Source organism: Rhodococcus sp. 14-2496-1d (assembly GCF_002259365.1).
GTDB lineage: Bacteria > Actinomycetota > Actinomycetes > Mycobacteriales > Mycobacteriaceae > Rhodococcoides.
Window position 1 is genome coordinate 173015 of record NZ_NPFV01000010.1, and the last position, 89109, is coordinate 262123.

84 protein-coding genes and 2 pseudogenes are annotated in these 89109 nt (G+C 65.1%); 44 read left to right on the top strand and 42 right to left on the bottom strand.

The window, feature by feature from the left end:
• Positions 1 to 91: 91 nt before the first annotated feature.
• The 3 genes from CH296_RS07655 to CH296_RS07665 all read right to left on the bottom strand — a co-directional run bounded on the left by CH296_RS07655 (position 92) and on the right by CH296_RS07665 (position 3853).
• Complete coding sequence (locus CH296_RS07655; protein ID WP_176459092.1) at positions 92 to 1993, bottom strand: DUF2339 domain-containing protein; 1902 nt, start codon at positions 1991 to 1993, stop codon at positions 92 to 94.
• Between the two features lie 75 nt (positions 1994 to 2068).
• A complete protein-coding gene (locus CH296_RS07660) occupies positions 2069 to 2719 on the bottom strand; it encodes a DUF1707 domain-containing protein (RefSeq protein WP_094684412.1) in 651 nt (216 codons plus the stop codon).
• A gap of 21 nt (positions 2720 to 2740) precedes the next feature.
• Positions 2741 to 3853 (bottom strand): glycosyltransferase, encoded by a 1113-nt coding sequence (locus tag CH296_RS07665; protein WP_094684413.1) that lies wholly within the window; start codon positions 3851 to 3853, stop codon positions 2741 to 2743.
• A 109-nt stretch (positions 3854 to 3962) separates the two neighbouring features.
• Between CH296_RS07665 and CH296_RS07670 the strand changes: the two genes are divergently transcribed.
• Positions 3963 to 4352: a MarR family transcriptional regulator gene (locus tag CH296_RS07670; protein ID WP_094684414.1), complete on the top strand. Its 390-nt coding sequence runs from the start codon at positions 3963 to 3965 to the stop codon at positions 4350 to 4352.
• 2 nt (positions 4353 to 4354) lie between these two features.
• Here the strand turns inward: CH296_RS07670 and CH296_RS07675 are convergent, their stop codons facing one another.
• The 4 genes from CH296_RS07675 to CH296_RS07690 are packed head-to-tail and all read right to left on the bottom strand — an operon-like array spanning position 4355 to position 7634.
• Entirely contained in the window at positions 4355 to 4576 is a 222-nt protein-coding gene (locus CH296_RS07675; protein WP_094684415.1) for an autophagy-related protein 2, read from the bottom strand.
• A gap of 37 nt (positions 4577 to 4613) precedes the next feature.
• Positions 4614 to 5240, bottom strand: coding sequence for a response regulator transcription factor (locus tag CH296_RS07680; RefSeq protein ID WP_179277663.1), 627 nt, complete (start codon positions 5238 to 5240; stop codon positions 4614 to 4616).
• Between the two features lie 29 nt (positions 5241 to 5269).
• On the bottom strand, positions 5270 to 6439 hold the full coding sequence (gene macS / locus CH296_RS07685) for a MacS family sensor histidine kinase (protein ID WP_094684416.1): 1170 nt from the start codon (positions 6437 to 6439) through the stop codon (positions 5270 to 5272).
• On the bottom strand, positions 6426 to 7634 hold the full coding sequence (locus CH296_RS07690) for an AI-2E family transporter (protein ID WP_052683830.1): 1209 nt from the start codon (positions 7632 to 7634) through the stop codon (positions 6426 to 6428). Before CH296_RS07690 ends, macS begins: the two co-directional genes overlap by 14 nt.
• Before the next feature lie 142 nt (positions 7635 to 7776).
• On the opposite strand from CH296_RS07690, the gene CH296_RS07695 reads away from it, so the two are divergent.
• The 14 genes and pseudogenes from CH296_RS07695 (at position 7777) to CH296_RS07760 (ending at position 21416) form a co-directional block, all read left to right on the top strand.
• Positions 7777 to 9252 carry an adenylate/guanylate cyclase domain-containing protein gene (locus CH296_RS07695; protein ID WP_045200526.1) on the top strand — a complete coding sequence of 492 codons (1476 nt, stop codon included), beginning with the start codon at positions 7777 to 7779 and terminating at the stop codon, positions 9250 to 9252.
• Between the two features lie 9 nt (positions 9253 to 9261).
• The gene (locus CH296_RS07700; RefSeq protein WP_179273292.1) at positions 9262 to 10392 is read left to right on the top strand and encodes a YbhN family protein; all 1131 of its coding nucleotides are present in this window, start codon (positions 9262 to 9264) and stop codon (positions 10390 to 10392) included.
• Between the two features lie 106 nt (positions 10393 to 10498).
• The gene (locus tag CH296_RS07705) at positions 10499 to 11050 is read left to right on the top strand and encodes a YceI family protein (RefSeq protein WP_032396667.1); all 552 of its coding nucleotides are present in this window, start codon (positions 10499 to 10501) and stop codon (positions 11048 to 11050) included.
• Between the two features lie 147 nt (positions 11051 to 11197).
• On the top strand, positions 11198 to 11581 hold the full coding sequence (locus tag CH296_RS07710) for a DUF3054 domain-containing protein (RefSeq protein WP_179277657.1): 384 nt from the start codon (positions 11198 to 11200) through the stop codon (positions 11579 to 11581).
• Between the two features lie 150 nt (positions 11582 to 11731).
• Entirely contained in the window at positions 11732 to 13048 is a 1317-nt protein-coding gene (gene nhaA, locus CH296_RS07715; protein ID WP_094683407.1) for a Na+/H+ antiporter NhaA, read from the top strand.
• 43 nt (positions 13049 to 13091) lie between these two features.
• The gene (locus CH296_RS07720) at positions 13092 to 14189 is read left to right on the top strand and encodes a serine hydrolase (protein WP_218830246.1); all 1098 of its coding nucleotides are present in this window, start codon (positions 13092 to 13094) and stop codon (positions 14187 to 14189) included.
• 115 nt (positions 14190 to 14304) lie between these two features.
• Positions 14305 to 15488 (top strand): annotated as a pseudogene (locus CH296_RS07725) (APC family permease).
• Between the two features lie 31 nt (positions 15489 to 15519).
• Positions 15520 to 15882: a helix-turn-helix transcriptional regulator gene (locus tag CH296_RS07730; protein ID WP_094683405.1), complete on the top strand. Its 363-nt coding sequence runs from the start codon at positions 15520 to 15522 to the stop codon at positions 15880 to 15882.
• Positions 15879 to 16967 (top strand): ACR3 family arsenite efflux transporter, encoded by a 1089-nt coding sequence (gene arsB, locus CH296_RS07735; protein WP_094683404.1) that lies wholly within the window; start codon positions 15879 to 15881, stop codon positions 16965 to 16967. The genes CH296_RS07730 and arsB overlap by 4 nt, the downstream gene beginning before the upstream one ends.
• Positions 16967 to 17389: an arsenate reductase ArsC gene (locus tag CH296_RS07740; RefSeq protein ID WP_094646068.1), complete on the top strand. Its 423-nt coding sequence runs from the start codon at positions 16967 to 16969 to the stop codon at positions 17387 to 17389. Before arsB ends, CH296_RS07740 begins: the two co-directional genes overlap by 1 nt.
• Positions 17386 to 17802 carry a low molecular weight phosphatase family protein gene (locus CH296_RS07745; RefSeq protein ID WP_094683403.1) on the top strand — a complete coding sequence of 139 codons (417 nt, stop codon included), beginning with the start codon at positions 17386 to 17388 and terminating at the stop codon, positions 17800 to 17802. Before CH296_RS07740 ends, CH296_RS07745 begins: the two co-directional genes overlap by 4 nt.
• A 5-nt stretch (positions 17803 to 17807) precedes the next feature.
• Positions 17808 to 18863, top strand: a complete 1056-nt coding sequence (locus CH296_RS07750) for an ArsO family NAD(P)H-dependent flavin-containing monooxygenase (RefSeq protein WP_094684418.1) — start codon at positions 17808 to 17810, stop codon at positions 18861 to 18863.
• Positions 18764 to 20194, top strand: a complete 1431-nt coding sequence (locus tag CH296_RS07755) for an FAD-dependent oxidoreductase (RefSeq protein WP_179277664.1) — start codon at positions 18764 to 18766, stop codon at positions 20192 to 20194. The genes CH296_RS07750 and CH296_RS07755 overlap by 100 nt, the downstream gene beginning before the upstream one ends.
• Entirely contained in the window at positions 20187 to 21416 is a 1230-nt protein-coding gene (locus tag CH296_RS07760) for an MFS transporter (RefSeq protein WP_082073831.1), read from the top strand. The genes CH296_RS07755 and CH296_RS07760 overlap by 8 nt, the downstream gene beginning before the upstream one ends.
• Here CH296_RS07760 and CH296_RS07765 read toward each other — a convergent pair.
• From CH296_RS07765 to CH296_RS07775, 3 genes are all read right to left on the bottom strand, one after another.
• Complete coding sequence (locus CH296_RS07765) at positions 21401 to 22147, bottom strand: sulfite exporter TauE/SafE family protein (RefSeq protein ID WP_032396677.1); 747 nt, start codon at positions 22145 to 22147, stop codon at positions 21401 to 21403. The two genes, CH296_RS07760 and CH296_RS07765, sit on opposite strands and share 16 nt — an antisense overlap.
• Positions 22148 to 22191: 44 nt before the next feature.
• Positions 22192 to 23853 carry an NTF2-like N-terminal transpeptidase domain-containing protein gene (locus CH296_RS07770; protein ID WP_179277665.1) on the bottom strand — a complete coding sequence of 554 codons (1662 nt, stop codon included), beginning with the start codon at positions 23851 to 23853 and terminating at the stop codon, positions 22192 to 22194.
• A 95-nt stretch (positions 23854 to 23948) separates the two neighbouring features.
• Entirely contained in the window at positions 23949 to 25778 is a 1830-nt protein-coding gene (locus CH296_RS07775) for a penicillin-binding transpeptidase domain-containing protein (RefSeq protein ID WP_094657510.1), read from the bottom strand.
• A 91-nt stretch (positions 25779 to 25869) separates the two neighbouring features.
• Here CH296_RS07775 and CH296_RS07780 point away from each other — a divergent pair, with 91 nt between their 5' ends.
• From CH296_RS07780 to CH296_RS07790, 3 genes are all read left to right on the top strand, one after another.
• Positions 25870 to 26415: a hypothetical protein gene (locus tag CH296_RS07780; RefSeq protein WP_094646074.1), complete on the top strand. Its 546-nt coding sequence runs from the start codon at positions 25870 to 25872 to the stop codon at positions 26413 to 26415.
• Between the two features lie 133 nt (positions 26416 to 26548).
• Positions 26549 to 28165, top strand: coding sequence for an ABC-F family ATP-binding cassette domain-containing protein (locus CH296_RS07785; protein WP_094684421.1), 1617 nt, complete (start codon positions 26549 to 26551; stop codon positions 28163 to 28165).
• Between the two features lie 95 nt (positions 28166 to 28260).
• A complete protein-coding gene (locus CH296_RS07790; protein WP_094684458.1) occupies positions 28261 to 29046 on the top strand; it encodes an alpha/beta fold hydrolase in 786 nt (261 codons plus the stop codon).
• Positions 29047 to 29114: 68 nt separating this feature from the next.
• Here CH296_RS07790 and CH296_RS07795 read toward each other — a convergent pair whose 3' ends face one another.
• Positions 29115 to 30830 (bottom strand): AMP-binding protein, encoded by a 1716-nt coding sequence (locus CH296_RS07795; RefSeq protein WP_371828379.1) that lies wholly within the window; start codon positions 30828 to 30830, stop codon positions 29115 to 29117.
• Between the two features lie 50 nt (positions 30831 to 30880).
• On the opposite strand from CH296_RS07795, the gene CH296_RS28565 reads away from it, so the two are divergent.
• Together CH296_RS28565 and CH296_RS28865 are read left to right on the top strand one after the other, a co-directional pair.
• Positions 30881 to 31243: a DUF3995 domain-containing protein gene (locus tag CH296_RS28565; RefSeq protein ID WP_143546338.1), complete on the top strand. Its 363-nt coding sequence runs from the start codon at positions 30881 to 30883 to the stop codon at positions 31241 to 31243.
• Complete coding sequence (locus CH296_RS28865; RefSeq protein ID WP_179277658.1) at positions 31240 to 31380, top strand: hypothetical protein; 141 nt, start codon at positions 31240 to 31242, stop codon at positions 31378 to 31380. The genes CH296_RS28565 and CH296_RS28865 overlap by 4 nt, the downstream gene beginning before the upstream one ends.
• Here the strand turns inward: CH296_RS28865 and CH296_RS07805 are convergent.
• Genes CH296_RS07805 through CH296_RS07825 form a run of 5 tightly spaced genes read right to left on the bottom strand, consistent with a single transcriptional unit; the run spans position 31377 to position 36706 of the window.
• Positions 31377 to 32483: an ABC transporter ATP-binding protein gene (locus CH296_RS07805; RefSeq protein ID WP_032396682.1), complete on the bottom strand. Its 1107-nt coding sequence runs from the start codon at positions 32481 to 32483 to the stop codon at positions 31377 to 31379. The genes CH296_RS28865 and CH296_RS07805 overlap by 4 nt on opposite strands.
• A gap of 11 nt (positions 32484 to 32494) precedes the next feature.
• A complete protein-coding gene (locus CH296_RS07810; RefSeq protein ID WP_094630571.1) occupies positions 32495 to 33379 on the bottom strand; it encodes a carbohydrate ABC transporter permease in 885 nt (294 codons plus the stop codon).
• Complete coding sequence (locus CH296_RS07815; RefSeq protein ID WP_045197339.1) at positions 33379 to 34329, bottom strand: carbohydrate ABC transporter permease; 951 nt, start codon at positions 34327 to 34329, stop codon at positions 33379 to 33381. The genes CH296_RS07810 and CH296_RS07815 overlap by 1 nt, the downstream gene beginning before the upstream one ends.
• Complete coding sequence (locus CH296_RS07820; protein WP_032396685.1) at positions 34326 to 35660, bottom strand: sugar ABC transporter substrate-binding protein; 1335 nt, start codon at positions 35658 to 35660, stop codon at positions 34326 to 34328. The genes CH296_RS07815 and CH296_RS07820 overlap by 4 nt, the downstream gene beginning before the upstream one ends.
• A 14-nt stretch (positions 35661 to 35674) precedes the next feature.
• Complete coding sequence (locus CH296_RS07825; RefSeq protein ID WP_045197341.1) at positions 35675 to 36706, bottom strand: sugar-binding transcriptional regulator; 1032 nt, start codon at positions 36704 to 36706, stop codon at positions 35675 to 35677.
• A gap of 117 nt (positions 36707 to 36823) precedes the next feature.
• On the opposite strand from CH296_RS07825, the gene CH296_RS07830 reads away from it, so the two are divergent.
• On the top strand, positions 36824 to 37846 hold the full coding sequence (locus tag CH296_RS07830) for an NAD(P)-dependent alcohol dehydrogenase (protein WP_094684422.1): 1023 nt from the start codon (positions 36824 to 36826) through the stop codon (positions 37844 to 37846).
• A complete protein-coding gene (locus CH296_RS07835; RefSeq protein WP_094615404.1) occupies positions 37843 to 39318 on the top strand; it encodes a mannitol dehydrogenase family protein in 1476 nt (491 codons plus the stop codon). Before CH296_RS07830 ends, CH296_RS07835 begins: the two co-directional genes overlap by 4 nt.
• Here the strand turns inward: CH296_RS07835 and CH296_RS07840 are convergent.
• The 6 genes from CH296_RS07840 to CH296_RS07865 form a co-directional block, all read right to left on the bottom strand.
• The gene (locus CH296_RS07840) at positions 39302 to 39967 is read right to left on the bottom strand and encodes a TrkA family potassium uptake protein (RefSeq protein WP_094615403.1); all 666 of its coding nucleotides are present in this window, start codon (positions 39965 to 39967) and stop codon (positions 39302 to 39304) included. The two genes, CH296_RS07835 and CH296_RS07840, sit on opposite strands and share 17 nt — an antisense overlap.
• The gene (locus CH296_RS07845) at positions 39960 to 41273 is read right to left on the bottom strand and encodes a TrkH family potassium uptake protein (protein WP_094615448.1); all 1314 of its coding nucleotides are present in this window, start codon (positions 41271 to 41273) and stop codon (positions 39960 to 39962) included. Before CH296_RS07845 ends, CH296_RS07840 begins: the two co-directional genes overlap by 8 nt.
• 150 nt (positions 41274 to 41423) lie before the next feature.
• Positions 41424 to 42623: a mandelate racemase/muconate lactonizing enzyme family protein gene (locus CH296_RS07850; protein ID WP_094684423.1), complete on the bottom strand. Its 1200-nt coding sequence runs from the start codon at positions 42621 to 42623 to the stop codon at positions 41424 to 41426.
• Between the two features lie 72 nt (positions 42624 to 42695).
• The gene (locus tag CH296_RS07855) at positions 42696 to 43649 is read right to left on the bottom strand and encodes a 2-hydroxyacid dehydrogenase (RefSeq protein WP_094684424.1); all 954 of its coding nucleotides are present in this window, start codon (positions 43647 to 43649) and stop codon (positions 42696 to 42698) included.
• On the bottom strand, positions 43646 to 44992 hold the full coding sequence (locus CH296_RS07860) for an enolase C-terminal domain-like protein (protein ID WP_094684425.1): 1347 nt from the start codon (positions 44990 to 44992) through the stop codon (positions 43646 to 43648). Before CH296_RS07860 ends, CH296_RS07855 begins: the two co-directional genes overlap by 4 nt.
• A gap of 32 nt (positions 44993 to 45024) precedes the next feature.
• On the bottom strand, positions 45025 to 46368 hold the full coding sequence (locus CH296_RS07865) for an MFS transporter (protein WP_094684459.1): 1344 nt from the start codon (positions 46366 to 46368) through the stop codon (positions 45025 to 45027).
• 342 nt (positions 46369 to 46710) lie between these two features.
• Between CH296_RS07865 and CH296_RS07870 the strand changes: the two genes are divergently transcribed.
• The 4 genes from CH296_RS07870 to CH296_RS07885 all read left to right on the top strand — a co-directional run bounded on the left by CH296_RS07870 (position 46711) and on the right by CH296_RS07885 (position 51555).
• A complete protein-coding gene (locus tag CH296_RS07870) occupies positions 46711 to 48309 on the top strand; it encodes an aldehyde dehydrogenase (NADP(+)) (RefSeq protein WP_094684426.1) in 1599 nt (532 codons plus the stop codon).
• 32 nt (positions 48310 to 48341) lie between these two features.
• The gene (locus tag CH296_RS07875) at positions 48342 to 49268 is read left to right on the top strand and encodes a 5-dehydro-4-deoxyglucarate dehydratase (RefSeq protein WP_032396701.1); all 927 of its coding nucleotides are present in this window, start codon (positions 48342 to 48344) and stop codon (positions 49266 to 49268) included.
• Positions 49268 to 50536 (top strand): glucarate dehydratase family protein, encoded by a 1269-nt coding sequence (locus tag CH296_RS07880; protein ID WP_094684427.1) that lies wholly within the window; start codon positions 49268 to 49270, stop codon positions 50534 to 50536. Before CH296_RS07875 ends, CH296_RS07880 begins: the two co-directional genes overlap by 1 nt.
• Before the next feature lie 104 nt (positions 50537 to 50640).
• Positions 50641 to 51555, top strand: coding sequence for a GGDEF domain-containing protein (locus tag CH296_RS07885; protein WP_141214659.1), 915 nt, complete (start codon positions 50641 to 50643; stop codon positions 51553 to 51555).
• A gap of 1 nt (position 51556) precedes the next feature.
• On the opposite strand, the gene CH296_RS07890 is transcribed toward CH296_RS07885, so the two are convergent.
• Positions 51557 to 52105 (bottom strand): TetR/AcrR family transcriptional regulator, encoded by a 549-nt coding sequence (locus tag CH296_RS07890; protein ID WP_094630589.1) that lies wholly within the window; start codon positions 52103 to 52105, stop codon positions 51557 to 51559.
• Between the two features lie 83 nt (positions 52106 to 52188).
• On the opposite strand from CH296_RS07890, the gene CH296_RS07895 reads away from it, so the two are divergent.
• Positions 52189 to 53115, top strand: a complete 927-nt coding sequence (locus CH296_RS07895) for an alpha/beta hydrolase (RefSeq protein ID WP_094684428.1) — start codon at positions 52189 to 52191, stop codon at positions 53113 to 53115.
• Positions 53116 to 53117: 2 nt separating this feature from the next.
• On the opposite strand, the gene CH296_RS07900 is transcribed toward CH296_RS07895, so the two are convergent.
• The 4 genes from CH296_RS07900 to CH296_RS07915 form a co-directional block, all read right to left on the bottom strand.
• On the bottom strand, positions 53118 to 53783 hold the full coding sequence (locus tag CH296_RS07900; RefSeq protein ID WP_094646087.1) for a TetR/AcrR family transcriptional regulator: 666 nt from the start codon (positions 53781 to 53783) through the stop codon (positions 53118 to 53120).
• Positions 53780 to 54625: an SDR family NAD(P)-dependent oxidoreductase gene (locus CH296_RS07905; protein WP_094646088.1), complete on the bottom strand. Its 846-nt coding sequence runs from the start codon at positions 54623 to 54625 to the stop codon at positions 53780 to 53782. The genes CH296_RS07900 and CH296_RS07905 overlap by 4 nt, the downstream gene beginning before the upstream one ends.
• Entirely contained in the window at positions 54622 to 56112 is a 1491-nt protein-coding gene (locus CH296_RS07910) for an NAD(P)/FAD-dependent oxidoreductase (RefSeq protein WP_094684429.1), read from the bottom strand. The genes CH296_RS07905 and CH296_RS07910 overlap by 4 nt, the downstream gene beginning before the upstream one ends.
• A gap of 103 nt (positions 56113 to 56215) precedes the next feature.
• The gene (locus tag CH296_RS07915) at positions 56216 to 56764 is read right to left on the bottom strand and encodes a dihydrofolate reductase family protein (protein WP_094684430.1); all 549 of its coding nucleotides are present in this window, start codon (positions 56762 to 56764) and stop codon (positions 56216 to 56218) included.
• Between the two features lie 141 nt (positions 56765 to 56905).
• Here CH296_RS07915 and CH296_RS07920 point away from each other — a divergent pair, with 141 nt between their 5' ends.
• Together CH296_RS07920 and CH296_RS07925 are read left to right on the top strand one after the other, a co-directional pair.
• The gene (locus tag CH296_RS07920) at positions 56906 to 58615 is read left to right on the top strand and encodes a ribonuclease J (protein ID WP_045197367.1); all 1710 of its coding nucleotides are present in this window, start codon (positions 56906 to 56908) and stop codon (positions 58613 to 58615) included.
• A 214-nt stretch (positions 58616 to 58829) separates the two neighbouring features.
• On the top strand, positions 58830 to 60086 hold the full coding sequence (locus CH296_RS07925) for a lipase family protein (RefSeq protein ID WP_094684431.1): 1257 nt from the start codon (positions 58830 to 58832) through the stop codon (positions 60084 to 60086).
• A gap of 8 nt (positions 60087 to 60094) precedes the next feature.
• Here CH296_RS07925 and CH296_RS07930 read toward each other — a convergent pair whose 3' ends face one another.
• Positions 60095 to 60502 (bottom strand): MerR family transcriptional regulator, encoded by a 408-nt coding sequence (locus CH296_RS07930; RefSeq protein WP_094646092.1) that lies wholly within the window; start codon positions 60500 to 60502, stop codon positions 60095 to 60097.
• Positions 60503 to 60536: 34 nt separating this feature from the next.
• Entirely contained in the window at positions 60537 to 62045 is a 1509-nt protein-coding gene (locus CH296_RS07935; RefSeq protein WP_256980377.1) for a SulP family inorganic anion transporter, read from the bottom strand.
• A 172-nt stretch (positions 62046 to 62217) separates the two neighbouring features.
• On the opposite strand from CH296_RS07935, the gene CH296_RS07940 reads away from it, so the two are divergent.
• Positions 62218 to 63111, top strand: coding sequence for a LysR substrate-binding domain-containing protein (locus tag CH296_RS07940; RefSeq protein ID WP_032396712.1), 894 nt, complete (start codon positions 62218 to 62220; stop codon positions 63109 to 63111).
• Between the two features lie 176 nt (positions 63112 to 63287).
• Here the strand turns inward: CH296_RS07940 and CH296_RS07945 are convergent, their stop codons facing one another.
• Positions 63288 to 63683, bottom strand: a complete 396-nt coding sequence (locus tag CH296_RS07945) for a universal stress protein (RefSeq protein WP_094630595.1) — start codon at positions 63681 to 63683, stop codon at positions 63288 to 63290.
• Positions 63680 to 64675: a 2-hydroxyacid dehydrogenase gene (locus tag CH296_RS07950; protein ID WP_179277659.1), complete on the bottom strand. Its 996-nt coding sequence runs from the start codon at positions 64673 to 64675 to the stop codon at positions 63680 to 63682. The genes CH296_RS07945 and CH296_RS07950 overlap by 4 nt, the downstream gene beginning before the upstream one ends.
• A gap of 339 nt (positions 64676 to 65014) precedes the next feature.
• Here CH296_RS07950 and CH296_RS07955 point away from each other — a divergent pair, with 339 nt between their 5' ends.
• Genes CH296_RS07955 through CH296_RS07985 form a run of 7 tightly spaced genes read left to right on the top strand, consistent with a single transcriptional unit; the run spans position 65015 to position 72380 of the window.
• On the top strand, positions 65015 to 66592 hold the full coding sequence (locus CH296_RS07955) for an ABC transporter substrate-binding protein (protein ID WP_032397265.1): 1578 nt from the start codon (positions 65015 to 65017) through the stop codon (positions 66590 to 66592).
• A gap of 1 nt (position 66593) precedes the next feature.
• On the top strand, positions 66594 to 67523 hold the full coding sequence (locus CH296_RS07960) for an ABC transporter permease (RefSeq protein WP_032396714.1): 930 nt from the start codon (positions 66594 to 66596) through the stop codon (positions 67521 to 67523).
• A 9-nt stretch (positions 67524 to 67532) separates the two neighbouring features.
• Positions 67533 to 68519, top strand: a complete 987-nt coding sequence (locus CH296_RS07965) for an ABC transporter permease (protein WP_032396715.1) — start codon at positions 67533 to 67535, stop codon at positions 68517 to 68519.
• A complete protein-coding gene (locus CH296_RS07970; protein WP_094684433.1) occupies positions 68516 to 69535 on the top strand; it encodes an ABC transporter ATP-binding protein in 1020 nt (339 codons plus the stop codon). The genes CH296_RS07965 and CH296_RS07970 overlap by 4 nt, the downstream gene beginning before the upstream one ends.
• Positions 69528 to 70523 (top strand): ABC transporter ATP-binding protein, encoded by a 996-nt coding sequence (locus tag CH296_RS07975; RefSeq protein WP_094630597.1) that lies wholly within the window; start codon positions 69528 to 69530, stop codon positions 70521 to 70523. Before CH296_RS07970 ends, CH296_RS07975 begins: the two co-directional genes overlap by 8 nt.
• On the top strand, positions 70523 to 71260 hold the full coding sequence (locus tag CH296_RS07980; RefSeq protein ID WP_094684434.1) for a sulfite exporter TauE/SafE family protein: 738 nt from the start codon (positions 70523 to 70525) through the stop codon (positions 71258 to 71260). Before CH296_RS07975 ends, CH296_RS07980 begins: the two co-directional genes overlap by 1 nt.
• A gap of 46 nt (positions 71261 to 71306) precedes the next feature.
• A complete protein-coding gene (locus CH296_RS07985; protein WP_094684435.1) occupies positions 71307 to 72380 on the top strand; it encodes an SDR family oxidoreductase in 1074 nt (357 codons plus the stop codon).
• Between the two features lie 59 nt (positions 72381 to 72439).
• Here the strand turns inward: CH296_RS07985 and xylB are convergent, their stop codons facing one another.
• The 3 genes from xylB to CH296_RS08000 all read right to left on the bottom strand — a co-directional run bounded on the left by xylB (position 72440) and on the right by CH296_RS08000 (position 76047).
• On the bottom strand, positions 72440 to 73858 hold the full coding sequence (gene xylB / locus CH296_RS07990; RefSeq protein WP_094684436.1) for a xylulokinase: 1419 nt from the start codon (positions 73856 to 73858) through the stop codon (positions 72440 to 72442).
• A 38-nt stretch (positions 73859 to 73896) separates the two neighbouring features.
• Complete coding sequence (locus CH296_RS07995) at positions 73897 to 75594, bottom strand: SulP family inorganic anion transporter (RefSeq protein ID WP_032396720.1); 1698 nt, start codon at positions 75592 to 75594, stop codon at positions 73897 to 73899.
• Positions 75595 to 75702: 108 nt separating this feature from the next.
• Entirely contained in the window at positions 75703 to 76047 is a 345-nt protein-coding gene (locus CH296_RS08000; RefSeq protein WP_032397267.1) for a helix-turn-helix transcriptional regulator, read from the bottom strand.
• A gap of 116 nt (positions 76048 to 76163) precedes the next feature.
• Here CH296_RS08000 and CH296_RS08005 point away from each other — a divergent pair, with 116 nt between their 5' ends.
• The 5 genes from CH296_RS08005 to CH296_RS08025 all read left to right on the top strand — a co-directional run bounded on the left by CH296_RS08005 (position 76164) and on the right by CH296_RS08025 (position 80912).
• A complete protein-coding gene (locus tag CH296_RS08005; protein WP_032396721.1) occupies positions 76164 to 76811 on the top strand; it encodes a TetR family transcriptional regulator in 648 nt (215 codons plus the stop codon).
• 148 nt (positions 76812 to 76959) lie between these two features.
• Positions 76960 to 78117, top strand: coding sequence for an acyl-CoA dehydrogenase (locus CH296_RS08010; RefSeq protein ID WP_032396722.1), 1158 nt, complete (start codon positions 76960 to 76962; stop codon positions 78115 to 78117).
• A 5-nt stretch (positions 78118 to 78122) separates the two neighbouring features.
• Positions 78123 to 78971 (top strand): 3-hydroxybutyryl-CoA dehydrogenase, encoded by an 849-nt coding sequence (locus tag CH296_RS08015; protein ID WP_306436975.1) that lies wholly within the window; start codon positions 78123 to 78125, stop codon positions 78969 to 78971.
• A 115-nt stretch (positions 78972 to 79086) separates the two neighbouring features.
• The gene (locus CH296_RS08020; protein ID WP_094630603.1) at positions 79087 to 79881 is read left to right on the top strand and encodes an SDR family NAD(P)-dependent oxidoreductase; all 795 of its coding nucleotides are present in this window, start codon (positions 79087 to 79089) and stop codon (positions 79879 to 79881) included.
• 137 nt (positions 79882 to 80018) lie between these two features.
• Positions 80019 to 80912, top strand: a complete 894-nt coding sequence (locus tag CH296_RS08025) for a glucose 1-dehydrogenase (RefSeq protein ID WP_032397268.1) — start codon at positions 80019 to 80021, stop codon at positions 80910 to 80912.
• Positions 80913 to 80989: 77 nt separating this feature from the next.
• Here the strand turns inward: CH296_RS08025 and CH296_RS08030 are convergent, their stop codons facing one another.
• The 5 genes from CH296_RS08030 to CH296_RS08050 all read right to left on the bottom strand — a co-directional run bounded on the left by CH296_RS08030 (position 80990) and on the right by CH296_RS08050 (position 85274).
• Positions 80990 to 81748, bottom strand: coding sequence for an SDR family oxidoreductase (locus CH296_RS08030; protein WP_032396725.1), 759 nt, complete (start codon positions 81746 to 81748; stop codon positions 80990 to 80992).
• 68 nt (positions 81749 to 81816) lie between these two features.
• On the bottom strand, positions 81817 to 82554 hold the full coding sequence (locus tag CH296_RS08035) for a 1-acyl-sn-glycerol-3-phosphate acyltransferase (RefSeq protein WP_032396726.1): 738 nt from the start codon (positions 82552 to 82554) through the stop codon (positions 81817 to 81819).
• A 15-nt stretch (positions 82555 to 82569) separates the two neighbouring features.
• Positions 82570 to 83325 (bottom strand): ABC transporter permease, encoded by a 756-nt coding sequence (locus CH296_RS08040; protein WP_094630604.1) that lies wholly within the window; start codon positions 83323 to 83325, stop codon positions 82570 to 82572.
• On the bottom strand, positions 83322 to 84317 hold the full coding sequence (locus tag CH296_RS08045) for an ATP-binding cassette domain-containing protein (protein ID WP_094657537.1): 996 nt from the start codon (positions 84315 to 84317) through the stop codon (positions 83322 to 83324). Before CH296_RS08045 ends, CH296_RS08040 begins: the two co-directional genes overlap by 4 nt.
• A gap of 96 nt (positions 84318 to 84413) precedes the next feature.
• On the bottom strand, positions 84414 to 85274 hold the full coding sequence (locus CH296_RS08050; protein ID WP_256980381.1) for a lysophospholipid acyltransferase family protein: 861 nt from the start codon (positions 85272 to 85274) through the stop codon (positions 84414 to 84416).
• 234 nt (positions 85275 to 85508) lie between these two features.
• Between CH296_RS08050 and CH296_RS08055 the strand changes: the two genes are divergently transcribed.
• Positions 85509 to 86912, top strand: coding sequence for a GntP family permease (locus CH296_RS08055; RefSeq protein ID WP_094684438.1), 1404 nt, complete (start codon positions 85509 to 85511; stop codon positions 86910 to 86912).
• Between the two features lie 58 nt (positions 86913 to 86970).
• On the opposite strand, the gene CH296_RS08060 is transcribed toward CH296_RS08055, so the two are convergent.
• The gene (locus CH296_RS08060; RefSeq protein WP_032396730.1) at positions 86971 to 87573 is read right to left on the bottom strand and encodes a YdeI family protein; all 603 of its coding nucleotides are present in this window, start codon (positions 87571 to 87573) and stop codon (positions 86971 to 86973) included.
• A 119-nt stretch (positions 87574 to 87692) separates the two neighbouring features.
• Here CH296_RS08060 and CH296_RS08065 point away from each other — a divergent pair, with 119 nt between their 5' ends.
• Positions 87693 to 88175: a YdeI/OmpD-associated family protein gene (locus CH296_RS08065; RefSeq protein ID WP_179277661.1), complete on the top strand. Its 483-nt coding sequence runs from the start codon at positions 87693 to 87695 to the stop codon at positions 88173 to 88175.
• Positions 88176 to 88192: 17 nt separating this feature from the next.
• Here the strand turns inward: CH296_RS08065 and CH296_RS08070 are convergent, their stop codons facing one another.
• Together CH296_RS08070 and CH296_RS29495 are read right to left on the bottom strand one after the other, a co-directional pair.
• Positions 88193 to 88897: a M50 family metallopeptidase gene (locus tag CH296_RS08070; protein WP_032396733.1), complete on the bottom strand. Its 705-nt coding sequence runs from the start codon at positions 88895 to 88897 to the stop codon at positions 88193 to 88195.
• 61 nt (positions 88898 to 88958) lie between these two features.
• A pseudogene (locus CH296_RS29495) lies at positions 88959 to 89109 on the bottom strand (acyl-ACP desaturase); the annotation flags it as partial.

Below are 89109 nucleotides of genomic sequence, written 5' to 3' on the forward strand. Positions count from 1 at the left end.
ATACGGTGTGGCCGGGCTCGGGTCGGACGCGTGAATGGACCACTGCACTCCTCAGACGTATGCAATGGTCCATTCACGCGGTGTGGGGAGGTCAGGAAGACACTGCCGCACTCTCTCGGTCCGCGAAAACCTTCGCGTAACGGGTGCCCGCGATCAGCAGCAGTAGTCCCACTGCGATGAAGGCGATGACTCGGAACAGTCCGTCCAGGGCGACGAGGTCGAACAGGAACAGTTTTGCGATGGCCGCCGCGGTCAAGGACAGTCCGGCCAGCAGTGCCAGATGCGCGTGGGTGACACTGCGCAGCCCGAATGCCAGGAGTGCGAAGGCTGCGATCATCCACTCGATGGTCGCCGCGGTGTGGCCTGCAGTGAATCCCGTTGTTTCGCCACCGATTCCGATGCCGAGGGTCACCGTTGCCGCCGTCAGGCCGTACAGCGCGAGTACGCCGGAGACGATGGCAAGGGTCCGCAGCCCGTCGTCGACCGGTTTCAGTTCGGCCAGCACGTACGCGAAGGCGAATGCCGTTGCAGCGAGCAGGATTCCGCCCAGGGCGATACCGACGCTGCCCACTGCGTGATCGGAGTCCAGCAGCGCCTGCGGCGGACTGACCGAGACGAACATCAGTGCGCCGATCACGCCGAATCCGCTGCCGATCGAGTATGCGAGTGTCGAGCGGGTGCTGTGGGCCACCGCGATCAGTGCCGACGCGACGGCGAACAGCACCACCGGGCGAATCTCGAGGGTCGTCGACTCGACTGCGGCCTGCAGCGTCGCCAGCGCTCCGATCACCGCGACGGCGATGCGAGCGTGCCCTGGCAACCACCTCACCAGAATTACGATCGCCACGGCTGCAGCAGCAAGAACCAGTTGGACAGAGACGGTCGCGGCGCGATCGAAAACGTCGGCAGAGACCAGCACCGGCACAGACGCGAGAGCGATCATGACGGTGGCGACCACATCGGAGACGTTGCGGCGCAGCAACTCCAGTGAGGTTCCGATCCCGAAGACGGCCACCGACACGACGGCCAGGAGCAGCCAGAGGTCGCCGGTGGATCCGGACAGATCGACACTCGCGATGGCAGCCAGCACCGCACCGACGAGGGGTACGGTCCGAACGACCTGCAGGAGTGGCCAATTGCGGCCGATCTGAGCCGGAAAGCTGGCGACGTACGTGGCGATGAGGAATGCGATCAGGGTCAGGGTGAGGCCGTCGGTCAGCACCGGTCCACACACCGCGACACCGGCGAGAATCAGCACCGCCATCGGCTGCGACGTCCACTGCACTGCGAGTGCCGTTCCGGCTGCGGCAATTCCGAATGCGGTGATCAGCCCGAGTACGGGATCGAGCCAGCCGTACAGGACGGACGTCGCGAGTACATCGAGGTACAGGCCCGCGATGCCGGTGGCGGCGAGGGCTATTCCGCCGATGCGTCCGCCGGAGCGGCCGAACACTCGGACACCTGCACCGATCAGCGCGAGTGAGAACACTGCGCCCGCGGCGACCCGCAGCGTAGGGCCGAACCACCCGGCCTGTGCGGCGAGGACGAGCAGCATCACGACACCGACGAGGGTGACGCCTGCGCCTGCGACAGCCAGCAGACGACTGATGACACCGTCACGCTGCCACCACGGTTCGCGCGGCGGAGCCGGCGGGCGAGGCGCGACGACCGGTCCACTGGGTGGTGCGGGGTAGGTCATGGTGGGCTGGGGCCGAGCTGCCTGCTGCCCCACCGGCTGACGGACGATGTGGCCGAACGGCTGACCGTAGGGCTGCGGAGGCAGCGGTGGTGACGCCACCGGAGGCGCAACGGCAGGAGCTGCCGGTGCCGACGCCTGCCGCGTGGGAGCGGGAGCCGTTGTGGCACCGAGCTGGGACTGCAGGTTCTGCAGGTCGACGGCCACCTGGCGCATGTGGTCGCCCAATGAATCGAAGCGGCTGGACAGTCGCGCGACGAGTTGCGGATCCAGCCCGGAGCTCTGGGGAGAAGTCATGGGTTAGATCCTGCGACCGTGGCGGCCGGAAAGCGTGAGTAGTGCTACTCGGATTGCTCGAGTAGAAGCGCCTCGCTAGCCGAACATACGACGGATCGAGCTACCGAAGGGATGCTTGGCGGTCACCGAACCCAAGCGAACCCTGCCCGAGACCACGAGATGCAGCGGCCCGTACGGAGGCCCGGTGCGGACCTTGTTGGTGGCGCTACCCGCCACCGTCTCGACGCGGTTGAGATCGACTGTCGCTTCGGTGGGCACGATCAGTGTCACGGTGCTGCAGTAGTCGTCGACGTGAATCTCGACCACCTGCGTGGACATGACCGCCTGGGTGAAGTCGAGTGTCACCGTCGACATGCGGGTGGAGACGCGCACGCTCGGCGGCACGTTCCACGGTCCCTTGCGGGTGATGGTGGACATGGTGCCGCGCAGTGTGTCCGACGCGCCGCTCCCGTGTCCCCAATGCTCGTGAACGACGCGGCGCGCCGTCGGTTGCGAGGTGGGCGCGGGAAAGGGCTTCGGTGCCGGGCGATGTTCCTCGGCGATCTGCATCCCGGGCAGGTCGGCGAGTACCGAGTTCAGTTCACCGCGGGTCTTCGACGCCAATGCGGTGTCCATTCGCTCGGTGAACTCACCGAGCGACAACATGCCCTGGCCCACCGCGCGCTGCAACAGCTGCCCGACGTGTTCGCGTTCGGCATCGGACACTCTCAGATCCCTCGCCTCCATGGGTTCAGGGTAGCGAAGATCTCAGGCTGCGCGACCGCCGAGAACGGAGAGCATTCCGGACACCGACGCCGGCCATCCGAACTGTTCGGCGCGCAACCTGGCGGCGCTTCGGCGGCCGTCGACGGGTAGTTCGAGTACTCGTTCGATCTCGGCGGCGAATCCGTCTGCGGTGTTCTCGGAGGATCCGCCGCAGTGTGGGGTGACGATCTGCGCCAACGCCGAGGTCTCGGAGACGACGACGGGGGTGCCCGCGGCGAGCGATTCCAAGGCAGCGAGGCCGAACGTCTCGTGTGGTCCCGGTGCGAGAGCGATGTCCGCGGAGGCCAGCAGGGCTGCGACGGCCGCTCTGCCGTCGACGAAGCCGAGGAAGTCGACGGGTAGGCCGCGGGCACGTCGTTCGAGGCCGGCTCGGCGGGGGCCGTCGCCGGCGATGATCAGCCGCGCCCGCATTCCCGAATCGCAGAGCGCAGCAAGCGAATCGATACTTCTCTCGACGTGCTTCTCCACCGACAGCCGGCCGCAGTGCACCAGCAGGCGATCGGCGTCGCCCAACCAAGCCGACCGGTTGCCCACGTGCCGACGCCGCGGATGGAACAGGTCGAGGTCCACGCCGAGCGGCACTCGGTGCACGTTACGCACTCCGATGCGCTCGAATTCCTGCTGCGCGAACTCCGTGGTGCACACGACGGCGTCGTACTGCTCGGCCGTACGCCGATTGGCCAGGTCCGCGATGGGGCGAGCACAGCCCATCGGCATCGTCTGCGCGAGCAGACGGTCCAGACGTTCGTGAGAGATCATCACGCTGCGCACGTCTCGGCGCGCGGCCCAGGCACCCATGCCGCGCAGTGTCAGTCGGTCCGATACCTCGATCACGTCGGGCCGCAATCCGGCCGCCACCGAGGACACTCGGCGCGGGTCGGCCACCCGATACCCACCGGTGAGCGGAATCCGCGGTGCAGGCACCTCGATGCGCACCACTCCCGACGGGAGCAGCGTCTCACTCCGTCGATCGCCCGGCACGATCAGAGTCACCTCGTGGCCACCGGCCACGTACCCCGATCCGAGCTGGTCGACGGCCGTCCGCAAGCCGCCGGACCTCGGTCCGTAGAAGTTGGCCACCTGCACGATGCGCACCCGACCAGTCTCCCCAGCCGAGAGTCCGCCCGACGGCGCGATGATGGACAGTGGCCGAACCCTCACGTAATTCTGTGTGGGGATCGCTACCAACGGGTAGGTGAGGCAGATGCGAGTGACTCTGCAATCGACCGGTACCGCCCCCGCCCCCGAGGTCTGGGAACGCTACATGGAACCGACGGCCTGGAAGACCTGGGCTCCACAGATCATCGGCGTCGAGTACCGCGGTGAACGCCTGGACGCCGACACCACCGGCCGAGTGCTGGGGCCGCTCGGGCTGCCGATCGACTTCCGGGTGCATTCGGTCGACGAGCGATCGTGGACGTGGGCATGGTCGGCCTGGTTCCAGAATCAGGCCATCGGGGTCGACCTGACGCACGGCGTCGTCTCACGACCCAACGGGACCAGGGCGTGGTTGACGATCGACGGCCCACTGCCACTGGTTCTGCCGTACGTGCCGATCGCCAAGTTCGCGCTCGGCAGGTTGTGCAGTCCGTAGCGCTACTCGGACCGTGTGGCGGTCTTCTCCTCGGACTTGTCGGCCACGTCGGTCGGCTCGGGCGTCGGTAGCGAGGACTCCTCGCCCGACCCGTCCAGGTGGCCGTCGAACTCGTCGATCGCCTCGTCGCGCTCGGCACCGGTCTGATCGAGATCGGCGTCGACCCCCTTCGAGTGCTTCGCCGGGTCGACGGTGGTGTCCACTGCATTTTCGTTGTCGGTCATGGAATGCAGAGTGCCCCTCGGCTACCGACGCAAACCCTCACAGCCCTTTTTCGATGACGTATCGGGTCAGTTCGACGCGGTTGGCCAGCTGCAGTTTTCGCAGGGTCGCCTGGACATGGTTCTCGACGGTGCGATGACTGAGCGTCAGTCGGGTCGCAATCTGCTTGGCGCTCAATCCTTTTGCGACCAGGCGCAGAACTTCGGTCTCGCGGTCGGTCAGCGTCGGGCGAGTGTCGGATGCAGGCTCGGGCGAGGACGACATCCGCCGGAACTCTCCGAGTACCAGGCCCGCGAGGCCGGGAGTGAACACCGCCTGCCCGGCCGACGTGGCACGGACCGCGTCGAACAGTTCCTCCGCCGATGCGCTCTTGACCAGGTAACCGGTCGCACCCGCCTTGATCGCGTCGAGCACGTCGCTGCGTTCGGCGGAGGCCGAGAGCACCAGGATCTTGGTCTCGGGCGAGGCGTCCAGGACGGCGACGGTGGCATCGGCACCGTTCCCGTCGGGCAGATGCATGTCCATCAGCACCACATCGGGTGTGGTCGCTCGGGCGCGACGCCCCGCAGCGGCGACGCCGTCCGCGGTGGCGACGACCCTGAATCCGGCGGCCTCGAGATCCCTTGCGACACCGTCGCGCCACATCGGGTGGTCGTCGACGACCATCACCGCGATGTCGGCATTCGCTTCCTCTGTCATTCCGATCCCTTCGCTCGCGGAATGCGGATCTCCCATTCGGTTCCCTCACCCTCGTCGGTGTCGAGTATCGCAGTACCGCCGAGAGATTCGACGCGGCCGAGGATCGATTTCGAGACGCCCATCCGACCTTCGGCCTCGGCGGCGGCGAGCCGTCCGGCAGGGATTCCGCGGCCGTCGTCGCGGATACTGACGATCAATTCCCCGTCGACGTCCTCGAGCAACACGTAGGCCTTCGCATCGGCTCCCGCGTGAAGTTCGACGTTGGACAGTGCGGTGGCAACGACGGCGGCGAGTTCCTCGGCGACGTCGGATTCGACCAGCACCGGATCGGCGGGCGTCGACACAGAGATCGATGTGCCCGCCTGAGTTCGCAGCAGCGCCCTGACGTCGACGATCGAGCTGGTGTGGTCGTCCCGAGGAGCTGCCTGTTCCGAGATCAGCACACGCAGAGCCACTTCCTGCTCGCCGGCCAGCTCGGCGAGTTCTGCTGCCGGCCCGCCTATTTCGAGACCGCGCCGTCGTACCAGGGCCAATACCTGCAGCACTCCGTCGTGCACCTGCCGGGCCAGCCGCTCTCGCTCCTCGGTGATCGCGGCCGATCGTGCTGCGCGGCGCAATTCTTCGTGGGCGCGCCTGGCGGTGTTCGACGCCAGTCCCAGTGCCAGTCCGGCCGAGAGCAGGACCGGGGCGGTGGCATCGGACCAGAGATCGGAGTCGAAGCGGTCGCGGACGAGTGCGCTGACCACCGACATCGCCACCCCCGATGCAATTCCGCCCTTGGGGCCCAACAAGATTGCGGCAGAGATGACGGCGTTGGTGGCCCACAGCGTGGTCGGCAGAGTTTGGCGGGTGCTGTACCACTCGTAATCGGCCACCAACCTCGTCGACGCCATCAGCGCGATGACGATGACCTGATCGGCGAGCACCACCTGCCAGCGTGGCAGTGATGCGCGTGCGAGCATCAGCGCCGATGCCCCGGACCACACGGCCATCAGAGCGACGAGGAACCAGCTCAGCCGCGGGTTGGTGTAATTGTCCACGGTCGCGGCCTGATAACTGATCGCGTAGACCAGTGTGATCAGCCGGAAAGCCTGCGAGGCCCGCCAGAGCGGGGTGTCGGGATCGGACGAGGTGAGCGTGGTCCGTACCCGGTCAGCCGTCCGCATCGGTCTTCGGACCTGCTGTCTCGGTATCGGCAGCCTCGGTATCCGGGGTCGTCAACTCTCCCTTGGCAAGCCGCTCAGGCACGTCGCTTCCGGGCGGAGTGTCCGGATTGCTCGGCTCGGCGGAATACAGCGGGTCGGGCACCTCGAGTTCCTCGTAGACCTCGTCCGGGTCGTCGGCGAGCAGCGACCGCACGGCGGTGTTGAGGACGGCGACGATCGGCACCGCCAGCAGGCCTCCGACGATGCCCGCGAGCAGAATGCCGACGGTGATGGACAGGACCACCGCCAACGGGTGCAGTCGCACGGCGCGGCCCAGCAGGAGTGGTTGCAGCACATGGCCTTCGAGCTGCATGACGGCCACCACTATGCCGAGGGTGATCACCGCGGTGATCAGGCCCTTGGTGACCAGTGCGATGAACACCGCGACGAATCCGGTCAGCACCGCACCGATGATGGGGATGAATGCTCCGATGAACACCAACGAGGCCAATGGAAGAGCCAGTGGCACACCGAGAATGGCCAGACCGGCACCGATCCCGACGGCATCGGCGGCCGCGACGGCAACCGTCGCCCTGACGTATCCCACCAGGGACCCGAAGCCCTGGATGCCGGCGGTGCGGATTCTTCTGCGGGCTGCGGTCGGCGCCAGTCGGGTGACGAACTGCCAGATCTGATCGCCGCCGTACAGGAAGAAGATGAGGGTGAACAGTGTCAGCAGTGCGCCGGTGAGAATTTCACCGATCACCGCTGCGGTCGTCAGGGCTCCGCTCGTAACGGCTTCCTGATTGTCCTGAATGACCTTGACGAGGCTGTCGGTGGCCTGCCTGATCTGATCCTCGCTGATGTGCAAGGGACCGTTGCTGAGCCATTCTTCGATGCCGTTGATGGACTGGGTGAACTGGTCACCCACCTGCGGCAGGCCTTCGATGAACTGCTCGACGATGAAGGTCATGATCCCGGCGACGACACCGATGCTGGCGATGATCACGACGATCACCGCGACGGCACGAGGCACTCCGCGTCGGTGCATCCAATCGACGACGGGAACGAGCATCGCCGACGCCAGGAGCGCCAGGCCCAACGGAATGACGACGGTGCTGAGCTTGGCCACCACCAGGCAGAACGTGATGAATCCGGCAAACAGGACAAGCAGTCGCCACGTCCATTCCGCGCCGACCCGCACCAGTGGATGCACCGAATCCGCAGCCGAAGTGAGGCCCGGGGACGCCCCCGTACCTTGCGCCCGCAACTCGTCGGTGCTCACCCGCTAAATTTAACCCGTGCTGGCATCTTTCCGAGCGGTCTCGCTCACCCTGAAGAGTCGCTGGCCGCTCTATATGCTCTCGATGCTCATCGCCAATGTCTTCGGTGCGGTCCTCGTGTTCGCCTTCGTGCGATACGGCCTGCCCATCCCCGAATCGCAATCGATCGTCGCCGACCGCGTGCGCAACGTGTACATCTTCGGGGCGTACCTATTGGTGGCCCTGGTCGTCAGCCTGATCTATGCGTACTTCCTCCTGCGGTCGGTGATCAGGTGGCAGCTCCGCGGCGGCCCACCCACCCGCAAGGAACAGATGACGACGCTGCACGCGCCATTGCGTCAGGCGATCGTGCACCTCATCCTCTGGATCATCGGCGGCATCATCTTCGTGCTGCTGACCATCGCGGAGATGCCGTCGCTGTCCATCGCCGTCATCGTCACCGTCGGTATGGCCGCCACCGTGACGTTCGGATTCACGTACATGCTCGGCGAACGGATCCTGCGACCGGTCGCGGCACTGGCGTTGAGCGAGGGCCGATTCGACCGCACCATGACGCCCGGCGTCGGCACCCGCATGGCCATGACGTGGGGACTGGGCACCTTGATGCCCGTCATCGGCATCATCCTGCTGTGCGCCACGCAGATCACCACCGATCTGGTGTTCTCTCCCAACGCGCTCGCGGTGGCCATCATCCTGCTCAGCGTGCTGGCGATCGTGCAGGCATTCGTGCTCTCGATGCTGACCGCGAGCCAGATCTCCGACCCGATCAGCCAGCTGCACCGCGCCATCGAGCGCGTTCAGCGCGGCGAGACCGACGTCGAGGTCGACGTGTTCGACGGCTCCGAGATCGGACGCCTACAGGTGGGCTTCAACCGAATGATGGAGGAATCGGCCGAACGACGCGTCCTGCGAGAGCTGTTCGGCCAACACGTCGGTGAGGACGTGGCGCGTCGGGCATTGCAGTTCGGAACCGAACTCGGCGGCGAGACACGATTCGTCGCAGTGCTGTTCGTCGACATGGTCGGCTCCACGGCCACCGCCTCCGAGCGCCCACCGGGCGAGGTCGTGGTGCTGCTCAACGAGTTCTTCCGAGTGGTCGTCGACGTCGTGGGACGTCATCACGGCTTCGTCAACAAATTCATGGGCGACGCGGCCCTCGCGATCTTCGGTGCCCCACTCGATCGTCCCGACGCCCCGACCGCCGCGCTCGCCGCCGCGCGCGAACTCAGATTCGCGCTCGACGAGATCACCGGCCTCGACATCGGCATCGGTGTATCCGCGGGTCTGGCTGTCGCCGGAAACATCGGTGCGTCGGAGCGCTTCGAGTACACGGTCATCGGAGACCCGGTCAACGAGGCCTCGCGACTCACCGAGCTCGCCAAACTGCGTCCCGGACGCGTCCTGGCGTCGACCTCGGCCCTGTACTTCGCCGACGACGAGGAACAGGAACAGTGGGAGCTGGGAGACCAGGTGCAACTGCGTGGTCGACGACGGGCCACCCACCTGGCCTGGCCGGTGGACTATCCCGATTCCTCCTCGCGCGACAGTTAGTCTGACAGGGTGCCCGACCCCAGCTCCACCCGCGGACCCGCAGTGCGGCGTCCGCGAAACCGACTGCGGTGGGTCAAGTGGATCGCCGGAATCGCCCTGGTGGCGCTACTGGTCGGCGAGGCGATCTATCTGTGGCCGCGGCTGCACGAATCCTGGACAGCTGTCCGCGAGATCCACTGGGGTTGGCTGGCGGCCTGCATAGTCGCTCAAGCGGTGTCGCTGAGCGCTTTCGGCAGGGTGCAGAAGCAGTTGCTCGACGCAGGCGGAGTGAAGGTGCGTCAGCGCAAGTCCGTGGCGGTCATCTACGGCAGTACCGCGATGGCGCTCACCCTGCCCGCAGGCCAGGTGTTCTCCACGGCGTTCACCTATCGCGAGACACGCCGCTGGGGAGCGAGCCCGGTCGTTGCGTCCTGGCAGTTGGCGATCTCCGGCGTGATCGCCGCGGCAGGACTGGCCGTGCTCGGCGTTGCGGGCGGACTGGTGGTCGGCAGCTCGTTCAACACGTTCACAGTGGTGCTTCCGATCGCAGGCGTCATCGCCATCGTCGCCGCCGTTCGCTACATCTCCGATCACCCCGAGTCGATCAAGACCGTCGCGCGCTGGGGACTGCGGAGATACAACGCGTTCCGCAACCACGAGCTCGACGCGGGTGCCGAGGGGATCGACAAGATCATCGGTCAGATCCAGTCCGTTCAGCTCGGCAAACGCGACGGCGCACTCACCCTGTCGTGGTCGGCCGTGCATCGACTGGGCGACGTCGCCTGCTTGGCGTTCGCGTGCTTCGCCGTCGGCGCAGATCCGCGACTGTCCGGTTTGCTCATCGCTTTCGCGGCGGGCAAAGCCGTCGGATCCGTTCCCCTCGCACCCGGCGGCCTCGTCGTCGTCGACGCCACCCTCATCGCGTTCCTCACCAGCGCTGCCTCGATCAGCGCATCGCAGGCCGTCGCCTCGGCCCTGGTGTACCGCGGCGTGAGTTTCATCCTCGTCGCCATCGTCGGGTGGATCGTGTTTCTCGTGCTGTTCCGCAAGCACCAGCACGCCGATCTCGAGTTCGACATCGCACTCGAGCGGCAGGAGACCGCCGAGCTGCGACGTACCGAGGACATCCGCGACGCCAAGGGCGATCCGGAGCCCGCGTAGCGTCACGAGCTGTGTTGTCCGTCACCTTCTGTTCACTCGGAATATATACGGACCCCGGTCCGCTTGTGTACTATCAGCATTGAAACTTCAACCCTTAGGAGTCCCCATGACCACCGCGATCGCACTTCCCGAGCTCACCGCAGGCACCTGGGTCATCGACCCGGCGCACTCCACCGTCGGATTCACCGTCCGCCACCTCGTGGTCAGCAAGGTCCGTGGCCGTTTCCAGACCTTCAGCGGCACCATCACCGTTGCCGAGGACGGCACGCCGTCGGTCGACGCCGAAATCGACGTCGCGTCCATCACCACCGACAACGAGCAGCGCGACGGCCACCTCAAGACCGCCGACTTCTTCGAGGTCGAGAAGTTCCCCACCGCGACGTTCAAGTCCACCTCGGTCAAGGCCGACGGCGGAGACTTCGTCGTCACGGGCGACTTCACCCTCCACGGCGTCACCAACTCCATCGATCTCAAGCTCGAGTTCAACGGCGTCAACGCAGGCATGGGCAACGGACCGGTCGCCGGCTTCGAGGCCAGCACCGTCATCAACCGCAAGGACTTCGGCATCAGCATCGACATGCCCCTCGAAGGCGGTGGCGCTGTCGTCGGCGACAAGATCACGCTGAACCTCGAAATCGAGGCCGGACTGCAGGCGTAAGTCCGCCTCGCTTCGCCCCCTCTTCCGGATCAATGCGACTTCGTTGCAGTCCACGCGACTGAAACCCGCATCGATCCGCACCGGGTGGTCCACCGAACGGCCCGCACCGCATTCGTCGGTGCGGGCCGTTCGCTGTCGGTGTCTACAGTGGTGCGCGTGAAGTTTCGTTCCCCAGTAGTTGCTGCCGTCATCGACCTGCTCATGGTCGTGCTGTTCGCCGCGATCGGTCGGCGCAGTCACGCCGAGGCCACCGCACTGTCCGGCCTGTTCCACACCGCCTGGCCGTTCGTCGTCGGTGCCGCCATCGGCTGGATCATCGCGTTCGCCTTGTACCGCAACAAGTTCGACGCTTTCCTCATCGTCCCGACGGGCATCGTCGTGTGGGTGATGACGGTCGCGGTGGGCATGGTGTTGCGTGCGGCGACCGGGCAGGGAACAGCCGGATCGTTCATCGTCGTCGCAACGCTGTCCACTGCAGTTCTGCTGCTGGGTTGGCGAGCGCTGGCGAAGTTCGTGCCGAGCGTTCGTTGACTGCAGAGTTCGTCGAGAACGGCCTCGGCGCGATAGGATGATCCACGGTGCGCCGGGAAGTCTGGTCGGCAACAACTCTGTGCTGCGTACCCACTGCCTGACATTCGGTCGGTTCGCAGCTCGACGAAGCTACCGAAAGGCGTTCTCACCGTGACAGATTCATCGACTCCACCCACACGATTGCCGCTGTTCTCCCGCGGCTCCTGGTCCGAGGCCGACCGCGTCGCGCAGATCCTTCGCAAGGAGACCGTCGGCGGAGCACTGCTTCTCGTCGCCACCCTCGTCGCACTGATCTGGGCCAACTCGCCCTGGTCCGCGGCATACGACTCGCTGATGAGCACCCGGGTCGGCCCCTCGGCGCTCCATCTCGATCTGACGCTCTCGACGTGGGCCGCGGACGGGCTGCTGGCCATCTTCTTCTTCGTCGTCGGACTCGAGCTCAAGCGAGAATTCGTCGCGGGCGACCTGCGCGATCCGGCACGCGCCGCGTTACCGGTGGCTGCGGCGGTCGGCGGAATGGCAGTTCCTGCAGTCATTTTCGTCCTGATCAACCTCGGCACCGGAGACGGAGCTCTGCTCGGCTGGGCCATCCCGACGGCAACCGACATCGCGTTCGCCGTCGCCGTTCTCGCCGTGATCAGCACCCATCTGCCGACTGCGTTGCGAACCTTTCTGCTGACTCTGGCCGTGGTCGACGACCTGCTGGCCGTCAGCGTCATCGCAATCTTCTACACCGACGACATCAACTTCGTCGCGCTCGGCCTGACGCTGATTCCGCTCGCGCTGTTCGCCGTGGCCGTACAGATGCGCGTCCGCTCGTGGTGGATTCTCATCCCACTGGCTGTCGTGACGTGGGTACTGATGCACGAGTCGGGTGTCCACGCCACCGTCGCGGGTGTCCTCCTCGGCTTCGCGGTTCCGGTGATGCGCAGCAAGGCCAACGGTGGCCCCGAGGCAGGCCCCGGACTCGCCGAGCACTTCGAGCACAAGATTCGGCCCATCTCCGCGGGCATCGCGGTTCCCCTGTTCGCATTCTGTGCGGCCGGTGTGACCGTCGGCGGATTCTCCGGCCTGGCCAGCGCGCTGACCGATCCGATCGCCATCGGCATCATCGCCGGCCTCGTCATCGGCAAGGCCGTCGGCATCTTCGGCACCACCTACCTCGTCTCGCGGTTCACTCGGGCCACACTGGATGCCGGACTGAAATGGCTCGACGTCCTGGGCGTCTCGATGCTCGCGGGTATCGGATTCACCGTCTCGCTGCTGATCGGCGACCTTGCCTTCGGCGAAGGAACCGAGCGCGACGACCACGTCAAGGTCGGTGTGCTGACCGGTTCGATCATCGCGGCATCGTTGGCCGCTGTGATCCTGCGCAGCCGCAACAAGGCCTACCGGGACTTCCACATCGAAGAAACCCGCGACGACGACCACGACGGCATCCCGGACGTGTACCAGAACCGGAAGTAGCGACCGTTGGAATCCCGACCGCTCCGGTGACACGATGAGTTCCGTGAGCGGAACCGTGCGAGAGCTGTTGACCCGGCACATCGAGGACGGGCTGATGCCGGGGGCAACAGCGTTACTGGGTGGCCCTGATGCAGAACCCGTCGCGGTCGGGTCATCGGCGGTCGGCGGCCCACCGATGGCAGTCGACGCCATCGTCCGGATTCAGTCGATGACCAAGATCGTCACCAGCGTGGCCGCCCTGCGCCTCGTGGAGGCGGGCCGACTGACGCTGGACGACGATGTCGTGCCCTGGCTTCCCGAACTCGCCGGCCTGCCGGTGCTCACCCGCCCCGACGCTGCACTCGACGACACCGTCGCTCGAGAGGGACCGATCACGTTGCGGCACTTGCTGACCAACACCAGTGGGTACGGAATTCAGATGGGAGACACCCCGCTGGCCCGGGCCATGAGGGACAACGGCACCGAAGCAGGCCCCGCGCCGTCTCCGCTCGGCGCGGACGAGTGGTTGGCACGCATGGCGGAACTTCCTCTGGCGTTCCAGCCCGGTACCGGGTGGCGCTACCACCACGGCTTCGCGATCCTCGGCATCCTCGTCTCTCGCATCGTCGGCCGGTCTCTGCAGGACCCCCTCCGCGACGACCTGTTCACGCCACTCGAGATGCCCGACACCGGGCTGTGGGTACCGACCGACCGATGCCACCGCCTCACGGCGGCCTACCGGTTGGAGAACGGGTCCTTGATCGAAACCGAACCCGCCGCAGGCGGGCCCTACGCGGGACCGCCCACTGTCGACGTCAGTCACGGCGAGCTGGTGTCGACGGTGACCGATTTTCACCGCTTCCTTCGTGCGATCGAGACGTCGGTGTCGACCGAGCACCTGGAGCTCATGACACACGACCAGGTGCCTGCGTCGATCAAGACCGACGAGAGTTTCTACCCCGGCTTCTGGCCGGGAACGGGGTGGGGATTCGGCGTCTCGGTCGTCACCGACGGTGACCATCTCGGTCGGTACGGCTGGTCCGGCGGGCAGGGCACCGACTTCTTCGTCGACCCGGACGGGACCATCGGCATCCTGCTGACGCAGACCGAATTGTGCGAGGCCTCCTTCGCGCTGCTGTCGGAGTTCCAGGAACTGCGCTGAGTCGATTCGCAGCGCCTACAGTTGTCGCCGTGAGCAAGAACCGGGTTCGGGCGTGACACAGCCGCTGGCCCGTCGCCTCGGTCTCGTCGACGCCGTCGTCATCGGTGTCGGTTCGATGGTCGGGGCCGGGTGTTCGCGTCGTTCGCTCCCGCATCGGCCGTCGCAGGGGCGGGCCTGCTCATCGGTTTGGCCGTCGCTGCGGTCGTCGCATTCTGCAACGCCACCTCCTCGGCCCAGCTGGCCGCGCAGTATCCGACGTCGGGCGGCACGTACGTTTACGGCCGTGAGCGGCTCGGCGAGTGGCCGGGCTTTGCGGCCGGGTGGACGTTCGTAATCGGTAAGACCGCGAGTTCGGCGGCCATGGCTTTGGTGTTCGCAGCCTATGTCGCACCTGCCGGTTACACCGAACTCGTTGCGATACTTGCCATCACAGCGCTCACCACGGTGAACTACTTCGGCATCACCCGCACGGCCGTGCTGACGAAGATCTTGGTCACCGCCGTCCTCACCGTCCTCGTCATCGCAGTGGTCCTCGGCCTCACCGGCTCGTCCGTTCCCGCCGTCGACGGACTCGGGTCGCTCACCGAGAACGGGTGGTACGGCATTCTGCAGTCGGCGGGACTGCTGTTCTTCGCCTTTGCGGGCTATGCGCGCATCGCGACCCTCGGCGAGGAGGTCGTCCGACCCGAACGGACCATCCCACGCGCCATCGTCTCCGCGCTCGGTATCGCATTGCTGGTGTACACGCTCGTTGCGGTGACCTTGTTGACGGTTCTCGGCCCCGAACTCCTGGCCTCGTCGTCTGCCCCATTGGTCGATCTCGCGGTGGCGTCGGGACATTCGTGGGCGTCGCCGGTGATGCGGATCGGTGCCGGCCTGGCTGCGCTGGGGGCATTGCTCGCGTTGATCGCCGGCATCGGCCGCACCTCCCTGGCGATGGCCCGCCATCGCGACCTGCCGTCGTATCTGGCCGCAGTCCACCCGCGGTACTCGGTGCCACATCGCGCCGAGATCACCCTGGCTGTGATCGTCTCCGTGCTGGTCCTGACAGTGGATCTGCGTGACGCCATCGGCTTCTCGTCGTTCGGGGTCTTGCTCTACTACCTGGTGGCCAATCTGAGCGCGTTCACCCAGGATGCCGAGCATCGCCGCTACCCACGCCCCCTCCAGGTCATCGGCAGCATCGGATGCGTGGTGCTGATCGCCACGTTGCCGGTGCCGTCCATCGTCGTCGGAACCGTCGTGGTCGCGCTCGGTGTCGGGTACCGCCTCCTTCGGGTTCGGCAACTGTTCACTTGACGCCTGGTTCGGTAGACGTCAATATAGACGGATGTCGAATCAGGACCTTCCCGTCGACGGCGAATGCTGCTCGCCGCTGGTCCGTGAGCCCCTCACCGCGGACTGGGCCGGAGATCTCGCCCGCATGTTCAAGGCACTGGGAGATCCCGTCCGACTGCGACTGCTCAGCCTCGTCGCCAGCCATGCAGGCGGCGAAGCATGTGTCTGCGACATCTCCCCCGCATTCGACCTCTCCCAACCCACCATCTCCCACCACCTCAAGGTGTTGCGCGAAGCCGGGCTGCTCGACTGCGAACGGCGCGGAACCTGGGTGTACTACTCGGTGATTCCCGCTGCCCTGCAGCAACTTTCCGCAGTACTGAACGCTGCAGAGTCCACGGAGGTCATGGCATGAGCACGAAAACCGATACTGCCGTGGTCGGCAAGCTCTCCACCCTCGACCGGTTCCTGCCCGTGTGGATCGGCGTGGCCATGGTCGTGGGTCTGCTCCTGGGACGCATGATCCCCGGGCTGAACGACACGCTGTCGGCCATCTCGATCGACGGGGTGTCACTTCCGATCGCCATCGGACTGCTGATCATGATGTACCCGGTACTGGCCAAGGTTCGCTACGACCGCCTCGATACCGTCACCGGAGACAAGCGCCTGCTGGTCGGCTCGTTGGTGCTCAACTGGGTCCTCGGTCCGGCCCTGATGTTCGCTCTCGCATGGCTTTTCCTTCCCGACCTGCCCGAATACCGAACCGGCCTGATCATCGTCGGCCTCGCTCGATGCATCGCGATGGTCATCATCTGGAACGACCTCGCCTGCGGCGACCGAGAAGCCGCCGCGGTTCTGGTCGCGATCAACTCGGTGTTCCAGGTGTTCATGTTCGCGGTCCTCGGATGGTTCTACCTCTCGGTTCTGCCCGGCTGGCTGGGCCTGGACCAGACGACCATCGAGGCGTCGCCGTGGCAGATCGCCAAGTCGGTCCTCATCTTCCTCGGAATCCCGTTGATAGCGGGATTCGCGTCTCGCTTCTTCGGCGAACGCGCCAAGGGCCGCGAATGGTACGAGGAGAAGTTCATCCCCAGGATCGCCCCGTGGGCGCTCTACGGCCTGCTGTTCACCATCGTCGTTCTCTTTGCGCTGCAGGGTGATCAGATCACGTCACAGCCGTTCGACGTGGTGCGTATCGCGCTGCCACTGCTCGTGTACTTCGCGGTGATGTGGGGCGGCGGCTACGCCCTCGGTGCCGCGATGGGTCTGGGCTACGAACGCACGACCACCCTCGCGTTCACCGCAGCAGGCAACAACTTCGAGCTGGCGATCGCCGTCGCCATCGCGACCTACGGGGCGACATCCGGGCAAGCCCTCGCCGGAGTCGTCGGACCACTCATCGAGGTACCAGTGCTGGTCGGCCTCGTCTACGTCTCGCTCGCACTGCGCAAACGCTTCTCCCCCGCCGTGTCCACGACCACGTCCCCGAAGGAATTCTGATGTCCGCCACCCCCAGCGTTCTGTTCGTCTGTGTTCACAACGCCGGCCGATCTCAGATGGCCGCCGGATTTCTGACTCATCTCGCCGGCGACGCCGTCGAAGTGCGTTCCGCCGGAAGCGCTCCCGCGGACACCGTCAACTCCGCAGCGGTCGAGGCCATGGCCGAGGTCGGCATCGACATCTCGTCCCAGTCCCCGAAGATTCTGACCCCGGAAGCCGTCGAGACATCCGACGTCGTGATCACCATGGGCTGCGGTGACGCGTGCCCGGTGTTCCCCGGAGTGAGCTACCGCGATTGGGCACTGGCCGACCCGGCAGGCAAAGGCGTCGAGGCGGTCCGGCCGATTCGCGACGAGATCAGGAGCCGCATCGAAGACCTGATCGCCGAACTGGTTCCGGCCAAGCAGAGTTCGGTGTCATGACGACACCGAGCGTGCTGTTCGTCTGCGTCAAGAACGGCGGCAAGTCTCAGATGGCGGCCGGTCTGATGCGCAAGGCCGTCGGCGATGCAGTGGAGGTGCACTCGGCGGGAACGAAGCCGAGCGGAACGGTCAATGCACTCTCGGCCGAGGCGCTCCTCGAAGTCGGCGTCGACCTGGCCGGTGAACAGCCGAAGCCGATCGACCCGAAGTTGTTGTCTCGCATCGACTACGTGATCACCCTCGGGAGTGAGGCGAAGGTCGATCCCGTCGACGGTCCGACGTTCGAGAACTGGAACACCGACGAGCCGTCCGAACGCGGTATCGACGGAATCGAACGGATGCGTCTGGTGCGCGACGAGATCGCCGCTCGAGTCGAGGAACTCGCGTCCCGATTGCGCGGCACCGACGGTTGACTCGAATGAACTCGGAGGTGGTGGTGATCGGCGGCGGTCAGGCAGGACTGGCCGCCGGTTACTACCTGCGACGAGCCGGGCTGGACTTCGTCATCCTCGACGACCAGACGCATGCGGGAGGCTGCTGGCAGGACTACTGGCCGTCGCTGCACCTGTTCTCGCCTGCCGAGTACTCGAGACTCCCCGGTTGGCCGATGCCACGCTGGCCGAGCGGGTTCCCTCCGGCATCGCACGTCGTGGACTACCTGCGGGCATACGAGAAGAAGTACGAGTTGCCGGTGCGCAGGCCCGTCGAGGTGAAGTCGGTGCATCGTACGACCGACGGCTATCGAGTCGATACCGACTGTGACTCCTACTGCGCCACAACGATCGTCAATGCCACCGGAACGTGGTCGCGACCGTTCTGGCCGAGCTACCCGGGCATCCGCGAGTTCGGCGGGACCCAGCTGCATGCCGCTGACTACCGCGTGCCCGATTCCTTCGCAGGCAAGCGCGTGGGCATCGTCGGTGGAGGGAACTCGGCTGCGCAGATTCTGGCCGAGATCTCCACTGTCGCCGACACCACGTGGTTCACCAACCGCGAGCCGAGGTTTCTCCCCGATGATGTGGACGGCCGAGTGTTGTTCGATGTCGCCAGCGATCGAGCTCGCGCTCTTTCTGCGGGCGAGGCGGATTCCGGCGGGGTCGCCGGTCTGGGAGACATCGTGATGGTCCCGCCGGTGCGAGAGGCTCGCGATCGTGGAGTTCTGCATGCCAGGCCGATGTTCACCGCGCTCACCTCCGACGGTGTCACCGACGGGCACACCACAGAGCGGCTGGATGCGATCGTCTGGTGCACCGGGTTCCGCCCTGCTCTCCGTCACCTGCGGCCACTGCACCTGCACGCCGACGGGTCGGGAATCGTGTTGGACGGCAACCATGTTCAAGACGAACCGAACGTGGTTCTTCTCGGCTACGGCGACTGGACCGGCCCGGCGTCGGCAACGCTCATCGGTGTCGGCCGCACAGCGCGTGCAGCCGTGGACACCATCGTCAACAGCAGAAAGGTGGATCCGTCATGAACACGTACCCCGTAGTGGTGGTCGGCGCAGGGCCCATCGGTCTCGCCGCCGCGGCGCATCTGACCGAAACCGGTTCCCAGGTAGTCGTTCTCGAACGCGGACCGTCTGCCGGATCGGCAGTGTCCGAGTGGAATCACGTTCGACTGTTCTCCCCGTGGTCCGAGGTCGTCGACCCCGCGGCCGCCCGGCTGCTCGAATCCACCGGCTGGACCGCGCCGGACGGCGACACCTACGCCACCGGACGCGAATGGGTGGAGCAGTACCTCGCGCCCCTGGCCGCCGTTCTCGGCGATGCCGTCCGGGTCGACTCCGAGGTGGTCGGCGTAGCCCGCCGCGGCCGCGACCGCGTCGTCGACGCCGGCCGCGACACCGAGCCGCTGTCGGTGCACATCCGGCATTCCGACGGCAGCGAGGAACGCGTTCTCGCCCGCGCGGTCGTCGATGCGTCGGGCACCTGGGGATCACCGAATCCACTGGGTAGCGAGGGGCTTGCGGCCATCGGCGAGAAGTTCTCCGCCGACAGAATCGACTACCGGGTCCCCGATCTGACCGACCCGGCCACTCGATCCACGTTCGCAGGCAAGCACATCGTCATCGCCGGCAGCGGCCATTCCGCGCTGACCGCGATCATCACCTTCGCCGAACTCGCCGCGGAAGAGCCCGGTACGACGCTCACCTGGGCCGTGCGTCGAGGCGTGACCGCGGAGGTCTTCGGCGGCGGGGACGCGGACGAACTGGCCGCTCGCGGCGCTCTCGGTCAGCGCGCCAAGAAGGCGGTCGACGACGGATTCCTCACCGTGGTCTCGGGCTTCCGCACCGAAACGGTTGCAGTGGAGGGTGATCGGCTCGCTCTGATCGGTGACACCGGATCGCGCATCGAGAACGTCGACCGCGTCGTCGCACTGACCGGGTTCCGCCCGGATCTGTCCTGGCTGTCCGAGGTTCGTCTCGACCTCGACCCCACCCTGCAGGCACCGAAGTTCGTCGCCGAGTTGGTGGATCCGAACCTGCATTCGTGTGGATCGGTGTCACCGCACGGCGTCGAGGAACTCACCCAGCCCGAGCCGGGCCTGTATCTGGTGGGCATGAAGAGCTACGGCCGTGCACCGACATTCCTGGCGATGACCGGATACGAGCAGGTCCGCAGCATCGCAGCCGAACTCGCGGGTGACCACGAGGGCGCGCGGAAAGTGGAGCTGACGCTTCCCGACACCGGAGTCTGCGGCGGCGCGGGCCTGTTCGACGAGCCCGACGCCCCGTCGAGCGGCGGTTGCTGCGGTGCCCCTGCTGCGCCGGAGTTGATCACTCTCGGCGCACCGTCGCGTGACTGACTCTGCGGCGGTGGATTCGGCGTTGCCCCTGGAAATTTCGCACCCGGGGCGACGCCGAATCCTGTCGGTTCTGTGCGTCACGGAGATCACCAGCTGGGGAATTCTGTACTACGCCTTCCCCGTTCTGTCGCCTGCGATCTCCGCGGATACCGGATGGTCGACGACGTCGATCGTGGCCGCGTTCTCGATCGGCCAGTTCGTTGCAGCATTGGTCGGAGTTCCCGTCGGTCGCATCCTGGACCGCCGCGGACCGCGCTGGGTGATGAGCGCAGGGTCGATTCTCGCGATACCCGCGCTGGTTCTCATCGCGACGTCCCCGACACTTCCGCTGTTCTTTCTCGGATGGTTCGTGGCCGGTATCGCCATGGGGGCGGTGCTGTATCCCCCTGCGTTCGCTGCACTGACACGGTGGTGGGGCACCGACCGCGTCCGAGCCCTGATGATCCTCACTCTGGCCGCGGGACTGGCCAGTACGGTCTTCGCTCCGCTGACGGCGATCCTGTCGAGCCACTCCGATTGGCGTCGAACGTATCTCGTACTCGCAGTCGTCCTACTGATCGTCACCGTTCCCGCGCACTCGATCGGGTTGCGCGGACAGTGGCCGTCGACGGGTGAGTCCGGGCACGCGCGAGCAGTACCTGCTGCACAGACCGTCCGTAGTCGTCCGTTCGTCATGCTCACCGCAGCGATGAGCGTCACCGGCTTCGTCGCGTTCGCCGGAATCTTCAATCTGGTTCCGCTGCTGATCGAACACGGTGCCGATACCGCTCTCGCGGCAACGGCTCTCGGTCTCGGCGGAGCCGGGCAGGTGCTCGGCCGCATCGGTTACCTTCCGTTGCAACGCTTCGCCGGTACCCGAACCAGGACCGTAGGGATCATCGCCGCAACTGCCCTGTCGACCATCCTGCTCGGCGTCGCCACCTCGGTCGTGGCGCTGATCGCCGTCGCGATCGGTGCCGGACTCGCGCGCGGACTGTTCACACTCGTCCAGGCCACCGCCATCACCGATCGCTGGGGTCCGAGCCAGTACGGGCATCTGAGCGGCATCATGTCTGCGCCGATCGTCATCGCGATGGCCTCGGCCCCCTGGGCCGGTGCCGTGCTCGCCGAATGGACCGGAAGCTACTCGGGTGCGTACGTGATTCTCGGCCTTCTGGCGCTGACCGCCGTCGGGCTGGCTGCGCTGAGCATGCCGAACACCGACCGTCAGCCGAAGGCCTGATACCCCAGCCACCCGGCGAGACCGAGCCCCAGAATCCCGACCGCAATACGCAGAATGATCGGCGAGATCACCTTGACCGTCGGTGGCCCGCAGGCACCGCCGGCGAAGCAACCGATCGCCAGCGCGAGCGCAGCCCACCAGTTCACCTGACCGGAGAACGAAAAGATGATCGCGGCAATCAGGTTCGCGATACCGAGGAAGAAGCTCTTCAGAACGCTTGCGCGCCAGAACGTATCCGCCGTGCAGATCAATGCCAGCGCGAGGAAGATGACCCCGGCCCCGGCCCCGAAGTAGCCGCCGTAGATCGCGACCGCGAACAGCGCCAGCGGATAGAGCGTCGGAAACTGCCTGCCTCCGGACAGCTTTCGGATACTCGGCTGCAGCAGTAGCGCGATGGCTGCCATAGCGACCAGGAACGGCACGACCACCTCGAACGAACCGTCCGGCGTGTTGAGCAGCAGAATCGCACCCGTGGTGCCGCCCAGCGCCGAGTAGATCGCGTAGCGAACCAACTGCTTACCGTCCTTGGCCAGCTCGGCCGAGGAGCTCACCGTCGCTCCGACACCGGCCGCGACCAACGCAACAGTGTTCGTCACGTTCGCCGATACCGCAGGCAAACCCACTGCGAGCAGAGCAGGGTAGGACACGAGCGATGCGAGCCCGGTGACGAACCCGATGAGCCCGGCGAAGAACCCGGCCACCACCAGAAGTCCGAAATCGAGCACAGTCACCGAATGAAACTACCGCGCCTAACTATCTGGCCTGAACCTCAGGCTCATTCGACGGGGTTCGCCATCTCCTGCAGCAACCGGCTCGTCATCCGCACTGCCTGGTCACCACCGTCCGCGTCCTCGATGTACACCGCGAATGCGACGTCACCACTGGTGGCGAGGACGAAGCGGTCGTCGCCACTGTCCCCGGCGAATCCCTGCACACCGTCGAACGTGTCGAGACCGCTACTGCTCGACGAGTCGGCGAGTATGCCGCGCAACCGGTTTACCGCATCCGACCCCATTGCCTGGGACTCTCGATCGGCGACTGCAGTCTGCCCCGCGACGATCGCCGGAGTCGGAGCGCTGCCCCGAGAGATCGCGGCTGCCATCTGCGCGAGTCCGAACGGAGTCACGGTCGCCTCGTCACCGGAGGCAGTGGACACGGTCCTGATGCCGTCGATCGCACTGCGGCTGGCGGCGGGAGATCCTGTGTGGGCGTCGAGCCCTGGCATCGAGTAGTTGATACCGAGACCCAAGCCGGCAGCTGCGTCTTCGGCACTGTCGTCGCCGCGATCGGACTGCACGGCCCGCACGAGCTCAGACGCGGTGCCTGCCGGGTAGGAGCCCCCGAACACCACGTCGCCCTGCTCGTTGGCGTAACTGTTCTGTGCCGCAGCGAGAATCGCGCCGGTCGAGGTGGACACGGCGACGATCGACGCCGACGATCCCGCCATGACGACCGCATTCTCGGCTGCCAACTGGATGCGCGGATCGAGTGTCGCGTGCAGGTCCGGCCCGCCCGGTCCTTGGAATCCGACGCGGCGTTCGCCCGTTCCGTCGACGGTGTAGGTGTCGACGGCCCAGCCTGCGGTGGCGTCGCGTCCTTCCTGCCATGCGGCGCGCAGCGAATCCAGCACGGGAGAGGTGATCCGACGATCGTCGACGATCAGTTTGGGTTGCGGCGAGACCACGACGCCCGGCACGGCGCGCAGGTCGTCTTCGAGGACGGCGAAGTCGTCGTCACGCAAGGTCACGGCGGTGATCGGTGCGCCGCCGGCCGAATTCAGTTCGGCCAGCATCGATTCGGAGGTGATGAGCGGGGCGACGACGTCGATGACATCCGCTAGTTGCGCCGTGGACGTGGCCGGATCGCTCATCTGCGCCGGGTCGAGGGAGATGGCGTTGATGGTGCGCTCGCTCATCAGCACGTTGTTCGCGGCGTCGAAGATCAGCGGCGGGGCGGCGTCGGTCCGGGTGTAGCGGACCGATCCGCCCGAGGTGAGGTCGGGGACGAGGGTGGCCGGATCCCACGCGATGCGCCAACCCACGCTGAGCTTCTTGGTCGAGCCCTGTGCGCTGTACTTCCAGTCCTTGCCCTCACCGAAGTTCCAGGCGGACGCGAGGGTGAAGAATCCACTCTCGTCCGAGAGGTCCATGTACTGGGTCAGGTCGAAGTCACCGGTGGACGTGCCACCGGCCGACAAGCCGTCGAACATCTGGTTCAGCGCGGCCGTCGCGGCGTTCGGGTAGGTCGTCATCGCGGCAGCGGCCGCGACATCGCGGTTGTCCAGGGCGTCGACGAACTTCGAGACCAGCACCTCGGCCTCGCTCGGCGGGCGATCGACCATCCAGAACACTGCCGAGACCGTCAACGTCGCCGATGCTGCAACGGCGACGAGGTAGCGACCGCGGACCTTGCGCGGGCCACGACGGGCACGACTCATAGAACTCATGAGTCACAATATTCACTGTAGTCACACGAGTAACAAGCACGGGATTCATACGAGCCGGTCACGATTGAGACTCGGCCGCAGCCGATTCACCGCAGAAAACGACCCGCAGCCTCGATGGCCGGGCCCGAACTGCCCGCGTCGTTCACGAACACCGCGAACGCGAGATCGCCCGAGATCCCGACGAACCAACCGTGGGCGCCTTCGTTGTTGGCACCGAACTCCGCGGTGCCGGTCTTGCCGAGCAACCCGGGGATGTCATTGAGAGCCGTCGCTGTGCCGCCGGTGATCGTCTCGCGCATCATGGTCTTGATCTGCTCGGTGACCTGCGGGTTCACCGCTGCCGGCTGCATGTTGCCCACGCCCGGCTCTCCGACGACGACCGTCGGCGGCAGCAATCCGTTGTTCGCGATCGACGACGCGACCAGCGCCATTCCGAACGGCGACGCGGTCACCTGCCCCTGACCGATGGCGGACTCCACGCGCTGCGCCGGGGTGTCGGCCGACGGGACCGAGCCGGTGACGGTCGTCAGACCGGGGGTGACGTAGTCGACGCCGAGGCCGTACTGCGCGGCCGCGTCGGTCAGTCCGTTCGGCGGGAGTGCCACACCGAGGCGGCCCATCGTCGTGTTGCAGGACTTGGCGAAGGCGGTGTGGAGCGGCACGTCGCCGAGATCGAAGTTGTCGTCGTTCGGGATCTGCCTGCCTTCGATGTTCTCCGTCGCCGGGCACGGCAGCACGGTATCGGGGGTGACGGCACCGGACTGCAGTGCAGCCGAGGTGGTCACCGTCTTGAACGTCGACCCCGGCGGGTACAGGCCGGTCAGCGCGATCGGGCCCTCGGCATCGGCGGCGGCATTCTGCGCCACTGCCAGAACCGCCCCCGTCGACGGCCGAAGCGCGACGATGGCCGCCTGCTGCGGCAGCGACGCAAGGGCATTCTCGGCTTTGAGTTGCAGTGCCGAATCCAGGGTGGTCGCAATATCGTCGCCGGTTCCGGCATCGCGTCCCGCCAGCGGAGTGACGGTGCCGTCCGCTGCAACAGCCTGTACAGCCCATCCACGATTGGCCGCCTGCTCCTGCTCCCACAGCGTCGTGAGGTCGTTGAGGACCGGCGACACCAGGTTGCGGTCGGTGGCGAGCAACCGCGTCTGCGGGGCCAGGGTGACTCCGGGAACGGTCGCGAGCTGAGCACCGATGGGGTCGATGTCCGCCTGACGAAGCAATACGATGGTGGCCGAATTCCCCTGCGCTGCAGCCACAGTCGAGGTGACGTACTCGGCGGTGATACCCGGGACGACGGATCCGACGAGGTTCGCGACAGCCACGGGATCGGCCGTCGCATCGACGTTGACCAGTGTGACCACCTGCTGCGACATCAGCTCGACGCCGTTGCCGTCGAAGATGCGCGGCGCGACGAGCGCGTCGGTCGGTGTGAAGCGCACCGACGAGTCGGCCGTCAGGCCCGGCACCAACATCGCCGGATCCCACGTGATCTTCCAACCCTGCTCGGTCTCCGCCGCGGTCGCCGAGGTCGTGTAGTTCCATTCCTTCGGCTCGCCGTCGGGTTCGGCGGTGCCGTCGGTGGTCGTCGAGAAGCGCCAACCGGCATTCAACGTGAACGTGCCGGTATCGGCGTTGGCGTCGGTGGCCTCGAAATCGGGAGTTGCCGTCACCGTTCCGCCCGCCGAAAGCCCGTCGTACAGCTCGGTGAGGGCTGCCGTCGCGCCGGCCGGATCGGTGGTCAACGCAGCCGCTTGGTCGATGTTCGCACTGTTGACCGCGGCGGCGAACTGCTCGGCGACAGTCTGCGGCTGATCGGGCCCACTCTGACCGCAGGCGGCGAGCACCAATGCCAGTACGGACACGATCGCGGCCAGAGTCGTGGGTCTTCTCGAAGTGCGCACGGGGTCGATCATGCCCCAGTGCGTACGCGAAACACTGGTGGCACGATCTCGAAAGGAGGTGTAATTATGTAATCAGTCTTACAACACAACCGAAGGAGTCCTCATGAAACCCAACGGACGCTCGTTCGGCCGCCCCGGCGGCTGGCAGCACGCAGACATTCCGGACGCCACCGACGCCGCCGACTGGTTCGGTGGCCGACTCCCGGACACCTGGTTCGACGGTGCCGCCTCGGTCGAGGTCGACCGAGAGGAGATCGTCGTCGTCGGAACATTGCCTGCAGAGCCGGACACTTCACCGGCCACCAACGAGGGTCGCATCGCACGGTTCCGAGAAACGACCCGCGGCGACCGCATGCAGATCGCCGCCGAGGCCGAGAAGCGATACGGACGCAAGGTCGCCTGGGGTGTGAGGACCGGATCCGACGTGGTCCTGTTCACCCACCTCGCGGTACCGGTCATGACCCGCCTGCGTCAGCCCGAGCGTCGCGTCCTGGACACCCTCGTCGACGCCGGCGTCGCTCGCTCCCGCGCGGACGCCCTCGCGTGGGCCGTCAAGCTGGTCGGAGAACACACCCAGGAGTGGTTGGACGAGCTCCGCGGCGCCATGGAGACGGTCGACGATCTACGCAAGAAGGGTCCGACGATCTAATTCGATTGCGCGCTCGCGGGGTTCGGGGTTAGCGTGGGTCCTGCCCTGCTGCCCACAGATTCGGAGAGGCCATTGCTCTTCCAAAGGTCCTAGACGCCTGCAGATCGTCCGCATGCACACCTTTGGAGCGCCCATGCCTCACTCATCCTCCCTTTCTGTCTCGAACCTGACGTTCTCCTGGCCCGACGGCGACCCCGTGTTCGACGCCTTGTCGGCCATCTTTACCAGCGGCACAACAGGTCTCGTCGGTTCCAACGGCGCGGGGAAGTCGACCTTACTGAGGTTGCTCGCCGGGGAATTGGTACCGCAACGAGGTTCCATCACGATGCCGGGCGTCTTGGGCTACCTGCGACAGGACATCACACTGGACCCCGATCTACCCGTGGATCGGGTACTGGCCATCGATTCGGTGCGAGAAGCATTGCATCGCATCGAATCCGGTTCCGCCGACGAGGAAGACTTCGCAGTCGTCGGGTCGGCCTGGGACATCGAGGAACGCGCTCTGGCGTTGCTGGACAAGCTCGGCCTCGGCAGCGTCGTCGAGTCCCTCCACGACCTGGATCGCCGAATCGGCACCCTGTCGGGCGGCGAGGCCACGCTGCTCGCTCTCACCGCGGAGCTACTGGCCGAGCCCGACGTACTACTGCTGGACGAACCGACCAACAACCTCGATCGGGTTGCGCGACAACGGTTGTACACAGCGGTCGACGGGTATTCGGGTGTGCTGATCGTGTGCACTCACGACCTCGAACTGCTCGAACGCGTCGACTCCATCGCCGAGGTGCGGGCAGAGCGCAGTGGAGTCTCGCGGCTGCGCATGTTCGGCGGCAACTACCGGCACTATCGCTCGGTGATCGACGCCGAACAGGAGGCGGCGCGGGCAACGGTCCGCGACGCGAAGAACGACGTCCGCAAGCAGGAACGCGAATTGATCGACACCCGAATCAAACTCGACCGCCGTCTGCGGTACGGCAAGAAGATGGAAGAGCAGAAGCGCGAACCCAAGATCATCATGGGTGCGCGAAAACGCGCCGCACAGGAATCGGCCGGAAAGCTACGCGGTACCCACACCGATCGCGTCGACGACGCCAGATCGTCGCTCTCGGCCGCCGAGGACCTCGTGCGCGACGACCGCGAGATACGCGTCGACCTCCCGGCAACGAAAGTCCATCCCGGACAGGTCGTTCTGACCCACGACGAGCTCACTGTCGTCGGTCCCGAACGAATCGCTCTGGTCGGGCCGAACGGCAGCGGCAAGACCACACTGCTACGGGCTCTGGACGCCACCGGAGCCGAGGTTCCGTGGAAGTACCTACCGCAGCGACTCGACATCTTCGACGAGGCTCGCACCGTCGCCGACAACGTCGCAGACGTCGCGCCACAGGCCACCGCCGAACGAATCCGAGGCCAACTCGCGCGCTTCCTGTTCCGCGGATCCGACGCCGACGCCGTCGTCGCGACCCTCTCCGGAGGAGAGCGACTGCGCGCCGCACTGGCACGAATTCTGCTGGCAGAGCCCGCTCCGAAACTACTGATGCTCGACGAGCCAACCAACAACCTCGACATCACCAGCCGACAACACCTCATCGACGCACTCGAGACATTCGAAGGTGCACTGATCGTCGCAAGCCACGATCGACCGTTCCTCGACGCCATCGGCCCGACCCGCACCATCGACCTCACCCCGACCGTCGAGTCACCCGAAGAAGCGCCCACCAGAGAAGCGCCCACCCGTGAGGAGTCAATGTGACGTTCAGTGGCCTTTTCGGGGGTCAATGTCACATTGAGTGGACCGGAGTGGAGCCTGCGGAGCGACCCACAGGCGCAGTGGGCAAGAATCGCGGGGTGGAGTACGCCTCGAATGCAGACGATGGGACACGGATTGCGTACACGGTGGTGGGGTCAGGCCCACCCCTGTTGATGGTGCACGGCAGTTTTCTGACGCACACGATCTGGCGGACGTTCGGGTATGTGAAGGCGCTGCGCGGCAGTCGGCAGTTGATTCTGATCGACAGTCGCGGGCACGGCCGCAGCGACAAGCCCCATACTCCCGACGCGTATGCGATGAGCATCATCGTCGGCGATCTGACTGCGGTGCTCGACGCAGTGGGTGTCGACACCGTCGACTATCTCGGCTATTCGTTCGGGGCCCGGGCGGGCTTGGCGTTGACCGCGGCGAGGCCCGAACGAGTGCGATCACTGGCCGTGGGCGGCGGTAGTCACGGCGCTCAGGCCGGAGCGTTCGATCGCCTGTTCTTCCCGGGATGCGCGGATGTGTTGGAGCACAGTGGCATGGACGGGTTCCTCGAGGCGTGGAACAACCACCGCATGTTCCCGATCGATCCCGGTACGCGAGCGGTGTTCTCCGCCAACGACGCTCAGGCAATGGCTGCGTACATCCGAGCCAATGACGCCGATCCCGGAATACCGGACGAGACGTTGCAGCACTTCACCCAGCCGTCGCTGTTCTACGTCGGCTCGCAGGACGGCACCCGGCTCGACGACACGCGCGCTGCCGCAGCGTTGGTACCGAACTCCGAATTGCATGTCATCCGCGGATTCGATCATGCGACGACGATGGCGGCGTCCGCAGAAGTGCTCGGCGTCCTCGAACGGTTCTGGGGCAGGTGACCTGAGCGTCCACAATTCGCCTCGAGAATCGGGATCCCGTCTCCGCAGGCAAATTGTGGACAGTCACATCACCTCTTCAGCGCAGGAAACTGGTCGTCGCGCCACTCGGTCTCCAGCGGACCCACGGCCGCATCCTCACGAGCGCGCAATTCCACACGGCGGATCTTGCCGGAGATCGTTTTCGGTAGCTCGAAGAATTCGATGCGACGCACGCGCAGGAACGGAGCCAGGTGCTCGCGTGCGTATTTCAAGATCTCGAATGCGGTGTCCTCGTTGGGTTCCCAGCCCGACGCCAATGCCACGTATGCCTTGGGAACGGCCAGTCGCGTCTCGTCGGGGGCGGGCACCACTGCTGCCTCGGCAACGGCGGGGTGTTCGATGAGTACGCTTTCGAGCTCGAACGGGGAGATCTTGTAATCCGAGGCCTTGAACACGTCATCGGTGCGGCCGACGTAGGTGATGTACCCCTCGGAGTCCCGTGATGCGACGTCGCCGGTGTGGTAGTAACCGTCGGCCATGACGGCGGCATTGCGTTCGGGGTCACCGAGGTAGCCGGTCATCAGGTTGAACGGGTGCTGGGCCAGGTCGAGGCAGATCTCGCCCTCGTCGGCGAGTTCGCCGGTGGTGGGGTCGACGATCACCACCGGGACGCCCGGCAACGGCCTACCCATGGAGCCGGACTTGAGTACCGCACCGGGCGTGTTGGCCACCAGTGCAGTGGTTTCCGTCTGCCCGAACCCGTCGCGGATACTCAGGCCCCACTCCTGCTGGACCCTCGAGATCACCTCGGGATTGAGCGGTTCACCGGCTCCGATCGCCTCTCGGAGCGAGCCGCCGCCGCCGGCGAGATCGGCCTGAATCAGCATGCGCCACACGGTCGGTGGTGCGCAGAACGTCGTCACCTCGGCGCGCCGGATCTGCTCGAGCAGTGCTTTCGCGTCGAACTTGCCGTAGTTGTAGATGAAGATGGTCGCCTCGGCGATCCACGGGGCGAAGAAGCAACTCCACGCGTGCTTGGCCCACCCCGGGGAGCTGATGTTCAGGTGCACGTCTCCCGGGCGCAGCCCGAGGAAGTACATGGTGCTCAGATGCCCTACGGGATAGGAGATCTGAGTGTGCTCGACGAGTTTGGGCTTGCTGGTGGTGCCGGAGGTGAAGTACATCAGCAGTCGGTCGGTGGGAGCGGTCACCGACTCGAACGATCGAGCTTCGACATCACGGGCCCCGGAATAGTCGACCCAACCGTCGGAGGCGGAGGTGGCGATACGCAGGTAGTCACCGGGGACATCGTCGAATTTGCCGGTGTCCGAGGGGTTCACGATCACTGCTCGCGCATTGCCGCGTACCACGCGGTCGGTCAGGTCCGAGGATCCGATGGCCGTGGTGGTCGGCATCAGGACCGCGCCCAGCTTCATGACCGCGAGCATTGCTTCCCACAACTCCACCTGATTGCCGAGCATCAGGATCACCGAGTCACCGCGGCCGATTCCCTGCTGTTCGAGCCACCGGGCAACCTGGTCGGAGCGACGAGCGATGTCGTCGAAGCTGTACTTGGCCTCGCTGCCGTCCTCCTCGACTATCCACAGCGCGGTGCCGTCGTTGCCTCGTGCGATCGCGTCGAACCAGTCGATCGCCCAGTTGAACGTCTCACCGAACGACGGCCACTCGAAAGTGTCGACGGCGCGGTCGTACTCGCCGTAGGCGTCGAGCAGTAGATCGCGAGCGTTCCTGAATGCCGTGTATGCCGATTCGGCCATGTTTCCTCCTGCGCGTGTGATGCCCATCACCGTCACGGTAGGTGAGATGAACAATTGCTCGCTACCCCTGAACGGGGGTGGCAACTCGGCTGGCCTCGACCACCGTGGCCATCGGATACTTCGCGATCGCAGGTGCACTGGGGACAGTCCACGAAGCATTTTCCGGCTATTGGGCCGCAGGTGGACGGTGGATGCTCGATACCGTCGGTGCCTTCGCCACGGAGTGGGTCGACAGCGACCCGGCGGCAGCGCGAACGGCACTGCTGGTGCTCGCGTTGGTCGAACTCGGCGCGGCGATTCTTCCGGCCCTGGCGTACATGAACCGGCCGCGCCTGGCAGCACAGAACCGGACCAGGATGCCGTCGTTGATCCTCGGCATCTCCTGGCCCGGCTCGGTGCTGCTGATCCTCTGGGGCGGGCGTCGTTCGTCGGCGCGGTGATCGGCTCGATCGCATCGGACGAGAATCGAAGTGTCAAGTACGGGCACTTGTTCTTCGACGGCATCTTCCTGCTCTGGGGTGCCGCGCTTCTGACGGCACTGATCCTCGCGCGAAAGACCGCGTACCAGCCGCGTTAGATGCGCTCCCCCGTCTCGGGGTGGAAGAGGTGGATCGCACCGTCGAGGCGTGTCAGGCCGATGCTCTCGCCGATCCTCGCCGGGGCACGTACTGCCGAACGCGCCACCAACGACACCGGTCCCCCGTCGAGCCCCTTGACCTTCGGGTCGTCGAGGTGTGCGTAGACGTAGGACTCGCTGCCCAACTCCTCGATGAGATCGACCTTTCCTTCGAATCCTTCACCGCCACCGTGCACGATGCCGAGATTCTCGGGCCGCATTCCGATGGTGACCTCGTCGATTCCCAGGCTCGCGAGCTTGGTCAGTTCGTCGCGTTCGAGCGGGAGCAGGAACTTGCCGATCTGCACGCCGCCCGAGCCGATGGGTACCGTCATCAGGTTCATCGCCGGGGAGCCGATGAATCCTGCGACGAACGCGTTGACGGGGTTGTCGTACAGGTCTGTGGGAGAGGCGAACTGCTGCAGTTTGCCGCCGCGCAGGACGGCGACGCGATCGCCCATCGTCATGGCCTCGACCTGATCGTGGGTGACGTAGACCGTCGTGGTGCCGAGTCTGCGCTGCAGCGCCGCGATCTGCGTACGCGTCTGCACCCGTAGCTTGGCGTCGAGGTTGGACAGCGGCTCGTCCATGCAGAACACCTGCGGTTCGCGAACGATTGCGCGGCCCATGGCAACTCGCTGACGCTGGCCGCCCGAGAGCTTGCCGGGCTTGCGGTCGAGGTACTCAGTGAGATCGAGCAGACGGGCCGCTTCCGCGACGCGTGCCTGACGCTTCTCGAGGCTCACTCCGCGCATCTTGAGCGCGAAGCCCATGTTCTCCCCGACGGTCTTGTTGGGGTAGAGCGCGTAGTTCTGGAAGACCATGGCGATGTCGCGGTCCTTGGACGGAACGCCCACCATGTTCTTGCCGCCGATTTCGATTGCGCCACCGTCGATCTCTTCGAGACCGGCGAGCATGCGCAGGGCGGTGGACTTGCCGGAGCCGGAGGGTCCGACCAGGACGACGAACTCGCCGTCCTCGATCTCGAGGTCGAGGGAATCGACGGCGAGCGAATCGGCACCTTCGTAGACGCAGGATGCCTTCTTGTACTTGATTGCAGCCATGAGACTTTCTCCTATTTGATGGCGCCGAAGGACAGACCGCGCACGAGCTTGTTCTGCGCGAACCATCCGGCAAGGACGACGGGGAGTGCTGCGAACGTCGCAGCGGCGGACAGCTGGGCCCAGTACAGGCCCTGGCCGGTGATGAATCCGACGAGGTACACCGGAATCGTCTGGGCCTGAACGGCAGTGAGGTTGACGGCGAAGAAGAACTCGTTCCACGAGAAGATCACGCAGATCAACGACGTCGCCGCGATACCGGGAGAGACGAGCGGCAGGATCACCTCGCGTACCGAGGTCCACAGCGACGCACCGTCCATGCTGGCGGCCTCGAGCAGTTCGGCCGGCACCTCCATGAAGAACGAACGCATCATCCATACGGCGATCGGAAGATTCATCGCGGTGTAGAGGACCACCAGGGCCCAGATGTTGTCGAGCATGCCGATGTCACCGACGATGACGTACAGCGGAACGATGACGGCCACGACGGGCAGCATCTTGGTGGAGATGAAGAAGAACAGCACGTCCTGGGTCTTCTTGACCGGCCGCAGCGACAGCGCAAACGCCGCTGGAACACCCAGCAGCAGAACCAGAATCGTCGACACGATCGTCGCGAACGCCGAGTTCAGCAGGGTGGTGCCGATGCCGCTCTCGAGGACACCTCGGTACTGATCGAGGGTGGGGGTGAAGATCAGCTTCGGCGGGTTGGAGTAGGCGTCGGCCTCCTGCTTGAAGCCGGTGATGACCATCCAGAGCACCGGGAAGAAGAAGGCGATGCCGGCCACCCAGGCGACGAACGACCAGACCGTGCCCGGGCCCCACTTGCTCTTCTTGCGGATCTCCTGGCCGTCGGAGGTCTGTGTGACGGCCTTGTTCTTGCTCGTGGTTGCCGTGCTCATCACGCCGCCTCCTCGTTTGCGCTGAAGCTCTTGAAGATCAGTCTCAGCGCCAGAGTGCTGAGGATGATGGTCGCCACCACGGTGACGACACCCATGGCCGCGGCCTGACCGATGTCGAATCCGAGGAAGGCCCGTTGGTAGATGTAGAACGGCAGGTTGGCCGACGCGACTCCCGGTCCACCGGAGGTCATCATGTAGACGGCGTCGAAGGTGTTGACGAGGTAGATGGCACCGAGAACCGTGCCCAGTTCGATGAACCGGCGCAGGTGCGGCAACGTCAACTCGCGGAAGAGTTTGAACGGGCCCGCCCCGTCGACGCGTGCGGCCTCGGCGATGTCCTTGGGCATGGACTGCAGCCCGGCGAGGATGAGCAGCATCATGAACGGCGTCCACTGCCACACCAGGTTCGTCATGACCGCGGCCAGCGGGAACCGCGAGACCCAGTCGATCTCGCCGACCCCGAACGGGCTCAGCGCGAAATTGATCAGACCGAAGACGGGATCGAACATCGTGGTCTTCCAGATCAGCGCACCGGCGACCGGGGTGACGAGGAACGGGGTGATCAGCAGCGTGCGAATGAGGCTGCGCCCGATGAACTTTCGATCGAGCAGCAACGCCAGGGCCAGACCGAGCACCACCGAGATGATCACCGTTCCGACGATCATGATCACGGTGTTCATCGCGACCTCGCGGAACTGACTGTCGCGGAAGACGTCGATGTAGTTGTTCAGACCGTTGAACTCACGCGAACCGGGACGAACGAGGTTCCAGGACTGCGTCGAGTAGTACAGCGTGAACAGGAACGGAATCTGGGTGACGATGATGGCGAACACCAAGGCGGGCAACAGCGGTCCGCGCCGACGCCACCCCTCGGCCTTGGAGATCGTCCTCGGTCTCGGTACGAACTTCTCCGGTCCGGCCGGAGCCGTCCGTTCTTCGGTGGTGGTCATCCCTGGTCCTCCTGGTAGGTCCTGCCGACCACTTCGGCGTATTGCTGCGCTTGATCGAGAGCGTCGTCGACACTGATCTGCCCGGCGACTGCGGCACTGATCTGTTGACTGACCCGGGTACCGAGGTCCTGGAACTCCGGAATGGTCAGGAATTGGACTCCGGTGTACGGAACCGGATCCACGGTGGGGTTGTTCGGGTCGGCACTGTCGATGGAGTCGAGGGTCAGCTGACCGTAGGCCGCCGACGCCTCCGCGTACTCGGGAATCTCGTAGGTCGACAGGCGACTACCGGGAGGCACCCGCTCCCAACCGAGTTCGTTACCGACCTTGTTCAGGTACTCCTTGCTGGTCATCCACGAGACGAACTTCCACGCGTCGTCGGGAGCCTCGCTGGTCTTGGGGATTCCGAGGGCCCAGGAGTACAACCAACCGTTGTCGCCCTTGGCCGCCGACGGGGCCTTGGCGTAACCGATCTGCCCGACGACATTGCTCGACGACGGGTCCTCGAGTACCGAGACGGCCGAGGTGGCGTCGTACCACATTGCGGTGTTGCCCTGCGAGAGTTGCGTTCCGCACTCGCTGAAGCCACTGGTGGCCGCGCCGGCCTGACCGTGCTCACGCACGGTGTCGACGTAGAACTGCACGGCTTCTCGTACCTCGGGACTGTTCAACTGAGCGTTCCAGTTCTCGTCGTACCAGCGGCCGCCGAACGCGTTGATGACGGTGTTGAGCGGCGCGAGCACCTCACCCCAACCGGGCTTGCCGCGCAGGCAGATTCCGGAGAGGCCGGGGCTGTCGAGTGCCGCGGCGGCATCGGCCACCTGCTGCCACGTCGGCTCCTCCGGCATCGTGATGCCTGCGGCCTCCATGAGATCCTTGCGGTACATCAGGAACGACGACTCACCGTAGAACGGCACGGAGTACATGCTGCCCTCGTACGACAGCGACTCCTTCAACGTCGGGATGAAGTCGTCCTCGTCGTACCCCGGCGTGGCGTCCGCGTACTCGGAAAGGTTGGTCAGCCAACCGTTCTCGGCCCACTGCGGGGTCTCGAAGTTGCTGATCATCACCACGTCGAACTCGCCGCCACCGGTCGCGACCGAGGCCGTGATCTTGGCACGGGCCTCGTTCTCCGACAGCGACACGAACTTCAGGTTGATGCCAGGGTTTTCCGCCTCGAACTCCGGAGCAAGCGAGATGGCGTCGGACATCTGCGAATTCGAGACGATCGCAACGGTGATCGTCGTACCGTCACCGTCACCACCGAACGAGCCGGCACCGGCACATCCGGACAGAACCAAGGTCGTCGCGAGCGAGCCCGCGACAACCACTTTCGGTAATACCCTCACTGAAATACCTTTCCATTGGAGGTCGCCGTTGCTGGAGCTTGCGCAACGAGCCAACGTGCACTTTCGATATCGGTGACCAGGATCGAGGCCAGGCCACCCCGCAGAGCACCGAGCAACGCTTCGTGTTTGCGCTGTCCGCCGGTGACGAGCACAGCCCGATCGCAGGCCCTGATGGCGTCGAGTCCCACCGAGACGGTTCGGCCGGGAAGCGATCCTCCGGTGTCGTTGCCTTCGGCGTCGTAGAACCGGCCGCCGATCTCACCGACCGCACCGAGTCGACGCAGTTCGTCGAGCACCTCGAGGTCGATGAAGCTGCCCTCGAACAACGTGGTGGACGTGGAAACGGGACCGATGCCGTACATCATCACATCGGCATCGGTCCCGGCCTTGAGGGCGCGTGAGATCACCGAATCCTGCTCCAACGCAACAACCGTCGCCTGATCTGCGTACAGCGGCGCATTGAGCCTGATGGGTGTCGCCTGCAGGTACGCAGCACACCGCCCGAGCGTGTATTCGACGCCGGTCTGGTAGTCGGCCGAAGTGATGGAACCGTCGAGTTGCACCACCGCAGCACATTTGGTGGATCGCGTCTTCAACGAGCTCGCAACCGCCACCGTCTCGGGTCCCCAGGTGAAGCCGAGAACGTCCTGATCCTTGAGGCGACGCGAGAGCAACGTCGCCGCCGCGCGACCCAGGGACCCGTAGCCGGCATCGGTGCCGTCGATGACGTCCGATACGACGAGCACCTCGGTCAATCCGAACTGCGCCTCGAGTTCCCGTTCGAGTTCGGCGTGGACGGTGCCCTGGAGATCGTCGGGAACGTTGATCTCGATCGTCACCAGACCCTGGGTGCGAGCCCGTGCAACGAGCCGGCCTGCTGTCGGGCGCGAGACGCCGAGCTTCACGGCGATCTCGGCCTGAGTCGCGCCTTCGAGGTGGTACATGGTTGCGGCGCGCAGAGCCAGGCGTAGATCCTCTCCGGACCGCGAAGGCTTCGCTCCCCCGGTGCCGGACGTCGATCCGTCCATGTCCGCCTCCCTGAAATGTGAGCAGATGCTCAACTCGTGTTCATCTGCTCACTAAGCTAACATTAAGGTGTGATCTACACAACACCCCCTCGCCACCAGCGACCCGTGCCACAATCCATGCAGGCCAGCGTCCTGACCGGAGTGCAGGAGATACGACTCGAAGAACGGCCCGTCCCCACGCCCGCGCACGACGAGGTCCTCGTGCAGGTCACGGCAGTCGGAGTGTGCGGTTCCGACGCGCACTACTACCGCGAAGGACACATCGGCGACTACGTCGTCGACGGTCCGCTCGTACTCGGGCACGAAGCAGCGGGCGTCATCGTGGCCGTGGGCTCCGAGGTCTCCGACACCCGCGTCGGGCAGCGCGTGTCCATCGAGCCGCAGCGCCCCGATCCCACCAGCGCACCGTCCCGGGCAGGCCGCTACAACCTGTGCCCGGCCATGGAGTTCTTCGCGACGCCGCCCATCGACGGTGCGCTCGCGGAGTACGTGCTGATCCAATCGACCTTCGCCCACGACGTCCCCGACGACATCTCCGACGAGGCCGCAGCTCTCTTCGAGCCACTGTCGGTCGGCATCGCGTCGGCCCAGAAGGCACGCATCTCCGCGGGCTCGAGCGTGCTCATCGCGGGCGCAGGTCCCGTCGGGCTCGTCACCGCGCAGGTCGCGCGCGCATTCGGTGCCACCGAGGTCATCGTCACCGACATCGACGCTTCGCGCCGCGCCAACGCGGAGAGGTTCGGCGCGACGCGCGTACTCGACCCCGCCGCCGAGGACGTGCGCGCACTGACGGTCGACGCTTTCATCGACGCATCCGGTGCGGCCCGAGCCGTGGTCGACGGCATCCACGCCGTACGACCCGCAGGCACGGTCGTCCTCGTCGGCATGGGCGGGTCGGACTACCCGCTGCCGATCTCGCGGATCCAGAACCGAGAACTGCTGCTCACCGGCGTCTTTCGCTACGCCAACACATGGCCGATCGCACGAGCGCTGGTGGCGTCGGGCATGGTGGATCTCGACGCGATGGTGACGGCGAGGTTCGGACTCGATGGCGTCGAGGATGCATTGAACGCCGACAGGCAACCCGGAAGCATCAAAGCCGTAGTGATTCCACGACTTTCGAAGGAGACCAACGCATGAAGTTGAACTCGCAGAACCTCGCCGACTTCATCGAGGACGTCGCTGTCCCGACGTACGACCGATCCGAGGTGACGGTGGGCATCGTGCATTTCGGTGTCGGTGGCTTCCATCGAGCGCACCAGGCGATGTACGTCGACCGCCTGCTGCAGCAGGGACAGGCGCTGGACTGGGGAATCTGCGGCGTCGGGGTACTGCCCGGTGACCGACGAATGAACGACGTCATGCACGCACAGGACTGCCTGTACACGTTGGCGCTCAAGCATTCCGACGGCACGTGGGATACCCGTGTCATCGGTTCCATCGTCGAGTATCTCTTCGCGCCGGACGACGCCGAGGCCGTGATCGAGAAGATGGCCGCCGACACGACGAAGATCGTCTCGCTCACCATCACCGAGGGTGGCTACAACTTCTCCGCGACGACGGGCGAGTTCGACGCGGACAATCCCGCAATCGTTGCCGACCTTGCCGACGGCGCTGTTCCCGCAACGACATTCGGTCTCGTCACCGAGGCGTTGGCGCGACGCAAGGACCGCGGCATGGCCCCGTTCACCATCATGTCCTGCGACAACATCGAGGGCAACGGCCATATGGCGCAGTCGACGTTCACGACGTTCGCGCGCCTGAAGGATCCGGCGTTGGCCGACTGGATCCAGGCAGAAGGCGCGTTCCCCAATTCGATGGTCGATCGCATCACGCCGGTCACGACACCGGAAGTGACCGAACAGCTTTCGCTGCGCTATGCCATCGACGATCAGTGGCCCGTCGCGGGCGAGCCGTTCACGCAGTGGGTGCTCGAGGACAACTTCACCCTCGGCCGTCCGCCGCTGGAAGACGTGGGCGTGCAGGTGGTCGAGGACGTCACCCCCTACGAGCTGATGAAGCTGCGGTTGCTCAATGCCAGTCACCAGGCGCTCGCGTACTTCGGTTACCTCAGTGGCTATCGGCTCGTCCACGAGGTGTGCCAGGATTCGCTCTTCTCGGAGTTCCTGCTTGCCTACATGGACGAGGAGGCAACCCCGACGCTGCAGCCGGTCCCCGGCATCGATCTGACCGACTACAAGCGAACGCTGATCGAGCGGTTCTCCAATCCCGAGATCCGCGATACCGTCGCCCGCCTGTGTGCCGAGTCCTCGGACCGAATTCCCAAGTGGCTCTTGCCTGTCATCCGCAAGAACCTCGAGACCGGCGGTGAGATCGCCCGCTCCACCGCAGTGGTGGCCAGCTGGGCTCGCTACGCCGAGGCCGTCGACGAGTCCGGTGAGCCCATCGAAATCGTCGACCAGTTGAAGGATTCACTGGTGCCGATCGCGCAGAGTCAGCGCGAGAATCCAACGGCGTTCATCGCGAACCGCGCGGTGTTCGGGGATCTGATCGACAACGAATGCTTCGTCGCCGAGTACACGAAACAACTGGCGTCTCTGCAGGAGCAGGGCGCGCGAGCGACACTGGAATCACTCAGGTCGACTCACTGAATCGTTCGGCGTCTCGAACCTGACCGGAGACGATGACGGTATCGCCTGCCCCGATCACCGTGTCTGCCGTGGCGTAGGTGAATCCCTCGCCCTGACGCTTGACCGCGACGACGGTGACACGGTGCTTGGTGCGTATTGCGCTTTCGCCCAATTTCTTTCCGATGATGGAGGCGGGCGGAGAGGTTTTGATCATGGCGAAACCGTCGTCGAATTCGATGTAGTCCATCATCCGGCCGCGGACCAGGTGGGCGACACGCTTGCCCATGTCGTGCTCGGGCCTGACCACATGGTGCACGCCGATCTGGGTGAGAATCTTGGCGTGCGCGTTGCTGAGCGCTTTGGCCCAGATGGTCGGCAGCGACAGATTCACCAGTGCCGATGCGGTGAGCAGGCTGGCTTCGAGATTGGACCCGATGCCCACGACGGCACGGTCGTACTCGTGCACCGACAACTGCCGAAGAGACTCCTCGTCGGTGGTATCGGCCACCACAGCGTGAGTCAAACGGTCTGCCACGCGTTGTACAACGGCGTCGTCACTGTCGACGCCGAGGACCTCGACGCCCTGGCCCATCAGTTCCAGTGCCAGGGACTTGCCGAAGCGGCCGAGACCGAGGACGACGACGACATCGGAGGACGGTTTCCTAGCCAATGAACGGCCTTTCCGTGGGGAGCGTGTAGCGCCGGCCGCGGTCGCGGGCGGCAAGGGCGCTGACCAGAGTGATGGAACCGATGCGACCCAGGTACATCAGGACGATCAGAATCACCTGACCCCAGCCGGGCAACTGTGCGGTGATTCCGGTGGACAGGCCTACCGTCGCGAACGCCGACACGACCTCGAACAACAGGACGTCGAGGTCGAAGTCCGTGCCGGCCAGGAGTGCCACGACCGGGAGCATGACCAGCGCGACCCCGATCAGCGCGACGGTCAATGCCTGCCGCTGCACTCGCGCGTCGATCCGACGGTCGAACACCGTCACCTCACGATCACCGCGGATCTCGGCCAGGATGACGAACAGCAGCAGGGCGAACGTGGTGACCTTGATGCCACCTGCGGTGCCGCCGCTGCCACCGCCGATGAACATCAGGACGTCGGTGACGAGCAAGGTCGCGTTGTCGACGTCGGCGTAGTCGACACTGTTGAACCCTGCGGTGCGAGGCATGACGCCCTGGAAAGTCGCGACCAGCATCTTGTCCCAGAGCCCGAATTCGCCCAGGGTTCTGGACCACTCGAACAGCAGCACGACCGTCGGGCCGAGAACCAACAGAATTCCGGTGACGGTCAGCGTCAGGCGAGTGTGCAACGACCAACGCTGAGGCGACCGACGCCCCTTGGCGCGAGACCGAACTCGACGGGCGATCTCGAAGAGAACCGGAAATCCGATGCCGCCCAACACCACCGCAATCAACAGTGGGATACAGATCCACGGATCGGTGGCGAACCCGATCATGTTGTCGCTGAACAGGGCGAAGCCGGCGTTGTTGAACGCGGAGACCGCATGGAAGGTCCCCAGCCAGAGGGCGCGACCGAAGGGCTCGTCGTATCCGAGAAAGAAGCGCGCCGCCAGGGCGATCGCGACGACACTCTCGATGATCAGACTGGTACGGAACACCCCGATGACGACGCTTCGAACGTCGCCCAGCCCTGATGTCCGAACTTCTGCTGCGGCATTGAGCCTGCCGCGAAGCCCTATTCGGTCGGCCAGGAACAATCCGACCAGGGACGCGATCGTCATGATCCCGAACCCGCCGATCTGAATCAGGGCGAGGATCGCGCCCTGACCGAAACCCGTCCAGTACACCGGGGTGTCCACCACGATCAGACCCGTCAGGCTGACGGCGGAGGTGGAGGTGAACAACGCCTGCAGAAACCCGGTCTCGCTGCCGGGCACAGTGGCCACCGGTAGCGCCAGCACGCCTGCACCTATCACGATGGCGAGCGCGAATCCCGTGGCCATGACCCGGACCGGGGTGAGCCGGAAGATCGCGGACCAACGCGATGCCTGGTGAGCGTCTGTCACTCGAGAGACAGTACCGGTGGGACGAGCCGCTGCGCGGCACGTGCACGAAACTTCGTAGCAGGGGTCGAGTTTCCGCTCACCTGCGCGTCAGCGCACCACTGCCTTCGCGACGGTCCACGCACGACCCTGCTCGCTGAGCGTGAAGCCCAGACCCGGGCGTGCGGACAGATGCATGCGTCCGTCCCGGGTCTCGAGGTGCTCATCGAACAGTGGGTCGAGCCAGTCGAAGTGCTCCACCCAGGTCTGCAGGGGGTACACCGCCGCGAGGTGCAGGTGGATCTCCATCGCGAAGTGCGGTGCCAGTTGCAGGTTGTGGTGCTCGGCCAGCGAGGCCAATTTCAGGAACTGAGTGATTCCGCCGATGCGGGGTGCGTCGGGCTGCAGGATGTCCACCGAACCGGCCTCGATGAGGCGGACGTGCTCGCCGACGCTGGCCAGCATCTCGCCCGTCGCGATCGAGGTGTCGAGACTACGGGCGAGCTGCGCATGCCCCTCGGCGTCGTAGGCATCGAGGGGCTCCTCGATCCAGACAAGGTCGAACTGCTCCAGGATTCGCCCCATACGTTGCGCCGTCGGCCGATCCCACTGCTGGTTGGCGTCGACCATCAGCGGAACATCGTCGCCGAGAAACTCACGCACCGCAGTGACGCGGGCGATGTCGGTACGCCAATCCGGCTGTCCCACCTTCAGTTTGATACCCCCGATGCCGTTCGCCAGCGACATGGCAGCGTTCTCCATGACCTCCTCGATTGGCGTGTGCAGGAACCCGCCCGAGGTGTTGTACGTCTGCACCGAATCTCGTGACGACCCGATCAGCTTGGCCAGCGGCAACCCGGCGCGCTTGGCCTTGAGATCCCACAGCGCGATGTCGATCGCGGCAATCGCCTGCGTGGCAACGCCACTGCGGCCCACCGAGGCACCGGCCCACACCAACTTGGTCCAGATCTTGCCGATGTCGTTCGGATCTTCTCCGATGAGAACCGGGGCGATCTCCTGGGCATGTGCGAACTGGGCGGGTCCGCCGGCGCGCTTGGAGTATCCGAAACCGATTCCCTCATGGCCCTGTTCGGTACGAATCTCGGCGAACAGGAAGACCACCTCGGTCATCGCCTTCTGCCGACCGGTGAGCACCTTGGCGTCGCTGATCGGATTCTTCAGCGGTAGCACGATCGAGGACAGCGTCACCTCCGCGATGCGGTCGATGCTCGCGGCCCCGGGGGCCAGCGCCGTGATCGCTGCATTCGGGGCAGAGAGTCCGCTGGTGGGCTTGTCGACGTCTACGGTCATCTGCAACTCCTGAAATCGTCGATTACTTTGCTTCACAGCCTATTTCGACCCGCAATACACGTCCAACACCGTTTACCGGCGGATCGATGCCGCCAGTGCATCGATGTTCGACGCGATATCTCCGACCCGGCCGACGAACGTGTGATGCGTGACGCCCGACGAGTGGGGTGTCATCAGCACGTTGTCGAGATCGCGGAAGGGCAACGAGCTCGGCTCTCCCAACCCGTCGGGACCCGGGTAGCGGTACCAGACGTCGATCGCGGCCGCGGCAATCCGTTTGCGTGACAACGCGTCGAACAGCGGCTGTTCCTGCACCAGGGGACCGCGACCGACATTGACGAGCACCCCGTCGGTGCCGAGCCTTCCCAGTTCGTCGGCACCGATCATGCCGCGGGTGTGCTCGTTCAGCGGTGCAGAGACCACGAGAACATCGGCGAAGTCGGCCAGCTTCCCCAGATCATCTGTCGTGGAGTGCCATTCGAGACCCTCGTCCGGTGCGTGTCCACTACCGGTGACCGCTGCCCCCACCGCCCCGTAGGTCCGGAACAACTGCCACGTCCGCCTACCGATGTGCCCGAAACCGACGAATCCGATACGAGCACCGCTCAGCGAGAGAGGTTGCGCGATTCTCGGGTCGTAGACCGAGGTGGCGAACACTCCCGAGCGGAGTGCGCGGTCCTGCTGCAGGAACTGTCGCCGCAGCATCACCGTCGCCGACACGACGTACTCGGCGATCGACTGCTCGTGGTGAAAGGTGTTGCACACCTGCACATCGCGCCCCAATCCGGAGCGGTCGACATTGTCCGTTCCCGCGCCGGCAACGTGCACCATCCGCAGCCTCGGCGCAGCGGCACCCATGGCCGCACTGAACTTGCCGCCGACGTACACGTCCGCATCGGCAAGCTCCTCGACGACGCGACTCTCGTCGAACGGAACACACCAGACGACCTCGGTGCCGACGGGTAGCCCGGCCTCGAACTGCTCACGATGCGGCAGCACATTTCGATCGCCGACGACGATCTTCATCGCACCAGAGCCGGTCGCTTGCTGTCGAACGTCCATCCCTCGATCAAGTACTGCATGCCGATGGCATCGTCGCGGGCACCGAGCCCCTCCTTCTGGTACAGCTCGTGTGCCGCGTCGATCCGTTCGAAGTCGAGTTCCACTCCGAGGCCGGGCTTGTCGGGGACGGTGAGGTAGCCGTCCTCGATGGTGAACGGCTCCTTGGTGACTCGTTGCCCGTCCTGCCAGATCCAGTGAGTGTCGATGGCGGTGATCGTGCCAGGAGCTGCTGCGGCGACATGGGTGAACATGGCCAGTGAGACGTCGAAGTGATTGTTGGAGTGCGAACCCCACGTCAGGCCCCAGGCGTCACACAGCTGCGCTACGCGCACCGAACCGGCCATCGTCCAGAAGTGCGGGTCGGCCAACGGAATGTCCACGGCACCGGACCGGATGGTGTGGCCCATCTCGCGCCAGTCGGTGGCGATCATGTTGGTCGCTGTCTGTAGCCCGGTGGCGCGCTTGAACTCCGTCATCACCTCACGTCCGGAGAAGCCGCCCTCGGGTCCGACGGGATCCTCGGCGTAGGCGAGCACATCGCGCAGTCCGCGGCAGGTCTCGATCGCATCCTTCAGCAACCACCCGCCGTTGGGATCCAAGGTGATTCGCGCCTCCGGGAACCGTTCGGCAAGGGCACGTACCGCAGCGGCTTCCTCGGCCGCCGGCAGCGCTCCACCCTTGAGCTTGAAGTCCTGGAATCCGTACCGCGCCTGCGCGGCCTCGGCAAGGCGCACGATCGACTCGGGATCCATGGCCTCCTCGTGCCTGATACGCATCCAGTCGTCGGCTCCGGCGGCCTCGTCGGCGGCGCCGCGGTAGGCGAGGTCGGTCTTGTTCCGGTCGGCGACGAAGAACAGGTAGCCCAGAGCCTGCACCTTCTCGCGCTGCTGCCCGTCCCCCAACAGTGCTGCGACACTGACACCGAGGTGCTGTCCGAGCAGATCCAACAGTGCCGATTCCACTGCGGTCACCGCATGGATCGCAATCCGCAGATCGAACGTCTGCGCCCCGCGGCCACCGGAATCCCGATCGGCGAACGCGCGACGCATCTCGGCGAGAATCGCGTTGTAGTGGCCGACGCCCTTGCCCTCGACCAGCACGCGCGCATCCTCGAGAGTCTGCCGAATCGCCTCTCCTCCCGGCACTTCGCCGACGCCGGTGCGCCCGTCCGAGTCGGTGAGCACCACCAGATTGCGAGTGAAGTACGGTGCATGCGCACCGCTGAGATTGAGCAGCATGTCGTCGTGGCCCGCGATGGGTATGACGCGCATCTCGCTGACGACGGGGGTGCTGTTCTTGGAGTTCATGATCGGACCCTCTCGGCCGGTGATGTCGAATGCTATTTGGTCAGGGTGACGGGCGCGTCCCGGCCCTTGGTCTCGGCCACCACCCCGCGCGGCTTCTCGATGAGCAGAACGGACAGCGCGGCGAGAGCAGACGCGCCGGCCAGCGCATAGAGACCCCAGGTCACCGAACCTGTTGCTTCCTGGATCAATCCGAAGCCGAACGGTGCGACGAAGCCGCCGAGGTTGCCTACCGAGTTGATGACGGCGATAGCGGCCGCGAGCACCATCGGATGCAGAGTCGACTGCGGGAACGACCAGAACAGTGGGCTGGCGCTCTTGAATCCCATGGCTGCGATGCACAGGAAGATCAGCGCAATCCACGGTGACGCCACTGCGGCCGCCAACGTACCCACAGCCGCGGTGAGCAGCGCGATGATCAACAGTGGTCGACGGTTTCCGGTGCGGTCGCCGATCTTGGACATGTAGTACATGGCGAACACGGCGCAGATCCACGGCAGCGACGACAGTAGGCCGACGGTGATGTCGTTGGTTCCGTCGATGCGCCGGACGATGGACGGGAGCCAGAAAGTGTTGGCGTAGATCGACAGCTGGATCGCGAAGTAGATCCAGACGAAGAGCAGCAGCTTGGGATCGAGCAACATCTTCCAGCGCGACCGGCCGTCGCCCATGCCGGAGGTACGCGCCTTCTCTGCTTCCTCGACGGCGATGGCAGCGTTCAGATCGTGCTTCTCTTCATCGGTCAGCCACTTCGCGTCCTTGACGTGCGAGTCGATGAGGAAATAGGCGATGATGCCGACCACCACGGACAGCAGACCTTCGATGCCGAACAGGTACTGCCAGCCGCGGGCTCCGAAGAGGCCGTCGAGCGAGAGCAGCGGACCCGACAGTGGGCCGGAGATCGCAGCGGCAACCGAGGATCCGGCGACGAACAGTGCTGTGGCACGGCCGCGGTGGCTGTTGGGCAACCACTTGGCGAAGTAGAAGATGATGGCCGGGAAGAATCCGGCCTCGGCTGCACCGAGCAGGAACCGCAGGATGTAGAACATCTCGGGACCGTTGACGAAGGCCATGGCGAACGAGATGGTGCCCCAACTGACCATGATGCGGGTCAGCCAGATCTTGGCCCCGAACTTCTCCATCATCACGTTGCTCGGAAGCTCGAAGAGCGCATACGCGATGAAGAAGACGCCTGCTCCGAATCCGTATGCCGCAGCACCGATACCGACGTCGGCTTCCAGGTACTCACGGGCGTATCCGATATTCGATCGGTTCAGCTGATTGCAGATCAGCATGATGATGAACAACGGGACGACTCGACGAAATATCTTCGCAACGGCAGAGTCGACGGCCGGTGTCGGCGGGAGAGTGATCGGCATCGATCGCTCCGTTCTGTAGCTCGAGCGGTTTCCCGCGACCAGTGCGTGAGTGTGACCGGCACAGGCATGGATCGGCCCAGTGATTGGGCTCACATGAAACAGTAGGACCGAGGATCGATGCATGTCCAAGACCATCTACGCATCGACCGATGCAGTAGAGGTATCGGCATCCGCAGCCGGTGCTCATCGGGCCTGGCAGCAACATCGATACCGAGACTGAATCAAATACGACTTTTTTCGACTTGGACATGTATCGATCGGGCTTCTAGCGTGGTGATCTATGAGCCAGGTCACGCCCTGGTGTCAGCGCACGTACCGCACCACAGCCCTAGGAGTCACCCCATGACAGCGTCGACGACACAGTCCACCCACCTCACCGGCCGGATGATCATCGCCGGCGTCCCGGTCTTCGGTGCCGGCACGCAGATTCACGGAGTCGACCCCAGCACCGGCGAGGATCTCGAACCCGCATACGGGCACGGAGACAATGCCGACGTCGAGAGGGCCTGTGCCGCAGCGGCCGAGGCGTTCGCCGACTACCGCGCCACGTCCTCGGAGACTCGAGCTCAGTTCCTCGAGACCATTGCCGACAATATCGCCGCTCTCGGCGACACTCTGATCGAGCGCACCGTTGCCGAGTCAGGACTCCCGTTGGCCCGCATCACCGGCGAGGTCGGCCGCACCACCGGACAGCTACGCCTGTTCGCTTCCGTTCTGCGCGAGGGTAGTTGGAACGGTGCCCGCATCGATCCGGCACTGCCCGAGCGCACGCCACTGCCCCGCCCCGACATCCGCCAGCGGCAGATTCCGTTGGGCCCGGTTGCAGTGTTCGGGGCCAGCAACTTCCCGCTCGCCTTCTCCGTCGCCGGCGGCGACACCGCTTCTGCGCTCGCGGCAGGCTGCCCCGTGGTGGTCAAGGCCCACGATGCCCATCCCGGAACGTCCGAGCTGGTCGGTCGAGCAATTGCCGACGCTGTGGCCTCCACCGGAATGCCCTCGGGCACATTCTCACTCCTGTTCGGCTCCGGCCGCGGACTCGGTACCGCTCTGGTGACCGATCCGCGCATCAAGGCCGTCGGATTCACCGGATCCCGTTCGGGTGGAACGGCCCTCGTGGCTGCGGCGGCCGGTCGTCGCGAGCCCATCCCGGTGTACGCGGAGATGAGTTCCATCAACCCGGTGTTCGTCATGGACGGCGCACTCGCCTCCCGCGGGGCCGAACTCGGCCGCGCCTTCGTCGCATCGCTCACGATGGGCTCGGGGCAGTTCTGCACCAACCCCGGCCTCGTGATCGCCGTCGACGGCCCAGGCCTGCAGTCCTTCACCGACGCGGCCACCACAGCGGTGCAGGAATCGACTCCCACCACGATGTTGACCCCGAACATCGCGTCGAGTTACGCGGACGGTGTCGCCACACTGTCCGGTTCGGTCACCGAGATCGCCCGTGGTACCGAAACGGACGCGCCGAATGCCTGCCGCGCAGCACTGTTCGACACCGACGCCGACACGTTCCTCACCTCCGAGGCCGCGCAGGCCGAGGTCTTCGGCGCGTCGAGCCTCATCGTTCGCTGCACCGATGCACAGCAGGTCCGGGATGTCGCCGCGCTGCTCGAAGGCCAGCTGACCGCGACCGTGCACGGCGACGAGTCCGATCATGCCGAGGCAGGCAAGCTCCTCTCGGTTCTCGAACTCAAGGCCGGGCGCATCCTGTTCGACGGATGGCCCACCGGCGTCGAGGTCGGCCACGCGATGGTGCACGGCGGCCCCTTCCCCGCCACGTCCAACTCCCGCACGACATCGGTCGGATCGCTCGCCATCGAACGCTTCCTGCGTCCTGTTTCCTACCAGGACGTGCCGACTTCCCTGCTGCCCAGCGCAATTGCCGTCGGCAATCCCGACGGGATCTTCCGCCGCATCGACGGCCGGCTCACCCAAGACTGATCCACCCCACCCACATTCTCGAGGAGATCCCCATGCTCGACGGAGTCCTGTTCTTCCCCGTCACCCCGTTCACCGCTTCCGGTGAAGTCGATTACGACCTGCTGGCCGCTCATATCGCGAAGGGTGTCGACGCCGGACCCGGTGGAGTGTTCATCGCCTGCGGCACCGGCGAATTCCACGCCCTCGAAACCGAGGAGTTCGGCAAGATCGTGCGCACCGCAGTCGACGTCGTCGCGGGTCGCGTACCGGTCTATGCCGGTGCAGGCGGATCCGTCGCCCAGGCAAAGGCATTCGCGGCGAGCGCGAAGTCGAACGGTGCTGACGGCATCCTGCTGCTCCCGCCCTACCTGGTGACGATGCCGCAGGCCGGCCTGGTCAACTACACCAAGGCCGTTGCCGCCGCGTCGGATCTGCCCTTGATCGTCTACAACCGCGGCAATGCCCGCTTCACCGAGGACTCGGCAGTCGAAGTGGCGCAGCTGCCTACTGTCGTCGGATTCAAGGACGGCACAGGAGATCTCGACCAGGTCGGCCGCATAGTCCGCGCGGTGCTGGACGCGCTGGAACCGTCGGGCAAGTCTTTCCAGTTCTTCAACGGTCTGCCCACCGCGGAGGTCTCGCAGCAGGCATACCGCGCGATCGGGGTCACGCTGTACTCGTCTGCGACGTTCGCGTTCGCACCCGAACTGGCCCTGGCGTTCTATCGTTCGCTCGACAGCGGCAACGACGAGCTCACTGCCGCACTGCTTCGCGAGTTCTTCCACCCGCTGGTTCGCCTGCGCGACAAGGTTCCCGGCTACGCCGTCTCTCTCATCAAGGCGGGCGTGACGATGGAAGGGATCGAGGCAGGCCCGGTTCGTCCGCCACTGGTGGACATCAGTGCCCCGCACCTCGAGGAACTGACCGCGATCGTCGCCGCCGGCCGGGCCGTGCTGGCCGACGAGCTCGCGGTGCACTGATGCAGGATCCGGTCCTGATCACCGGCGCTCGGATCACCCCGATCGCCTTCGTCGATCCTCCGTTGCTCAACACCGTCGGCGTGCACCAGCCCTACGCACTGCGCGCGATCATTCAGCTCGACACCGATGCCGGTGTCGTCGGCCTCGGTGAGACCTACGCCGACACTGCGCATCTCGCCCGACTCGACGCGGCCGCGCAGGCCATCACCGGCCTGGATGTGTTCGCACTCAACGCCGTTCGAGACGCTGTCGACACCGTACTGGGGACGCTGTCGATCACCGGCGGAGACGGCGTGGCAGGAATGATCACCACTGCCAGCACCACCGACCGAGTTTTCTCACCGTTCGAGATCGCCTGCCTGGACGTGCAGGGGAAAGTGCTCGGTCGGCCGGTGTCGGATCTGCTCGGCGGGAAGGTTCGCGATTCGGTTCCGTTCAGTGCGTATCTGTTCTACAAGTGGGCAGCGCATCCCGGTGGACAGCCGGACGAGTGGGGCGAGGCAGTCGACCCTGCCGGTCTGGTACGGCAGGCCCGAAAGATGATCGACAAGTACGGCTTCGAGGCCATCAAGGTCAAGGGTGGTGTCTTTCCGCCCGATGAGGAGATCGCCGGAATCAAGGCACTACGGGAAGCGTTCCCCGAGCTGCCGCTTCGGCTCGACCCCAACGCGGCGTGGACGGTCGACACGTCCATCCGCGTCGCGGCCGAACTCGACGGCATCGTCCAATATCTGGAAGACCCGACTCCGGGGCTGGAGGGTATGGCAGAAGTCGCGCGGGAGGCGAAGATGCCACTGGCGACCAACATGTGCGTCGTCGCATTCGATCACCTGAAGCCGGCCGTAAAGAAGGACTCGGTTCAGGTGGTGCTGTCCGACCACCACTACTGGGGAGGTCTGCAGCGTTCGAGGCTGCTCGCCGGAATCTGCGAGACCTTCGAGATGGGCTTGTCGATGCACTCCAACAGCCACCTCGGCATCAGCCTGGCCGCGATGGTGCACCTCGCTGCGGCAACGCCCAACCTCACCTACGCCTGCGACACTCACTGGCCGTGGAAGGACGAGGATGTCATCGTTCCGGGTGTCCTGAACTTCGTCGACGGGGCAGTGGCCGTTCCCACGGCCCCGGGTCTGGGCATCGAGATCGACGAGGATGCTCTGGCGGCGCTGCATCAGCAGTACCTCGATTGCGGAATCCGGGATCGCGACGACACCGGATACATGCAGAGCATCGATCCGAGCTTCCAGAACACCTGCCCGCGCTGGTAAAGCGAGTCCCTGCACCCGCACAGCGCTAAACTCGCCCGAGGTCGTGGGGATCTGTGCGAGAGGTTCGTCCTGTGAACAGTGGCTGGCAGTATTCCCCTGCCTCGGTGGCTCGTACGTCCGGCGTCAACTGTCTGGTCAGCGGCCTTGTCGGTGTCACCTCGATCGCGACAGAAGGTCCTCGGGCCGCTCCGATCCTGCTCGCCCTTGCGGTGTCGTGGTGCGGACTGGGCGTGTACATGATCGCCGCGGCACCGGTGCTCTCCCGTCGCCTGTATCTGATGATGCACCTGTCGGGACTGACCAGTATCGCGCTGTTCTGCACCGCAGCGGGCGGGCACACCGTCGCACTGTCCGGAATCTTTCTGCAACTGCTGCTGGTGACGCCCGCATTCATCGTGCTTCCTCATCGCGTCGCACGTCGGACGACCGTGCTCAATGCGCTCTACATCGCGTATCTGGGCATCGTGGTGGGAGAGATCGATCCTGCGCTGGTGATCAACGCCGAGCTCGTGTTGATCGCGATCGCCATTTCTGCGGCGTGGGTACAGAGCGTGGCGTCGAACTCCGAGATCGACCACCTCACCGGGCTCTCGAATCAGCGACGGCTCAGCCGTGAACTGGATGCGCGGCCCGGCACCAGAGGCAGTTCGAGAATCGATGCGATCGCTGTCGTGGACATCGATCGGTTCAAGGTGATCAACGACGACTTCGGGCACGCGGCAGGCGATCACGCACTCGAGCTCGTCTCGTCCGCTCTCCGCACGTGCCTGCCTCGGCAGTACCTGCTCAGCCGCTCCGGCGGCGACGAGTTCACGGTGCTGTGCACGTCGGGCTCGGTCGCCGAGTTGAGCACCGCCGTCGACTGCGTCCGGGCCGAGCTGCCGTCGGATCTGACGATCTCGGTGGGAGTGGCGGGTAGGCAGGGCACCGAGTCCGCCCGCACCACTCTCGGCCGAGCCGATCGGGCGCTGTACGAATCGAAGAACCTCGGCCGAAATCGCACGACCGTCCACGACTAGGTCAGCTCGAAGCACCGACCTTGCGGAACAGCAGATCGATCATCGTCCGTTTCGATGCCTCGTCCTGCGGGTGTGTCAACATGGCCTCGATGACGAAGACGATCATGCGGGTCGCCGGCTCGATGTCGGTGTCGGCGACCCCGTCGTTGCGCAGTTCGACGGCGATCCACTGCTCCCACAGCGCATGGAAGTCGTTGTGCCACTTGTCTATACAGGCCGATACCGAGGTGCGCGAGTGGACCGTGTCGACCAGTCGGTGATATTTCTCCAGCTCGTCCACGACCCAGAGAACCTGCTCGGTCACCGACTTGTCGGCGAGGGCAACGAACCGGCTCAGCGCGTCGGCATGGATCTGGTCCAGCACGCCGACCAGTAGCTCGTCCTTGTCACCGAAGTACCAATAGATCGTATTGGTCGTCACTCCGGCAGCGGTGGCGATCCGCCCCATCGGGGTGTGCTCGTAACCGTCGTCGACGAACAGCGACCGAGCTGCGTTCACGATCTCGGAACGCTTCTCGGCGCGATCGACGGGTCGACGGTTGCGCGGCATTCCGCGATCCTATCTTGATCGGCATTCAAGAGGCTGCTAGCTTCTTGAATGCCGATCAAGAATCCGAAAAAGGGACGACCGACATGAGTGCCGACAACCAGACCGGGTACACCCGAACCGACGAATGGTTCGACTCGGAAGGGGTCCGTTGCGCCGTCGCGGTGTACCGACCCGCCGAATCCAGCGGGGATACCCCTGCCGTCGTCATGGCCCACGGCTTCGGCACCCCACGCGTCGTTCGCCTCTTCGCCTACGCAGAGGTCTTCGCCCGCGCCGGTTACACCGTTCTCGTCTTCGACTACCGGCACTTCGGTGACAGCGACGGGGAGCCGCGACAGCTGCTCGACATCGGCAAGCAACTCGTCGACTGGCGCAACGCCGTCGCCTACGCACGAACACTCGAGGGCGTCGACTCGGATCGCATCGTCGGTTGGGGTACTTCCTTCGCAGGCGGACACGTGCTCACTCGGGCCGGCGCAGGCGAGAACTTCGCGGCCGTCATCGCCCAGATCCCACACGTGGACGGAATCGCGGCCGTGCGCGCGACCGGGCTTCGGCGCACTCTCCAGCTGGCCCCGTCAGCGGTGATCGACCGGATCCGCGCTTTGCGCGGACGATCACCCCGATACGTGGACTCGGTCGGCAATCCCGGTGATCTGGCTGTCATGACCTCACCCGACGCCGTTCCCGGACGCGACCGACTCCTCCTCGAATCCGGCCTGAGCGAGGGCGACTACCCGGAAAACGTTGCCGCACGGATACTCCTGCGCATCGGGCTGTACTCACCCGGCCGCACCGCGTCGTCCATCCGATGCCCGGTGCTGTTGCAGATCATGTCCGACGACGTGGTCACACCGGCGTACGTCACCGTGAAGGTCGCAGCGAGAATTCCCGACGCCACCGTGCACATCCACAAGGGCGGACACTTCGATCCCTATGTGCAACCGCTGTTTCCGGTCATCGTCGACGAGCAGCTCGCGTTCCTGAAAAGGGTTGTGCCGGCGCAGTAGAGCTACTGCTCGGCAGGGTCGGCGTTCGTCAACGGCGCGACGATGTTGGCGAGCATGGTCGCGATGGTGGCGACGACGATGCGCCGTTCCGCGGCGTAACCGCTCTGGTACCAGGTCATCGCGGTGTGGCTGATTCCGCCGATCGCGGCGGTGGCGAGCAGGTCGATATCCACATCGGGCCCCGACTCCACGTCGCCCGCGAACGTGCGGAGGTAGCCGAGCAACAGCGTCCCGAACTGCTGCATCACCGTCAGATACGTCTGCTCGACGCGCGGACTGACCCCGAGCACCTCCATCCACACCACCCGGGCCAGGTGTGGGTCCTCGACGACCCGAAAGAAGGGATCGAGCAACTGTTCGGCGGCGGCCCTGAGGTCGCCGTCGGAATCGATCTCCGCCATCGTGTCGGACACCGAATCAGTGAGGTGTGCAATGCATTCGGCGTAGACCGCGAGCAGGAGATCCTCGGTCCTGTCGAAGTACTGATAGAAGTGCCGGTCGGCGATCTTGGCCTCGCGGCACAGTCCGCGCACGGTGGCCGCTCGGTATCCGACGCTGCCGAACACCCGCAGTCCAGCATCCAGCAGTTGCCGCCGCCTTCGGTCGTCGCGGTCGACGGCACTCTCACCGCCGTAGGCCCGCCCGGGAGCATCGGACACTGCGCTCATGACCGTCGGGCATCCAGTTCGGCAGTCAGACGGATCAATTCGGCGTCCCGCTCCATCGCGGCGTCCATGATCGGGTTCACGATGCCGCGCAGTATCGAGATCGGAATCCAGCGACCAGGTACGGCAATGCGCGCAGCTCTTCGTCCGATCCCTCGAACGGCCACCCGGGCGAGCTTGTCCGGGGTGATCGGGCGGAGTAGCGGCGTGGGGAAGGCGCGGTCGATCATGGCTGTCGCGACGTCGTCGCCGCCGAATGCGACCTCGGCGATCGGCGTCGCGACCCATCCCGGATACAGCACTCCCGCTGTCGCTTTCGTGCCCGCAAGTTCCGCGCGCAGAGCACGCCCGAGCTGTTCGACCGCTGCCTTCGATGCCGCGTACGGTGCATTCGCCAGGCCGTTGAGGTACGCGTACGTGGACGAGGTGATCAATACGTAGCCGCCTGACTCGACGATGTGTGGGAGGGCGGCACGCACCGTGTTCCACACGCCGATCAGGTTGACGCCGATGACGCGCTCGAAAACTCCGTCTTCGACGGACCGTATGGTCGATGCCTGTGCACCGCTGGAGATTCCGGCGTTGGCCATAACGATGTCGAGCGTGCCGAAGGTCTCGATCGCGGTGGCGACGGCCGCGTCGAGCTGCTCCCGCACGGTGACGTCGGCGTAGGCGATCGCCACGCGCTGGTTGCCAAGTTTCGCCGCCACGGACTCGAGGTCGGTCGATTTCATGTCGACGAGGACGATCGACGCACCGCGTCGATGCAGCGCCGACGCAACGGCGGAACCGATGCCGCCTGCCGCTCCCGTGATCAGCGCTACCTGGCCCGAGTGATCCTTCATGCCGACACCTCGTCTTTCGCGGTCGCCTCGGTGGGCGAGAAGTGAATGTGGTGTTCCTGCGGACGAAATCGCTTGGCCCACCGGCGGAAGGTGAAGCTGAAGCCGGGGAACATCGCCACGACGTGCCCGGATTTGGACTGATACCAGCTGTGGCAGCCGCCGTCCTTCCAGACGGTGCCCTCCATCTCGCGGTGAATCTTGTCGGTGTAGGCCTGTTCTGCATCTGCAGTGACCTCGATCGCCAGTGCCCCACTGTGCCTGACGGCGTCGATCGCCCGCACGATGTACTCCATCTGCGCCTCGATGAGGAAGATGGCGGAGGTGTGGCCGATACCGGTGTTCGGTCCGGTGACGACGAAGAGATTGGGAAAGCCGGGAATCGTGGTGCCGAGGTAGGCGCGCGGGTACGGATCCCAGACCTCGGACAGGGCCCGGCCGTTGCGTCCGATCACCGGGTACGAGATGACGCCGTCGGTGGCGTCGTATCCGGTGGACCACACCAGGAGATCGACGTCGACGTGTTCGCCGGTGGTGGTGACGATTCCGGTTTCGGTGATCTCGGCGATACCGTCGTTCCTGTCGTGCAGAGTGACGTTCGATTTCCCGAGTGCCGGATAGAGCGTGTTGGACAGCAGCACTCGTTTGCAACCGATGGTGAAGTCCGGGGTGACCTTGGCCCGAAGTTCGGTGTCCGGAACCTGAGACTCGATGTGTTTCAGAGCAGTTCGCTGAGCTAGGGCTTTGAGCATTCGCCGCGAGTACTTGAACCCGATGATGCGGGTCTCGAGCGTCCAGTAGATGCCGGCGCGAACCGCCCTTCGAATCGGTTCGATGCGCAACAGCTTTCGCTGGATCGCCGTGAATTCACGATCGTGGCGCGGCATCACCCAGTGCGGGGTGCGCTGAAAGACGTGCAGCTGCTCCACCTCGGGTTGGATCGCGGGGATCACCTGTGCGGCGCTGGCACCGCTGCCTACGATCGCCACTCTCTTGCCGACGTGGTCGTACTCGGTGTGCCAGTCGTTGGTGTGGAACTGGGTGCCCTGGAACTTCTCTCGCCCGGGGAACGGCGGTACGACGGGTGTACTGAGTGGTCCCGACGCGTTGACGACGAACTTCGCCGCGTAGTCACCCCGCGAGGTGGTGATGGTCCAGTGGTCTCCCGCCCATTCGATCTTCCGGACGTCGGTGTCGACATGCGTACGAGCCGGCAGACCGTTCGATTCGAGCACGTGGTCGGTGTATCGCTCCAGTTCCTCGCGTTCGGCGAACATGCGCGACCACTCGAACGGCTCGGAGGCGATCGAGTACAGCGGACTCTGCACGTCGACGGCTGCGCCCGGGTAGCGGTTCTGCTTCCACGTGCCGCCGAGGAAAGGACGCCTCTCGAGAATGACGAAGTCGTCGATCCCGCGATCGAGCAAGGCCTTGGCGGCGCACTGGCCACCGAAGCCGCTGCCGATGATGACCACACTGTGCATCTGCATATCGACTGACCCCTCCCACGGGCGCGGCATCCGATGACGCGCGTCATCACTTTAAAGTGATGACGCGTGATTCCGCAATGGAATCGAGTCGACCCGCCAGAAGTCACCGACGGGCCGCGTACCGCACCAGGGACGCCCCCGACGGAAATGCTCTGCACTCCAGGAGGCGCAACCACTGCGACGGAGTTCCGTCGAACAATCGTTCGCCGTGCCCGCGCACGTAAGGGAACTGGAACAACCGGTATTCGTCCACGAGGTCCAACGCGATCAACTCCCGACACAGGGTGATACTCCCCGTGCAGACGATGTCCGATCCGCTCGAATTCTTGATCCTCGTGACCTCGTCGATCAGTCGGCCGGACAGCACGGTCGAGTTCACCCACCCGGGGTCTGTCAGCGTCGAGGACACGACGTACTTCGCGACGCGGTTCAGGTGATCGGTCACACCGGTTGTGTCATCGGTTTTCGGACCCCAGTAGTCGCGCATACTCTCGAAGGTCGAGCGCCCCAACAAGAATCCATCCGACTCGTCTCTCTGCGCGGCCAGCGCCGCGTCGAGCTCGGGGTCCCCGCCTGCCCGAGCGAACCAGTCGTCGGTCGCCTCGATGACTCCGTCGACAGTGATGTTCTGTGTGATCACCAGTGAGCGCATGCTCGACGTCTACCACCCCAACCGCACGTCCGAATCACGATCGCCCGAAAATGGTCGAAGACTGCGCCTCCGCGCGTGCGCAACCGTTGGTGTGCGGACCGGGGTCGACGCAGGTCGAGACCCACCCGTAGCGTTGGACGCATGTCGCGATCACCACGTAACCGGAAATCCCCCGCCGCTCCGAGAAAGCGAGCCTCTTCCGCACTCCAGGCCGGGCACCTTCGCGTGATCGCAACCGGCGGTCTGGGCGAGATCGGCCGGAACATGACCGTGTTCGAGTTCGACGGAAAACTGCTCATCGTCGACTGTGGTGTGTTGTTCCCCGAGGAGCACCAGCCCGGCGTCGACGTCATCCTGCCCGACTGGAGTTGCATCCGGGACCGCCTCGACGACGTCGTGGCGATCGTCCTGACGCACGGGCACGAGGACCACATCGGCGGCGTCCCGTACCTGCTGCGCGAGCGCGGTGACATTCCCGTCATCGCGTCGCGGCTGACGCTGCATTTCCTGGCCGCCAAGTTCGACGAGTTCAAGGTCTCGACGACGCTGATCGAGGTCGAAGCGGGGCAGACGCGTCAGGAAGGTCCGTTCGAGCTCGAGTTCGTCGCCGTCAACCATTCGATCCCCGACGGCCTCGCCATCGCCATCCGTACCGACGCAGGCCTGGTGCTGCACACCGGCGACTTCAAGATGGATCAGTTCCCGCTCGACGGTCGCATCACCGACCTGCGTAGCTTCGCGCGCCTCGGCGAGGAAGGGCTCGATCTTCTCCTCGTCGACTCCACCAACGCCGAGGTTCCCGGGTTCATGGTCTCCGAACGCGATCTGGTCCCGGCCATCGAGAAGGTGTTCCGCGAAACGTCGGGACGCGTGATCGTCTCGAGCTTCGCCAGTCACGTCCACCGCATTCAGCAGGTGCTCGACGCCGCGCATGCGCAGGGCCGCAAGGTTGCGTTCGTGGGGCGATCGATGGTGCGCAACATGAAGATCGCCACCGATCTGAGCTACCTCGACGTACCCGACGGGCTCGTGGTCGATCTGCCGAAGCTCAACCGGCTTCCGGCGCACAAGATCACGCTGATCTGCACCGGATCGCAGGGCGAGCCCCTCGCCGCCCTCTCGCGGATGGCGTCGGGCGAACACCAGATCAAGGTGGGCGACGGCGACACCGTACTGATGGCCAGCAGCTTGATCCCCGGTAACGAGAACGCGATCTACCGCGTCATCAACGGTCTCGTCGAGAAGGGTGCACGCGTGGTGCACAAGGGAAATGCCAAGGTGCACGTCTCCGGCCACGCCAGCGCGGGCGAGCTCGTCTACTGCTACAACATCCTCGAACCCGCCAATGTGCTTCCCGTCCACGGTGAAGCGCGACACCTACGCGCCAATGCCGATCTCGCGATCAGGACCGGCGTACCGCGTGATCGTGTGCTGATCGCCGAGAACGGAAGCGTCATCGACCTGTTCGACGGCGTCGCACAGATCACCGGAAGTGTCCCCATCGAACTGATCTACGTCGACGGCAGTGCCGTCGGTGGGGTGACCGAGGATTCGTTGGCCGAGCGCCGGCTGCTCGCCAACGAGGGCGTCCTGACCGTCATCGCCATCGTCGATCCCGATACCGGCCTGCTGGTCGACGACGTCGACTTCATCGGACGCGGATTCGCGCACGAGGCCAACGCTTTCGACTCGTTGGCCAAGGCGATCGGCAAGACCCTCACCCGCGAGAGCGACGTGAACGTGGCCTCTCGCGAGCACATCGAAAAGCGCATCGTGCAGGAGTCGGCGCGCTGGGCCAAGCAGACCCTGGGCCGTCAGCCCCTCATCGTTCCGGTCGTCGTCGACGGCTAGAGCACGTCTTCTCGGTGGCGAGGTGAGTGACCGCACGAAAGTCGCGCGTGGAACGGCTGCTGCCCGGTACGCCAGGCCGGCCTGTCGTGCCGGGTAGCCGGTCCCCCCGCCCGATCCGAGCAAATTGTGCGTTCGGCCCCTGTGGATGATTCCTGCCCCTAGAGTCGTGTGAATAGCTCCGGTAACGATCCGGAACGTCGACCGGGGGGTCTCGATGGGGAAGTACGCGAAGTTCGGCCGTCGGTATGCGGCGGTGGTCGCTGCGGTGTCACTGGTGGTGTCGGGCGGGCAATGGTCGGCGGCTGCCGATCCACTCGGCGATTTCCAGAATCCACCGCGCACCGCCGAATCGATCGCCGCGACACCACTCGACGATCCGTGGGTCGTTCCGCCGCCCGGATACGAAACAGCCGCTCCCGGAACAGTTCTACGGACCCGCAGCGTCACCGTCGGACCACTTGTCACCCCGGTCACCACCACCCAACTGCTGGTCGCCTCGACCGACGCGAAGGACCGCCCCGCTGCCATCGTCACCAGCGTCATCGTCCCGACCGCGCCCTGGACCTCGCCCGGTCCGCGCCCTGTTGTCGCCTACAACATGGCCATCGATTCGCTCGGTGCCACGTGCGAGCCATCGTGGACCATGCAACGCGGCATCGCTGCGGAATTGGCACCCGTGCAACTGCTTCTGGCGCGGGGCTACGCCGTCGTCGTCACCGACCATCAGGGGCCGCGCCATGCGTACGCCGTCGGACCGATGGCGGCACATGCCGTACTCGACGGTCTGCGCGGAGCGGTCACGACCGCCGCGATCGGCCTCGATCCGACTGCGCCCCTGGGCATCACGGGCTATTCGGGCGGGGCGATCGCATCGGGCTGGGCCGTGCAGGAGGCTCCGGCCTACGCCCCCGAACTGAACATCGTCGGCGCAGCGTTCGGCGGAACCCCCACCGACTTCGCGCTGCTCCGTCAGTCCATGAACGGCAACGCCGCGTCGGCGGTGTTCCTCGCGGCAGCGATCGGCGTTGCGCGCGAGTACCCCGAGATGCTCTCGCTCTACAACGACGACGGGTGGCGGCTCGCACAGGCGTCGAAGGACCTGTGCATCGTCGGGATCGCTCCGTTCGGAATCGTTGCTCCGATCCGCATCGAGTCACTGTCCATCACTCCCGATGCGTTCAATTCACCGCTGGCGCTCGCGGTTGCCGATCGGAATCGGTTGGGAGACGGCGGAACTCCGACGGCACCGGTGTTCATGTATCACGGACAGCAGGAGTTCTGGATTCCGAAGGAAGGTCCGGAGGCCGTGTTCGACAAGTGGTGTTCACGCGGAGCCGACGTCCGCCTCGAGGAATACCTGGGTGAACACAGCATCGTGGCCGGCACCGGAGCTCCCGCTGCGTTCGCGTGGTTGGACGACCGCCTCGCGGGAATTCCGGTTCGACCCGGATGCAGTAGCTTCGGCCGCTAGGGCCGAACCTACTCGCTCCGCACTACTGCTCCGCGAGTCGACAGCACCTCGGTCAGTTCCTCTGCGTAGGCGAGCTGCCGCCGCAGCGTGCGGCAGCTGTCCTCGGCCTTGGTATGACATTCACGAACGAAGGCCGCGGCCGACGACCTCGCGTCGTCGGCCGCGTTCTCGTCTCCGAGGATGTCGAGGGATTCCAGGAGCTGTTTCATCTCGGCCAGGGTGAAGTCGAGCGGCTTCATCCGGCGGATTACGAGCAGACGCTCGACGTCGGTCTCGGTGTACAGCCGAAAACCACCGGCCGAGCGGGCAGAGGGGGTGACCAGGCCGACGTCGTCGTAATGACGAACCGTGCGGATGGACAGCTCGGTGCGTTGAGCCACCTGTCCGATCTGCATGTGTGTGCCGTCGTCTGCCATAAGCCGCCTCTCCTCGCCCGAGCGTCCACCCTAGTCAGTGCTCGCCGCCCAGGTTTCCACTGAGACGATCGTGCCGCTCGACCGATGGCGCGTTCATACCGACGATCTCCACCGTCTTGCCCTTCGCCGCGTACTTGGTGGTGATGGCGTCGAGAGTCGCCACGGTCGAGGCGTCCCAGATGTGCGACTCGGACATGTCGATGACGACGTTCTTCGGATCTCCGACGTAGTCGAACTGATAGATCAGATCGTTGCTCGACGCGAAAAACAGCTCGCCCTTCACCGCGTAGACGCGCGTGTCCTCGTCCGGATGAGCCACATCGACCACCTCGGTCAGGTGCGCAACCCTCCTGGCGAACAGCACCATCGCGGTGACGACACCGACGACGACGCCGTAGGCCAGGTTGTGGGTGACCACGGTGACAGCGACCGTGACAACCATGACGAGAGTTTCGCTCTTGGGCATGCGCCGCAACGTCTTCGGGTGAATGCTGTGCCAGTCGAAGGTGCCGACCGACACCATGATCATCACGGCGACCAGCGCGGCCATCGGAATGAGCGCGACGATGTCACCGAGCCCGACCACCAGGATCAGCAGGAAGGTGCCGGCGAGAAACGTCGAGATACGGGTTCGAGCACCGGAGACCTTGACGTTGATCATGGTCTGGCCGATCATCGCGCAGCCACCCATACCGCCGGTGAACCCGGTGACCAGATTCGCCACACCCTGACCCCATCCCTCACGAGTCTTGTCGGAGTGCGAATCGGTGATGTCGTCGACGAGCTTGGCCGTCATCAGCGATTCGAGCAGACCGACAAGGGCGATGGCCAGTGCGAACGGCGCGATGATCGACAGCGTGTCGAACGTGAACGGCACGTCCGGTATCAGGAACGACGGCAGCGAGGACGGCAGCTCGCCCTCGTCGCCCACGTCCGGGACGGCCAGCGCGAAGACGAGAGTGACGGCGGTGAGTATCACGATCGCGATCAGAGGTGCAGGCACGACGGAGGTGAGCTTCGGTAGGAAGAACATGACGAGCAGTCCGACCGCGACCATCGGGTACACCAACCACGGCACCCCGATCAGGTACGGCACCTGCGAGGTGAAGATCAGGATCGCCAGCGCGTTGACGAATCCGACCATGACGCTGCGCGGGATGAACCGCATGAGTTTGGCGACACCGAGGACGCTCAACACGATCTGCAGGACGCCGCCGAGGATCACCGCGGCGATGAGGTAGTCGAGGCCGTATTCACGGGCCAACGGGGCGACAACCAGGGCGATCGCCCCGGTGGCCGCAGAGATCATCGCCGGTCGGCCACCGACGATGGAGATGGTGACGGCCATCGTGAACGACGCGAACAGCCCGACGCGGGGATCGACACCGGCGATGATCGAGAACGAAATGGCTTCCGGGATCAACGCCAGCGCCACCACCAGCCCAGCGAGAACCTCGGTTTTCAGTCGCCTCGGTGAGCGCAACGCGCCCAGCACCGAGACGTCTTCGACGGCGGTGGCAGGCACCTGGGCAGCTCGAGACACGACAACTCCGTTCGATGGGTGCGAGGGACTGCGACAGGTTCGGCGTCCGCTCCGGCGGCAACTCTACTCTTACCGGAGAGAAGGTTGTCAATCGTCGGGGCTTCGACGAGGTGCGCTAGATTCATACGAGAAACACGCCGAAACTTCCCAGCGCGATGCAAGGAATGAATGGATGTTCTCGCTCAACAGGCTGTCCTGCTTCATCGCTGTCGCCGAGGAGTTGCACTTCGGCCGGGCTGCCGAGCGGCTGCACATGACACAACCACCGCTGAGCAGGCAGATTCAACAGCTCGAAAGCGAAGTGGGAGTGCAGCTCATCGACCGCACGAGCCGGTCGGTCACCCTGACCGCCGCGGGCCTGGCGTTCCTTCCCGAGGCTCGACGCATCCTCGACCTCGCCGAGGGCGCATTGCTGACGGTGCGACGTGTGCCCACCGGAGACCTGGGAACGGTGGTCGTCGGATTCACCGGCGCATCGGCGCACGCGGTGCTGCCGCAGTTGCTCGACGCCGCACGCGACAAACTTCCCGACGTGAAACTTGTTCTCCGCGAGATGGTCTCGTCGGTGCAGATGGAATCCTTGGCCGTCGGCGATCTGGATCTCGGATTGGCCAGGCCACCACTCAAGCGGCCGGGTATCGCATCGCGGCCGGTGCTGCACGAGTCGTTGATCGCCGCCATGCCCCACGACCATCCTCTTGCCGAGAAGGCCGAACTGACGGTGGAGGACTTCGACGAGCAGCCGATCATCATGTACTCACCCGTCGATGCGCGGTACTTCCACGAACTGCTGATCAGCACGTTCACCATCGTCGGCGTCACCCCGCGCTACGTGCAGTACGTGACCCAGGTCCACACCATGCTGGTCCTCGTCCGCTCGGGCATCGGATTGGCACTGGTGCCGGAGTCCGCGTCGACCATGCGTCCGAAAGGTGTTGTGTTTCGGCCGGTTCGGACCGTCAAGGAACGGCCTGTCGAGCTCGACGCAGCCTGGCGGCCGGACAACGACAACCCGGCGTTGCACCGTTTCATGACCGATGTGCTGCCGACGCGGGAGTGGTCGTGATGCGCCGCTGATCGAGTTGCCGAGCGTGCCCGAAACCGCAAGTGAGCGCCCTTTTCACCGACTGCGCGCCCCCGATCAGGTCATAGCGGGGGCGCGCAGTCGATAAAAGCGGTGTGAGGTCCCCGTTTGCGTGATCGATGTGATTCGACACGGCAGGACCCGCCGATGACGCGCACTCAGCGCGGCAACCCCACCGGCGGCTTGACGGCCGTCACCGGGCAGTGTGCCTCGAGCAGGACGCGCTGAGAGATGCTGCCCATGAACAATTTTCCGACGGGTGATCGACGCCGGATGCCGATGACGACGAGCTGAGCCTGCTCGTCGAACGAGAGGTCGATCAGATTGTCGGCATGCGAGCGGCCTGCTTCGTTGTCGTGGATCTTCGTCGTGACACCGAGCGCCGACGCCTCCTCGCGAGCCGATTCGACGGTGGCAGCGAAGTCCGCCTCGCCTGCGCTGTCGTTCTCGGCCACGATGAGCAAGTCCGTTTCGCGCATGAGTGCCTCACGAAATGCGAAGGGCAGTGCGCCTTTTCCTTCGATGGTCGGCGAGTAGCCGACGACGACGGTCACTTCGTCACCGGGGTGACGAGGGTGCCGTCGACCAGGAAGCGATCGAGGTTCTCGAGCGTGAGCGCTTCCATCGCGGCGCGGGTCTCCACCGTTGCGCTACCCACGTGCGGCAGCAGCACCACGTTGTCCATCGCCACCAGAGCGTCGGGCACGTTCGGTTCGTGGGCAAAGACGTCCAGGCCGGCACCGGCGAGCTGCCCCGCTGCAAGCAACTCGATCAGCGCTTCCTCGTCGACAACGCTTCCGCGCGCCACGTTGATCAAATAACCCTGCGGCCCCAGCGCTTCGAGCACAGCTCGGTCGACCAGATGCGCAGTTCCCGAGCCGCCGGACGCGGCGATGATCAGCACGTCGACGTTCTCCGCGAGCGCTCTCGGGCCGGCAGCGTAGACATACGGCGAACCGTCGATCTCGTTACGATTGTGGTACCAGATCTCGCAGCGAAACCCTCTGAGCCGATCGGCAATTGCCGAACCGATGCGGCCGAGTCCGATGATTCCGACGCGCGTGCCGGTGACCTGACGCGTCAGTGGCGTGTTGCCCTCGGCGGGCCAGCGGCCGGCACGCACGAATCGCTCGGCGGACGAGAGCCCGCGCACGGTATCGATCAGCAAGCCGACAGCCAGGTCCGCCACGCAATCGGTCAGCACGTCGGGGGTGTTGCTCACGGTGATTCCGCGTTCGGCTGCGGCGTCGACGTCGGTGGTGTCGTAGCCGACACCGAAGTTGACGACGGCTCCGAGCTGGGGCAACCGGTCCATCAGCGCAGCATCGACTCCGGTCCGGCCGGAGGTGACGACCGCGGTGATCGAACTGCCGTGTGCGGCCAGAAAGTCCTCGCGCTCGTCGCCCTCGGGAAGAACCAGCGCGTCGTACTCGGAAACCAAGGTGTCCATCAACGACGGTTTGAGTGGTCCCACTCGGAGCACTCGACCGCCCTGTTGCGAATCCTGCTGCGACACAGAGGTTTTCTCTGAGCTGACGGTGACCATTGTTCTCCTCGCGAGATGGTGGAACGTGCGCGTTTCCTGTACGGTATGCCGCTTCTCGAATACCTGTCCAACACGGAAATAACATGGACCGATACCCAAACGGCATGAACGACCCATTGCCGATGCCGCCTCGACCACCCCGACCTGCATCGGGCCTGGTCAGTCCCCCATGCCTGTGACCCAAACCCCATCGAAGCGTCCGGTGTGACCCACGAAACTGCTCGAAAACCGGTTTTCGTCCGGTTGACGATGAAGATCGCACGCTCCTACCGTGTGTCTACCGTCACAGATTCGGCTGCGACATGCAGACGCGGATCCTTTTTCCCACTGGAGGCCACCATGAGCCCTGCACTCTTCGTGCAGCAGGGACGGAACCATCGCGTCATCGCATCAGCCGTTGGCGCACTGTCACTTTCATTGATCGTGAGCGGCTGCACCGTCGCCAACTCCAACAACGGTGGAGCCGCTCGCGCAGATACTCTGCGCATCGTTCTGCCGCAGGAACCGCCGACCCTCGAGGCGTGCGATGTCTCGCTCACGTCGGTCGGGGTCGTCACCCGCTCGAACATCACCGAGCCCCTCATGGAACGCAACCCCAGCACCGGCGATCTCGAGCCCAAGCTCGCCGACTCGTGGGAACAGACCTCGGACACGGAGTGGACGTTCACGATCCACCCCGGCGTGACCTTCAGCGACGGCAGTCCCTTCGAAGCCGAGGACGCCGCGTTCTCCATCGACCGCACGGTCAATTCGGAACTGGGCTGCAACGTCGAAGGTTATGTGTTCGGTGACGCGAACCTGGTGGTGAACGCAGTCGATCCGATGACACTGACTGTGCAGTCCCCGGAACCCGACCCCATCCTGCCGCTACGTCTGTCGTTCGTCGAGATGGTCCCACGCACAGCCAGCTACACCGAGCGCGTGCGTGAACCGATCGGAACGGGACCGTTCGCGATCGAACGCTGGGACTACGGCCAGAAGCTCTCACTCGTTCGCAACGAGACCTACTGGGGTCCGAAGCCCGAATACGCCAGGGCCGAATACCAGTGGCGCAGCGAGGGAAGCGTCCGCGCCTCGATGGTGACCAACGGCGAGGCCGAGATCGCAACATCGGTCGGCCCGGAGGACGGGGCAGGTGACCTGGGAGTCGCTTACCCCAACAACGAGACCACGGCGCTCCGCATCCAGGCAGCGCAGCCGCCGCTGGACGACATGCGGGTGCGGCAGGCGATCAACTACGCGATCAACCGCGGCGGCATCGTCAAAGCACTGTTCCGCGGACTCGGCTCGCCTGCAGCGCAACTCATCTCCGAGGGTGTCGTGGGATTCAACGAGGACTTGACGCCGTGGCCCTACGACATGGACCGGGCCCGCACGCTGATCGACGAGGCCCGCGCCGACGGCGTACCCGTGGACACCGAGATTCGACTCATCGGGCGCACCGGACAGTTCCCCAAGATCAACGAAACAGTCGAGGTGATCCAGAACTCGCTGTCCAAGATCGGCATGAACGTCAAGATCGAAATGATGGACGCCGCCGGCACTGCCGAATATCAGGAACGCCCGTTTCCGGACGTCGGGCCCTACCTGCTGGTCATTCAGCACGGTAACCAGGCCGGCGACTCGGCCTTCACAGTCGACCAGTACTTCACCAGCGACGGATTCCAGAGCGCCTACGGCACAGCGGAATTCGACAAAGAGATCGCCGCGGCGGGCGCACTGACCGGAGAGGACAGGCAGGACGCGTACGCGCAGGTGTTCGCCGACGAACCGAAGGACATCATGCAGATGGCCTACATCGCGCACATGAACGGTGTGCTCGCCAAGGCGTCCTCGGTCGACTACACCCCCAACTCGGCCACGGTCGACGAAATGCATCTCGCCGCGATGACTCGCGCCGATACCGAGAGGCCCTGACATGTTCAGATTTCTCCGCAGACGGATCTACACCAGCCTCGTTCCGCTGTTCGTCGTCCTGCTCGGCGTGTTCTTCCTCGCTCGGCTCACCGGCGACCCCACCAGCCTGTACCTACCCGAGTCGGCAACTCAGGCCCAGCGCGAGGCGTTCCGCGCCACCAACGGATTCGATCAGCCGGTGCTGACGCAGCTGCTGGACTACTTCAAGGGCGTCGTGCAACTCGACTTCGGGCAGTCGCTCCGTACCGGCGAGGACGCGTCGGCGATGGCACTGCGCGCATTCCCGGCGACACTGCAGCTGGCGTTCGCGACGATGTTCCTCGCGATCCTCGGCGCCGTGATCATCGGCTGCTGGGCCGCGTACCGGCCCAACTCGCTGGCCGATCGCATCTCGAGCCTGCTGTCGATGACCGCAGCCAGCATTCCCGATTTCTGGTTCGCCATCATGGGCGTCTACGTCTTCGCCATCCTGTTCGGCTGGCTGCCCACCTCCGGTGTCGACAACGGAATGCTCTCCTGGATACTGCCGATCGCGACTCTGCTCATTCGTCCCCTCGGAGTCCTCACCCAGGTGGTGCGCGGCGCAATGGTCTCGGCACTGTCGGCACCGTACGTGCGACTCGCGAGAAGCAAAGGGGCAGGCGATCTCCGGGTCGTCACCCACCACGCCCTGCGTAACGCAGCCGCACCGGCGCTGACGGTCGCAGGCGACCTGATGGTGGGTCTCGTCAACGGAGCGGTGGTCGTCGAGGCCATCTTCGGCTGGCCGGGCATCGGAAAACTGATGATCGACGCCATCCTGCAGCGCGACTTCGCGGTTCTCCAGGCGGCCGTGCTGTTGACGGCGGTGTCCATCTTCGTGCTCAACATCGTCATCGACGCCTGCTACGCACTGCTCGACGCCCGGGTTCGCGACAAGGTGAAGGTCTAGGAGAAACTGATGTCACTCGACTTCGAAGCACCGAAAACATCCGAGCCCGAGGATGTTCCACCCCAGAGTCCGGTGGAAGCCCGCAAGGCGTCGGCCCCGCTGTGGAAGCTGCTGCTACGCGACAGGGTCGCCACCGTCGCCGCCGCGATCCTGGTGCTGGTCTTCCTCACCGCGGTCTTCGGCCCGATGCTGGTCGGCGACTCGGCAACCGATCAGGACCTCGACCGCTCCAACCTGCCACCGTTCACCCTCGACACCGGGTGGATGAACATCCTCGGCACCGATCCACTGGGCCGCAGCATGCTCGCCCGGTTGATCGTGGCCAGTAGAACCACACTCTCGGTTGCCGTTCCCGCCGTCATCCTCTCGGCGATCATCGGCTCGTTCATCGGTATGTGGGCCGGCTTCCATCGAGGCTGGCGCGAGACCGCGGCGATGCGCGTTGCCGACGTGATCCTGAGCTTCCCGTCCCTGCTGATGGCGGTCGTCGTGCTCTACGTGTTCTCCCCCAGCGCCGCCAACATCGTTCTGGTCCTGACGGTCACCCGCATCCCGATCTACCTGCGCACCGCCCGCGCGGAGTCGGCCGAGCTGCAGAGTCGGTTGTTCGTCGATGCCGCACGAACATTCGGCGCGAAGAGCGGATCGGTGATCAGACGCCACGTGGCCCCCATCCTGCTACCGACCCTGCTCACCGTCGCGACCCTGGACTTCTGCTTCGTCATTCTCGCCGAGTCGTCACTGAGCTTCCTCGGCATCGGCATTCAGCCGCCGGACGTCTCGTGGGGCCTGATGGTCTCGCAGGGCCGCACCTACCTGCAGACCGCGTGGTGGCTCTCGTTCTTCCCCGGCCTGGCCATCGTGCTGACCACCGTCTCGGCCACCGTGCTCGCCGCGTGGGCGCGGATCGCTACCGATCCAGCGCAGCGCTGGCGACTCAATGTGCCCCGCTCCAAGCGATCTCGCCTGCTCCCCGTACGAAAGGTCGTCTCATGAGCGCACCGGCAACCGCACCTCGACGCGCCGATACCGGCAGCGTGGCCCTGGACGTGCGTGGACTGACCGTCGATCTGCGGACCCCGTCCGGCGTCATCCGCGCCGTGGACGACGTCACCTTCACCGCCCGCCGCGGCGAAACCCTGGCCCTGCTGGGTGAATCCGGCTGCGGCAAGTCCATGACGGCACAGGCCATCGTCGGGTTGCTCGAACCGATCGCAGACATCACCGGCGGTTCGGTCGAGATGGGCGAGATCGACCTGGTGACGGCCAAGACCAAGGTGCGACGCACGGTCGCGGCCACCGAACTGGCCATCGTCTTCCAGGACGCACTGACCGCCCTCAATCCGGTCTACACCGTGGGAACCCAACTGGCCGAACCGTTTCGGATCCATCGCGGCATGTCCGGCAAGCAGGCACGAGCAGAGGCCATCGCGCTGATGGCCCGCGTGGGTATCCCCGAGCCCGAATCCCGTGCCGACTCCTATCCCCACCAGTTCTCCGGCGGCATGCGTCAACGCCTGCTGATCGCGATGGCCGTCGCCCTGAGTCCGTCGGTACTGCTCGCCGACGAACCGACCACCGCCCTCGACGTGACGGTGCAGGCCCAGATCATGGCGTTGCTCAAGGAACTACGCACCGAACACGACATGGCCGTCGTACTCATCACCCACGATCTCGCCCTGGTGGCCGAGGAGGCCGACCGAGTCGCGATCATGTACGCGGGCAACGTCGTCGAGACCGGACCGGTGTCCGAGGTGTTCGGCGCACCGCGACACCCGTACACCAAGGGCCTACTGGACTCGGTACCCGTCCACGCAGTCCGCGGTGAGAATCTGAAGTCGATCGGCGGCACCCCACCGGACCTGCACTCCATTCCCGACGGGTGCGTCTATCAGGCCCGCTGCCCGTTGGCCCGCGAGATCTGCATCAGTACTCGTCCCCCGCTCGAATCCGTCGGCAGCGGCCGGATGTCGGCATGCCACTTCCCGAACGAGGTATCCACCCATGTCTGAGCAACTGTTGACCGTCCGCGGCCTGAACAAGACCTTCGACGTCGGCCGCGGCAAGCTCCGCGCCCTCGACGCCATCGACCTGGACCTGCGACGCGGTGAAACCCTCGGCCTCGTCGGCGAATCCGGCTGCGGCAAGTCCACTCTCGCGCGCACCCTGATGATGCTCGAACGACCCGACTCGGGCACCGTCGCGTTCGACGGCACGGATCCGTTCGCGCTGCGCGGCAAGGAACTGCTCGCGTGGCGTCGGCGGGTACAGATGGTCTTCCAGGACCCGTACGGTTCGCTCAACTCACGAATGACCGCCGGGGACATCATCGGCGAGCCGTGGCGAACCCACAAGAGCCTGTACAGGACTCGACGCGACCGCTCCGCGCGCGTACGTGAGCTGCTGCATCTGGTGGGTCTTCGGCCGAGCGACGAGAACCGCTTCCCGCAGGAATTCTCCGGCGGTCAACGCCAACGCCTCGGCATCGCGCGCGCTCTGGCACTGAACCCCGACGTGATCATCTGCGACGAGCCGGTCTCCGCACTCGACCTCTCGGTACAGGCGCAGGTGCTCAACCTGCTCAACGACCTGCAGAAGCAACTCGGCATCTCGTACGTGTTCATCTCGCACGACCTGTCGGTCGTCCGACACGTCGCCGACCGCGTCGCGGTGATGTACCTCGGCCGCATCGTCGAATCCGGGGCCACCGAAGCAGTGTTCGACCGTCCGGCTCACCCGTACACAGCGGCATTGATGTCGGCCGCACCCACACTCGACGCGTCGACGCGCGGGACGAAGATCCTGCTGAAGGGCGAGGTACCGTCGCCGCTGAACCCGCCGTCGGGATGCCGATTCCGCACGCGCTGCTGGAAGGCGACCGACTTGTGCGCCAGTGAGGCACCCCCGGTGGCGCTCGACACCGACGAGGCCGATCACATCGCCGAATGCCATTACCCGCTCGCAGCAGGCAATCTCGGCCTCGTCGCTGCCGGGACGTGATGGCAACACACCTGAGCATCACCGGCTTCGTCGTCGTCGCGCTGGCGATCTTTTTCGCATCGGCGATGCAGGCGTCGATCGGATTCGGCATGGGCATGCTCGCCGCGCCGATCGTGGCGATCGTCGACCCCGGCCTCATCCCGGCAACGCTGATCATGCTCGCCGTCGTCGTCAGTGTGCTCGTTCTGGTTCGCGATCGCACCTCCCTCGACCTCTCGGGTGCCGGGTGGGCGCTCGCCGGTCGCCTCCCCGGTTCGGCGGTGGGCGCATTGTTGCTCGTCCTGCTGCCCGAACGCGGACTGGCGATTCTGCTGGCACTGGTGGTGCTGGGCGGTGTCGCACTGACGTCGTTCGGCTGGGTCCCCCTGCCGCACAGACGAAATCTGATGGTGGCCGGGGCCGCGTCGGGAATTCTGGGAACGGCCACCTCCATCGGCGGGCCGCCGATGGCGCTGGTGTGGCAACGCAACACCGGGGCCGAACTGCGCAGCACCATGAGCTGCTTCTTCCTCGTCGGCTCGCTCATCTCGCTGGCGGTGCTGGCAGTGGCCGGCGCAGTGGATGTCCACACCGCGACGCTGTTCGTGTTCCTGGCCCCGGCGACTGTTCTCGGCTTTCTGCTGTCGCGGGTGGTCAATCGAGTTCTCGATCGCCGACGCCTGCGGATCGTCGCGATCACCGTCTCCGCCGTCGGGGCGCTCGTGCTCGTCGTTCAACAGGTACTCGCCCTGATGTGAGTGCCGTGTCACGTGTCGCTCCGGTTCCATTGGGTAGACAGCACGGATGACTACGAACAACACGCGCGCGCTGATCGTCGGTGCCACCGGTATTTCCGGGCAGGCCCTGTGCCGCGCCGCACTCGATGCAGGCTGGACCACCTACGGACTGAGCCGCAGCGGCAGTGTCCCCATCGACGGCGTCGTCCCCGTGGCGGCCGATCTGCTCGACCCGGCCTCGCTCGAAGAGGCACTGAAGGACGTCCGCCCCGAGGTCGTGTTCTTCACCGCCTGGATGAAGAAGGACTCGGAGCAGGAGAACATCGAGGTCAACTCGGCAACTCTGCGCAATGTGCTGAACGTGCTCGGCCCCCTCGACTCGGTGAAGCACGTCGCGTTGATGACCGGACTCAAGCACTACCTCGGACCGTTCGACGCCTACGGCGAGTCCGTGATGGCCGAGACCCCGTTCCACGAGACCGAGGATCGACTCGACACCCCCAACTTCTACTACGCGCAGGAGGACGAACTGTTCGCCGGTGCCGAGAAGTTCGGATTCGGCTGGAGTGTGCACCGCGCCCACACCATCTCCGGCTTCGCCGTCGGCAACGCGATGAACATGATGCTCACGCTGTCCGTGTACGCGTCGATCTGCAAGGAACTCGGCGAGAAGTTCGTCTTCCCCGGCTCCGAGACACAGTGGAACGGGCTGACCGACCTCACCGATGCCGACCTGCTCGCCGAGCAGATGGTGTGGGCCGCAACCGACGACAACGGACACAACGAGGCGTTCAACATCGCCAACGGTGACGTCTTCCGCTGGCGCTGGCTGTGGCCGCAGTTCGCCGCGCACTTCGGCGTCGAGCCCGAGGGCTTCGACACCGAGCCGCGCCCCCTCGAACCCCGCATGTCCGACGCGGCCGCCGCGTGGAAGCGCATCGCCGACAAGCACGATCTGGTCGAAAGCGACGTCACCCGGCTGGCGTCGTGGTGGCACACCGACGGTGACCTCGGCCGCGACATGGAATGCCTGACCGACATGAACAAGTCCAAGAAGGCAGGTTTCCTGGGCTTCCGATCCACCCCGGATGCCATCGCCTCGGTGATCCAGCGTTACCGCGACGCGCGCCTGATTCCCTGAGCGCCAGAGCGGCTCCGCCGCACGTGTGTGGAACTTCGTAGTGGGCTACGAAGTTTCGCTCACATGGGGGTGGTGCCCTCGGTCAGATCCCGCACCTCGGCGTAGCGCTCCCGCACCGCCGGGGTCGGGTCGGCCTCGTAGGTCTGCGACGGTGCCTGTGCCCAGGTCGGCGGCTCAGTGGTGCCGGCCAGGGTCCACGCGGCCTGACGCGCGGCACCGTCGGCGACGTATTCACCCGGCTCGGGCACGGTCACCGGAACTCCGAGAATCGCCGGAGCCAATGCCCGCAACGCGGCGGACTTCGCGCCTCCGCCGATGAGTAGCACCCGTTTCGTCTCCACACCCTGCGCACGCAGGTGGTCGATACCGTCGGCCAAACCGCACAGCAGTCCCTCGATTGCGGCGCGCGCAAGGTGGCCGGGCGTCGAGTTGTTCAGTCGCAGGCCGTGAATCGCGCCGGATGCATCGGGACGGTTGGGGGTGCGCTCACCCTCGAGGTACGGCACCAACACCAGGCCATCGCTGGTCGTCGACAGCGCCAACCGAGACAGTTCGTCGTGGTCGACGCCCAGCAGACGCGCCGTCGCATCGAGCACCCGGGCAGCGTTGAGGGTGCACACCAACGGCAACTGCCGGCCGGTGGCGTCGGCGAATCCCGCGACCAGACCCGAACCATCGGCTGCCGCAACCGATGTCACGGCCGATACGACACCGGAAGTGCCCACCGAGACCACCACGTCACCGGGCTGGGCATCGAGGGCGAGGGCCGCGGCGGCGTTGTCTCCGGTACCCGGTCCGACCAGTGCACCGCTGCGGAGTCGGCCGATGGTCTCGTTCGGTGCCGCGACCCGCGGAAGCTGCGGGTTGCGCCCACGAAAACCCAACTGCAACAGATCGGTTCGATACTCGTTCGAGGCGGCGGAGAAGTACCCGGTACCGCTGGCGTCGCCCCGATCCGTGGCCAGGGAATCGAGCCCGGATGCGCCGCCGAGCTGCCAGCTGAGCCAATCGTGCGGAAGACACACGGCCGCAGTGCGATCGGCGTTCTCCGGCTCGTGGTCGGCGAGCCATCGCAGCTTGGCGACGGTGATCGAGGCCAACGGAACCACTCCGACGGCGTCGGCCCACGCCTGCCCGCCGTCGACGCCGGTCTCCTTCCCCAACTCCGACACCAAGTCGGTTGCGGCCTGCGCCGACCGAGTGTCGTTCCACAGCAGAGCGTTACGGACCACAGTTCCCGTCTCGTCGAGACACACCATGCCGTGTTGCTGCGCACCGACCGATACTGCGTCCACATCGTCGAGTCCGCCTGCTGCCGCCACCGCCTCGTCGAGCGCATCCTTCCAGCGCTGCGGGTCGATCTCGGTGCCGTCGGGATGGGAGGCTCGCCCCTGGCGCACCAACTCTCCCGATTCGGCATCACGAACGAATACCTTGCACGATTGAGTGGAGGAGTCGATTCCTGCAACGAGAGCCACGATGAGCGGTCCTTTCCTACGCAAGTGTGACTTGGACCCTACCCGCGGTGTTCGGCTGCCTCGGTCACGACGGTGCGTGCATAGGCGATGGCCTGCGGGGTGGTCTCGAAAACACGGCGCGCCTCGTCGTCCTTGGTGGTGAACACACCCAGCGCAGTCAGCGGTCGCAGGTGTTCGGGTTTGGCCGCGGAGATCAGGACGGTGATGTGGCGGTGTTCGAGTTCGGTGATCGTGTCCTTGAGCACGATGGCTCCGGTGGCATCGATCGTGGTCACTCGTGACATGCGCAGGATCACCACTTTCACGTCCGACACGTCGGCGAGCTCGAGCAGAAAGCTGTGCGCGGCTCCGAAGAACAACGCGCCGTCGATTCGGTAGGCGACGATGTGTTCGCGAAGCAGATTGCCTTCTTCCTCCGAGACCGCGTCGAGTGCATCCAGAGGCACCTGCTCGACCGTGGCCGATCGCGCGACCGCGCGCAGTGCGAGCACCGCAGCGAACCCGACGCCGACCGCCACGGCCGTCACCAGGTCGAAGACGACCGTGACGAGAAAGGTCGACGCCATCACCACGGTGTCCCCACGACCGGCGCGGGAAATTGCTCGGATGGAGGCAGTTTCGACCATGCGTACCGTCGTCGCCAGGAGCACCCCGGCCAGAGCCGCGAGTGGAATGTCGGCCACCAATCCCGCGGCGGAGTACATGATCGCGGCGAGAATCACGGCGTGAGTGAGTGCGGCGAGCCTGGTGCGCGCTCCGGATCGGACGTTGACGGCGGTGCGGGCGATGGCACCGGTGGCCGGGATCCCGCCGAACAACGGCGCGGCGATGTTCGCCAGGCCTTGCCCGAACAGTTCACGGTCCGGGTTGTGCCGGGCACCGACGCCCATCGAGTCCGCCGCGGTCGCGGACAGCAGCGATTCCAGGGCCGCCAGCGCTGCGACGGCCAGCGCCGGAGCCAACAACGCCGTCACGTCACCGAGGTGGAAGAAGCTCAGGTTCGGAGCGGACAGCGACGACGGGATGGTGCCGATGCGGGCGATGTCGAGGTCGAACAATCGGGTGACGACCGTTGCTCCGGCGACCGCGACCAGAGAGAACGGGATCTTCGGAGCCAGTCGGCCTCCGACGAGCATGACGATCGCGACGGTGACGGCCACGGCGGGTGTCAGGACGCTCGCGTGCGAGACGAACGAGCGCACCGCGTCGAACGCGGATTGCCACACCTTCTCACCCTCGGCGTCGGTGATACCGAGGGCCGACGGAACCTGTTGCAGCGCAATGACGACGGCGATGCCTGCGGTGAACCCTTCGATGACGGGTGCCGGCATGTACCGGACGGCTCGACCGACGCCGGCCGCGGCGAGCACGAGTAGAATTACCCCGGCCATCAGCCCGACGGCGAGTACGCCCGTCGGACCGTACTCGGCGACGATCGGGACGAGCACCACCGTCATGGCACCGGTCGGTCCGGACACCTGGAACCGTGATCCGCCGAACACAGCGGCGACGACTCCCGCGATGATCGCCGTGGTCAGGCCGGCCGCGGCCCCCAGCCCGGTACTGACGCCGAAGCCGAGCGCCAAAGGCAGCGCGACCAGGGCCACGATCAGACCCGCCAGCAGATCCGCACCGGGCGCGCGGAAGGCTGGTTTCCACTCGCTCCATCTGGGCAAGAGCGCCGTCAGAGCCCTGGAGGCGTCGGTCTTACGGTCGGATTTCGTCGGTTCGGACATGTGACGCTCTCTGAGAACTCATCGATCCTGATCCAGTTGATTGCTAAGTTTAGCAAGTAATGAATCAGGTGAACAGCAACGTGAGCCAAACCATCCGAAACCGTCGGGTCAGGTGCGTGCCCCGGACTCGCCCTCCAGCAACTCGGCCTGGTTGGCCACCACTCCCGTGAGTATCTCCCGCGCAACGAGCAACAGGTCGGCCACCTTGGGCGACGTCAGCGTGTAGGACACCGACAGGCCTTCCCGAGTGCCTTCGATGAGACCGGCGCGCCGCAGGATGGACAACTGCTGAGACAGATTGGCCGGCTCGATGCCGATTTCCGGAAGCAGCTCGGAGACGGCATGCTCGCGCTCGCTCAGCAACTCCAGTACCCGAATGCGCGCAGGATGCGCCAATGTCTTGAAGAAGTCGGCTTTCATTCTGTACAGCGGCCGGCTCGATTCCGTGGCCATGAAGTCCTCCCGTGGCACCCGCCGCCGCGCAGCAGGCTACTTGCGAACACTAGCAACCAACGCACGGAAGACAACGTCCTCCCTGCTCGTCCCGAAACTCGGCTACCTTCTCTCCCATGAGCGGAGAACCCGAAGAATCCACCGACTTCAGGCTCACCGTGGCCACCGCGGCCCTCGACCTGTTCTCCGTCAAGGGCTACGAGTCGACGACGGTGGACGACATAGCCGGTGCCGCCGGAATCTCGCGTCGGACATTCTTTCGCCAGTTCCGCGCCAAGGAAGACGTCGTCTTCGCCGACCACGAAATTCTGCTGGAGCAGGCCGGTGCGTTTCTCGAATCGAACGAGGGCGATCCGTGGCGGGCCGTGTGCGATGCCGCGCAGTTGGTGTACGAGCGGTTTTCCGAGTGGCGGGACATGTCGCGCCTGCGTTACCAGGTGGTCCACAAGATCCCCGCTCTGCGTGACCGAGAAATCGTCACCGTGTTTCGCTACGACAGACTCTTCGTCGAATATCTGCAGCGCGTTCTGCCCGATCACCCGCACCTGGAGATCCTGCAGTTCTCGGCCACGGTGACCGCAACGCACAACTACATCCTTCGTCGGATGATTCGCGACGGCCTGCCGACGTCGGTCGAGGATCTGCGTTCGGCACTCGCGCAGGTACGCGCGCAGTTCTCCGGTGAGATCGTCGTCGCGTCGTTCCCCCGAGGCACGTCCGTCACCAAAGTCGTCGACGCGTTGGCCGATCACACAAGCGCCTGATCGATCCGGACCGAATGGCACTGAGTGCCGGATGCCGAAGACCCGGCCTTGAACAGGTACGTATTCAGACGTACACTGGGGCAATCCTTGGCACTGAGTGCCCCCTCCGGGCAGTGCTACCCCCGACACACCGAGGAGCGTGGCCGACATGGCCGGAAATCCCGACTTCGATCTGTATCAATCGCCCGAAGAGCACGACGAACTGCGCGCGGCCATTCGGGCCCTCTCGGAGAAGGAGATCGCTCCGTACGCCAAAGAGGTCGACGAGGACTCCCGCTTCCCCGAGGAAGCACTCAAAGCGCTGAACGCCTCGGGCTTCAACGCCATCCACGTTCCCGAGGAATACGACGGCCAGGGTGCCGATTCCGTCGCCGCCTGCATCGTCATCGAAGAGGTCGCCCGCGTCTGCGGCTCGTCCTCACTGATCCCCGCGGTCAACAAGCTCGGCACGATGGGGCTGATCCTCAAGGGCTCCGAGGAACTCAAGAAGCAGGTTCTGCCGTCCCTGGCCGGCGGCGCGATGGCGTCGTACGCCCTGTCCGAGCGCGAAGCGGGATCCGACGCGGCCAGCATGCGCACCCGCGCCAAGGCCGACGGTGACGACTGGATCCTCAACGGCTCCAAGTGTTGGATCACCAACGGCGGCAAGTCCGAGTGGTACACCGTGATGGCCGTGACCGATCCCGACAAGGGTGCCAACGGCATCTCGTCGTTCATCGTGCACAAGGACGACGAGGGATTCGTCGTCGGACCCAAGGAGAAGAAGCTCGGCATCAAGGGCTCACCCACCGCCGAGCTGTACTTCGAGAACTGCAAGATTCCCGGCGATCGCATCATCGGAGAGCCAGGTACCGGCTTCAAGACCGCGCTGGAAACGCTCGACCACACTCGCCCCACCATCGGCGCGCAGGCCGTCGGCCTGGCACAGGGTGCCCTCGACGCAGCCATCGCATACACCAAGGACCGCAAGCAGTTCGGTACCTCGATCTCGAGCTTCCAGGCAGTGCAGTTCATGCTCGCCGACATGGCGATGAAGGTCGAAGCGGCTCGACTGATGGTCTACAGCTCCGCAGCCCGCGCCGAGCGCGGCGAGAAGAACCTCGGGTTCATCTCCGCGGCAGCGAAGTGCTTCGCCTCGGACGTGGCCATGGAGGTCACCACCGACGCCGTGCAGCTCTTCGGCGGCGCCGGTTACACCACCGACTTCCCGGTCGAGCGCATGATGCGCGACGCCAAGATCACCCAGATCTACGAGGGCACCAACCAGATTCAGCGTGTCGTCATGTCGCGGGCGCTGCTCAAATGAGCGACATCGACCTCGTAGGCGTCATCGGCGGCGGCACCATGGGAGCCGGCATCGCCGAGATGTGCGCTCGCTCCGGCAGTTCGGTACTGATTCTGGAGACGAGCCAGGCGACGGCCGACGCCGCCGAAGCCCGCCTCGACAAGTCCTTCGCCCGCGCCGTCAAATCCGGTCGCATCGAAGCCGACGCAGCCGAGAAGGCCCGGGCCGCAATCACGTTGACACTCGACATAAACGACTTCGCCGACCGCGACCTCGTGGTGGAGGCGGCACCGGAGATCGAATCGCTCAAGCTCGATCTGTTCGGCAAGCTCGATTCCATCGTCAAGCCCGAGGGAATCCTGGCGACCAACACCTCGTCGATCCCGGTCATCAAGATGGCCAACGCGACCAAGCGTCCCGACAAGGTCGTCGGAGTGCACTTCTTCAACCCGGTGCCGGTACTGCCGTTGGTCGAGATCGTCGTCAGCCTGCTCACCAGCGAGGAAACCGTTGCAGCGGTGACGGATTACGCCGGCAACACGCTGGGCAAGAAGACGATTCGCGCAGGCGATCGCGCCGGATTCATCGTCAACGCCTTGCTCATCCCGTACATGGTCTCGGCCATCCGCATGCTCGAGTCCGGCTTCGCCAGTGCCGAGGACATCGACGAGGGCATGGTCAACGGTTGTGCACACCCCATGGGCCCGTTGCGCCTGACGGACACCGTCGGCCTCGACGTCACCCTCGCGGTCGCCGAGTCGCTCTACGCGGAATTCCGCGAGCCGCACTACGCTCCGCCGCCGCTGCTGCAGCGCATGGTGGACGCCGGAATGCTGGGTCGCAAAACCGGTAAGGGTTTCTACACGTATTCGTAGTAGGCCCCCGCGTCTGCGTGAATGGTCCATTCACCCCCGTCAGGGCCGGTGAATGGACCATTCACGTCTTCCGAAAGGCGCACACTGGAGTCGTTCCACGACACTGGGAGGCTTCATGAACATCGATCTCGACGGCCGGACCGCATTGATCTCCGGCTCCAGCCAAGGCATCGGTCTGGCCATTGCCACCGAATTGGCCCGCGCAGGTGCACGCGTCGTCCTCAACGGCCGCAGCGCGTCGGCGCTCGATTCGGCCGAGGAACAGTTGCTGAAGGACGTGCCCGGTGCGCGGGTGGTCGTCGTGCCCGCCGATCTGGCGACGGCCGACGGGGTGGAGACGCTGGTCGAAAAGGTCCCCGTCGTCGACATTCTGGTGAACAACCTCGGCATCTTCGGAGCCAAACCCGCCCTCGACATCGACGACGACGAATGGCGACGTTATTTCGAGGTCAATGTGCTCTCGGCCATTCGACTCATCCGCACGTATCTGCCTGCGATGACCGAGGCAGGCTGGGGCCGAATTCAGAACATCTGCAGCGATTCCGCGGTCGTCATTCCCGAGGAGATGATCCATTACGGAATGACCAAGACCGCCCTGCTCGCGGTGACCCGTGGATTCGCGAAAGCTGCTGCAGGAACCGGCGTTACGGTCAATTCTGTCATCGTCGGACCCACCCACACCGAGGGTGTCGAGAAGTTCGTCGGCGAACTCGTCGGTGACGAACTGCCCTGGGACGAGGCACAGGCGCAATTCATGAAGGAACACCGGCCCCAATCGCTCATCGGACGCCTGATCGAGCCGAAGGAAATCGGCAACATGATCGTGTATCTGAGCTCGGAACAGGCTTCCGCAACCACAGGCGGCGCACTGCGCGTCGACGGTGGCTACGTCGACTCGATCCTGCCCTGAGACCGGACACGCTCACCCTCCGAACCCTGTCCGGTCGGTCACAGTTTGTGGCCGACCGCATCGGGGCATGCGTCGAGCACACGGAATCGAGCAGAGGTTCCTCACGCAGTACGTTGCACTCGAAGGACGATTCCTCAGTGAGCGATCAGTACACCTTCACCAACCCCGTCACGCAGTACAGTCAGGACGGCTTCCCGGAACAGCACCAGGATCCGCCCGGTCTCGCGGCAGATCTTCGGCCTCTCGCCGACCACGGTGAGCAGACGTACCGTGGATCCGGCCGACTGACCGGCCGCAAGGCCCTGATAACCGGTGCCGATTCCGGGATCGGACGTGCAGCAGCGATTGCCGTCGCGCGCGAGGGTGCCGACGTGGTGCTCAACTACCTGCCGTCGGAGGAAAAAGACGCGCAGGAAGTTGCGCAGTCGATCCGCGACGCCGGCCGAACCGCGGTCCTGGCACCGGCAGATATCACCGACGAACAGGCCGCGCGCGGAATCGTGCGCACCACCGTCGACGAGCTCGGTGGGCTCGACCTGCTGATCAACGTGGCCGGTAAGCAGCAGTTCGTCGAAGACCTGGCCGACCTGACGTCCGAGCAATTCGACCAGACGTTCAAAACCAACGTCTACGCACTGTTCTGGATCATCCAGGAAGCGGTGCCGCACATGCCCGCCGGCTCCACCATCGTCAACACCAGTTCGATCCAGGCGTACACACCCTCACCCGGTCTGGTGGATTACGCGACCACGAAGATGGCCATCAACACCATCAGCAAGGCGCTCGCGCAGCAGTTGGCACCCAAGGGAATTCGCGTCAATGTCGTCGCTCCGGGACCGTTCTGGACACCGCTGCAGGCCGCCGGCGGGCAGCCGACCTCGGCACTGCCGGACTTCGGCAAGGAAACACCGCTGGGACGCGCCGGGCAGCCCGCCGAGATCGCCGGTGCCTACGTCTACCTGTCTTCGGCCGAATCGGGCTACGTCTCCGGCGAGACGTTGAACGTCAACGGTGGCATGCCGACGCCGTAGTCGACATCCGTTCTGCGTGAATGGACCATTCACACCCGTCTGGGCTCGTGAATGGTCCATTCACGCATCTGGAGAGGTCAGTCCTTCGGCCCACCGGCGGCGTAGACGACCTGACCCGAGATGAAGCCGGCGCCCTCGCTGACGAAGAACGATGCCAGGTGCGCGATGTCGTCGGGGTGACCGACGCGATTGACCGGAATCTGTGACGCCGCAGCAGCTTTGAAGTCCTCGAAAGGCATGCCGACACGTTCTGCGGTGGCCGCCGTCATCTCCGTCTCGATGAACCCGGGGGCGATGGCGTTGGCGGTGACACCGAACTTGCCGAGTTCGATGGCGAGGGTCTTGGTGAAGCCCTGCATTCCGGCCTTGGCGGCGGAGTAGTTGGCCTGGCCGCGGTTGCCGAGGGCGGACGTGCTCGACAGGTTGACGATGCGACCCCATTTGGCGTCGATCATGTGCTTCTGGACCGCGCGGGTCATCAGGAACGATCCACGCAGGTGTACGCCGAGAACGGAATCCCAGTCCTGCACCGTCATCTTGAACAACAGGTTGTCGCGGGTGATGCCTGCGTTGTTGATCAGTACGGTCGGCGCACCGAACTCGCTCGCGATGCGATCGACCGCAGTCTGGACCGATTCTTCGTCGGCGACATTGGCACCGATGGCCACTGCCTGCCCACCGGCAGCCTGGATCGCGCCGACGGTGTCGCTGCACGCGGCCTCGTCGAGGTCCACCACGGCGACTCCGAAACCATCCTTGGCCAGCCGCTTCGCCACCGCAGCGCCGATTCCACGCGCACTACCGGTGACAATGGCCGTCTTGATCTGATCGCTCACGAATATCTCCTGACACAACGCCGAATCGAATTACCTGTCATCTGTTTCTACCAACCCCGCCGGCGCAGTCAGTACGCAGCCACCGCACCGTCGAGCGCCTTCTGCATTCCTTGCGCCACCACCCGCGTGATGTCGATCGGCTTCTCGGGCAGTTCGGTGATGGGTGAATCGATGTAGACGCTCGCCCGCTTCACTCTCGGCGCACCGGGGCCGTAGCTCAGACCGATGCAGATCAGCACCGGCTCGACCCCGAGCTTGCGCGCCCGCATCGCGATGTGTCCGATACCGCTGCCGACGTGCTGCACCGTCGTCGGATCCTCGAGGTTGCAGGTTCCCTCCGGGAACACTGCGAGGTCGTCGCCCCGCTTCATGCGCTCTGCGCTGACATCCATCATGCGGCTGCCCGCAGCGCTGACCGCGCGCATTCCGTGATTCTTGCCGCGGAAGACAGGGATTCCACCCATCATGTCGATTCGCTTGCGCTGCTTGGGTTCCTGGAACAGCTCGTCCTTGGCCAGTACCCGAGTGCGGCCGATGACCGGACGCAGCGGCGACGACCATGCCGCCGCTGCGAGCGTGTACGGATCGTTCTCGGTCAGATGATTGACCGCGATGAGCAGACGCGTGTTGTCGTAGACGAGACGACGCAGCTCCTCACGGGCACCGTCGGGATACGACACCCGCGGGCGGAAGCGACGGGCAAGGGTGGCATAGGCCAACCTCGCGACCTGACGATTCTGCTGGTGACGCAGGTAGAAGTCGTACACGGTCACATCGTTTTCGAGAATTACCGCAGGCCGATCCATGACGCGAGCTTAGCCTCACACCCGCTTCGAACCCATAGCCCGGATCCCGACGGCAAGTCCGACCACCGCAGTGGCCGCGGCCGCGACGACACCTGCCGGCACCGTCGAACTCGCGAAGTCGCCGGCGAACAGAGCACGTTCGGCGTCCACGAGATATCCGAGAGGGTTGATGTCGACCAGGAACTGCATCCACCCCGGTGCGGCCGTCAGCGGCAGCATCGTGCCCGACAGTATGAGCAGCGGGAACATCAGCGTCTGCTGGATGGACCAGAACACCCAATCCTGTCCGCGCACAGCCAAAGCCAATGCATAGGACAGTGCGCCGAGTCCGACGCCGAACACACCGAGCAGCACGATTCCGACGGCGGCACCGATCGGATTCACGGACAGGCCGAGCGGCAATGCCACCAGAACGATCAGCACGGCCTGAGCGGCCAGCGGCACCATTTCCTTGAACGCGCGCCCGACCAGCAGCGCCGATCGCGGCAACGGTGTCACCAACATTCGTTCGTGAGACCCCTGCTGCAATTCGGCCAACAGATTCGAGCCCGTCATGGACGTTCCGAAGATGGTGATCATTGCAAGCACACCGGGAACGAACCAGTCCCACACACTTCCGGCCCCGAGGCCGGGAACGTCGGTGAGCAGCGGGCCGAACAATGCCAGGAGAATCAGCGGTTGGACGAGACTGAAGATGACGGTGAACGGATCGCGAACCATCGGCCGCAGTTCGCGGCCCATCACCAACGTGCTTCCGGAGAGTACGTTCATCGGAGTTCTCCTGCCGTGCCGGCGCTTTCGAGTGAAGGCGTGGCCGCCGCAGCGCTCTCGCGAAGGCTGCGCCCGGTGAGACCGAGGAACACGTCGTCGAGGGTCGGCCGCGTCATGTCGGCGGTCAGTACTTCGATGCCGTGGGATTGACTCAGACGCACTATCTGCGGCAGAACCACCTCGGCGCGCTCGACTCGGATGTTCAACCGCGAACCCGCAACAGTCACGTCTCTGACTCCGGCCACACCGCCGATCAACGCAGCCAGCGCCGACGCGTCGGACACGGTGAGGACCACGAGGTCGCCTGCCAGTTCGGACTTGAGCGCCGTGGCGGTGTCATCGGCGATGACGGTGCCACGGTCGACGACGATCACCCGCTCGGCCATGGAATCGGCCTCGTCGAGATAGTGCGTGGTGAGCACGATGGTGGTACCCATCTCGCGTCTGAGCCGGAGAATGTGGTCCCACAGGTTCGCTCGGCTCTGCGGATCCATTCCGGTGGTCGGCTCGTCGAGGAACAACAGGGGCGGTCGATGCACCAGCCCCAGTGCGATGTCGAGCCGGCGACGCTGCCCGCCGGAAAGGGTCGAGACCGTACGGGCAGCGAGCTCGCCGAGCTCGAGCGCCTCGATCAATTCGTCTGCGCGACTGCGTGATCGGGGACGTGTCATGCCATAACACAGGCCCTGCACGACGAGCTCGTCGCGGACGCGTTGATTGTGGCCCGCGCCGTTGCCCTGCCCCACGTAGCCGAGGCTGCGCCGGACGCGATCTCGATCCTTCGTCACGTCGAATCCGGCGATTCGCGCCGAGCCCGAAGTCGGTGACAACAGGGTGGTCAGCATGCGCAGCGTGGTCGACTTGCCGGCCCCGTTGGGTCCGAGCAGCGCCACCAGTTCTCCCTCACCGATCGCCAGATCGATGCCGCGCACCGCCTCCACGGTCTTCTTGCCTTGCCGGAAAGTCTTGGTCAGTCCCGATGTTTCGATCATGTGTGACGCCCCTCGTCGTAGCGGTGAATCCCTACGACGGAGACGCTAGAAACGATCGCGGTCAGGTTCGGTCCGTGTTGCCGGGCCGACGAGAAATCAACCGAAGACGGGAAACTTTCGCTTGCTGGCGAGGGCGTCCATCCCGGACTGGATGCTCGCACGTACCTCGTCGTACTTGGCGTCGACGTACGCCTCGTCCTCGCACCGAGCCGGATCGTGGTCCAGTTCCACCGGCGGCATGAAACGCGTACGAATCTTCGCGGGCAACGGAATCTGCGGCAGCGCGGCGGGCGCGATGATCCACGGAAGAGAGATCGCGATCGGGAACACCTTCAACCGTGCGATCTTGTCCAGCTTGAGCACCTTCGCCAGCTTGTCACCACGGATGAGCACCGGCATCGCGTCGGCCCCACCCACGGTCGCCACCGGCACTATGGGTACACCCGTCCGGATGGCGAGCTTGATGAAGCCGGTTCGGCCGCCCAGCGTCGCCTCGTCTCGCTTGCTCCAGGGCCGCAACGAATCGACCTCACCACCCGGCCACACGATGACGTCCCGGCCCTCGGCCAACGCCGTCGACATCGAGTCCGGTGCCGCGGGCAGCACGCCCATGGATCGAAAGACTTTGCCGATCAACGGGAACGCCATCAGTGCATCGTGCGCGGTGCCGTGCAGAATCCGCTTCTCGCCGAAGTGTCGCCACCATTGCGCGCCGACCGTCCACGCGTCCCACACGAACGGCGCACCCGAGTGCACCCCCACGACCAGCACCGGCGACTCGGGGATGGTCTCCCAACCGTCGATCTCCATTCGGAAGTACCGATCCATCACCCCGTTCCACAGCCGCTGCTGACGGTCCATCGCGGCGGTGTTCTGGTCGTCGAGGTCCCAGCCGCCTGCACGTTCGGCAACAACGGCTCCGAGACCACCGGACGAGTTCGCCCGTCGCTCCTTCATCTTCATCCGCGCAGCGGCGGCGTACCGCTGCGCTTGCTCGCGCAGCTGTTCCTTCGTCGGTTCCCCCGTCGAGTCTCCGGCGCCGTCCCCACCCGTTACGTGATCCCCATCACTCATACTCGCACCGTACTCCACAGCAACCGAGTCGACCGACGACCGGAGCTCGTAACCCCACGCGGCTTGCAGACTGTCCGATATGGTCGAAATTCGAGCCGAACGAACGAGGTAACCCCCATGGATCCGATCGAACCGGCATACGGAACGACTGTTTTGCTGCTGATCGCAGCCGCAGCTGTAGCAATCTTGCTGTTCCTCATCATGAAGGTGAAGTTGCACGCCTTCGTCTCACTCGTCCTGGTCAGCGCGGTCACCGCTGTCGCGGCGGGAATTCCGCTGGCGGAAGTGCCGTCGGCCCTGCTCTCGGGCTTCAGTTCCACACTCGGATCTGTTGCCCTGCTCGTCGCCTTGGGTGTGATGGTCGGCAGACTGCTCGAAATCACCGGTGGCGCACAGGTATTGGCCGACACCCTGATCAACCGATTCGGGGCCAAGCGCGCCCCGCTCGCCCTGGGTGTCGCCGCAATGATCTTCGGCTTCCCCATCTTCTTCGACGCCGGCCTGGTCGTCTTCCTGCCGATCATCTTCACCGTCGCCAGACGGTTCGGCGGATCCGTGCTGCTGTACGCCCTCCCGACGGCAGGCGCTTTCGCCGCGATGCACGCCATCGTTCCCCCGCACCCCGGTCCCGTCGCAGCCACCGAACTTCTCGGCGGCGACATCGGATCGGTACTGCTGGTCGGCGTCCCCGTCGCCGTCGTCTCCTGGTTCGTCGGCTCCTACCTCGTCGGCACGCAGCTCGGTAAGCGGTTCCACACCCTGCCCGCCGACCTCTTCTCCGACGGCGCAGCCGACACCGACGAACACGACAAGGAAATGGCCGGCCTCCGAGACCCCGCGCCGAAGTTCGGTGCGGTGCTGTTCATCCTGCTGACGCCGCTGGTGCTGATCTCGCTCAATACCGTGGTCAACACACTGACCACTTCGGGCGTACTGACCGGGGACGAGACCTGGGCCGCGGCGCTGACGCTCATCGGTCAGACCCCGATAGCACTGCTCATCACCCTGCTGCTGGCCCTGTTCATCCTCGCGCCGGGACGCTTCCCCGTAGCCGACGGTGCCAAGTACATGGACCAGGCTCTCGGACCCATCTGCTCGATCATCCTGATCACCGGCGCCGGCGGCATGTTCGGTGGAGTACTGCGCGCCAGTGGCATCGGGCAATCCCTCACCGCCTCGTTGTCCGACATCGGGTTGCCGATTCTGCTGCAGGCCTTCCTGATCGCCACCGCTCTACGCGTCGCGCAGGGTTCGGCGACCGTGGCATTGACCACCACCGCCGGGCTGATCTCGGTGCAGGTGGCCGAGCTGGATCTGAGCAACTTCAAGATCGCACTGTTGGTGTTCGCACTGGCCGCCGGAGCGACCGTCCTCTCTCACGTCAACGATTCCGGCTTCTGGCTCGTCAGCCGCTTCTTCGGCATGGACGAGAAGACGACCCTCAAGACCTGGACCGTCATGGAAACCACGCTCGGATTGGCGATCTTCGCACTCGCGTCGCTGCTGTGGGTGGTGTTCTAGCGGGGCGAGACGTGACCCGATGATCGACACTCGGCCCAGTCATCGGTGGCGCGCTCCATCACTGTCGATCGCGCTTGGGTTGCCAACGAGCTGCGCGCTCGCCGATCGATGCGAGCCGAGCAGTCTCGTGTACTCGAGCGGCGCGGGTCTCCGGCCGCTTGGCTGTGGCGATCCACTCCAGAATTCCGCGACGCGCGGACGGAGGGAATCGGTTCCAATTGTTCTCCGCATCAACGTATTCGGAGAATGCAGCCGCAAGGTCGTCGGGAACGATCAGATCCTCGACCTCGTCGAGTACGGTCCACGATCCGTTGGCCACGGCAGCCTCGACGGCGCGCTCCCCCGCCGGGAGCATCAAACCTGCTTCACGGAGGGCTTCGACGCGAATCTTGTTCGGACGGGACCACGCGCTCGCGGGTTTCCGGGGCGAGAAATACAACATGGTTCGCTCGTCGTCGAGCTTGCGGGGTCGACTGTCAACCCACCCCACCGCAAGGGCTTCCGACACGGCGTCGTCGTAGCTGATCGCCGGCTTTCCGGTGGCCTTCTTCCACGACACCAGCCACGCAGATTGCACCGTCGCGTGATGTTCGGTCAGCCATGTCCGCCACTGCGCACGTGTCTCGGCATGCACCCTCGGTGCGTCGTCCATGACGGCCATGCGTACCCCTTCCCTCACTGCCTCGAAGGTCCGTCATCGGCTCGAAGACTTTGCACTCGATTATGCTGCGATCGTGGGCGACATTCCCTTCGGTGTTGTGTCGACGGCGCGAGGCATCGGTGAGTGACCGCATCCGGTTCGACGGAGTGCTCGAGCCGATGACGTGGGGTAAGAACACGTACACGATCATTCGTGTACCGACTGGTTTGGTCGAGGCGGCGGAACGGTGGCCGACTCGCCGGATCGACGGTTCGATCGAGGGCTCGAGTCTCAATCTCGGTCTCAACAAGGCAGATTCGAATGTGATGCCCGGGTCCTTCGTCTACATCGGTGCAGGTCTTCAACGCCGGTTGGGCATTCGCCCCGGTGATCTGGTCTCGTGCGAGTTCGAGCCGGCCGACCCCGATCTGGTGCCGGTTCCGAAGGACCTCGAGGAGGCGATGAGGAACGCGCAGTGCACACCGGCCTGGGAGCGGAAGCGGCCGAGCGAGCGACGTCAATTGTTGATGCCGATCGACAACGCGGCGCGCGAGCAGACCCGAGCGGCCCGAGTCGCGCGACTGGTCGGGATATTGACGGAGAATCCGCAGCCGAACAGTTGAGATGCCCAGGCCCGCCGTCACTGCACCGGCATCAGAATTCGCCACGCGCCCAATGCCAATGAGCCGACGGTGACGAGCAGGAACAGCCCGACCCAGACGATGCCGGGCAGGAAGGTCAACCGGGCCAGCTGATCGGCGTCGGAGTCCCGCGCCCGTCCTGCGCTGCGCGATTTCTGCAGTTCGAGCACGGGACGCGGACCGGCGATCAGCAGGAAGAACGTGATGAAGTACGCCGCGGCGACCTGTTGTTCACCGGTGCCCCACCAGGACACGACGAACAGGGCGGCCCCGACGGTGACCAGGGAGAGCAATCCGTAGATGTTGCGAATCATCAACAGCATCAACGCGATCGAGACGATACCGATCCACAGCACCGCGGACGCATGCTGAGTCCCGAGCACGAACGCGGCACCGAGACCGAGTAGCGACGGCCCGACATAGCCGGCGAAAGTCATGGCGATGACGCCGAGCCCGGTGGGCTTGCCCTTCGAGATCGCGACGCCCGAGGTGTCCGAATGCAAGCGCAGGCCCATAAGCTGACGACCGGTGATCAGCGCAACGAACAGGTGCGCACCCTCGTGCGCGATGGTCACCACGTTGCGCGCGATCCGCCACGTCTGCGGCAACACGACGATGACGAGTGCAATCACAGCAGCAACTTGGACGATCCATACCGGTGGATCAGGACTCACCGCGGAGATGCGGTCCCAGAATTCGTTCACACCACACCCTATGTGAATGGAACTTCGTAGCAGACTACGAAGTTCCGCTCACATCGGACGGTCAGGACGCGCGCGACTCGGCCTTCGCACGTTCGCGGGCGAAGGAGCGATCACGCATCTCCTCGAACTTGGTGGCCTGACGCTCGAGGTCTTCGAGGAACGCGGCGAGTTCCTCGCGCTTGTTCTCGCCGCGGCCGGTGAAGTCGTTGCGC

Coding starts and splice junctions, on each gene's coding strand:
- CH296_RS07860 (WP_094684425.1), bottom strand. CDS start 44,992: ATGAACTCCAAGAACAGCACCCCCGTCGTCAGCGAGATGCGCGTCATA.
- CH296_RS07745 (WP_094683403.1), top strand. CDS start 17,386: ATGACGACACCGAGCGTGCTGTTCGTCTGCGTCAAGAACGGCGGCAAG.
- CH296_RS07670 (WP_094684414.1), top strand. CDS start 3,963: ATGCGAGTGACTCTGCAATCGACCGGTACCGCCCCCGCCCCCGAGGTC.
- CH296_RS08060 (WP_032396730.1), bottom strand. CDS start 87,573: ATGGCCGTCATGGACGACGCACCGAGGGTGCATGCCGAGACACGTGCG.
- CH296_RS07835 (WP_094615404.1), top strand. CDS start 37,843: ATGAAGTTGAACTCGCAGAACCTCGCCGACTTCATCGAGGACGTCGCT.
- CH296_RS07655 (WP_176459092.1), bottom strand. CDS start 1,993: ATGACTTCTCCCCAGAGCTCCGGGCTGGATCCGCAACTCGTCGCGCGA.
- CH296_RS07955 (WP_032397265.1), top strand. CDS start 65,015: ATGAGCCCTGCACTCTTCGTGCAGCAGGGACGGAACCATCGCGTCATC.
- CH296_RS07980 (WP_094684434.1), top strand. CDS start 70,523: ATGGCAACACACCTGAGCATCACCGGCTTCGTCGTCGTCGCGCTGGCG.
- CH296_RS07865 (WP_094684459.1), bottom strand. CDS start 46,368: ATGCCGATCACTCTCCCGCCGACACCGGCCGTCGACTCTGCCGTTGCG.
- CH296_RS07890 (WP_094630589.1), bottom strand. CDS start 52,105: ATGCCGCGCAACCGTCGACCCGTCGATCGCGCCGAGAAGCGTTCCGAG.
- CH296_RS08005 (WP_032396721.1), top strand. CDS start 76,164: ATGAGCGGAGAACCCGAAGAATCCACCGACTTCAGGCTCACCGTGGCC.
- CH296_RS07780 (WP_094646074.1), top strand. CDS start 25,870: ATGAAACCCAACGGACGCTCGTTCGGCCGCCCCGGCGGCTGGCAGCAC.
- CH296_RS08050 (WP_256980381.1), bottom strand. CDS start 85,274: ATGAAGGAGCGACGGGCGAACTCGTCCGGTGGTCTCGGAGCCGTTGTT.
- CH296_RS07915 (WP_094684430.1), bottom strand. CDS start 56,764: ATGCGCTCACTGGTGATCACACAGAACATCACTGTCGACGGAGTCATC.
- CH296_RS07995 (WP_032396720.1), bottom strand. CDS start 75,594: ATGTCCGAACCGACGAAATCCGACCGTAAGACCGACGCCTCCAGGGCT.
- CH296_RS07730 (WP_094683405.1), top strand. CDS start 15,520: ATGTCGAATCAGGACCTTCCCGTCGACGGCGAATGCTGCTCGCCGCTG.
- CH296_RS07970 (WP_094684433.1), top strand. CDS start 68,516: ATGAGCGCACCGGCAACCGCACCTCGACGCGCCGATACCGGCAGCGTG.
- CH296_RS08000 (WP_032397267.1), bottom strand. CDS start 76,047: ATGGCCACGGAATCGAGCCGGCCGCTGTACAGAATGAAAGCCGACTTC.
- CH296_RS07855 (WP_094684424.1), bottom strand. CDS start 43,649: ATGAAGATCGTCGTCGGCGATCGAAATGTGCTGCCGCATCGTGAGCAG.
- CH296_RS07740 (WP_094646068.1), top strand. CDS start 16,967: ATGTCCGCCACCCCCAGCGTTCTGTTCGTCTGTGTTCACAACGCCGGC.
- CH296_RS07905 (WP_094646088.1), bottom strand. CDS start 54,625: ATGAAGGATCACTCGGGCCAGGTAGCGCTGATCACGGGAGCGGCAGGC.
- CH296_RS07695 (WP_045200526.1), top strand. CDS start 7,777: ATGCTCTCGATGCTCATCGCCAATGTCTTCGGTGCGGTCCTCGTGTTC.
- CH296_RS07900 (WP_094646087.1), bottom strand. CDS start 53,783: ATGAGCGCAGTGTCCGATGCTCCCGGGCGGGCCTACGGCGGTGAGAGT.
- CH296_RS07975 (WP_094630597.1), top strand. CDS start 69,528: ATGTCTGAGCAACTGTTGACCGTCCGCGGCCTGAACAAGACCTTCGAC.
- CH296_RS07815 (WP_045197339.1), bottom strand. CDS start 34,329: ATGACCACCACCGAAGAACGGACGGCTCCGGCCGGACCGGAGAAGTTC.
- CH296_RS07675 (WP_094684415.1), bottom strand. CDS start 4,576: ATGACCGACAACGAAAATGCAGTGGACACCACCGTCGACCCGGCGAAG.
- CH296_RS07930 (WP_094646092.1), bottom strand. CDS start 60,502: ATGGCAGACGACGGCACACACATGCAGATCGGACAGGTGGCTCAACGC.
- CH296_RS07850 (WP_094684423.1), bottom strand. CDS start 42,623: ATGACCGTAGACGTCGACAAGCCCACCAGCGGACTCTCTGCCCCGAAT.
- CH296_RS08010 (WP_032396722.1), top strand. CDS start 76,960: ATGGCCGGAAATCCCGACTTCGATCTGTATCAATCGCCCGAAGAGCAC.
- macS (WP_094684416.1), bottom strand. CDS start 6,439: ATGCGGACGGCTGACCGGGTACGGACCACGCTCACCTCGTCCGATCCC.
- CH296_RS07845 (WP_094615448.1), bottom strand. CDS start 41,273: ATGGCCACGGGATTCGCGCTCGCCATCGTGATAGGTGCAGGCGTGCTG.
- CH296_RS07785 (WP_094684421.1), top strand. CDS start 26,549: ATGCCTCACTCATCCTCCCTTTCTGTCTCGAACCTGACGTTCTCCTGG.
- CH296_RS07925 (WP_094684431.1), top strand. CDS start 58,830: ATGGGGAAGTACGCGAAGTTCGGCCGTCGGTATGCGGCGGTGGTCGCT.
- CH296_RS07910 (WP_094684429.1), bottom strand. CDS start 56,112: ATGCAGATGCACAGTGTGGTCATCATCGGCAGCGGCTTCGGTGGCCAG.
- CH296_RS07775 (WP_094657510.1), bottom strand. CDS start 25,778: ATGATCGACCCCGTGCGCACTTCGAGAAGACCCACGACTCTGGCCGCG.
- CH296_RS07965 (WP_032396715.1), top strand. CDS start 67,533: ATGTCACTCGACTTCGAAGCACCGAAAACATCCGAGCCCGAGGATGTT.
- arsB (WP_094683404.1), top strand. CDS start 15,879: ATGAGCACGAAAACCGATACTGCCGTGGTCGGCAAGCTCTCCACCCTC.
- CH296_RS07660 (WP_094684412.1), bottom strand. CDS start 2,719: ATGGAGGCGAGGGATCTGAGAGTGTCCGATGCCGAACGCGAACACGTC.
- CH296_RS08035 (WP_032396726.1), bottom strand. CDS start 82,554: ATGGATCGGCCTGCGGTAATTCTCGAAAACGATGTGACCGTGTACGAC.
- CH296_RS07705 (WP_032396667.1), top strand. CDS start 10,499: ATGACCACCGCGATCGCACTTCCCGAGCTCACCGCAGGCACCTGGGTC.
- CH296_RS08045 (WP_094657537.1), bottom strand. CDS start 84,317: ATGATCGAAACATCGGGACTGACCAAGACTTTCCGGCAAGGCAAGAAG.
- CH296_RS08040 (WP_094630604.1), bottom strand. CDS start 83,325: ATGAACGTACTCTCCGGAAGCACGTTGGTGATGGGCCGCGAACTGCGG.
- CH296_RS07805 (WP_032396682.1), bottom strand. CDS start 32,483: ATGGCTGCAATCAAGTACAAGAAGGCATCCTGCGTCTACGAAGGTGCC.
- CH296_RS07940 (WP_032396712.1), top strand. CDS start 62,218: ATGTTCTCGCTCAACAGGCTGTCCTGCTTCATCGCTGTCGCCGAGGAG.
- CH296_RS07985 (WP_094684435.1), top strand. CDS start 71,307: ATGACTACGAACAACACGCGCGCGCTGATCGTCGGTGCCACCGGTATT.
- CH296_RS07870 (WP_094684426.1), top strand. CDS start 46,711: ATGACAGCGTCGACGACACAGTCCACCCACCTCACCGGCCGGATGATC.
- CH296_RS08020 (WP_094630603.1), top strand. CDS start 79,087: ATGAACATCGATCTCGACGGCCGGACCGCATTGATCTCCGGCTCCAGC.
- CH296_RS07770 (WP_179277665.1), bottom strand. CDS start 23,853: ATGAGTCGTGCCCGTCGTGGCCCGCGCAAGGTCCGCGGTCGCTACCTC.
- CH296_RS07810 (WP_094630571.1), bottom strand. CDS start 33,379: ATGAGCACGGCAACCACGAGCAAGAACAAGGCCGTCACACAGACCTCC.
- CH296_RS07750 (WP_094684418.1), top strand. CDS start 17,808: ATGAACTCGGAGGTGGTGGTGATCGGCGGCGGTCAGGCAGGACTGGCC.
- CH296_RS07880 (WP_094684427.1), top strand. CDS start 49,268: ATGCAGGATCCGGTCCTGATCACCGGCGCTCGGATCACCCCGATCGCC.
- CH296_RS07895 (WP_094684428.1), top strand. CDS start 52,189: ATGAGTGCCGACAACCAGACCGGGTACACCCGAACCGACGAATGGTTC.
- CH296_RS07825 (WP_045197341.1), bottom strand. CDS start 36,706: ATGGACGGATCGACGTCCGGCACCGGGGGAGCGAAGCCTTCGCGGTCC.
- CH296_RS07795 (WP_371828379.1), bottom strand. CDS start 30,830: ATGGGCATCACACGCGCAGGAGGAAACATGGCCGAATCGGCATACACG.
- CH296_RS07950 (WP_179277659.1), bottom strand. CDS start 64,675: ATGGTCACCGTCAGCTCAGAGAAAACCTCTGTGTCGCAGCAGGATTCG.
- CH296_RS07875 (WP_032396701.1), top strand. CDS start 48,342: ATGCTCGACGGAGTCCTGTTCTTCCCCGTCACCCCGTTCACCGCTTCC.
- CH296_RS07960 (WP_032396714.1), top strand. CDS start 66,594: ATGTTCAGATTTCTCCGCAGACGGATCTACACCAGCCTCGTTCCGCTG.
- CH296_RS07830 (WP_094684422.1), top strand. CDS start 36,824: ATGCAGGCCAGCGTCCTGACCGGAGTGCAGGAGATACGACTCGAAGAA.
- CH296_RS07920 (WP_045197367.1), top strand. CDS start 56,906: ATGTCGCGATCACCACGTAACCGGAAATCCCCCGCCGCTCCGAGAAAG.
- CH296_RS07680 (WP_179277663.1), bottom strand. CDS start 5,240: ATGGTCGTCGACGACCACCCGATGTGGCGCGACGGTGTCGCAAGGGAT.
- CH296_RS08055 (WP_094684438.1), top strand. CDS start 85,509: ATGGATCCGATCGAACCGGCATACGGAACGACTGTTTTGCTGCTGATC.